Origin of the sequence: Pseudomonas sp. NMI542_15, from assembly GCF_021283425.1 — a bacterium.
GTDB classification, from domain to species: Bacteria; Pseudomonadota; Gammaproteobacteria; order Pseudomonadales; family Pseudomonadaceae; genus Aquipseudomonas; species Aquipseudomonas fortuita.
Genome location: NZ_JAJSRO010000009.1, coordinates 1 through 115,343 on the forward strand (window position 1 = coordinate 1; position 115,343 = coordinate 115,343).

Here is a 115,343-nt window from a genome sequence, read left to right on the forward strand (position 1 = left end):
CAAAAAGTAACCAAAAAACGCTGCGCTCCCATCATCCGGCCCCTACGCTGCGCTCCGGGGTCCCCTCGCTCCGGGCTTGCTCCCGGGAGGACCGCGCTGCAGGCCCCATCCTGGGGCCCAGCGCTTGACGGGCATCCATGCCCGTCACCTCCCTCCGCAAGCCCTGCGCTCGGCCTCCTGAAGTCGCAATCTGCGTTGCCTGAACTGTCGCGCGCTTAGAAGCAAAAGCAAAAAGCAAAAAGCAAAAAGCAAAAAGCAAAAAGCAAAAAGCAGCCTAGTGATTAATGTCAGCCATCGGACGCTCCACAAACCGAATACTGTCGCGCCCACTGCGCTTGGACTGGTACAAGGCCACATCCCCTTGCTCGATCAATGCCGCCAGGCTCGCCGGCGGCTGGTCGAACAGGTTCACGCCAATACTCAAGGTAACCGCGTGCGGCGTGGGCACGGTCTTGCCGGCATACTGCTGGAATTGCTCGCGCAACAGCCCGCCCAGCTCCATTACCTGCTCGCTACTCGCCCCATTCAACAAGATGACGAACTCATCGCCGCCCAACCGCGCGGCCAGTGCCCGCTCCGGCAGCACCGTGCGAATCATCTCGCTCAAGGCAACCAGCAAGCGGTCCCCGGCAATATGCCCGTGCAGGTCGTTGACCAGCTTGAAGTTGTCGATGTCGATCAGCAGCAACGCCCCAGGCTGCGCCGGGCTCACGTCCTTGAAGAAATGCCCGGCCCGCACCTCCAGCGCACGCCGGTTATACAACGCGGTCAACGGGTCGCGGGCTGCCAGCCGGGCAATCCGCTCCTCGCGCCGATAGCGCACGGTGCCGGTCATCGACAAGGCAATCAGCATGATCGCCATCGCCCCCTCGACCAAGGAGATCTGGATGATCAGGCCACCAAAGGTGGCCAGGTCAATCAACGTCCCCGGCGTGATGGCAATGCCCGCCTTGGCCACATAGAACAGCCCATGGATCAGCAACACATAGCGCAGTTGTACTGCCCCCACACTCAGCGACTTGCCATGGGGCCGCAGCAGGGAGCTGGCCTTGAGCGTCAGCGACGCCACCAGCAACGAGTTGACCATCAGCATCACCTTCGACCACTGCGGCCCTACAGGCAGCAACAGCAAGGCGAACCAGACCACCACAATCATTAGCCAGCCCCGCGACAAGCGGTCCTGGGTAAAACGCAATACGCCCGTCAGGAAGAACCCGTGCGCCACCACCAGCAAACCGTTGGCGAACCAGATGCCGATGAACAACAACCCAGACCCGCGCAACAAGGCCAGGACACAACCGACAGTAATCGTGGCAAAGCCGGCGCTCCAGAACAGCAAGGAGGTTTCGCGGACACTGCGCCACTCAATCGCCAGGTACAGGGCAGCCGCCGCTGCCAGGGCGACCGAGATGGTCAGCATCGTGGGTGGATCTAGCGCCATATACGCTTTGGCCTATCTGGTTAACGAAGAAAGGGCCCGATTGTATGCGCTCGTGATGATTTTTCAGAGGGGCCTTGTACGGTTGACTGCAAATGATAGCCCAGCCCCCAACGGAGGGCTCACGCAGGTAACATCATATTGACATCAAGGCACCGCGTGCACCACCGAAATCGCGGTGCCCTCGCCCCCTCGATGCCTGAAAGCAAACTCACCCGTTGCCCCCAAAAAAGCACGGCAGTGCCTGGAGCAGTGCCTCAGAGCACGCGCTTGATCAACGGTTCCAACCGGCTTAAACGCAAGCGCCGCAGAAATTTGCGGACCTCCTTGGGATGCTCGGCCTTCACGCCCAGCGCCTCTGCCGAACCAATCTTCGGCGCATGCCGGCGTAGCGCGTTCAACTCCGCTTCCCTCGGCGTCAGCCATTGCCCGTGCGGGTCATCGATCAGCAGGCCGTTCTCCAGGTCCAGGTTGAACCCGCGCGGGTTCAGGTTGTTGCCGGTCAGCAACGAATAGCGCTGGTCGACCCACACGCCCTTGGCATGAAAGGTATGCCCAGGATCGTTCCAGATGCGTACCTGTAACTGGCCGCTGGCAATGGCGGCATGGCGGCGCCGGGCGAAGGCACGCAGGTTGTCTTCATACAGATAAGGCAAGGCGCCACTGGCGCTGAACGGCTCGCCAGGGGCGATATAGAAGTCATTGGCCGTGCGATCGCCGACAATCAGCTCAACCTGCACACCACGCTCCAGCGCATGGTCAAGCTCGCGCATCACCACCCGCGGGGGGTTGAAATACGGCGTACTGATGATGAGTTGCGTGCGCGCCGCCGCCAACAAGGCGCACAGCGCCCGGTTCAGCGGGTTGCCACGGCCCACGCCCAACAGCGGAATAACCCGCAGCCCTTCCCCTGCCATGCTGGCCGGTGCCTCGTATGCCATGCGCCGCAACCGCGCACGCAAGCGCCGGATGTCGCCGCGCAGGCTACGGGTGGCAGGTGGCGCAGGCAAGTCGAGGCGCGGTGTGGCGGTGTGGTGCAGCAGGCGCCGCACCAGGTCGACCATGGCATCGGCCAGCCCCGGGGACTGGAACAGGTGGTAGCGGTCCAGGCGATAACGGTCGAAGCGGTGCAGGTACACGTTGTTCAGGCTGGCGCCGGTGTAGATCACGCAGTCGTCGATGATGCTGCCCTTCAGGTGCAACACGCCGAACAGCTCGCGGGTCTGCACCGGCACCCCATGAATCACGATATCCAGCCCACGCAACTGGCGTTGGGCCTGATACCAGGCGGCGTTACCCGGCTGGCGCCCGCCCCCCAGCAGACCACGGCGGGCACGAAACCAGTCGACCACAATGGTGATTTCCAGGCCTGGTCGCTCGGCCTTGACCTGGTACAACGCATCCAGCACTTCCTGGCCCGCCTCGTCTTCCTGCAGGTACAGGGCGACGATGACGATGCGCCGGGTCGCGGCGTGGATGCGTTCGAGCAAGCAGGCGCGGTATGCCTTGGCATCCGGCAGCACCTGGATCGACTCGGGCGACATGGCGTAGCCTGGCAATGCCGCCAGCATGGTTTCGGGGTTCACGAACGATCACCTTCTCTGTGCAATCACTGTCGGCCCTGCCAGCCGGCGGGGCCATTCCTGGCCGCTGCGCCCGGGGTGTAAGATCGAGCCGGCAACGACCTATAACAACAAGAACCACGCGAGGCTGTATTTTCTCACTGCCCCTGACGAACTATGCCTCAGCTTGCACAGGAACAGCGCAATGGTCTACCCCGCTTCTGCAAACCTATCGCCCTCTATTGTAAAGAGTTGTTCGGTAAAGACGTTCGGCTTTCTGATTTTGCCCAACTTCACCACCATCGGCCTGGCGTCGGCGGTGGAAACCCTGCGCATGGCCAACCTGGCCGCACGCAAACCACTGTTTCGCAGCGTGCTGATTGCCGCAGACGAGGCGCCAGTGGTCGCCAGCAACGGCATGCGGGTACTGCCTGACTACGGCATCGCCAACGCCCCCCAGCTGGATGCGCTGCTGGTGGTCGGGGCCAACCCGATCGACCGGGGCCGTAGCAGCCGCCCGCTGATCGACTGGTTGCGCAAGCTGGCCCGCCAGCACCTGCCATTGGGTGGTATCTGCACCGGGAGCTACCTGTTGGCCAAGGCCGAACTGCTCAAAGGCTACCGCTGCACCATCCATTGGGAAGACCTGCCGACACTGCAGGCGCACTTCCCCGGCATTGTCATTTCCAGCCAGCTGTTCGAACTGGACCGCGACCGCTATACCTGCTCGGGCGGTGTGGCAGCCATGGACATGATGCTGCAACTGGTGGCGCGCGAGCCCGGGGGTCAGGACATTGCGGCCAAGGCGGCCGAGTTATTGCTGTGCGACCGGGTGCGGGGCGAGCGTGATCGCCAGCGGGTACCGCTGCGCACCCTGCTTGGCAGCGCCCAACCCAAGCTGAGCCAGGTGGTGGCGATCATGGAGGCCAACCTGGAGGAACCATTGGGGCTCGAGGAGCTTGCCAGCCTCAACGAGGTCACCGTGCGCCAACTGGAGCGGCTGTTCCATAAATACCTGCAGCGCACGCCCAGCCAGTACTACCTGGAGCTGCGGCTGTCGCGGGCGCGGGAGTTGCTGCTGCGCAGTGACGTGCAGGTGCGCGAGGTGGCGCTGGCCTGCGGGTTCAGCTCGCCGGCGCACTTTTCCAAGAGCTACAGCCGGTTCTTTGGCTTGTCGCCGCTGGGGGAGCGGCGGCAGGCTTCGCTGCATTAATTCAAGGTTTGTACTGGTTTTACCGGCCTCTTCGCGGGCACGCCCGCTCCCACAGGGACCCCACAGTATTCGAATCTGTGGGGTCCCTGTGGGAGCGGGCGCGCCCGCGAAGAGGCCGGTACAGGGTAGTTAATCCTCCAGGGCGGAATGTGCGGTCTCCCGACACATAAGCATGGCAACCAGCGCCACCAGTGCTGCCGCCAGCAAATACCCCGCCGGCGCCAGCTTGCTGCCAGTCACCTGGATAAGCCAGGTGGCAATGAACGGCGCAGTCCCGCCAAACAGCGCGTTGGCCACATTGAAGCTCAGGGCAAACCCGCTGAAACGCACCCGGGTGGGGAAAATCTCGGCCAGCAGGCACGGCAACGTCCCGTCATTCATCGCCAGAATCGCCCCGAAGCAAATCTGGATCGCCAGGATGACCAGCAGCGGTTGACCGTCAAGCAGGCGGAACAACGGTACGGTCAGCCCCAGGAACAACAGCGAAGCCACCACCAGCATGGTCTTGCGGCCAAACCGGTCAGACAGCCGCCCCATCAGGAAGATCAAGCCGATGTAAGTGGCCAGCGACACGGTCGAAGCAATGAATGAATCCCGCTCGCTCATGCCCATTTCACTGGACAGATAAGTCGGCATGTAGCTGAGCAGCAAATAGAACGCCACCGCGTTCAGGCAGGTGACACCAATGCCGATGGCCAGGCTGCGGCGGTGCTGGCCCAGCAGCTCGCGCAGCGGCATAGGCGTCATGCCGGCCTTGTTTTCCAGGCGCTGTTCCATCTCCAGGAACTTGGGTGTGTCCTGCAGGCTCATGCGGATATAGCGCCCTACAAGGCCGAACGGTGCCGCCAGCAGGAACGGCAGGCGCCAGCCCCATTCGTGCAGGGCCTGGCTGCTGAGCAGTTCGTGCAGCACCGCCACGAACGCCGCACCAAACAGCAACCCCGCCGCCGTACTGGCCGGCACGATGCTGGTGTACAGGCCACGCCGGCCGGGCGGCGCGTATTCAGCCAGAAACGCCGCAGCACCAGCGTACTCACCGGAGGCGGAAAAGCCCTGCACCAGGCGGATAAGTAGCAACAAGCCCGGCGCCCACAAGCCGATCTGCGCATAACCTGGCAACAGGCCAATGCAGAAGGTGGATACCGACATGATCAGGATCGACCACGACAGTGCGTTGCGCCGACCATGGCGGTCGCCAAAGTGCCCCCAGACGATGCCGCCCAGCGGACGTACCAGGAACGACAGGGCAAACACAGCGAAGGTTGCCAGCAGGCCAGTGGTCTTGTCGGTTTGCGGGAAGAAGGTGGCGGCGATGATGGTGGCCAGGTAGCCGTAGGCGGCGTAGTCGAACCACTCGACGAAGTTGCCCATGAAACTGGCCCGGGCGGCCTTGCGCAGGGCCTGGCGTTCGGCGTTGTATGTGGGGCCGGCGACGGCGGATGGGTCAAGTGTGGTGCTGGACATGACGGGTACCCTCTGGTTCTTTTAATTGGAGGCAGGGTCTGGTGGTCATACAGTGATATTTTTGTTGTCCGGGCTGGCCTCATCGCCGGCAAGCCCGCTCCCACAGGGACTGCACAGGTATTGCGTGCTATGCAGTAGCTATGGGAGCTGGCTTGCCGGCGATGAGGCCAGCTTCGGTGTTTATTTGCGAATGATGTTGTGCTCCGGCCCATACGGGAATTTGGTGATGTTCTCGGCGCCTTTGTCGTTGACGATCAGGATGTCATGCTCGCGATACCCACCCGCCCCCGGTCGCCCTTCGGGCAGCATGATCATCGGTTCGATCGACACCACCATGCCAGGCTCCAGCACTGTGTCGATGTCTTCGCGCAGCTCCAGCCCCGCTTCGCGCCCGTAGTAGTGGCTCAGGGTGCCGAACGAATGGCCATAACCGAAGGTGCGGTACTGCAGCAGGTCATGGCGCAGGAAGATTTCGTTCAGTTCACGGGCGATGTCGCTGCAGCGCATGCCCGGGCGTACCAGTTTCAACCCCGCCTCGTGCACTTCCACGTTGGCCTGCCACAGGCGCAGGTATTCATCCGGGCAGTGGTCGAGGAACAGTGTGCGCTCCAGCGCGGTGTAGTAGCCGGCGATCATCGGGAAGCAGTTGAGGCTCAGGATTTCACCTTTGCCGACGCGGCGGCTGGTCACTGGGTTGTGTGCGCCATCGGTGTTGAGCCCGGACTGGAACCAGGTCCAGGTGTCCATCAGCTCCGCATCGGGGAAGCGCTTGGCGATTTCGCGGACCATTGCCTGGGTGGCATGCAGCGCCACCTCGTACTCAGGCACCTGGTCGCGCAGCGCCTCTACAATTGCCGCGCCGCCAATGTCCGCGACCTGTGCACCATGGCGGATCAGCGCCTGTTCCTCGGCCGATTTGATCATGCGCATACGCATGCAAGGCGCGCCAATGTCCAGCAGCTCGGCTTTGGGGTAGCAGGCGGCCAGCTTGGCATGGTTTTGCAGGTTGAGGTGGTCGTATTCGACGCCAATACGCGAGGCCAGCGGCAGCGCCTGCTGGATGGCAACGAAGTAGTTGTCGCGTTGCCAGTCGGTGTAGACGATGTTGTCAGTGCCGACGGTACGCCGCCATGGCTGGCCGCCATCAATGTTGGCGCTGATAGAGACAACCTTGTCCTGGGTGATTACCAGCGCATAGGGACGGCCAAACGAGCAGTAGAGGAAATCACTGTAGTAATTGACGTTATGGTACGAGGTGAAGATCGCCGCCTCAATGTCCTGGTCTGCCATGTAGGCCCGCAGCCGCGCATGGCGAGCCGCATACTCCTGCGCCGAAAAGGTCGGCTGCACCTTGTCACCATTGCGGATTTTGAGGGTCTTGGGCATTTGCATGGTCGGGGTTCCTTGTCGTTGTAAGCACGCTGTTCAGGCTGGCTGCCTGAGAAGCATTGCAACAGAACCGACGAGGACGCTTTTGTACCTATCCGACCTGGAATTGGCGGGATCACCAGGGCCAAGGGGGCGCTTTGCGCCCCCCATAACACCTTTACTTCAGGTCAAAACGGTCCAGCTCCATGACCTTCTGCCAGGCGGCCACAAAGTCCCGAACGAACTTGTCACCCCCGTCACTGCTGCCATACACCTCGCTCAGCGCCCGCAGCTGGGCATGCGAACCAAACACCAGGTCAACCCGGCTAGCGTTCCATTTAACCTGCCCGGTCTTGCGGTCGCGGCCTTCGAAGGTTTCGTCGTCCGGCGACGTCGACTTCCATTCCACGCCCATGTCCAGCAGGTTGCGGAAGAAGTCGTTGCTCAAGGTGCCGGGCTTGTCGGTGAACACGCCCTGCTGGCTGCCGCCATGGTTGGCACCCAGCACCCGCAGGCCGCCGATCAGCACGGTCAGTTCCGGCGCAGTCAGGGTCAGCAACTGGGCCTTGTCCAGCAACAGCTTTTCGGCCTTGACGCTGTAGCGAGCCTTGGCGAAATTGCGGAAGCCATCGGCCAACGGCTCCAGCACGGCGAACGACTCGACGTCGGTCTGCGCCTGGGACGCATCGACGCGGCCCGGGCGGAACCCGACGCTGCCACTGTAGCCAGCATCCCGGGCAGCTTTTTCAACGGCTGCAGTACCGGCCAGTACGATCAGGTCGGCCAGGGAGACCTTTTTGCCGCCGCTATTGAACTCGCCCTGTATCTTCTCCAGCGCCGCCAGCACCTTGTCTACACCCTGGTTGGCAGCCCAGTCTTTCTGCGGCGCCAGGCGCAAACGTGCGCCATTGGCCCCCCCGCGCTTGTCGGAGCCACGGAAGGTCGACGCGGATGCCCACGCGGTGGAGACCAGCTCACCCACAGTCAAGCCCGAAGCCAGAATCCTGGTTTTGAGGTCTGCGATGTCTTGCTCGCTGATCGTGGCTGGATCGGCCTTGGGCAACGGGTCTTGCCACAGCAGCTCTTCATTGGGCATTTCCGGGCCCAGGTAGCGCGCCAGTGGGCCCATGTCGCGGTGGATGAGCTTGTACCAGGCGCGGGCGAAGGCATCCGCCAGCTGGTCAGGGTTGTCCTTGAAGCGGCGAGCGATCGGCTCGTAGATGGGGTCGAAGCGCAGCGCCAGGTCAGAGGTCAACATGGACGGTGCATGTTTTTTACCTGGATCGTGGGCATCTGGCACTGTGCCTGCGCCTTTGCCCTCTTTCGGCTGCCACTGATGCGCGCCGGCCGGGCTTTTGGTCAGCTCCCACTCAAAGTTGAAGAGGTTGTTCAGGTACTCGTTGCTCCACTTGGTCGGGGTGGAGGTCCAGGTCACTTCCAGGCCGCTGGTGATGGTATCCCCACCTTTGCCTGAACCAAACTTGTTGGGCCAACCCAGGCCCTGCAACTCCAGGTCTGCCGCTTCGGGTTCGGGGCCGACGTTGTCGGCGGGGCCGGCACCGTGGGTCTTGCCGAAGGCGTGGCCACCGGCGATCAACGCCACGGTTTCTTCATCGTTCATGGCCATGCGGCCAAAGGTTTCACGGATGTCCCGGCCAGAGGCCACCGGGTCTGGGTTGCCTTCCGGGCCTTCCGGGTTCACGTAGATCAGGCCCATCTGTACGGCGGCCAGCGGGTTTTCCAGGTTACGCTCAGCCGACAGGTCGCGGTTCTGCTCTTCACCATGCTTGGCCGGCTCGGCCACCAGGTCACCCTGCCCGGGTGGCTGCGCCTTGACCTGTTCCTTGCCGTAGCGGGTATCGCCACCCAGCCAGACCTTTTCCGAACCCCAGTACACATCTTCGTCCGGCTCCCATACATCAGCGCGCCCGCCCGAGAAGCCGAAAGTCTTGAAGCCCATGGATTCGAGAGCAACGTTGCCGGTGAGCACGATCAGGTCGGCCCAGGAAATCTTGTTGCCGTACTTCTGCTTGATCGGCCACAGCAGCCGCCGGGCCTTGTCCAGGCTGACGTTGTCCGGCCAGCTGTTGAGCGGGGCGAAACGTTGCTGCCCCGAGCCCGCGCCGCCGCGGCCATCGCCAATGCGGTAGGTGCCGGCGCTGTGCCAGGCCATGCGGATGAACAGCGGGCCATAGTGGCCGAAGTCGGCAGGCCACCAGTCCTGCGAGTCGGTCATCAGGGCAGTCAGGTCGTTCTTCAGGGCCTGGAAGTCGAGGCTTTTGAACGCCTTGGCATAGTCGAAGTCCGGATCGGGGCTGGACTTCGACGAATGCTGGTGAAGAATTCGAAGGTTGAGCTGGTCAGGCCACCAGTCACGGTTGGTGGTGCCGCCACCTGCGGTTTGATGGAACGGGCATTTCGATTCGTTCGACATCTGCGGGTACCTTTGGGTCGGTTATCCAGATTTCCGGTCTATGCCAGGTGTTCTTTCAGCCGAGCGAGGGGGTCGTGCTACCCCTCATCAGGTCTACACGGGGCCACGGGAAAGACTAGACGAGCTTGGGCAGAGTTCTAATAGAGTGGCTGTTAGAGGGTGATAGGCTGGCTCTGTCAGGTTTGCTTGTACCGGCCTCTTCGCAGGTAAACCCGCGCATCAATCCGAACAGGCGGTACAGGTTTTACTTGCGCCGCTGCATCCACGCCGCCCCCAGCCCACTGAGGCAGATCACTGAAATCCCCACCAGGCTCAAGGTATCCGGCACCTGGCTATAGAATACAAGCCCAAGCAAACCGGCAAACACGATCTGGCAGTAGCTGAACGGCGCCAGCAACGCCGGTGCCGCATGGCGGAAGGCCTGGGTCAGCAGCAGGTGCGCAGTCATGCCAAAGCCGCCCAGTGCCAGCATCAGCAGGGCATGGTCCCACCGCGGCACCTCCCAGAAGAACGGCACCAGTGCACTCATTGCCAGGGTATTGCACAGCCCTGCATAGAAGTTGCTGGTAGTCGGGCTGTCATGTGCAGCCAGAATGCGCGTCAGCAGCTGATAGAAGCAGAAGCCCAACGCCGAACCGAACGGGTACAGAATGGCCGGGGTAAACATCGCTCCACCCGGGTGCACCACCACCAGCACGCCGATGAAACCCAGCACTACCGCCACCCACTGCCCCACCGTCACCCGCTCTTTGAGCAGCGGCGCCGACAACGCGGTGACCAGCACCGGGGCAAGGAAGTTGACCGCCGTCGCCTCAGCCAGCGGCAGGTACTGAAGGCCGCTGGTGAACAGCAAGCTGGTGCTCAGCAGGCTCAAGGCCCGCAAGGTCTGCAATACCGGCCGGCGGGTGCGCAATACGTTGAGGCCAGACTTGGGCAGGAAAATGCCGGCCATCAGCAGCGTATGCACCACATAACGTGCCCACACCACCATCACGATCGGGTAAAGGCCGCCGAGGAATTTGGACAGGGCATCGTGGCTGGCGAACAGGAACGTCGCTCCCACCACCAGTGCGATACCCCGCAAGGGTTGGTTGACGCCGGACAGCGGTGTGCTGGAACTCATGGCTCTCTCGATGACGGCGCGGCGGCATGCCACGCCCAGGGAAGGCCGCGCAGGCGTGGCCCGGCGGATGCAACAGCTCGAATTCTAGAAGAGATGCCGCAGGATAAGGAAGTTCAATTGCCGCTTGCGCACGCTGACGGCAAATACTGTTCGCTGATCGACCAGTTTGTGCCTCCAACGCATGGCCCGCGCTTCGCTGATCGCCGACCATCGAGTGCGAACCCTGCACACCCTACAAGGAATTTACATGCAAAGGCTCACCACCCGAAACGGTCTGGACCTGCCTGCAATCGGCCTGGGCACCTGGCCGATGACCGGCACCGAATGCACCCAGGCCGTGCACCAGGCGCTGGACCTGGGTTACCGGCACATCGACACTGCCACAGCCTACGAAAACGAAGCGGCCGTTGGCCAGGCCCTGCGCGACAGCGACGTACCACGCGAACAGATCCACCTCACCACCAAGGTGTGGTGGGACCGCCTGGAGCCCAAGGCCATGCGCCAGTCGCTGGAAGACAGCCTGCGCGCATTGGGCACCGAGCAGGTCGACCTGTTCCATATCCACTGGCCCGGCAAGGATTGGGACCTGGCGCGCAGTATCGACACCCTGGTTGCGCTGCGTGACGAGGGCAAGGCACGGCATATTGGCGTGGCCAACTTCCCGCTGGGCCTGCTGCGCCAGGTGGTGGAAACCCTGGGTGCGCCGTTGTCGGCGATTCAGGTGGAATACCACGTGCTGCTCGGCCAGCAACCGCTGCTCGACTACGCCCGCCGCCATGACCTGTTGCTCACCGCCTACACCCCGCTGGCCCGGGGCCAGGCGGCGGCGCAGCCAGTGATCCAGGCGATTGCCCGCAAGCATGGCGTGCTGCCCAGCCAGGTGGCACTGAAGTGGTTGCTGGACCAGGACGGTGTGGCGGCGATCCCCAAAGCCAGCAGCCGCGAGAACCAGTTGGCCAACCTGGCTGCATTGAACGTGCAACTGGACGACGAAGACCGCACGGCGATTGCCCAATTGCCGAAAGACCAGCGCGTGGTAAGCCCGCCGTTTGCGCCAGACTGGAATAGCTGAAATTCGTAAGCGCGACACGGACCTTGTGGGCGCGGGCGTGCCCGCGAAGAAGCCAACTCGGTGGCTGGCACCGGCTGCGCCGGTGTTCGCGGGCATGGCCGCTCCCACAAGGATTGCACAAGCTCTTGAAATTTGAGCAAGCCAATTACCCCCACAATCGGCTGCGTGAGCCGTCAGCCTGGCGTAATGACCTGCTTCAACCGCTCGCTCGCCGGTGCCGGCCGCCCGTACAGGTAGCCCTGGAAATGCGAGCACCCCTCCGCCGCCAGCCGGCGCATCTGCTCTTGCGACTCCACCCCTTCGGCCGTGGTCTTGATCATCAGGCTGTTGGACAGGTCGGTAATGGCGCGGATGATCGACATTGCTTCACGGCTGTCGCACATGTCATGCACGAACGACTTGTCGATCTTGATCCGGTCGAACGGGAACGAGCGCAAGTAGCCGAGCGATGAATAGCCGGTTCCAAAATCGTCCAGCGAAATCGATACCCCCAAGTCCTTCAGCGCGCGCAAGGTGCGCACGTTTTCGTCGCTGTTACCCAGCAACACCGACTCGGTTATTTCCAGCTCCAGGCGCTGCGCCGGCAGGCCCGAGTCGGCCAGGGCCAAGGCGACAAGCTGCACCAGGTTGGCATTTTTGAACTGCACCGGCGACAGGTTGACCGACACCGTCTGCTCACTGTCCCAGCTGGCCGCTTCCTGGCAGGCCAGGTTCAAGGCCCGGATACCCAGTTCATGAATCAGCCCGGTTTCCTCGGCGATAGGGATGAAGTCCATGGGCATGACCATGCCCCGGGTCGGGTGCTCCCAGCGCAGCAATGCCTCATAACCGGTCACGCTACTGGTTTTCTGGTCCACCACGGGTTGGTAATGCAGCTGCAACTGGCCCAGGTGCAGCGCTGTGCGCAAGTCGGTTTCCACCAGGCGGCGCTGGCGGGCAGCGACGTCAAGCTCCACGTCGAAGCATTCGTAGCGATTGCGGCCGTTGCGCTTGGCCTCGTACAACGCCATGTCGGCGTAGCCCAGCAGCTGCTCGGCCTGATCATTGTCATCCGGGGCGATGGCGATGCCGATACTTACCCCCACGGAGAACTGGTGCCCTTCGATCCGGAACGGCGGGCTGATCGCGTTGATCAGCCGCTGCGCAGTGTTGCACGCAGCGTCGCGGCCATCGAGCCCGGTCAGTACCACGGCAAACTCGTCACCACCCAGCCGGGCCAGGGTGTCGTGCTCGCGCAGCTCGCGGCGCAGGCGTTTGCCCAGCTCGCGCAGCAGCTTGTCGCCGAAGGCATGGCCAAGGGAGTCATTGATGTTCTTGAAGTTGTCCAGGTCCAGGCACAGGGCGGCGGTCAGCTTGGCGTTCTCGCTGCCACGCACCAGCGCCTGGCGCAGGCGTTCGTGGAACAAGGTGCGGTTGGGTAGCCCGGTAAGCGCATCATGGTGCGCCATGTGGTGAATCTGTGCGTGGGCCGCCAGTTCCTCGGTGGCATCTTCGGCGACAAACAGCACGTAATCCGCCTGGCCCTCGGAGTGCTGGCTGAGCAAGGTACGGCTGCGCAGGGTCCGTGGACCACGGGCGGTCTCGACCCGGGTCTCGGCAGCATGGCCTTTGGTGTTACGGGCACCACGGGCCAGCTGCTGCTCAAGGTAGTCGGCGGCCGCCGGGCTCAGGCATTCGCCAGGCAGTTGGCCGATCATGCTGCGCCCTGGGCCGCCGAACAGGCGCTCGGCCTGCTGGTTGGCCAACAGGATGCGCTGGCTTTCCAGGTCCTGGACAATGACGCTGGCGGGAATATTGGCAATGACCGAGTCCAGGAATTGCGACAGCTTGGCCATTTCCTGGCTGTACTGCTCGGCCAGCTCCTTGGCCTGCAGCAGCTCCAGTTCCTGGCGGCGGCGTTCGGAAATGTCGCGGGTGACCTTGGCGAACCCCACCAGTTGCCCGGCATCGTCGTACACGGCTTCAATCACTACATGGGCGTGGAACGCCGTGCCGTCCTTGCGCAGGCGGGAGCCTGTCTCTTCAAAACGCCCCGTGCGCCGCGCCTGTTCAAGGTTTAGCGCTGGCCGCCCGGCTGCACGCTCGGCATCGGGGTAGAACAACGAGTAATGCTGGCCGACGATTTCATCGGCAAGGTAGCCCTTGGCGCGCTGGGCACCGGGGTTCCAGTTGGCGACGATACCCTCGGGGGTGAGCAGGTAGATCGCGTAATCCACCACGCTCTGAATCAACAGCCGGTACATGATGTCGGGGTTTGCAGCTAGCGACATGAACTTTACCTGAACCTTCGAAGCGCAAGAAAAAGGACCCCGGCAAGCGGTTGCCAGGTCTAGGGAGGCATTGATGGCATTATGCCGCCCATGACGATTTTGTGAAGTAGCTCACAAAAATGTCGCTATTCCGCTTCAACGCCGCACAACGGCCGGCCAATCCTCAATGCCGGGCGCCGCTCACCAGGAAACTGAGCAGGTCCGGTTCATCCGTCAGCGTAATGGCCTGTGCCGGGCGCGACAGGTTCGCCAGTACGGCGCTGCAGAACGCCACGGCCGGTGCGTCGTGTGCGTAGCACCGCAGCAACCAGTCGCCCTCGCCGCCCAGCAGCTGCAACGCTACCGCCTGGCCGATGCCCTGGCGGCGGTACTTTTTCAGGATGAACAGGTCAGCCAGTTCAAGCGCGTGAATGCCCGGCAGCTCACTGCGTTCCACCAGCACGAAACCGGCGATGAAACCGTCCGCCAGCACCAGGTACGCGCCCCAGCCCTCGTCCTGCCAGTAGCGTTGCAGGTGCTCGTCGTGGATGTAGAAACGACCATCCACTTCGACGTCTTCCTGCTCCCAGTCGGAGGACTCGTAGGCATAGAACTGGTAGAGGTTGCGGACCAGCGGAGCCTGGTCAGCGGTGGTTGGCAGCAGCGCGATGGGCAGCATGGGCGGGGCTCGGGCAAAAGATCGATTCTAGATCACCGGCCCCGGCAGCAAAAAGCCCGGGCCCTCCCCGCACGGAAAGGCCCAGGCAAAAACACAGCGAAAAATGGTCAGCATTGTGGGGGCGCTACGCGCCCCATTCGCGGCGCAAGGCCGCTCCCACAGGGATTGCACGATGGCACTGTCGCGCGCGATCCCTGTGGGAGCGGCCTTGTGCCGCGAATGGGCTGCGCAGCAGCCCCAAAGGTCTCAGCCTTCCTGCAACGCACGCGGCCGGTGGCTGCGGGCCTCGGCCTCCGGCGCCGTGGTCCCCTGCAGGTGGAAGTCGAACGCCAGCTCGGCAAAACGCTCGCCTTGCACGCCGCGATCACGCGCCGCAGCAGCGTCCTCGACAAACCGCAGCTCGCCGATCAAACCGTCGCGGGTGGCGTAGGCAAAGTCGTCCCACAGGTATTTGTCACCCTCGAAGTTGATCTGCGTGGTCAGGTGGCGGTGCCCCGGTGCCGAGATGAAGAAGTGCACGTGCGCCGGTCGCTGACCATGACGGCCGAGCAGGTCAAGGCACTCCTGGGTCGGGCCCTGCGGGTCGCAGCCATATCCCGACGGCACGATGGAGCGCGCACGGTAGCGCCCCTCGGCGTCGGTAATGATGCGGCGGCGCAGGTTGTACTCGGACTGGGTCGAGTCGAAGTACGAATAGGTACCTTGGGTGTTGGCGTGCCACAGGTCGACGGTGGCGCCGGCCAGCGGCTTGCCGTCGGCATCGAACACCTGCCCCTGCAGGAACATCACCACGCCGGGGTCGGTACCGTCGTCCATGCGCGCTTCGCCTTGTGCCAACGGCGCCCCGGCGACGTACAGCGGGCCTTCGATGGTACGCGGGGTGCCACCGCTCAGGCCGGCCTCAGCATCCTTGGCGTCCTGCAGCAGGTCGAGGAAGTGCTCGATACCCAGGCCTGCGGCCAGCAGGCCAGCCTCGTTACGGCCCCCCAGGCGGTTGAGGTAATCAATGGCGTGCCAGAACTCGTCTTCGGTGATTTCTAGGTCTTCGACCAGGCGCGCGGTGTCCTGCAGCACACGCAGGATGATCTGCTTGAAGCGCGGGCTGCCTTCGGCGTGGTCCAGGCCAGCCACTTTGTTGAAGAAGGCTTGAATGTCGGCAGTGTGGGAAATTTTCACGGTCATCGTGCGTACCTCATATTGTTCTTGTCAGGCAGACAGGTGCGGATCAGCGGTCGTCGCTGTGAATCGACGAGGGATGCCGGCACAGGCCGTCGACCTCGATGTCCATGTACGGGAACAGCGGCAGCTGCATCAGTGTGTCGTGCAGCGCCTCGACGCTGGGCACGTCGAACACGCTGTAGTTGGCGTAGTGCCCGGCAATGCGCCACAAGTGGCGCCAGGTCCCTTCACGTTGCAGGCGCTGGGCCAGTTCCTTTTCATCAGCCTTGAGCTGGGTGGCCTTGGCCGGGTCCATGTCGACCGGCAGTTTCACGGTCATCTTCACGTGGAACAGCATGATTATCTCCTTGTTGGCTGATCAGCGACGGGCGAAGCGCGCCAGGCGCTGTTCGTCCAGGGTCAGGCCCAGGCCTGGGGTGCGGGGGATGTGCAGTTGGAAGTCGCGGTACTGCGGCGGCTCGTTGACGATTTCTTCGGTCAGCAGCAGCGGGCCGAACAGCTCGGTGCCCCAGGTCAGTTGGCGCAGGGTAAGGAAGGCATGGGCCGAGGCCAGGGTGCCGATAGAGCCTTCGAGCATGGTGCCGCCATACAACGCTATACCGGCGGCCTCGGCGATTTGCGCAGTGCGCAACACAGCTCGCGGGCCACCGTTCTTGGCGATTTTCAGGGCGAAGATGCTGGCCGCGCCGTCGGCGGCCAGGCTGAAGGCGTCCTCGACGCTTTCGATCGACTCATCGGCCATGATCGGGGCCGGGCTGCGCTGGTTCAGGCGCACCTGGCCGCCACGGTTGATGCGCGAGATCGGTTGCTCGATCAGGTCAATACCGTTGTCGCCAAGCACCTGGCAAGCACGCACGGCCTGGGACTCGTCCCAGTACTGGTTGACGTCGACCCGCACGCTGGCACTGTCGCCCAGTTCGCGTTTTATCGTCACCACGTGCTTGATGTCCTGCTCCACCGGGTTGGCGCCAATCTTCAGCTTGAACACCCGGTGACGGCGAATTTCCAGCATGTGCTGCGCTTCGGCGATATCACGGGCGGTGTCGCCGCTGGCCAGGGTCCAGGCCACTTCCAGGCTGTCACGCACTCGGCCGCCCAGCAGCTCGCTCACCGGCAGCCCCAGGCGTTTGCCTTGGGCGTCGAGCAAGGCGCTTTCAATACCCGATTTGGCAAAAGTGTTGCCCTTGGCCAGCTTGTCCAGCTTGAGCATGGCCGCATTGATGTTGTCTGCCGCCAGGCCAATCAGCGCCGGAGCCAGGTGCGCGTCGATGTTGGCCTTGATGCCCTCGGGGCTTTCGTAGCCATACGCCAGGCCACCGATGGTGGTGGCCTCGCCGATACCTTCCACGCCATCGCTGCAGCGCACGCGCAATACCACCAAGGTCTGCTGCTGCATGGTGTGCATTGCCAGCTTGTGCGGGCGAATGGTCGGCAGGTCGACGATAATTGCATCAATACGTTCAATCAGCGCGCTTGTCATTGTGGCCAGGTCCCGTCAGGTCGGGCTGCCAGCTGCAGGCCCGAATGGTGCATTTACTTGATTGCTCAAGGATTGCGCGAGACCCTGATGACCGTCCAATATCAAATGAATCTCCCACCATACCCTGGAGGTCTGATGGAGCTGCGCCACCTGCGTTACTTCAAAGTCTTGGCCGAGACCCTGAACTTCACCCGCGCCGCCGAGCTGCTGCACATTGCCCAACCCCCCTTGAGCCGGCAGATCAGCCAGCTGGAGGACCAGCTCGGCACCCTGCTGGTCGTACGCGAACGCCCGCTGCGGCTGACCGAGGCCGGTCGTTTTTTTTACGAACAGACCTGCACCGTGCTGCAGCAACTGCAGAACATCAGCGACAACACCCGCCGCATTGGCCAGGGCCAGCGCCAGTGGCTGGGCATCGGGTTTGCCCCCTCGACCCTGTACAACGTGTTGCCAGAGCTGATCCGCGAGCTGCGCCAGGACAGCGAGCTGGAACTGGGCCTGAGCGAGATGACCACGCTGCAGCAGGTGGAAGCCTTGAAGAGCGGGCGCATCGACATCGCCTTCGGGCGCATTCGCATCGACGACGCGGCCATCCACCAAGAGGTTCTGCGGGAGGACCCGCTGGTGGCCGTGCTGCCCAAGGGCCACCCGCTGGCGGGCAGCCCGGTCAGCCTGGCGCAGCTGGCTGGCGAGGCGTTCATCCTCTACCCGGCCAACCCCCGGCCCAGTTATGCCGACCACGTGCTGGCGCTGTTTGCCCAGCATGGCATGAGCATCCGCGTCAGCCAGTGGGCCAACGAATTGCAGACGGCCATCGGCCTGGTGGCCGTCGGCGTGGGGGTAACGCTGGTGCCGGCGTCGGTACAACAGCAACACCGCACCGATATCGAATATGTCGGCTTGCTCGATAGCAGCGCCGTCAGCCCGATCATTCTGAGCCGGCGCAAGGGTGATGTGAGCCCGATCGTGCAGCGGTGCCTGGGGTTGATCGAGCAACAGGCACTATGAACAAAACTTGCACCCTGTGGGAGCGGGCGCGCCCGCGATCACGGGCAGAGCCCGTGCCATCCACCGCGTCGCCTGCTTCGCGGGCATGCCCGCTCCCACAGGGTATGTGTTGTGCTCAGGAATGCGCTTGAGCGCGGCGGCGGTAGGCCAGCAACAGGAACACGAACCACAACGGCATCACGCACAATGCCAGGCGGGTATCCGGCTGCAGTGCCAGCAACACCAGCACAAAGCCGAGAAAGCCCAGGGTCGTGACCGCCACCGGCACCCCGCCCGGCAACTTGAACACCGAAGCATTGTGCGCAGCCGGGTTGCGTTTGCGATACGCGAGGTACGCGGCAAGGATCATCGACCAGGTAAAGATCACCAGGATTGCCGACACGGTCGAAATCAGCGTGAACACCGTCATCACCTCCGGGATGATGAACAGCAGGCTCAACCCGATCAGCATGCACACGCCGGAAAACACCAGGCTGTACACCGGCACGCTCAGTGCCGAAAGCCTGGCGAACAGGGCCGGCGCGTTACGCCGCTCGGCCAGCCCGAACAGCATCCGGCAGCCCGAGTAGACACCGCTGTTGGCCGAAGAGGCAGCCGAGGTCAATACCACAAAGTTGATCATGCCGGCCGCCGCCGGAAAGCCGGCCAGCAGGAACAGTTCGACGAAGGGGCTGCGGTTGGCCGGCACCTCGGCCCACGACACCACGCTGATGATGCACACCAGCGCCAGGATGTAGAACAGCAGAATGCGCAAGGGGATGGTGTTGATGGCCTTGGGCAGCGAGCGATGAGGGTTCTTCGCTTCCGCTGCGGTGGTGCCGATCAGCTCGGTACCGGCAAAGGAAAACACGGCAATCTGGAACCCGGCAAAGAAACCGCTGATGCCATGGGGCAGCACCGCACCCGGCGCGACCACGTGCGACAGCGAGGCAACCACGCCATTGGGCGAGGTATAGGACGTGGCGATCATGACTGCTGCCGTGATGATCAACAGCACGATGGCGACGATCTTGATGATGCCGAACCAGAACTCTACCTCGCCAAAAATCCTCACCGCCAGCATGTTCAGCCCCAGCAGCACGAACAGGGTGAAGAACGCGGGTAGCCAGGCCGGTGCATCGGGGTACCAGTACTGGAAAAAACCGGCCACCACGACCACGTCCCCCACCACCGCCACGCTCCAGCTCAGCCAGTACGACCAGCTCAGCACAAAGCCGGCGCGCGAGCCCAGGTAATGGGCAACGATATCGGCGAACGACTTGAAGCGCAGGTCGGACAACAGCAACTCGCCCATGGCGCGCATGACGAAGAACACGAAGAACCCGAGGATGGCGTAGACCAACAGGATCGAGGTGCCGGACAGCGCGATCACCTTGCCCGAGCCCATGAACAGGCCGGTGCCAATGGCGCCCCCTATGGAAATCAGCTGGATGTGGCGGTTTTCCAGCGTGCGTTGCAGGTGCCCGTCACGGTCGGGCGTTACCGGTTTGCTTTGCTCAAGGCTTGCGGGCATGTCTTGCATGGCGACCTCTTGTTATTGTTGGCCTGTCACATGTCGCGGTGCCGTGGCGACGCCCATTACTGGCTTCGTCACGGCTTCTCAGGCGGGTTAGCGCGCGCTTTCAAAACCTTGCAAGGTGTTCACTGCGTTGATGCCGATTTCGTCGACCATGTAACCGCCCTCCATCACGAACAGGGTCGGGATACCGGCACTGGCGATCTCGGCGCCCATGCGCAGGAAGTCGTCGCTGGTAAGCTTGAAGTGGCTGATCGGGTCATCCTCGAAGGTGTCGACCCCCAGCGACACAACCAGAAACTGCGGCTTGTGCGCGACAATGCGCTTGAGTGCATCCTGCAAAGCCGGCTGGTACTGGGCCCAGCGGGTGCCCTTGCCCATCGGGTAGTTGGCGTTGAAACCTTCGCCAGCGCCTGCGCCTTGTTCATGGGCGTAGCCGGAAAAATACGGGTAGGACACGTGCGGGTCGCCATGCAGGGAGGCAAAGAACACATCGGGGCGATCGTAGAAGATGTTCTGTGTGCCGTTACCGTGGTGGAAGTCCACATCCAGCACAGCCACGCGCCTGGCGCCCTGGCTCAGGCAGCGCTCGGCGGCGATGGCGGCGTTGTTCAGGTAGCAATAGCCGCCCATGTATTCCCGGGCCGCATGGTGCCCCGGTGGGCGGCACAGGGCGAAGGCACTGTCGGCACCGTCGATGATGCGCTGCATGCCGGTCAAGGCAACGTCGGCGCTGCTGCGCACCGCCTCCCAGGTGCCGGCGGTGATCGGGGCCCCCGCGTCCATGGCATAAAAGCCCAGCTTGCCGTCGATGAAGCCGGGCTCACGGTCGATGGCCAGGTCGCGCACTGGCCACACCAGCGGCAGCGCATCGTGGGTTTTGCCGGTGGCGGCCCATTCCGACCAGGCGTTTTCCAGGAAGCTTACGTAGCGCTCGCTGTGCGCCGCCACGTAGCAGGCCCGGTCGAAGGCCTGTTCGGCAATGACATCGCCAAGGCCCGTGCTGCGCACCCGGGCCAGTACGGTGTCGGCACGCTGGGGGTTTTCGAACGATGGCGTAATGGCGCCGTCCTTGAGTTCCGAGCCATGGTGCAAGCGGTGATTGTTGCTAAAAACTGTCAGCACACGAATGTCCTTTTTCAAGGGGTTACCGGATAACCAATTTTCGCGCCTGAACCGTGAAAATGCTTTGCTTTATGCTCAGCCAAACCGGATGCTTGAGGAAATTAATCACAGAATTGGCCGGCAATGAGCAAAGCCTTTGCTATCGAACATTTGGACGACACCGACCGCGAGCTGCTGCGCCTTTTGCAGGAGGACGGCACCCTGTCGAGCGCTGCGCTGGGCGAGCGTTTGTCGATGACCGTGACGCCCTGCTGGCGCAGGCGCAAACGGCTGGAAGAGCTGGGCATCATCAAGGATTACCAGGCCAACCTCGACCGCAGGAAGCTGGGCTACGACGTGATGGCGTTTGCCCAGGTGCGCTTTGGCAACCATTCGGCCAACGCACCGGATGAGTTCGAGCAGGTGATATTGAAACTGCCGCAGGTGCTGTCCTGCCACAAGGTAACCGGCGAGGCTGACTATGTGCTGACGGTGTTGGCAAATGACCTGGAGAGTTATGGGCGATTCGTGGAAGAGGTGTTGCGCCGTCAGCCAGGCATTGCCTCGATCCAGTCAAGCCTGGCGCTGCGCGAAGTGAAGGCGGTTTCCCGTATCCCCGTGCCCTGAAACCCACCGCGCTGCGCTTTTGATTGTTGTAGGAGCAGCCTTGTGCTGCTCCTGCAGGGTGATGCGCTAGCCTGATTGATGGTGCAAGACAGTTGATCCCATAAAAAATCAAAAGCGGAGCGCACATGATCTGGGTTCGGCCTACTCCGGCAAGCTGTAGCGCTCGGCAAAGTACTGCCGGAAAAAGTCCACCGCCACCCGCACCTTGGCCGAGCTGGCCAGCGGCGAGGTGTATACCGCCCAGATATCCGCCGGCTGGTGATAGGCCTCCAGCACCTGCACCAGGCGCCCGTCCTGCAGGCTGTCATGCACATCCCACCATGAACGCAGCAGTATCCCTCGGCCATCCAGGCACCACTGGTGCGCCACTTCACCATGGTTGGTCGACAGGCCGCCCGTCACACGCACGCTTTCTTCACCCATCGGCCCCATCAGTTGCCACACACCAAACGGGTGGTCACGTTCCTTGATCACCAGGCAGTCGTGGCTGCCCAGGTCGCCCAGCACCTTGGGCGAACCCCGCCGCGCCAGGTAAGCCGGCGCAGCACAGAGCACCCGGCGGTTACGCGCCAGCGGCTTGGCGATCAGGTTGGGGGCAATGGCGTTGCCCACGCGGATGTCCAGGTCGACACCTTCGGCGATCAGGTCCACCAGGCGATCGTGCACATCCAGGCGAATGTCCAGCCGCGGGTAGCGCTCGGCCAGCTCCGACAAAGCCGGCGCCACGAAGCGCCGCCCCAGCCCCAGGCTGCTGGCGATGCGCAACTGCCCGGCCGGCTCGCGGTGCTGGGCGCTGATGTCATCACCCATGCGCTGTACGGCATCGAATATCTGCAAAGCCCACTGATACACCCGCTCCCCTTCCTCACTCACCGTCACCCGCCGCGTGGTGCGGTGCAACAAGCGCACTTCCAGTGTTTGCTCGAGCATGCGGATGCGTTTGCTGATATACGCCGCCGACATGCCCAGCTCATCGGCCACAGCCGCAAAGCTGGCGCGCTTGGCCACTTGCAGGAAGATATTGAGGTCGTCGAGGTTGGGCAGATTATTCACGTATCGTGTTCCAAGAATCCATGATTGGCGAGATTATCTCCGGCTCAAGCCCTTATAGCATGACCAGCACCTGTTCCCTAGACAACGAGTGCACCCCATGAGCAAGACGTTCAGAATCGCGGCAATCCCAGGCGACGGCATCGGCAACGAAGTACTGCCGGAAGGCATTCGGGTCGTCGAGGCCGCCGCGCGCAAGCACGGCCTGGACATCAGTTTCGAGTTCTTCGAGTGGGCCAGCTGCGACTACTACCTGGCCCACGGCAAGATGATGCCGGATGACTGGTTCGAACAGCTCAAAGGTTTCGACGCCCTGTACTTTGGTGCCGTAGGCTGGCCAGACAAAGTGCCGGACCACATCTCGCTGTGGGGTTCGCTGCTCAAGTTCCGCCGCGACTTCGACCAGTACGTGAACATTCGCCCGGTGCGCCTGTTCCCCGGCGTACCCTGCCCGCTGGCGGGTCGTGAACCCGGCGATATCGACTTCGTGGTCATCCGCGAAAACACCGAAGGCGAGTACTCGTCGCTGGGCGGGCGCATGTTCGAAGGCACCGAAAACGAGTTTGTGCTGCAGGAATCGGTGTTCACCCGCCGTGGCGTCGACCGCATTCTCAAGTACGCCTTCGAGGTGGCCCAGACCCGCGAGCGCAAGCACGTCACCTCGGCCACCAAGTCCAACGGCATGGCCGTGAGCATGCCGTACTGGGACGAGCGCACCGCAGCAATGGCAGCCAATTATCCGGAAATCAGCTGGGACAAGCAGCACATTGATATCCTCTGCGCCCGCTTTGTACTGCAACCGGACCGCTTCGACGTGGTCGTGGCCTCGAACCTGTTCGGCGATATCCTGTCCGACCTGGGCCCGGCGTGCGCCGGCACCATCGGCATCGCGCCTTCGGCCAACCTGAACCCCGAACGCAAATTCCCGTCGCTGTTCGAGCCGGTGCACGGCTCGGCGCCAGACATCTACGGCAAGAACATCGCCAACCCGATCGCGATGATCTGGTCCGGTGCACTGATGCTCGACTTCCTCGGCAACGAAGGCGCCGACCCACGCTACCGCGCCGCCCACGACGACATCCTCAAAGCCATCGAGCAGGTCATCGCCGCCGGTGACGTGACCCGCGACATGGGTGGCCAGCAGTCTACCCAGCAGGTGGGCCAGGCCATCACCGCGCTGATCGAAGCCTGATAACACCCGGGCCGATTGTCAGAAGTGTCTGACAATCGGCCCTTTGCCTCTTGCGAGCGACGTGGATTGTATGCAAAATCTGTTAACCATTAGATATTGGTTAACCACTGGTTAACGGCCAAGGAAGGAGTGGTACCGCAACACCCCGGATGCCTGCCGGGTATAACAAGTACGCCAACGTCCAGGAGACGATGATGTCGCACAAGAATAAAAAGATTGATGTGTTCCTGATTACCGTGAGCCTGATCGCCGTATTGCTCACCGTGATCGGCCTTGCAGCCTTCCCCGCCCAGGCTGAAAGCGCCGCCAACCAGTTGTTCGAGCTGTCCACCCGCACCTTCGGTACCAGCGTGCAGGTGCTGGTGTTTGGCAGTACCCTGGCCGTGCTGTACCTGGCCTTCAGCAAGTACGGCAACATCCGCCTGGGCAGTGGCAAGCCTGAATATGCCACCGCCACCTGGGTGTTCATGTTCATCTGTGCCGGCATGGGTTCGTCGACCCTCTACTGGGGCGTGATGGAATGGGCCTACTACTACCAGACCCCAGGCCTGAACATCGCTGCTGCCACCCCCAAGGCACTCGAGTACAGCGTGGGCTACTCGTTCTTCCACTGGGGCATCAGCGCCTGGTCGATCTACGCCCTGGCATCACTGGCCATGGCCTACCACTTCCATGTACGCAAGAAGAGCGGCCTGAACCTGGCTTCGGTTATCGAAGCGGTGACGGGCTTCAAGGCCACCGGGCCGGTAGGCCGGAGCGTCGACCTGATCTTCCTGCTGACCATGATGGGCGCACTGACTGTGTCGCTGGCCCTCACCGCCTCGACCCTGACCCGCGGCCTGCATGACCTGACCGGCACCCCGGATACCTTCACCGTGCAATTGATGGTGATCGGTGGCGTCGCAGTGATGTTCTCGCTCAGCTCTTACATCGGTATCGATGGTGGCCTGCAGCGCCTGAGCAAGATGGTGTGCATCGGCGCGCTGGTGTTTGCCGCTGTCGTCCTGCTGGTGGGCCCGACCCAGTTCACCCTCAACAACACCGCCAACTCGATTGGCCTGATGATCCAGAACTACGTGCACATGAGCCTGTTCACCGACCCGGCGGGCGACGGCGCCTTCACCCGCAACTGGACAGTATTCTACTGGCTGTGGTGGGTGTCGTACGCCCCGGGTGTGGCCATGTTCGTCACCCGCGTTTCGCGCGGTCGGCAGATCAAGGAAGTGGTCCTGGCCCTGCTGCTGGGCGGCAGTTTCGGTTGCTGGTTCTTCTTCGGCGCGCTGGAAAGCTACAGCATGCACCAGTTCATCACCGGCGCCGTGGATGTACCGAAAATGCTCGCCGAACAAGGCGGCGAATCGGCCGTGACGCACCTGCTGCTGGCCTTGCCGTGGGGCCAGGTGTTCCTCGGTGTGTACCTGTTCATCATGGCCATCTTCTGTGCCTCGCACATGGATGCCGCGGCCTATGCGGTGGCTGCCACCAGCACCCGCAACCTGCGTGAAGGTGACGACCCGACACCCACCCACCGCCTGTTCTGGTGCGTGGTGCTGACCCTGGTGCCACTGGCCATGCTGTTCGCCAAGGCCTCGCTGTCGACCATGAAGACCGCCGTGGTGCTCACTGCAATCCCGTTCATGGTGATTCTGCTGGTGAAGATCTATGGCTTTTTCAAGTGGATGATCGCCGACTACGGCCAGGTACCGGCCCACGTCATCGAGGAAGAGGCAGCACGGATGGCCGGTGAAGCCCCTGCCGAACACGCCCCGCGCAGTGCAGCTGCGGTGCACTGATTAACCCTGTAAGAGCGAGCTTGCCCGCGATGGGCTGCCTAGCAGCCCCCTTGCTGTCTGCAATTTTTTTTGCCTGGCCTGTTAACCGGCAGGTACGCGTTAACCAACAACTATAAACCGAGCTTGTGAGAAACCTGTCATGAACGACTTCAAACGCCTGCCCGCCGATTTCTGTGCGAACGCCGACGAGGCCTTCACCATCCCGGCCAATTTCTACACCAAGGCCGCAGTGTTCGAACACGAGAAAGAAGCCATCTTCGCCCGCAGCTGGATCTGCGTGGGCCACCGCAGCGAAGTGGCAGACAACAATGCCTACATCACCCGCGAAGTGATCGGCGAAAGCATCATCGTCGTACGCGGCCGTGACAGCGTGCTGCGTGCGTTCTACAACGTCTGCCCGCACCGTGGCCACCAGCTGCTCAGCGGTAGCGGCAAGGCCAAAAACGTCATCACCTGCCCGTACCACGCCTGGACCTTCAAACTCGACGGCGAACTGGCCCACGCCCGCAATTGCGACAACGTGGTCAACTTCGACAAAGAGAACTCCACCCTGGTGCAGCTGCGCGTCGAGGAATACGCCGGCTTCATCTTCATCAACATGGACATGGAGGCCGGCTCCGTCGAAGATCAGCTGCCAGGCATGCAAGCACGCATGCGTGAAGCCTGCGCGGTCATCGACGACCTGCACCTGGCGGCGCGCTTCGTCAGTGACACCCCGGCCAACTGGAAGTCGATCGTCGACAACTACCTGGAATGCTACCACTGCGCCCCGGCGCATCCAGGCTTCTCCGACTCGGTCGACGTCGGCCAGTACAGCCACACCATGCACGGTAACTGGACCCTGCAATATGGCCTGGCCAAGCCTTCGGAGCAGTCGTTCAAGTTCGACGAAACCGTGAAAGACCCGTCGTTCGCCGGCTTCTGGGCCTGGCCGTGCACCATGTTCAACGTGCCGCCAGGGGCCAACTTCATGACCGTGATCTATGAGTTCCCGGTCGATGCCGAAACCACCCTGCAGCACTACGACATCTACTTCCTGAACAAGGACATCACCGAAGAGCAGCAGAAGTTGATCGACTGGTACCGCGAAGTGTTCCGCCCAGAAGACCTGCGCCTGGTCGAAAGCGTGCAGAAGGGCCTGAAGTCGCGTGGCTACCGTGGCCAGGGCCGCATCATGGCCGACCGCGAGCGCAGTGGCATGAGCGAACACGGCATTGCCCACTTCCACAACCTGATCGCCGTGGCCCACCTCGACGATTGATGGCAACCGCTCCACGTTTATTGGCACGTAAAGGTGCGCGGCAGGGCCTGCCGCGCACCCAGGCAGTCGAGGTGAACCATGGCCAACACTTATGAAATGTTCAGCGTGCGCGTGACCGACGTGGAACACGCCACACCGCTGATCAAGCGCTTTACCCTGGCCCGCGAAGACGGCGCGGCGATGCCCGCCTTCACCGGCGGCAGCCACGTCATCGTGCAGATGCAAGGCGCTGACGGCAACCAGTTCAGTAACGCCTACTCGTTGATGAGCGACCCGCGTGACACCCGCAGCTACCAGATCGGCGTGCGCCTGGAAGAACAGTCCAAGGGGGGCTCGGCGTTCATGCACCAACAGGTGGAAGTCGGCACCCGCCTGACCATCTCCTCGCCCAACAACCTCTTCGCCCTGGACCCTTCGGCCGGCCGGCACGTGCTGATTGCCGGCGGCATCGGCATTACCCCGTTCCTGGCGCAACTGCATGAGCTGGAAGGCGGCAGCGCCGACTACGAGCTGCACTATGCTTTCCGCGCGCCAGAGCACGGCGCGTTCCAGGACCAGTTGGCCAACGGCCCGCACGCTGCACGCACCCAGTTCTACATCGACAGCCTCGACCGCAAGCTTGACCTGGCCGCCCTGTGCGCGGGGCTGGACGAGCAAGCGCACCTGTACGTGTGCGGACCAAAACCGCTGATCGATGCGGTCATCGCCTGCGCCGCCAAGGCCGGCATTGCCGAGCAGCGCGTGCATTGGGAACAGTTTGCCGCCACCCCGGTCACCGGCAGTGCCTTTACCGTGGTGCTGGCGCAATCGGGCGTGGAACTGCAGGTGGAAGAAGGCATGACCATTCTGCAAGCCATCGAGAAGTCCAAGGCTGCCAAGGTCGAGTGCCTGTGCCGCGAAGGTGTGTGCGGTACGTGCGAGACGGCCATCCTCGAGGGTGAAGCCGAGCATTACGACCAGTACCTGAGCGATGAAGAGAAAGCGGCGCAGCAGAGCATCATGCTGTGCGTTTCCCGCGCCCGTACGGCGCGGCTGGTGCTGGACCTTTAACAACCGCCCGGCTGATGTTGCCTGTGCCGGCGATGAGGCCAGTGCAGGCAGCACAAGGTTCTCCCCAAAAGAGGCAGCGTGAGGACCCGTCAACCAAAAGTTGACAGCTTGGGTATACTGGCAGGCTCTTGGCCCAGATCAGGACACGCTGCCGATGTTGGAAAACAGCTTCGCCTTCCGCCTCAAGGAACTGCTCGAGCATCACAAGCTGACCCTGCAAGCCGTGGGCACGGCCTTGGGCATCTCGCGCACCGCCGTGCACAAGTGGACCCGCGGCGGCGAGATCGACTACGACAACCTGCGCAAGCTGGCCGACTTTCTCAAGGTCAACTGGATCTGGTTGCGCTATGGCGACGAAGCACTGCAGAACATCCAGCAACCGCAGGTGGTCGAGCTGCCGATGACGGATGTGCGTCGGCGCCTGACCGCCGAGATCATGGAAAGCGAAACGCGCATGAAGCTCGCCCAGGAAGGCGCACGCATCGTCACCTGGGAATGGAACCTGATCAGCGACGAAGTCACCTACTCGCCCAACGTCGAGCAGGTCTATGGCTGGCCGGTGCGGCACAACGAAGACTTCTGGAAGCACCTGCCCGACGAAGACGTGCAGCGCATGCAGCTGATGTACGCCGACGCGGTGGCAGACGGCGGTGGCTGTGAATGTGACTTCCGCATTGCCCGCCCGGACGGTGAAGTGCGCTGGATTTCTTCCCGCGCCACGGTGGTACGCGACAGCGCCGGGCGGTCGGTGAAGATGGTCGGCATCAGCATGGACAACACCGAACGCCAAGTGGCCCAGCAGGCGCTAAGCCAGAGCGAGGAACGCTTCCGGGCAATCTTCGAGCTGGCCTGGGGCGCCCTGGCCTACATCGACCCGGACGGCACCTGGCAGCGGGTCAACAACAGCCTGTGCGAGTTGCTGGGCTACCGCGCCGAAGAGCTTTACGGCATGACCTTCCAGCAGATCACCCACGCTGACGATCTGGCGCAGAACCTGCAGTTGCTGCAACGCATGCTGGCCGGTGAAACCGAGCGTTACGAAGTGGAAAAACGCGTGCGCCGCAAGAATGGCGAGTACATCTGGGTACGCGCCCGCACCTCACTGCAGCGCCGGGACAGCGGCGAACCGGAACACCTGATCAGCGTGTTCGAAGACATCAGCGCCGAGCGCCAGGAGCATGAGCGGCTACAGGCGCACATCGCCGCGCTGGAGGCCCGCCTGGCCGCTTCGTGAACTACCCGAAATTTCAAAACTGACGCGGTCCCTGTGGGAGCGGGCATGCCCGCTCCCACAGGGACCGCAAAAACTTCTAGATTTTCAGCTGATCGCCGCGCAACCAGTCGATAAACCGTGCAAACAACTCGGACTGCGAGTTGATCTCCAGCTTCAGGTACAGGTTCTTGCGGTGCATGCGCACCGTCTCCGGTGAGATGCCCAGCGCCAGCGCGGTCGACTTCACCGAGTGCCCGCGCAAGATCATGTGTGCCACCTCCCGCTCACGGTCGGTCAGCACCTGGCAACCAAAGCTGTCGAACGCTGCCTGCAGGCTGCCGTGTTCGGCCGATGCTGCGCCGGGCTCCAGGTTATGCCGGGCATAACGCCCCAACAGTTCCCGCACCATCGGCTCCAGCGCCCGCAGCAAGTCGACCTGCCCGGCACTCAGAGGCGTGCCGCTGCAACCCTGGAACAGGCTCAGCGACAGCTTGCGCCCAGCGCTGAGATCGACGATGTAGTAGCTGTCTTCGCTGCAACCGGTGCCCAGGTAATAGGCCTTGTAATAGTCGCTGTCGAAGAAGTTGTCCGGGGCGATTTCCTGCAGGTGGTAAAAGCCTTCGGCCAGGCCGCTTTGCACGGCGAGGCAGAACGGGTCGAGCAAGTAGCCGGCACTGAAATAACGCTCCAGCACCGCAGCGCGGTGCAGCTCGGGAATGCCCTGCTGGTAGAGCAGCTGCGGCGCGCGCCCCTGGCACTCAAGGCTGATCATCATCGATTCCACCTGCACCAGCTGGCCAATGGCAGCGGCCACATACTCCAACGCCTCGGGCGTTTCGCTATTGGCCAAAGCACGCTGCAGCGCCGCATGCCATTGCTGCAGCGCGCCCATTGTCAGGGTAAGCGGGGTGTCGGGAGTGGCCTGGGTCATGCCCGGCAGTCTAGCCTGCCGGGTACGCCCGCGCACAGCCCTTTGCGCCAGGTTCATCGGCCTTGGTACAGGCCAAGCGCCGTGAGTTCGCGCGCGGTTTCGAGGATGCACTGGCGCAAGGTTTCGACAATCTCGTCCACCTGCGCATGGGTGATGATCAGCGGTGGCGACATCACGTTCAGGTGCATGATCGGGCGCACCAGCAAGCCGCGGGCCTGGGCCTTGCTGTGGATGCGCTCGCCGATGTTTACCTCATCCGCGAACAGCGCCTTGCTGGCTTTGTCGGCGACAAACTCGACGCAGGCCATCAGCTTGATGCAACGCACATCACCCACCAGCGGCAACTCGCGCAGGCTTTGCAGGCGCTGCTCCAGGTAGCCACCCACGTCCTTGACGTGATCGAGCAGCTGCTCGCGCTCGATAATCTCGATGTTCTTCAGCGCCGCTGTACAGCACACCGGGTGACCACTGTAGGTAAAGCCATGGGTGAAGCAGCGGCCCTTGCCCGGCTCGGCAATCACTTCCCAGATACGCTCGGAGAAGATACACGCGCCCAGCGGCAGATAGGCCGAGGTCAGGCCCTTGGCGGTGGTGATGATATCGGGGGTGACGCCAAACAGTTCTTCACTGGCGAAGAAGGTGCCCAGGCGCCCGAACGAGGTCACCACCTCGTCGGCGACGAACAGGATGTCGTAGGTCTGGCACAGTTGCCACATGCGCTGGAAGTAGCCCTTGGGCGGGATGATCACCCCGCCCGAGCCCATGATCGGTTCGGCAAAGAACGCGGCCACGTTGTCGGCGCCCAGCGACAGGATCTTGTCCTCGAACTCGGCCACCAGGAAGTCGAGGAACTCGGCCTCGTCCATTTCGTGCGGGGCGCGGTACGGGTTGGGGTTGGAGACGTGGTGGATCAGGTCGTGGTGATAGTCGAACTCCGGCACCCGGTCGGCGGCCTTGTTGCCAATCGACATGGTCAGGGTAGTAGAGCCGTGGTAGGCGTTGTAGCGGGCGATGATGTGCTTCTTGTGTGGCTTGCCGCGGCAGTTCTGGTAGTACTGGATCAGCCGGTAGGCGGTGTCGACAGCAGTCGAGCCGCCGGTGGTGAGGAACACGTGGTTCAGGTCGCCCGGTGCCAGCTGCGCAAGCTTCTGGCACAGCTCGATGGCCACAGCGTTGGCCATGTCGGAGAACGGGTTCGAATACGCCAGCTGACGCACCTGGTCGGCGATGGCCAGGGCCATTTCCTCGCGACCCAGGCCGATGTTGGTGCACCACATGCCGCCGACGGCATCGAGGAAACGGTTGCCGTGGCTGTCACGAATGTAGGCGCCCTCGCCGGCGACGATGTTCAGCGCGCCTTGCTCGCGGTGCTCGTCGAACACATGGTAGCCGTGCATGTAGTGGGCCTTGTCGGCTTCCACCAGCGGGTCGTGGGCGATAGCGAATGCTTTGCTTGGGGTGGCCATGGGCAGCTCCTTGGCGAGAATTTTTGGGCAGTGTTCAGAAACCGGTCTTGACCGTGCTCCAGACCCGGGTGATGGCGCGCATATCCTTGGGGCTCTGGGTTTTCTGCGCGAACAGGCGCTCACGGGTTTGTGCGTCGGGGTAGATGGCCGGGTCCTGGCGGATATCGTCACGCACCAGCGCGGTGGCGGCGGCGTTGCTGTTGGCGTAGTGGATGTAGTCAGTGACCTTGGCCATGGTCTGCGGCTGCAGCAGGAACTCGATGAAGCGGTGGGCGTTGGCCGCGTGCGGCGCATCCTTGGGGATGTACAGGTTGTCGAACCAGATCAGCGAACCTTCCTGGGGGATGAAGAACGACAGTTTGATGTCCTTCTTCGCTTCCACCGCACGGGCCTGGGCGGTGGCGTAGTCACCGGACCAGGTCAGCGCCAGGCAGACATCGCCGTTGGGCAGGCTGGTGAGGTAGTTGACCGAGTCGAACTTGCGAATGTAGGGGCGGATGCCCAGCAGCAGTTGTTCGGCAGCCTTGAGGTCGGCGGCCGACGCGCTGCGCGGGTCCTTGCCCAGGTACTGCAGGGCGAGCGGGATGACCTCGGTGGGCGCGTCCATCAAGGTCACGCCGCAGTCAGCGAAGCGCGAGACGATCTTGGGGTCGAACAGCATGGCCAGCGAACCGATCGGCGCATCGGGCATGCGCGCGGTGATCTTGTCGACGTTGTAAGTGACCCCCGAGCTGCCCCAGGTGTAGGGCGCCGAGTACTTCATGCCAGGGTCGTAACCCTGCAGGTTGTTGACCACCTGCTGATCGAGGTTTTGCCAGCTGGGCAGTTGCTGCTTGTCCAGTGCCTGGAACACGCCGGCGCTGATCAGCGGGGGGACCAGCGAGGCGTTGAGCATGACCAGGTCGTAGCCGGAGCGGCCGGTCAGCAGTTTGGTCTGTACCGTTTCGTAGCCGTCGAAGGTGTCGTAGATGACCTTGATGCCGGTGGCCTTCTCGAAGTCGGCCAGGGTGGTTTCGCCGATGTAGTCGGTCCAGTTGTACAGCCGTAGCGTGTTGGCGCTGTCTACCTCTGTCGCCTGGGCCAGGCTGGCACCAGACGCCAGCAGCAGACCACCAATCACCTTCAGTACCTTGCGCATGGCAACTCCATCGTGTGAGTGCTCCGGATCGAGCCGATGGGTTCACTATCGAGGGATTTGCCGAGGGGCAACATACCCCGAATGTGTGGGTGGTCGTTTTTAGTGCTTCGCTGAGTGCGCGCTTTTTTGTAGGAGCGGCCTTGTGTCGCGATGGGCTGCGACAGCAGCCCCGACAATTTGTACTGGGGCGCAGATCCTGGGGCTGCGGCGCAGCCCATCGCGACACAAGGCCGCTCCTACAGGGGGCTGCGCACGACTCAAGATAGAGGGTAAAGCGCCTCATCGAACTGGGCCAGGCGTGGGAACACCAATGGCTGGTCGTCCGAGAGCTGCTCCAGGCGCTGCCGGTATTGCTGCAAAAAGTCCTGGCGCGCCTCATCGCTGATATACGGCACATGCCAGGCCACGAATGGCGGCAGCACTTCAAGCCCCACATAAGCCAGCGTGCCCCGCAGTATCGGCCGCAGCATGTCTTCCAGCGGCCCATGAATCGCCCCTTCGCCAAACATGTGCTCGCGCCCGCCCAGGGTCACGGTCACCAGCGCCTTCTTGCCCGCCAACCCGCCCTGGTCGTAGAAACGCTTGCCGCCATAGCACACCCCCGACACCAGCACCCGGTCGATCCAGCCCTTGAGCATGGCCGGGGCCGAGAACCAGAAGATCGGGAAGTTCAGCACCAGCAAGTCGGCCCACAACAACTTGTCCAGCTCCTGCTGGATATCCTCGGCAAGGGCGCCGCGCTTGACCCCCTGGCGCTGCTCCAGGGCATACACCAGGTACTCGGGGTTCTCACGCTGGGTGAAGTCATCGGCACTGGCCACCGGGTTCCAGCCCATGGCGTACAGGTCGCTGACCTGCACCTGGTGGCCCTGGGCGCGGAAGGTTTCCACGGCCTGGTCGCGCAGGGCAGCGGTGAACGATTGCGGCTCGGGGTGAGCGTGGATGATCAGTACATTCACAAACATTCTCCTTACACAAAACAGGTTGTCTTGCAGCGGTGGCTCAGCACTGTACGGCTTTCACCTCGACGAACTCCGCCAGGCCCTCTTCGCCCCACTCGCGGCCGTTGCCCGACTGCTTGTAGCCACCAAACGGCGCCCGGTAGTTGAACCCGCCCCCGTTGATGAAGCACTGCCCGGCCCGAATCTGCCGCGCCAGCGCCAGGCCGTGCTCGCGGCTGCCCGCCCACACCGCGCTGGACAGGCCGAACGGCGAGTCATTGGCCAGCGCCAGCGCCTGGGCCTCGTCGGCGTAGGGGATCAGGCACAGCACCGGGCCGAAGATTTCTTCCTGGGCAATGCGCATGCGGTTGTCGACGTCGGCGAACAACGTGGGCGCCACGTAGAACCCGCGCTCGAAGCCGCCGCTATCACCACCGCACAACAAGCGCGCGCCCTCCTCCTGGCCCTGGCGAATGTAGTCGAGCACCGTGCGCCGCTGGCCTGCCGAACACATCGGCCCGAGAAAACTGGCCGGGTCACGCGGGTCGCCCATGACCAGTGCGCGGGTTTCGGCCTCGGCGATTTCCAGCGCCTCGGCGTAGCGGCTGGCCGGCAGCAGCATACGGGTCAGTGCCGTGCAGGTCTGCCCCGAGTTGATCATCACGTCCTGCACGCCATGGCGCACCGCAGCGTGCAGGTCGGCATCGGCGGTAATCAGAAACGGTGATTTGCCACCCAGCTCCAGGCACACCCGCTTCACCGTCGGCGCGGCCGCTTGTGCCACCCGGACACCGGCACCGGTTGAACCGGTGAACGACACCATGTCCACCTGCGGGTGCCGGGCCAGGGCCTCACCCACCTTTGCCCCCGGGCCGCTGACCAGGTTGAACACCCCGGCCGGCAGGCCGATGGCGTCGATCATTTCGGCCAGTAAAAACGCGTGCAACGGCGTTTCCTGGCTGGGCTTGACCACCACCGTGCAGCCGGCGGCCAAGGCCGGCGCCAGCTTGCCGATCATCTGGTGCAGCGGGTAATTCCATGGGTTGATGAAAGCGCACACGCCAACGGCCTCACGGTACACCATCGAATTGCCGACTTCGCGCACCTCATCCATCAACCCGGTCAGTTCGGCGTACTGCGCAAGCCCCACAATCGGGCCTTCGACCTGCACCGCCTGGCACCACTGCACCGGCATGCCCAGTTCGTCGGTAATGGCCCCGGCCATTTCCGCCGCGTGGCATTTCAGCTGCACCACCAACGCCTGGATGTACCCTGCACGCACACTGGACGGCGTGCGCGACCAGCCAGCGAAAGCCCGCCGCGCCGCCATCACTGCCCGCTCGACATCCGCCTCGCCACCCAGTGGTACCCGGCCAATGGCCTGCTCGGTGGCCGGGTCGATCACCTCAGCCATACCCTGCCCACTCGGCACCTGCCAGGCGCCATCGATGTACAGCCGCGCATACTCACGCATGGCCGTACTCCCGTTTCAGCTCGTCGGCACAGCGGGCGATGCGCTGGCAGGCATCGACCAGCGCCGCATCGCCCAGCACCAGGCCCAGGCGGATATGCCCGGCAGCACTGGGGCCGAACGCTTCGCCGGCGAGTACCGACACGCCCTGGCGGTCCAGCAGGCGGTCGGCAAAGGCCTGGGCACTTACGCCGGTCTCACGGATATCAACCATCACGAACATGCCACCATCGGGCTTCAGTGCCTTCAGGCCCGGGCAGCCGGCCAGCTGTTCGCACACCAGGTCACGGCGCTGGCGGTAGGCCTCGCGCATGGCGGCCAGCTCGGGCAACGGCTGCTCCAGCGCCACCACAGCGGCGTCCTGAATGAAATCGGGCGAGCCATACAACATGCACAGGGCGAGGTTTTCCAGGTGGGCGGCCAGCTCGGCCGAACCCACTACCCAGCCCACCCGCCAGCCGGTCATGGCATGGGACTTCGACAGGCTGTTGAGGGTGGCGGTGCGTTCGGCCATGCCCGGCAGGCTGGCAGGGCTGACATGCTCGCCCTCGTACAGCAATTCGCTGTACACCTCGTCAGAGATCAGCCACAGGTCGTGGGCGATGCACAGTTCGGCCAGTGCTTCCCAGGTAGTACGGGGCAGGCTTGCCCCCGACGGGTTGTGCGGGCTGTTCAAGGCCAGCGCGCGGGTGCGCGGGGTGATGCGCTCGGCCACGTCTTGCGGGCATACCCGAAAGCCGTTTTCCGGCTTGACCGGCACCGGCACCACCTTGGCCCCACAGGCACCGAACACCGCCTCATAGGTCACATACATCGGTTCGGCGACAAGCACCTCGTCGCCTGGGTCCAGTACGCACTGGGCCACGCAGTACAGCGCGCACTGGGCCCCTGCCAGCACCGTCACCTGGTCGGCGTCGACGGCCTGACCGCTACGCTGCTGGTGGCGCCTGGCAATGGCCTGGCGCAGGGCCAGCTTGCCGCGTACATCGGCGTAATGGGTGTGACCCGCCTGCAGGCTGTCGATGGCCGCCTCGACAATCGGCGCGGGGGTGTCGAAGTCCGGGTCACCCACCGACAACAGCAGGATGTCCTTGCCTTCGGCCTGCAGCGCCAGGGCGCGGTAGTGGATGTCCCAGGCCGCAGCCCCGTCGCCGGCGATGCGTTGGGTGAGCTTGGCGTAGCGCATGGTAATCTCCCTTCTTTGGCGGTTTCAGTCGACGAGGATCTTCGGGTTGGAACTGCCCCACACGGTGTACAGGTCGGCCAGCAGCGCGCCGTTGATTTCTTCCATCTCGGCCTGGGTGATTTCGCCCCCGGCCTGCTTGCCGAACAGCACCACTTCGTTGCCGCCCTTCACGTCCGGGAAGTCGGTGACATCGACCATCAGCGTGTTCATCGACACCTTGCCCACCACCGGTATGCGGTGGCCGTTGATCAGCACATGGCCCTTGTTGGTGAACACCCGGCGATAGCCATCGGAATAACCGACGGTGATGTTGGCCAGGCGCGAATCACGGGCCAGGGTGAAGGTGCGGTCGTAGCCGACGGTGTTGCCGGCCGGGTAACTGTGCACCGCCGCCACGTGCGACTTGAACTGCATGGCGCGTTGGTACTCGGTGCGCGCCGGCACGGTGTCACCGAACAGCGCGCCGCCGGTGCGTACCATGTCCAGGCGCGCCTCCGGCACCTCCAGGGTAGCGAACGAGTTGGCGGCGTGCAGGGTGAGCTTGCTGCGGTCGAGCTTCGCGTGCTTGATCAACCAATCGGTCTGCTCGTTGAAGGCCGCCAGGCCCTTGCGGACATCGTCCTTGTCTTCGACGGCGAAGTGGGTCATCAGCGCAACCAGCTTGAGGTGCTTCTGATCGGTGATCTGCAGCGCTTCGCCACGGCCGGACCAGGTCGCCATCTCCACACCGTTGCGGCTCATGCCACTGGAGTTGAGCGCCATATGTATGCGCAGGGTCTTGCCGTGGCGTGCGGCGATGGCATCGACCTGGCGGGCAAATTCGGCGCTGCCGACCAGCTCTTCCATGTCGTACTGCAAGGCATCTTCCAGCTCGCTGAGGCTGGCCAGGCGTACCCGCACCAGTTGCCCGGTGAAGCCACTGGCGCGGACCACGCGGGCCTCCTCGTTGCTGGCCACCGCCACGCAGGGCACGCCCTGGGCAATGATAGACGGCATCACCAGGCCGATACCGTGGCCATAGGCGTCAGCCTTGAGCACGGCGCACAGCCTGGACTTGCCAGCCAGCTCGGCCTGCAGGGTGCGGATGTTGTGTTGCAGGGCGCTGGCGCTGACTTCGACCCAGGCGTTGCTGTTCTGCACGGTCAGGGCGTTGGTGCCATTGTCCATCGACAGCGGAGGTGCGGCATACAGGGGGGCTTGACCGGTGATCAGCAGGGCCAGGGATGCGGCCAGCAGGGTGCGGCGAAATGGCATGTCGGTTTCTCTTGTTCTTGTCGTTGTGCGCGTCTTAACAGACGCAGGTGTGTTTGAGTTCGATGAAAGTAACGCCGGGGGTGGCGAAACCACTGGCCAGGTCGGCCTGCAGCGCGTCCAGGTCACGCGGCTGGCGCACCGCGCAACCAAAGGCACGGGCCAGGCCGATGAAGTCCGGGTTACGCGGCAGCACGCCGACCGGCTCGATGTTCAGGCCGAGCATGTCATCGCGGATCTGGCCGAGGGCGTCGTTGTTCCACAGCAGCACCACCAAAGGCCGGTCCAGCTCCTCCACGGCAGTGGCGAGCTCCTGGGCGGTATAAAGAAAACCACCGTCGCCCACCAGCACCAGGCCCGGGCGGTGGCCGGTGGCAAGCATGCCGCCGATGCCGGCCGGCAGGCCGTAGCCAAGGGTGCCGTAGCCAGTGGGGTGCAGCCAGCTGCGCGGCGCCCGGCTGGCGAAAGCGTAGTTGCCGGTGTAGGCCAGTTGGGTCATGTCGCTGCTGATGAACGCCTCATCGGGCAGCACGGCGGCGATGCGGTCCAGAATGGCCTGATGCGTGGCCTGCAACGGTGCATGCCCGGTGCGGATGGCCTGGCGCAACTGGCTGACCGCTTCGCTGGCCTGAGCCGGGTCCCGGTCGAGTGCTGGCAGGTGTTCGAGCAAGCCGGCCAGGGTTTGCCGGGCATCTCCCGGCAAGGCAATGGCACAGGGGTAGAAGTCGTTGAACTTGCGTGGGTCGATGTCCACCCGCAGCAGCTCGCCAGTGATTGGCAGGCGCTCGCGCCAGAAGTCGGTGTCGGCCATTTCGGTGCCCACTGCCAGCACCACATCGGCTTGGCTGATCAACTGCCAACCAGGCTCCACGCACAGGCTGGAACCCGCATTCAATGGCGCCTGCGCCGGCAGCAGGCCCTTGCCGGCCACGCTGGTGAATACTGGTGCGGCCAGCCGGGTGCTCAACTGCGCCAGCTGTTCAGCCGCGTGCAGCGCACCGCCACCGGCGATGATCATTGGCCGCTTGGCCGCTGCCAGCTTCAGGGCAGCCTGGTCGAGGGTTTCGCGGCACGGCTGGCCACGCTCGGGGCGGCGTGCCACCTCATCGCTCCAGTCACGGCTGACGGGTGCGGCCAGCACGTCCAGCGGCACCGAAATGTGCACCGGGCGCGGCCGTTCACTGTCGAAGACGGCCCAGGCACGGGCAATCAGCTCGGGCAGGTCGTCGCCACGCAACGCCACCGCCGAAAATGCGGTGATCGGCGCGGTCATGGCACGTTGGTCCTGGGTTTCGTGCAGGCAGCCCCAGCCCTTGCCCAGGCTGGCGGTATGGTTGACGCTGGAAATCACCAGCATCGGAATGGAATCGGCATAGGCCTGGCCGATGGCGGTGGCGGCGTTGGTCACCCCCGGGCCGGTGATGACAAAGCACACGCCCGGCTTGCCGCTCACCCGCGCATAGCCGTCTGCCATGAAACCGGCGCCCTGCTCATGGCGGGTAAGCACATGGCGGATACCGCTGCCCGGCAGGCCGCGGTACAACTCCAGGGTGTGCACACCCGGGATACCGAACACGGTCTGCACGCCATAGTTGGCCAAAAGGCGCACCAGTGCCTGGCCGGCAGTCAGGGTAAGGTCATTCATGTCGTTCTCCTTGCGCTTGGCCGAGGCGGATCAGCGCGTCGACCGCGAGGGTGCCGTGGGCACCGACCATCAGTGGGTTCACATCCAGTTCCAGCAGTTGCCCGGCGTTTTCGCAGGCATAGTCGGCTACCGCGCGGATGGCTGCGACCAAGGCGTCCAGGTCGGCGGCCGGCCGGCCACGGAAACCTTGCAGCAGGCTGGCGCTGCGCAGGCTCAGCAACGCGGCGCGGATGGCGCTGTCGGTAGTGGGCAGCAACAGGCTGACACTGTCCTTGAGCAGTTCGACCAGCACGCCACCGGCGCCGATTACCAACGCCAGGGCAAAGTCGTGTTCACGTTTGATGCCCACTATCAGCTCGGCCAGTGGCGGCGCGGCCATGGGTTCGAGCAGTATCTGGTCGAACGCTACCTGTGGGGCATAGGCAGCGATACGCTGGCGCATCTGTACCAGTGCAGCCTCCAGGGCAGCGGCATCGCGCAGGTTAAGTGCCACCGCACCGGCTTCGGTCTTGTGCGGCAGTTGTGCGCTGACCGCCTTCAGTACCAGCGGGTAACCTACGCGGGCGGCATCCACCACAGCGCGCTCGGGCGTACTCAGCACACCTGCCGGCACCGGCAAACCGAAGGCGCGCAGGGCTTGCTTGGCTTGCCATTCGTCCAGCAAACGGCCTTCGCCCGTGACGGCTTGTTGGCACAGCGGTACCCGCGCAGCCTCGCCTTGCTCCAGCAACCGTTGACGGTTGCGTTGGTAAGCGACGATGCGGCCCCAGGCCGCCAGGCCGTCTTCCACACCCTGCAGGGCGGCGATGCCTCGGGCATGCAGGCGCTCACGCGCACTGGCAGGCAGCAGCTCCGGAAAGGCGGAGGTGACAAAACCGATCTTGCCGTGACGCTCCAGCGCGTCGCAGTAAAGCGCCAGCAGCAAGTCGCACTCCTTGCGCTCGCCAGTGAAGGCCGCCGGGTAGTCCAGCACCAGCATGGCAGCATCGGCCGCGCCGCTCAGGGTGCTGTCGAGCATACGTTGCAGGGCAGCTTCATCGCCCCAGATGGCAGTGGTGAAATCCAGTGGGTTGACCAGGTTGGCATAGGCCGGCAGCACTTCGGCCAGTGCCGTCACTTGGCCTTGTTCAAGCTTTGGCAGGTGCAGATGGTTGCGTTCGGCATAATCGGCAATCAGGCCCGCATCGCCGCCTGAACAGGCCAGCGCGATCAGTTCGCCCTCTGCCGGCAAGCGCCCGCAAGCGGCGGCCTTGAGCGTTTCGACAAAGCTCACCGGGCCGCTGACGCGGATCACGCCCAGGCGCTGGAACAGGCTGTCGTACAGAGCATCGGAGCCGGACAACGAGCTGGTGTGGCTGAGCGCCAGTTCAGCGCCGATCTGCGACACACCCGTCTTCAGGGCAATGATCGGCGTGCCCTGCTGCAATGCCTTGTAAGCGGCGCGTGCAAAACCCGGTACGTTCTTCACGCCTTCCAGGTGCAGCCCGATGGCCGTTACCCGTGGGTCGTCGAGCAAGACGTCCATCAACTCGGCCACCCCCAGTTGCGCCTGGTTGCCGACCGAGGCCATGTAGGCCACCGGCAGCGAGCGGTCACTCATGGACAGGTTGTAGGCGAAGTTGCCGCTCTGGGTGAGGATCGCCACGCCCTTCTCCACCGGCTTGCCGCCGTGGGCCACCGGCCACAGGGCGGCACCGTGCAGGTAATCGAGCAGGCCATAGCAGTTGGGGCCGAGCAGGGCCATGTTGCCGGCCGCAGCGAGCAGGCGCTGCTGCAACTGGCGGCCCTCTTCGCCGCTTTCGGCAAAGCCGGAGGCATAGCAGATGGCACCACCGGCGCCACGCGCGGCCAGCTCGGCAACGCACTGCAAGGTCAGCTCACGGTTGGTGGCGATGAACACTGCGTCCGGGGCATAGGGCAAGTCGCCCACGTGTGCCACGCAGGGGATGCCTTCGAGGCTTTCATGCTGAGGGTTGATCAGCCACAGCTCGCCGCCAAAGCCACCTTCGGCGCAGCGCTTGAGCGCCCGCGCCATGCTGCGCCCGCCAACGAAGGCCAGGTGCCGGGGCGCCAGCAGGCGCTTGAGGTTGTCACGAATCGATTGCGACATGGGTGTTCTCCTGGCGCTCAGCGCAACAGCGGGCGCAGCAGTTCGCGGGCGATGATGTGCCGCTGGATTTCCGAGGTGCCCTCCCAGATACGCTCGATACGCGCGTTGCGCCAGATGCGCTCGACCGGCCCTTCGTCCATCAGGCCCATGCCGCCGAAGATCTGCACGGCTTCGTCGGCCACCTTGCCCAGTACTTCGCTGGCAAACAGCTTGGCCATGCCGGCTTCACCGTCGGTCATGCTGCCCTGGTCCATCTTCCAGGCAGTGTGCAGGGTGAGCATTTCGGCCGCGCGAATCTGCGTGGCCATGTCGGCCAGCTTGAACGACACGCCCTGGTAGCTACCGATGGCCTGGCCGAACTGCTTGCGGTCGGCGGCCCACTGCAGCGACAGGTCCAGGGCACGCTGGGCCTGGCCCACGCAGTTGGCGGCGACCATGACCCGGCCCGCGGTCAGCCAGGCGTTGGCCACTTCCCAGCCCTTGCCGACTTCGCCCAGTACATTGCTGGCCGGCACCCGGCAGTCGTCGAAGAACAGCTCGTAGGTGTGGTAGCCCCGGTTGCTCACGCACTTAGGCCCGCGGCGGATGGTCATGCCCGGTGTGCCGCGGTCGACCAGCAGCGCCGTGACCGCATTGCGCTTGCGCCCGTTGTGCTCGTAGGTGTCGGTGACCGCGAAGACAATGGCAAAATCGGCGTGGCCGGCGTGGCTGATGAAGTGTTTGCTGCCGTTGATGACAAAGTCATCGCCCTGGCGCACGGCGCGGGTCTTGATGGCATTGGCATCGGAGCCGGCGCCCGGTTCGGTGAGGGCGAAGCAATCGGTTTTTTCACCCTGCACGCAAGGCAGCAGGTAGTCGTTGATCTGCTCGTCCTTGCAGGCCATGAGGATTTTCGACGGGCGTGCGACAAACACGTGCAGCGCCCAGGACACCTTGGACAGCTCACGTTCGATCAGCGCCTGGGACAAGTAGTCCAGGCCACCGCCGCCGACTTCCTCGGGCATGTTGAAGGCATAGAACCCGGCGGCGATGGCCTTGCCACGGATGTGTGCGGCCAGCTCTGGCGACACGGCATCGGCGCGGTCCACCGCTTCCTCATGGGGCGCCAACTCCTTGGCAACAAAGCTGCGTACCGCTTCCACCAACATTTCTTGTTCTTGGGTCAGTTGGAAATTCATCTGCAAAGGTCCTGATCAGGGTCGGTATCGGGTTACTGGCCGATAAAACGGGGGGCGCGGCGTTCTACCGAGGCTTGCAGCGCCTCGGCGCCATCCTGGCTGCGGCCACACAGCAGGCCCGCCTGGCGCTCGGCTTCCAGCTGCTCGGCCAGGGTGCGCCGGGCGCCATCGCGGATCAGCTGCTTGGTCTGCGCGTAGGCGAACGTTGGGCCATTGGCCAGGCGCCCGGCCAGCTCGGCAGCCACGGCGGGCAGTTGTTCGTCGGCGCAGACTTCACTCACCAGCCCGGCCGCCAGGGCGCGCTCGGCCCCCCACAGTTCATCGAGAAACAACAAGCGCTTGGCCTGCTCGCTGCCGATCAACCGTGGCAGGTGCCAGCTGGCGCCGGCATCGGGGCTGTAGCCCATGCTGGTGTAGCCGGCCTTGAAACGCGCAGAGGCGGCGGCGACACGCAGGTCGCAGCACAGGCTCAGGTCCATGCCACCGCCCACAGCGGTGCCGTTGATGGCGGCGAGGGTGGGCTTGTCGAGGCTGTGCAGGCGCAACATCAGGGCGTGGGCGGTTTCGGTCCAGCCGTAGCTTTCCAGGGTGCCCGCGGCTTGGGCAGCAGCCCACTCGGCCAGGTCGGCGCCGGCGCAGAAGCTGCGACCACTGCCGGTGAGCACCACCACGCGTACCGCCGGGTCGCTGTTGTGGCTGTCGAGCAAGGCGTGCAGTTGCTTGAGGGTGGGGATGTCCAGCGCGTTGCGCTGCTCTGGGCGGTTGAGGGTGATCCAGGCAACGCCGGCTTCGACCTTGCTCAACAGTGACGACGACGGAATGGTCATGGGGGGCCTCGGTGTTGTTGTGATGGTTTTGGGAGGGCTTGATGAGGGAGATACTAAACGAGTGTTCAACAAGGCGGCAATTGGCGGAAAAATGGCCTGTAACATCACTCGAAAGCAACCTAACCTATTGTTTCAATAGTGATTTTTTTAAACTTGTGAGGGTTAAATCCGAGGTGGTTGTTACAACTTTGTACAACTGTGGGATTGCCGGGGGCGCTTTGCGCCCCTTTCGCGACACAAGGCCGCTCCCACAGGGTCTTTCACAGCGTTCAAGTCTGCGTAGTACCTGTGGGAGCGGCCTTGTGTCGCGATGGGCCGCAAAGCGGCCCCGGCAATCGTGAATCAAACGCCAGGCGCGCTGGGCTCGAAGGCGCCCTGCCGGCGGCGGTTGACGATGAAGTACGCCGCGTAGCACAGGGCAATGAAGCCAAAGCCCCAGTACAGCGACGGTCGCTGGGTTTCATCCAGCGCCAGGAACACGAACAGCGAGCTGCACAGGGTGATGCACAGCAGCGGCACCAGCGGGTACAGCGGCGCCTTGTACTTGAGGTCCTGCAGTTGCCCACCTTCACGCAGGTAGGCCTTGCGGAAGCGGTACTGCGCGAGGGCGATCACGATCCAGGTCACGGTGCCAGACATGCCGCTCACCGCCATCAGCACCATGAACAGGGTGTCGGCGGCAATGAAACTGGTCATCAGCGACACCAGGGCAAAGCACAGGGTGATGCTCAGCGCCCGCAGCGGTACGCCGCGCTTGCTCAGCGGTGCCAGGCTTTTCGGCGCCATGCCGCTCTTGGACATCGCCCAGAGAATGCGCGTAGAGGCATACAGCCCAGAGTTGCCCACCGACAGGATGGCGGTAAGGATGACGAAGTTCATCACGTCGGCAGCAAAGGGGATGCCGACCATGTCGAATACCTGCACGAACGGGCTTTCCATCAGGCCGGCCTGCTCGAACGGCACAATGGCCGACAGCACGGCAATCGCCAGCACGTAGAAAATCAGCACGCGGAACACCACGTTGCGCACCGCCCGCGGGATGCTTTTTTCCGGGTGCTCGGTCTCGCCGGCCGCCACGCCCATGATTTCGCAGCCCTGGAAGGCATAGACCACGGTCATCATCACCGCGAACACCGCCGACAGGCCGTGGGGGAACAGCGACTCGCCCACCAGGTTGTCCAGCATTGGCGCCGGTGCCCCGCTGCTCAGCGGGATGGCGCCGAATATCACCAGCAGGCCGATGATGATGAAGCCAAGGATGGTCGCCACCTTGATGCCCGAGAACCAGTACTCGGCCTCGCCAAACGCGCGAGTGGCCAAGGCGTTGAGGCCGAACAGCACCACCACGAACAATGCCGACCAGTACCAGATCGGCACTTCGGGGAACCAACGGGTCATCAGCATGCCGGCGGCGGTGAACTCCAGGCCCACAGTGGTGGCCCAGCTCATCCAGTACACCCAGCCAATCATGAAGCCGGTGGCCGGGCCGATGAACTTGGTGGCGTGGGCCTGAAAAGAACCGGACACCGGCATCTGCACCGACAGTTCGCCCAGGCACACCATCACCAGATACATCAGCAAGCCCGCCACCAGATACGCCAGGATCGCGCCCACCGGCCCGCCCTGATTGATGGTCACGCCCGAGCCCATGAACAGGCCGGTGCCGATTACCCCGCCCAGCGACAGCATGAAAATGTGCCGGCTTTTCAGGGCGCGGGTGAGCTGGATTTTTTCGTGGTTGTCAGTCATGGCGCACCTCGCCATTGCGGCAGGTACGGGGGGCGGTACAAAGGAGGGGCTGAGCGCTACGGCATGTCATTATTCTTGTCTCCAATAAGCCTCATGGACCGCGTGCAACACGGTTGCCATGGATTATTGGAAACGGATGTAAGGTGCCGTTGTACGAACGGATCGAAGATGTAAAAAGTCGTAAGTTTTTTGTACGTCAGCTCTGGATCAACCGTTCCAGCGTGTCGCGGGCCTGGCCGAGCTGGTTTGCCAATGGCTCGGCGAGGGCGTTCAGCGCCTGCCCGTCATGCTGGCGGGCTGCATCCTCCAGGCGTCGCAACAGCGCAGCCAGGCCAGAAAAACCCAGGGAGTCGCAACTGCCGGCGAGGCGATGGGCCAGGTGCAGCACTTCGGTAAAGTCCTGGGCCGTCAGCGCCTCGGCCAACGCCGTGGCGTGCTGCTCCAGGGACTGGCGCAACACGTTCAACAGACCCTGCAGCTTCTGTGCGCCCAGCAGGGAGCGGTGAGTGGCCAGCAGCGACCAGTCCATGTTCGCGTCATTACCGGCCTCTTCGGTCGGCGTTGCGTCGGCCAGCGCCTGGCGCAGGTTGGCCAGGCGCAGTGGCTTGGCCAATACACCTTGCATGCCGGCCTCCAGGTAGACTGGCACTTGCCCCGGTTGAACGCCCGCGGTCAGTGCCACGATCCTGCTGTGTTGGTTAGGCCCAGGGGTGGCGCGAAGCTGCCGGCACAGCTCCACCCCGCTCATGCCGGGCAGGTGAACGTCGAGCAGGATCAGGTCGAAGCGCTGCTGTGTGCACACTTGCAGGGCCTGCCCGGCATCTTCGGCAAAGCTCACCCGGTGGCCATCACGCACCAGCAAACCGCCGGCCACGTCCCGGTTCAGCGCGACGTCCTCGACCACCAGGATATCCAGGCTGGCGCTGGCCCCCTGGGCGGGGTCAAAGGGCGAAACCGGCTGCCCAAGGGCGATGTCGAGTTCGAACCAGAAGCAACTGCCCTGCCCTTGCACACTGTCCAGGCCAATACAGCCTCCCAGCTTTTCCACCAGGTGTTTGCAGATTGCCAGGCCCAGACCCGTGCCGCCGTAGCGCCGGGCCACAGCCTCGCTGGCCTGGACAAAGCGGTCGAAGATTTTCGCCTGTACGGCCGGCTCGATGCCGATGCCGTTGTCACTGACCGACAGCCGCAGGCGCTGCGCGGTCGCATCACTGGCCAGCACCTGCACCTTGAGCCGCACCTGGCCGTGCTCGGTGAATTTGATGGCATTGGCCAACAGGTTGCTGAGCACCTGACGCAGGTACTGTTCGGCGCCGTGCTGGTAGACGGCCAATTGCTCATCAACCTCCAGGTGCAGCGTGTCGCCGTTGTCCACGGCCATGGGTTCGAGCAGCGCCAGCACCTCCTGGCACAATTGGCGCAGCGAAAAGCCGACCCGTTCGGCGCGGCTCTCACCTTCTTCTAGCCGGGCGAAATACAGCACTTCGTTGAGAATCGCCAACAGCCCCTCGCCGGCCTTGTACAGGGCCTCCACGCGCTGGCGATCGGCTGCTTCCAGCCGGCCACCGCGTAGCAGCTCGGCCATGCCCAGAATGCCGTTGAGCGGGGTGCGCAGCTCGTGGCTCATGGTCGCCAGGAAGCGCGACTTGGCCAGGTTGGCGGCCTCAGCGTCATCCTTGGCCCGGGCCAGGCTGGCTGTACGTCGTTCGACCATGGCCTGCAGTTCGTCGCGCTTGTCTTGCAACGCCAGGCGGTCGCGCTCGCGGCGCTCGATGTCGCTGAGGATGGCGCGGCGCATGTCGTCCAGGGCATGGGCCACGGTGTCAATTTCATCCGGCCGCGCCGAGCGGCGGCGCCCCAGCCGCAGCGGCTCCTGCCACTGCCCGGCGCCAATACGCCGGGCGAACTCGGCCATCACTTGCAGGTGGCGGGTAACCAGGCGATAGAACAGGCCCGACAGCGCTACCGCCAGGCCACACAGGAACACGCCCATCCACAGCAGGCTGGCAAGGCCCGTGGCGTACAGCCGACGGTGCACCGCACCCAGGTCGATACTGACCTCCAGCTCGCCCAGGTGCCTGGCCGGCCCCGTGGGGGGCTGATAGTCCAGGGGGAAGCGCTCGATGCGCAGCGGCCCTTTGGGTTCAGCCTCCCCACGTAGCAGCTGAAAATCGTCGCTGACCAGGCGCACCCGGGCCACATCGGAAAAATCCACCAGGCCGCGCAGTTGTGTGTCCAGCTGCGCCTCGTCCAGGTCCCACAGGCTGCGTTCCAGGCTGGCCAAGTAGCCGGCGCGGATCAACGCCATGCGGGCCTCGATGTCGCGCATTTCGCGGCGGTATTCGAAGTACAGCTGCACGCCACTGGCCAGCACGGTGAAGCACAGGCTGAACAGCAGGATGAACCGCAACAGACGGCGCAGCAGGCCATCGGTGTGCAGGCGTATCATCGGGCATCTGCCGGCAGGTTGATCATGTCGCGGTAGGTGACTTCGCTCTGCTCCAGCCAGCGCGCGATTTCGCCAGCCTGGTTCATGCGCCGCAGCTGCGCGTCGATTTCGTCCATGTGCTGGCTGAGGGGTGATTGCCTGGACACGGCAACGCGCAGGTAGTCCACGCTCAGTGCTCGGGGCAATACGCGGATGTCCTGCGCCCCGGGCAGGTGCTCGATAAACAGCTGGCCAGTGCGCCGCTCCTGGATGACGTAGTCGATGCGCCCGCGCATCAGCTTGCCAAAGTTCTGCTGGCTGGAAGACACCCGTTCGATGTTCTGGTGCCGGGCGACGAAGCGGTCGAATTCGGCGCCGTAGCTTTCGCCGTACAACAGGCCGCCACGGTAGCCGGCCAGGTCTTCCAGGCGCTGGAAACTGACCGGCCGCAGGCGGTTGTAGAACACCGCGACTTCTTCGCGTACCACCGGCTCCGTGGAAAAGCGCATGCGCTGGTCCCGCTGATCGCTGTCGTAGGCCAGTACCACGTCCACACGCCCGGCGGCGGCGTCCATCAGGCAACGCTTCCAGTTGCCCAGCACCACGGTCTGCACTGGGTAGCCCATGCGGGCGAACAGTTCGCGCACCACGGTTGGCGCCAGGCCACGCACCTGGTGGCCGTCGCTCCAGGACATCGGCGGGTACACCGGGTAATCGCAGTAGCGCACCGTCTGCGCTGCGCCGGCCGGCACGGCGAGCAACGCCAGCACCATCCCCCAGGCACGGCGGGCGCGGTGGATCATGCGGCCACGCTGGCAGTGAACAGGTAGCCGGTACCGTGAATGGTGATGATCAGTTGCGGCTCGGCCGGGTCATCGTGCAGCTTGCGCCGCAGGCGGCCGACCAGCACATCGATGGAGCGGTCGTTGGGCACCCACTCGCGGTTGCGAATCTGGTCCATCAACTGGTCGCGGCTCAGGGTATGGCCGCTGTTACGCAGGAACACGCTGAGCAACTGGAACTCACCGTGGGTGAGCAGGGTTTGCCCCCCGCGTGGATCGATCAGGCGACGGCGGTCGGTGTCCAGCGCCCAGTCGGCAAACTGCTTCAGCGACTGCGCGCAGGCCGGTGCCGGTTGCGCTTCGCGGGCATGGCGCACGCGGCGGATCAGGTTTTTGGCGCGCGATACCAGCTCACGGGGGTTGAGCGGTTTGATCACGTAGTCATCAGCACCACATTCCAGCCCGACAATGCGGTCGATGTCGTCGTTACGGCCGGTAATGAGGATGATGCCCACCTCCGAGCGCACGCGCAGTTCGCGGGTCAGGGTGAGGCCGTCCTTGCCAGGCAGGCGGATATCCAGCAACACCAGGTCGACGTCCTGGCTGCCGAGCCAGGCTTCGGCCTTTTCCGCCGTATCGGCGCAGTGCACGTCATAGCCTTCCTGGGACAGATAGGCCTGCAGCAAGTCACGAATAAGCGGATCGTCATCGACGATCAATACCCGAGGCGTCATTGCGTGTTGTCTCTTTTTTATTGGTGTTGTTCTACACACTCGCGCCAGCAGCGTACTCGTTACTGAACAGACGATCAACAGCCCTCGGGCAGGCTGAAGCGCCGCCGGCCGCCGGCCTGCAGGCCATCGACCCAGGCTTCGCAGATAATCACGCCTTGCTCGGGGGTGAAGGTGCCGGGGTTAAGCCCTGACTCCAGCCACAGGCCATCGAGCAGGGCACTGAGGCTGATGGCCGCGAGATCGGCATCGAAGCCCTGCCAGCCCTCCTGCGTGGCCAGCTCGGCCAGCAACCGGCTCAGTTCCTTGCGGTACTCGCCATAGGAATGGTCATGCACCTGGTTGATCGCGTCGGCTGTCTTCACCGCGCCCCAGAAGGCCAGCCAGGCGTCGAGCAGTTGCGGGTCGAGCAACTCTGCACAGAACGAGGCGCGGAAAAACGCCGACAACCGCTCGCGGGCATTGGGCGCAGCCTGCGCCATGGCGTCACGCAGCAGCCCCATCACCCGGCCGGTGACGGCCAGGTAGGCTTCGGCCACCAGTTCATCCTTGCCGGCGTAGTGGTGGCTGATCAGCCCCACCGAGACACCGGCCTCGGCCGAGATCTTGCGGATCGAAGCCCCCTGGAAACCATGGCGCTTGAGGCACACCAAGGTCGCTTCGACCAGGTTGGCCTTGCGTAATTCCGGCAGCATGCGGTGGTAGCGGGCTTCCTGGCTCATCGGCAGTTCTCGGTTCCAGTGCGGGGCTGAACGACTGTACAACAAGCCGGACTGCGTGATAAACCCTTGGCACTCCCGCCCACAACAACAAAAACGGCTGCCATGAACGACCTGATCACACGCGAGCTGGACCAAGGCCTGCTGACCCTGGCCTTCAACCGCCCCGACAAGCTAAATGCCCTGAACACCGCCATGTACCAACAACTGGGCGACTTGTTGCTGGCGGCGGGTGAAGACCCTGCTGTGGATGTCATCATCCTCACCGGAGGGCCGCACTGTTTCACGGCTGGCAACGACCTGCGCGACTTTCTCGACAACCCGCCCACTGACCTGGACAGCCCGGTGTTCCGCCTGATGCGGGTGGTCATGGGCCTGGACAAGCCGCTGATCGCGGCAGTCAGTGGCGCAGCAATCGGCATCGGCGCCACCTTGCTGTTGCATTGCGACCAAGTGCTGGTCAGCCGCTCGACCAAGTTGCGCATGCCTTTCGCACCGTTGGGAGTGTGCCCAGAGTTTGGCTCCAGCCTGCTACTGCCCCGCTTGCTTGGCCAGGCCCGCGCCGCCGGCCTGCTGCTGGGTAACGCGTTGCTGGATGGCGAACAGGCAGTGGCCTGGGGGCTGGCCAATGAGCTGCATGAAGATGGCGAACAGTGCCTGGCCGCAGCGCGCAAGCTGGCGCAGCAGCTGCAAAGTTACCCGCAGGCGGCATTGCGCATCAGCAAGCGGCTGATCAAGGACAGCCAGCGGGCGGAGCTGGAGGCCACGGTGGCGCGTGAAAGCCAGTTGTTCATCGAGTGCTTGCGCACCGACGAAGCACGCGCCGTGTTACGGCGGCTGATCAAAGACTGAAACGATGACGCGTCCCTTGTGGGAGCGGCCTTGCGTCGCGAAAGGGGTGCGCAGCGCCCCCGGGATTTGCGCCTCGCCGCAGAATTGCCGGGGCCGCTGTGCGGCCCTTTCGCGACACAAGGCCGCTCCCACAGGGTGGGTGCATGATCGCGGGAATGTGTTGCACTAGTAGCCTGTCATCTCCAGATACCCGCGCCCACCCGCACTCCCGCTCAACCGCACCGGTCCTTCCCAGTAAGGGAACCGCGTATCCATCCAGGCCCGTGGTTCCACCGCCTCGACCTGCACATCCACCCCCTGCGCCGGCACCTGCACCCGCCAGTGCGTCGGTACCTGCTTGCCATTCTTCTGCTCGGCCCAGGCCAAGGCCTGCAACTGAACCTGCGCGCCCAGCAGCGCGACCACTTCACCGTGCGGGCCAACCCACGTGCCGGCGCGGTAGGCATCGCCCTCAGCCTGACGCACCTGGAACACCATCAGCCTGGCACCATTGTCCAGGTGCAGGGAAAACCAGTCCCACCCCGTTTGCCCGGCCGCCAGCGGCTGGCTGCTCCACTCCCGGTCGAGCCAGGCCTGGCCGGTGACCGCGATGCACATGCCTTCACGTTCCACTTCCCCGCGCACCCGGTAAAACGGCTGGCTGTAATAGTACGAGGCCTGCCCCTTGCCGGATTTCTCGCTGTAACCCTGATCGCCATGCAGCACCAGGGGCCGATCACTGCGCAAACGCAAGTCGTAGCGAAAGCCTTCGCCACCGGCAACCATGTGCAGGCTTTCGATACCCCCCCTGCCCTGCAATGACCAATCATTGATCCACGCCCGGAACGGCTGGGCCTGCACACCAGCCTGGCCGATACCGCCACGCGCCAGGGTTTCGCCAGACTGGTGACCACCCGGCCCGGTCAGGGCCGCGTGCCCCATCCACAGGTTGGGGCTGTTCCAGTCGGTGGTTTCAGGGCCGGGGCGCAGGGCCGAGCGGAACAGGGTCCACTGGGCGCCCCAGTCACGCCCCTGGGCGTCCTTGAGGTTGGCGGTGACGTACCACCATTCGATGCGAAAGCCATCGTGTGCGCCATGGTCACGCGGGAATTCCAGGCGATGCGCGCGGACCACCTGGCTGAAACCGTCCGCCTGCTGCCCCAGCCCGGCATAGCTTTGTGGCGCCGGCGGGTCACAAGCGCATAGCAGGCCGCATAGCAACAGCAAGGTGTTACGCTTCATCGGCAAACGGCCTCAACAATTCGCGGGGCTGGCGGCGCGCCAGTTGCCACAGCGGCCAGGCGCTGGCCAACAGGCTGGTGAACAAACCCAGCGCGGCCAGTTGCAGCAACTGCACGGGGAAAACATAAAGCGGCAGGCGCCAGCCGAACGCCTGCACGTTGACCACCGCCACCAGGCCCCAGGCCAGCAACACCCCCAACGGGATTGCCAGCATTACCGTGAAACTGCTCAGCATCAGGGTCTGCCCCAAGCTCAGCCACACCAGTTGCCTGCGCTGCACACCCAGTGCCCACAGGGGGGCCAGCTGGCTCAGCCGCGTCTGGCCCAACGTCAGCAAGTTGATGAACAGCGCCACGCCGGCCACGCCAAGCGTGAGGCTGTTGAGCGCGGCGGTGGCGGCGAAGGTGCGGTTGAACACTTCGGTGGACCAGCGTTTCAGGCTTGCCTGCTCCACCACGCGGCTGTCGTCCAAGGCGAAGTGCTGCTGCAACGCTGCCTTGATGACGGGCAATTGTTCAGCGGGCAGATCAACGCTCAACCCGGTCAGCGTTGCCTGCGGCCATTGCCTGCGCAACCAGCTGGCATTGACCAGTACGTGCCCCTTGGGGTTACCATAATCGGCATAGATCCCCACCACCGTCATGGCCTCTGAAGGCAGCGCCAGGCGATCGCCCAGTTGCAGCTTCAGGCGCCTGGCCAGCTGTTCGCTGAGCATCACCGCATGCCCGCCGGCCAACGTTTCCCAGGCGTGAGGCTGCTGCTGCAGCAACGGCCAACGCTTGAGGTAGACCGGGTGATCGACGATGCCCTGAAGCTGCACTGGCCAGCCCTGCAACTGCGTTTCTACACGCCAGCCGGGCAGCACCACACTGGCTGCCGATTGCTGCCCTAGCCATTGCGCAATTTCCAGACCCTGGGCGGTATCCCGAGGGCTGACGTACAGGTCGGCAGACAGGCGCAGGTCCAGCCAGCCGACAAAAGTCTTGCGAAAGCCTTCGGTCATGCTGCCCACGCCGACACTGGCAGCCAACGCGAGCAACAGTGCCATCAACGCCAAACTCAGTGCCGGCAGTTGCTGGCGGCTATCGGCGACGAACCATTGCGCCAAAGGTCGCCGGCAATACGGCGTCAGCAAGGCCAGAGCCCGGTCGAGCAAGGCCGGCAACAACAGCGCCGCCGCCAGCAACAACCCAGCCAGCATGGCAAACGCGCTGGCCAGGCGGTTACCCAGCAGGCCGCAGCCCAAGGCCAGCAGCAACAGAACGCACGCTATGCAAGCCTGGCGCCTCAACCATGGCCCCTGCGCCAGCCGCCAGGCCTGAGGCTGCGCCAACGCCAGTAATGGCAACCGGGCAGCACGCAACACGCTGCCCAGCCCTGCCAGCAATGCCCCCAGCACGCTCACAAGCACCCCCACCAGCCACCACCACGCGGGCAGGCTCAGGGAACCGGCAACCTGGGCGCCGTACAGGCCGCGCAAACTGGCTGCCACATCGGGCAATAACCACGCCGCCAGCACATACCCGCTGGCCACGCCGGCCAGCCCGCCCAGGACGGCGAACAGACCCAGCTCCAGCATCAAGGCGCACAGCAGGGTGTTCAAGCTGACGCCACAGGCGCGCAGATTGCGGATCAATCCACGCCGCTGTTCTAGCGCCAGACCGATTGCGGCATGGGCGATAAACAGGCCTACGACGAACGCCAGCAGGCCGAGAGCAGTCAGGTTGAGGTGAAAGCTCTCAGTCAGCCGCTGCAACCCGCCGTCGTCCTGTTGCGGTTGCAGTTCGAGGTAAACCGCAATATCAGCAGGCAGCGGCCCTGGCTTGCCGGCCACCAGCAATCGCGACAACTGCCCAGGCGCGTGCAGCAACCGCTGGGCATGGCCGATATCGACCACGATCACGCCGGGCGCCAATGCAGGCTGCAGGACCATGGGTGGCAACAGTTGCCCTTCGCTGTCGCGCACCGCTGCCCCACGCTCTGCGCCCAGTTGCCGCAAGGTGTCTGGCGCGGCCCACGCTTGCCCGGGCGTGCCGATGAACGCCTGCACATCGAATGCTTGCGGCTGCACACCGGCAATGCTGCTGGCTGGCGGCAGGCTCAAAGGGTCGATGCCCAGCAGGCGCACGCTGCGCGCGGGCTCCCCAGGCAAACGCAAGCGCCCTTCCAGCACGGGCATTACTGGCCAACCCTGCTTGCGCAATTGCACGTAAAGCCCTTGGTCGAAGCGCTCACCGTTGCGCGGCACTAGCTGCGCCTGCAGCGGCCCGGCCAGCACGGCACTGGCCCGGGCGTAATCGCTGCGTGCCTGGCTGTTCAGCGCCTGCACGCCCGTCCACAGCGCCGTGGCCAGCCACAGCCCGGTGAAGATGCTGAAAAACTGCACACGATGGCGCCGCCAATGGCTGAACAACGCCAACAAGGCCAGCGACAAAAGCCTCATCACCCCAACTCTGGCTGAACGCGGCCGGCCTGCAGCTGGCAACGCCGCTGCAAGCGTGCCGCCAGCCGGGGGCTGTGGGTCACCATCAACACACCGCTGCCGGCCTCGGCGACCAGTTCCAGCAACAGGCTCAGCACCTCATCGCTGCTGGCTTCGTCAAGGCTGCCGGTGGGTTCGTCAGCCAAAAGCCAGGCCGGGCGCCCAGCCAGCGCGCGGCCGATGGCGACCCGTTGCTGCTGGCCACCGGACAACTGCTCTGGGTAGCGCGCCAGCAAACCTGCCAAGCCCAACTGCTCTGCCAGGTAAGCCACCCATTGTGGGTCATGCCTGCCCGCCAGCCTGGCCTGAAAGGCCAGGTTCGCCGCCACGTCCAGGCTGCTGATCAGGTTGTATTGCTGGAACACCAGCCCAATCCCCTGCCGTCTCCACTGCGCCAGGGACGCCTCCGAACGGCCGTCGAGCGGGACGTCATCGATCAGGATACGGCCGCTGTCGGCACGGTCCAGGCCGGCAATCAGGTGCAGCAACGTGCTCTTGCCGCTGCCCGACTCGCCCATCAGCGCCAGGCTGCTGCCGCGTGCCAGGCGCAGGTCCACACCCTGCAGAACAGGGAGCGGGCCTTGGGGGGTGAGGAATGATTTGTGGAGCTGTTCGATGGCGAGCATCGACGGGCCTTTATGGTATGCGTCTGCTAAGTAATAGCAGGTCCGACCCGCAGAGGTGTACAGTCATCCCGTCGCAGTTATGTTTTCTCCCCTCCATGATTCATCCTGGGCCGGCGTAGCGCCTACAGCAGATGCAGCACTACCGCGCCTAGCAAAACGAAACTCACGCCCAACAACTGCCCTGCTGTTAAACGCTCTTTAGAGAACATATAGCCAAGCATAGCCGCCACCCCACCAGAAAGCGTACTAATCACCGTTACAACGGCAATCGAACCCTCAAGCACCCCACATGAAAACGCTGCGAAACCACCCAGATTGAAAAGACTGGCACCGCTCAAGTTGCCACAATCTTTCAAGGTCAAATTGTTACCCCCTTGAAAATCACGATAGATAAGCAACAGAAACAGAGCGCCCACGCAGTAGTTCAACCAGAGCATGTTGATTGGGCCTACAGCGGGCAGCGCATATTTACCTTGAACCCAGAAACTGAAGCCGTAAAAACCAGCTGCCAGCAGCGCAAAAACTATTGCCTGCCCCTCGCGTCGGTTTAAGCGAGACGCGGGATTGCTGTGCCCCAAGCCCACAGCCATCACACCAAAGGCGCAGATGGCGATCCCAATAAACTGATAGGCAGTCAAGCGTTCCCCTCCTGCCCAAGCCAAGATCGTTGTGACGATACCGTAGGACGTCACCAGTGGCGCAACAATTGCGGTGCGGCCCTCAGTTAACGCTTTGGCCAGTGAGAGAGCGCCTAGTAGCGTCAACACCGCCGCGACAAGACAGAGGATCATGGATTCTACACTGACTGCGACAATCGAATTGAGGCTGCTTGATTGCAAAGCAAAAACACTCAGAACTACCAGCCCCAATAGTTGACTGTAGAGCACTGAACGCTTGATACCGAGCGACCTGCCATTTACGCTTACCAAATAATCTGTAGCGCCCCAACATATGGCTGCCACCAAGCCCATTAGCACATCCACTTCAACACCCCCTTTGTTATATTTAGCGAGCCTCACTTCGCTTACACCTATTATGTTTGCGAGCATTTCATTCAATAAGCCGCTTGCTGCCCCTGTCAATGGCGTGTGTGCAACTTTGCGTGACGAAAGTCATCACGTAGGAATCATCTGATCTTAAGTAGATCCTTTCGCCTACAAGATATCGGATAATTCTTAGGTCACTTGTGTCATCTACATAATTCGCAACCAAATGACACGGGGGTCGCCCGTGTTAGCGGGCAAGCCTGCTCCTACAGAGGGTGCGTCAGCCCTTGGCTCATGGCCAAGGCACACGCCCACCTGCCTTCAAGACCTGCCGCTGAAACCGCCCCATCTGCTACCGAGAGTGGCCTAAGGGATTGGCATTAATGGATCCACTGATCGTTCGATAACCGCACATGACCAGCGAAATATACGCATAAGGTGTTGACCTGCTTCTCATACCAGAGCTCTAATGGATCCATTAAATAAAAACAAAACCCTGGAGAGCCTTCCATGTACCCCAAAAACACCTGGTACGTCGCCTGCACCCCCGACGAGATAGCCACCAAGCCCCTGGGTCGACAGATCTGCGGCGAAAAGATCGTGTTCTACCGCGCCAAGGAGAACCAAGTGGCCGCTGTCGAGGACTTCTGCCCCCACCGCGGCGCACCGTTGTCGCTGGGCTATGTCGAGGACGGCAACCTGGTGTGCGGCTACCACGGCCTGGTCATGGGCTGCGACGGCAAGACTGTGTCGATGCCGGGCCAGCGGGTGCGTGGCTTCCCTTGCAACAAGACCTTTGCGGCCGTCGAGCGCTACGGCTTTATCTGGGTCTGGCCCGGCGACCAGGCGCAGGCCGACCCGGCGCTGATCCCGCATCTGGAATGGGCGGTGAATGATGAGTGGGCTTACGGCGGCGGGCTGTTCCACATCGGTTGCGACTACCGGCTGATGATCGACAATCTGATGGACCTCACCCACGAAACCTATGTGCATGCCTCCAGCATCGGCCAGAAGGAAATCGACGAGGCCCCGCCAGTCACCACCGTCACAGGAGACGAGGTGGTCACCGCCCGGCATATGGAAAACATCATGGCCCCGCCCTTCTGGCGCATGGCCCTGCGTGGCAACGGCCTGGCCGACGATGTGCCGGTGGATCGCTGGCAGATCTGCCGCTTCACCCCGCCCAGCCATGTGCTGATCGAAGTGGGCGTAGCCCATGCCGGCAAGGGTGGCTACCACGCCGAAGCGCAGCACAAGGCGTCGAGCATCGTGGTCGATTTCATCACCCCGGAAACCGATACCTCAATCTGGTACTTCTGGGGCATGGCGCGCAACTTCGCCGCGCACGACCAGGCCCTGACCGACAACATTCGTGAGGGCCAGGGCAAGATTTTCAGCGAAGACCTGGAGATGCTCGAGCGCCAGCAACAGAACCTGCTGGCCCACCCCGAGCGCAACCTGCTGAAGCTGAACATCGATGCTGGCGGCGTGCAGTCGCGCAAGGTGCTGGAGCGGATTATCGCCAAAGAACGTGCGCCGCAGCCGCAACTGATCGCCACCAGCGCCACCCCTGCCTGAGGAAGCCGACATGATCGATGCCGTAGTGGTATCCCGTAACGATGAAGCGCAGGGTATCTGCAGTTTCGAGTTGGCGGCGGCGGATGGCAGCCTGCTGCCGGCGTTCAGCGCCGGCGCGCATATCGACGTGCATTTGCCTGATGGGCTCGTGCGCCAGTATTCGCTGTGCAACCACCCCGAAGAACGCCACCGTTATCTGATTGGCGTCCTCAACGACCCGGCTTCGCGGGGCGGCTCACGCAGCTTGCATGAGCAGGTGCAGGCCGGCGCCCGGCTGCGCATCAGCGCGCCGCGCAACCTGTTCCCGCTGGCCGAGGGTGCGCGGCGCAGCCTTTTGTTTGCCGGTGGCATCGGCATTACCCCGATCCTGTGCATGGCCGAGCAGTTGTCCCACAGCGGCCACCCGTTCGAGCTGCACTACTGCGCCCGCTCCAGCGAGCGTGCGGCCTTTGTCGAGCGCATTCGCAACGCGCCATTCGCTGATCGCCTGGTCGTGCACTTTGACGAGCAACCGGAAACCGCACTGGATATCGCTCAGGTGCTGGGCAACCCGCAAGACGATGTGCACCTGTATGTATGCGGGCCCGGCGGGTTCATGCAGCATGTGCTGGCCAGCGCCAAGGGGCTGGGCTGGCAAGAGGCCAACCTGCACCGCGAGTACTTTGCCGCAGCGCCCGTGGATGCCAGCAACGACGGTAGTTTTTCGGTGCAGGTGAGCAGCACGGGGCAAGTGTTCGAGGTGCCAGCCGACCAGACCGTGGTGCAGGTGCTGGAACGCAACGGTATCGAGATCGCCATGTCGTGCGAGCAGGGTATTTGCGGCACCTGCCTGACGCGTGTGCTGCAAGGCACGCCGGACCATCGCGACATGTTCCTCACCGAAGAGGAGCAGGCGCTGAACGATCAGTTCACGCCCTGCTGCTCGCGCTCGAAGTCGCCGCTGCTGGTGCTGGATATCTGAACCAGTTTTACGACAAGGGCAGGATGACTTTCATGCTCGCGTCCGCCGTTGCGCCGCCAAAGGTCTCGGCGTAGCGCAAAGTGGCATTGGCGTGCTCGCGCATGATCGCTTCGGCGCGGGCACCCTGACGGTTGGTCAGGGCGTCGAACACCGCGTGGTGCTGCATATGGGCGAAGTTGAAGCGCCGGTACTCGCGGGCCAGGTCATGGCGGTCCACGGCCAGTGCGGTGACCGAGGCGAACGGCAGGTGGTCGTTGCGTGCCAGGGCATCGGCGATGGCCGGGTTGTGGCTGGCTTCGATGATCACCTGGTGAAAGCGCATGTTCAGGTCGTGATAGGCCTGCAGGTCCTCTTCGGTGACGAAGCCCTTGTCGAACAACTGATCGCCCTCGACCAGGCACTGTTGCAGCGCCGCGCGCGCTTGCGCCGCCAAGCCACGCTCTGCAGCCTGGCGAGCGGCCAACCCCTCCAGCACGCCGCGGACCTCCACCGCACCTGCGATGTCATCGGCGCTGACCGAGCGCACCTGAAAACCCCGGCCGCCAAAACGCACCAGCAGGCCTTCCTGCTCGAGGGTACGAAACGCCATGCGCACCGGCATGCGGGAGACGCCGAACAGTTCGGCAGTGGGGATTTCCATCAAGCGCTCGCCGGCCGCCAGCTCGCCCGAGGCGATCATCTTGCGCAGCGCAACCAGCACCATTTGACCGGGTTTGCTCATCCAGGCTACTTCCAGGGACATGAGCGGGCATCTTAGCGCAAGCCGAGGGGATGCTGCAGGCCTGTTCGGAGCGCACCACACCAGGCTCGAGACAGGTGTGTGCGTGTGGGTTCACCCGCGAAGCAGGCAACGCGGTACCTGGCACCGGCTTTGCCGGTGTTCGCGGGACAAGCCCGCTCCCACAGATACCGCGCTAGATTCCGGATATTGAGCAACACAGTGGCCCCCGCAGTTTTCGCGCCAGCTTTCAGGTGTGGTGCAAGACAGTTGCCCCCACAGGTACTGCATAAGCCTGAACCCTGCGCGATACAAGGAGCGTGCTCACTGGGCATATTGCCGCTTAAAGCGTCAGCGGGTAGCTGACGATCAGTCGCGTCTGGTCGAAATCGCTGTTGAAGCTGCGCCGGTTGGTGGCGTTGTTCAGGCGGATGTTGAGGTTCTTCAACGCTCCGCTCTGGAACGTGTAGTTCACCTCGGTATCACGCTCCCACTCCTTGCCATTGCTGCCTGCCGCCGTGGTGGCATTTTCGCCATGCCCGTAACGCACCATGGCCAACAGTCCCGGCACACCCAGCGCGGCAAAGTTGTAGTCGTAGCGCACTTGCCACGAGCGCTCGTCGGCGTTACTGAAGTTGCCGTTGAACATGTCGTTACCCAAGGTGCGGCCGCTGCTGCCGTACACCGACATCCACTGGCTGTCGCCACTGACTTTCTGCAACCCCAGGTACAGCGTGTGGCCACTGTGCGAAGCTGACAGCAGAGCGTAACCAGTGCGGCTCTTGATATCGCCAATGCGCGCCTGGCCGTCATCCCGGTCGATGAAGTAACCCAGGTTGGCCCCCAGCGTCCACTCGCCCACTCGCTGGCTATGCAGCAGGTTGAAGTAGCTTTGCTGGTAGATATCCTCCAGCTGCGAATGCCAGGCGCCAATCAGCGTACGCTGCTGGTTGAAGCGGTATTCTGTGCCGGCGTAGTTGAAGCCGTCCGAGGTAACCCCGGGGGCGGCCCAGGCAGAAAGGTCCTGCATATCGGACGAGTTGCGCAGGCTGACCTCGCGGTACTGGCCGGCTTGCAGGCTCAGGCCTTCGATTTCCCGCGAGTCGAGCATGGCGCCACGGAAGGTCTGCGGCAGCAGGCGGCCATCGTCGTAGCGCAGCAGCGGAATATCCGGCAGCAACTCACCCACCTTCAGCTCGGTCGATGAAATACGCAGCTTGGCCGCCAGCCCGGCGCGGCCATACTCGTCGGCCGCACGCCCGTCATCGTGCACTGGCAGCAGTTCGGAGCCGCTGGTACCGCGGCCACTGTCCAGCTTCATGCCGAACATTGCGATGCCGTCCAGGCCAACACCGATCAGCCCCGGGGTGTAGCCAGAGCTGAACTTGAAGATGAAGCCCTGGGCCCATTCTTCGACGTTGCTCTTGGCCGCTCCTGGGTCGCGGAAATCGCGGTTGAAGTAGTAGTTGCGCAGTGTCAGCCCGGCTTTGGCATCTTCAAAAAAGCCCCCCTCCTCGGCCCAAGCCGGCATACCCAGACCAAGCGCCAGCGAAACCACCGAAGCCGAACGGGCCAGGGTGCAGGTTGTGTGCATCATTATTATTGTTCTCCGCTTCCAATAGGCGCAGCCGAACGCCCCAGGCCAACTTGGCCCAGGGCAGCACGCTGCATTCAGGTACCCGGCCAGGCCGGGTTGCGCTCAGTGGCTCAGTGCATCTGCCGGCTGCGCAGGCGCCGGCTTGGTCATTGGGCGCAGCAACAGCAGGCAACCCGCGGCAAGCACGAATACGCTGGCAAACACCCCGTACAGGTGCAGCGGCTGCCAGCCGCCATCGAGCAACACGCCGGCCACGGTCGGCGACAAGATGGCGCCCATGCGGCCGATGCCAATACCCCAACCCACGCCGGTAGCGCGCACCGAGGCGTCATAGACCACCGGCGACAGGGCATACAGGCCGGCTACGCAGCCGTTGGAGAACAGCCCGATCAGCAGCCCCAAGGCCAAGGCTGCACTGACCGACGCGCCATTGACCACAAATAGCACCAGCAACGCCGCCGTGATCAGCATGAACAGCGCCAGCACGCGGGTGAGTGGCCAGCGCGACGCCAGGCCACCGATCAGCGCCGCGCCGAGGATGCCGCCGACACTCAACAGCACCCCGCCGGTGATGCCCTGCTGTGCCGACAGGCCGGCGGCGACCAGCAGTTTCGGCGTCCAGCTCATGACGAAGTAGAACCCGAACATGACCAGGAAGAACAGTAACCAGATCACCAGCGTGGTGCGGCGCATGGACGGCGCCAGCAGTTGCCGGAAGCCGCGGGCGGCGCCCGGCTCCCTTGCTACGGGTGTTGGCAGGTGTGCCAGCGCCGGCTGGCCAAGGCGCATGGCCAGGCGGTTGACCCGTGCCAGCGCATTGACCGGTCGACGCGCCAGCAGAAAATCCAGCGACTCCGGCAGCCACAACAGCACCAGCGGGATTACCAGCACGGTGACAATGCCGCCAAACAAAAACACCGAGCGCCAACCCCAATGCCCCAGCAGCCATACCGCCAGCAAACCGCCCAGCGTCGCGCCCAGGGCGTAGCCGGTTGACTGCAGGCTCACCGCCAGGCCGCGCCAGCGTTTGCTGGCGTACTCACTGGCAATCACATTGCTGCTGGCCAGGATGCCGCCAATGCCCAGCCCGGTCAGGCCACGCAGCAGCGCCAGTTGCAACGGGCTCTGGCTCATTGCCGAGAGCAACATGCCAATACCGGAAAGCGCCAGGCACAGCAGGATCAGCGGGCGGCGGCCAAAGCGGTCGGCCCAAGGCGCGATGAACAACGAACCGGCCGCCATGCCGAACAGGCCGGCACTGAGCAGCAGCCCCACCTGCGCCCCGTTAAGGCCCCATTCGGCGGACACCGAGGCAGCGGTGAAGGCCATCACCAGGACGTCGAAGCCATCGATCATGTTGAGGACGATACAAATACCGATGGCCAGGTACTGAAAGCGGCCCATCGGGTCGTTGTCCAGCCGTTGCTTGAGATCGGCATTCATAGGGTCACCTGCCGGCCTGGGTTGGCCACAAGTGAGAGGAAAGATGTGCAGACGCAGGCGAAGCGGTAGGAACCATGACGGTTCCGTGGCCGTGAGAAGCCATTCATGACTTGGACCCTTTTTGTAATTGTTATCGCATACGGCAGGAGGGCTCCTGCCGCTGTCAGGCGCTCAATCAACCAGATAATGGATCCACAAACAATGAGCAAGGCTTAGTCCCCCCAGTTAAACCGTTCATGAAAAAGATAAAATCATCAAACAAAATTGTGTTTATCTATATTAATCAGGTATTTACAGATTTAATGCTGGATAAAAATTTTGTTCGTTTATCGAACGCTACAATTTTGTGGATCCATAAAAGAAGCCCAAATCCATGCCTGAGCGCTCAAGAGGCAGCAGCGATGAACAAATCTTCATGTTCCCCGCCAGCGCCCTGATTCCGGGGTGGGCAGACATTAACCGCCCACCGTCAGTCGCCACTCGCCTTGAGGGCGCGGTGGGTGTTGCGTAGCATCCCCGGCCCGATCGCGCGCCCGTACAGCCACCGCGATACCTGCAGACAAGAGCTACTGATGCCACAACCCATCCCCCTCAAGGACCACGAAAAGGAAAAGCACCTGGTCAATCGCCGGCTCCTGGCCTGCGCCATCCTGGTCTTCAGCCTGGTCGCCGTGCTGGTGGGGCGGCTGTATGTCTTGCAGGTGCTGCAGCACGACCAGCAGACCGCCGTGTCGGAAAACAACCGTGTGCACGTGCTGCCCATCGCCCCCGAACGCGGGCTGATCTACGACCGCAACGGCGTGGTGCTGGCCGACAACAAACCCAGCTTCGACCTGACCATGACCCGCGAGCGGGCCGGCGGCGACTCGGCCAAGGTGCTCGACACCCTCACCCAGGTGCTAGGCCTGACCGAAGACGACCGCAAGCAGTTCGACAAAGACCTGCGCCGTGGCCGCAAGCCGTTCGAACCGGTAACCCTGATGGTAGGCCTGAGCGAAGAGCAGATCGCCCTGGTGGCGGTGAACCAGTTCCGCCTGCCGGGCCTGGAAGTAGAGCCACAGTTCATCCGCGAATACCCCTTGGCCGAACATTTCGCCCACTCGGTGGGTTATGTGGGGCGCATCAACGAGAAAGAGGCCAAGGTTCTCGACAGCACCGAGTACCGTGGCACCCAGTCAATCGGCAAGACCGGTATCGAACACTTCTACGAAAGCCAGCTGCACGGGCATGTGGGCTACGAGGAGGTCGAGACCAACGCCCAGGGCCGGGTGATGCGCGTGCTCAACCACAAGGCCCCGACCCCGGGACAAGACATCGTCCTGACCCTGGACGCCCACTTGCAGGTGGCCGCAGAAAAGGCCTTGGGCGACCGCCGTGGCTCGGTGGTGGTACTGGACCCGGCCAATGGCGACGTGCTGGCAATGGTCAGCAACCCCAGCTTCGACCCCAACCTGTTCGTCAAGGGCATCAGCTTCAAGCAGTACGCCGAACTGCGCGATTCCATCGACCGACCGCTGTTCAACCGTGTGCTGCGCGGCCTGTATGCCCCAGGCTCGACGGTGAAACCGGAAGTGGCCATCGCCGGCCTCGACAGCGGCGTGATCACCCCAGGCAGCCGGGTGTTCGACCCGGGCTATTACGAGCTGCCCAACTATGACCACAAGTACCGCAACTGGAACCGTAGCGGCGACGGCTGGGTGGACATGTACACCGCCATCATGCGGTCCAACGACACCTATTTCTACGACCTGGCGCACAAGCTGGGCATCGACCGCCTGCATGACTACATGGCCGAATTCGGCCTGGGCCAGAAGGTGTCGCTGGACATGTTCGAAGAGGCCTCCGGGCTGATGCCGTCGGCCCAGTGGAAGCGTGCCACCCGGCGCCAGGCCTGGTTCCCGGGCGAAACGCTGATTCTTGGCATTGGTCAAGGCTACATGCAGGTCACCCCGCTGCAGCTGGCCCAGGCCACCAGCCTGCTGGCGAGCAAGGGCGTGTGGCATCGCCCGCACCTGGCCATGACCGTGGGTGGCGATGCGCCGGTGGACCCCAACCCGATGCCCAACATCGTGCTGCACGACAAGCATGCCTGGGACCAGGTCAGCCAGGGCATGCAGATGGTCATGCACGACCCGCGCGGTATTGCCCGCGCCGCTGCGGCAGGCGCGCAATACCGGATCGCCGGCAAGAGTGGTACCGCGCAGGTGGTGGCGATCAAGCAGGGTGAGCGTTACAACCGCAACAAGACCCTGGAGCGCCACCGCGACAACGCCCTGTTTGTCGGCTTTGCACCGGCCGACCACCCGAGTGTGGTGGTGGCGGTGATGATCGAGAACGGTGAGGCTGGGGGCCGGGTGGCGGGGCCGGTGGTGCGCGAGGTGATGGATGCTTACCTGCTGGATGAGCAAGGGCACCTGAAGCCTGAGTATGCGGGCGGTGCAAGTGGCCGTAACGTGCCACACATCTGAGAATTCGGGGCTGCTTCGCGCCTAATGGCTGCGGTGCGGTGCTGGGCTCGGGGAACCTGCCTGGGAGGAAATCGGCCATGGGCCTACTAGCCTCTTCGCGGGCACGCCCGCGCCCGCAAGTACTGCACAGATCCTGAGGCCTGTGAGATTCCTGTGGGAGCGGGCGTGCCCGCGAAGAGGCCAGCAAGACAAACACTCAACCCCAGGGCAAATCCTCTTGTCATTGTGATTGGATCATTCGCCCAGGTAGGCCTTCTTCACCTGGTCGTCATGCAACAAGGTCTTGGCACAGCCTTCCAGGCTGATACGGCCGCCATCGATCACGTAGGCGCGCTGACAGGTCTGCAGCGCCAGGCGGGCGTTCTGCTCCACCAGCAGTAGCGTTACCCCGCCCTTGACCACTTCGACGATAGTTTCGAAAATCTTCTGCACGATGATCGGCGCCAACCCCATGGAGGGCTCGTCCAGCAACAATAGCTTGGGCCGCCCCATCAGTGCCCGTGAAATGGCCAGCATCTGCTGCTCGCCACCCGACATGGTGCCGGCCAGCTGAAAGGCACGTTCTTTCAAACGCGGAAAGATACCGTACATGCGTTCGATGTCAGCACCGATGGCGTCCTTGCCGTCGCGCCGACTGAAGGCCCCCATCTCGAGGTTTTCGTGCACCGTCAGCTTGGGGAAAATGCCCCGCCCTTCCGGCACCAGCGCCAGCCCCTCGCGGATCAGGTCATGGCCCTTGATCGCCGCGTGCGCCTTGCCATCGAAGGTGATGCTGCCGGCGCTGGGCTTCAGCAAGCCGGCCAAGGTTTTCAGGGTGGTGGTCTTGCCGGCGCCATTGGCGCCGATCAGCGCCACCATCTCACCCTCGCCCACCGTCAGGTCGATGCCCTTGATGGCCTGGATAGCCCCGTAGCTGACCTTCAGGTCACTCACTTGCAGGATGTTTTTCATGCCACTGCCTCTGCACCCAGGTAGGCCTCGATCACGCGTGGATCCTTGCGCACGTCGGCCGGCAGGCCGTCGGCGATCTTGCGGCCGAATTCCAGTACGGTGATGTGGTCGCAAAGGCCCATCACCAGCTTCACGTCGTGCTCGATCAACAACACTGTCTTGCCATCCGCCTTCATCTTGCACATCAGCTGGCGCAAGCCTTCGGTTTCCGAAGCGTTCATCCCCGCCGCCGGTTCGTCGAGCGCAATCAGCTTTGGCTCGGTGGCCAGCGCCCGAGCGATTTCCAGGCGGCGCTGGTCGCCGTAGGACAGGCTCTTGGCCAGTTCACCGGCCAAGTGGCCGATGCCGACGTAGTTCAGCCAGTAACGCGCGGCCTGGCGGATTTCCCGCTCTTCACGCACACAGGCCGGGGTACGCAGAATTGCGCCGAACACACCACTGCGGGTGCGTACGTGGCGGCCGATCATCACGTTTTCCAGGGCGGTCATGTTGTGGAACAGGCGGATGTTCTGGAAGGTGCGGGAGATGCCTGCCTCCACCACCTTGTGCGGTTTGCTGATGCGCAGTGGCTTGCCGTCGAACATCACCCTGCCCTGCTCGGCCCGATACAGCCCAGTGAGCACGTTGAACAGCGTGGTCTTGCCGGCGCCATTGGGGCCCAGCAGGCCGCGGATCTCGCCGCGACGGATGCTCAGGTCAATGCCATGCAGGGCCTGCAGGCCACCGAAGAACTTGCTCACCTGATGCAGCTCGAGAAGGAAATCGCTCATGCCTTGTCCGCCTGTTTGATCGGGAGTTCGAAGGAGGCTTCGCTGGCCGGTCCATTGATTGCAGTGCTGAGCACCGCAGGCGCCGGCTCGGCTTCAGGGTCGTCATCGTGCAGTTCGGCACGGCGGCGACTGGACGGCCAGAGTCCTTCGGGGCGAAAACGCATCACCAGGATCAGCGCCAGGCCGAATACCAGCATGCGCAGGGTTGAGGCATCCAGCACGTTGCGCAGGATATCGCGACTGATGAAGGTGACGTTGTCCATCACCCACGGCTGGACCCAGTTGACCAGGTCGCGGAACAGTTCGGGCATCACCGACAGGATCAGCGCCCCCAGCACCACGCCCCGGATCGAGCCCATGCCGCCGAGCACCACCATGGCCAGGACCATGATCGACTCCATCAGGGTGAACGATTCGGGGCTGACGAAACCCTGGTAGCTGGAGAACAGCACACCGGACACCCCGCCAAAGGTCGCCCCCATGGCAAAGGCCAGCAGCTTGAGGTTGCGCTTGTTCAGGCCCATGGCCTCGGCCGCCACTTCGTCTTCGCGCAGGGCCATCCAGGCGCGGCCGATACGCGACACTTCCAGGCGCTTGGACAGCACGATGCAGAGGATGACGACGAACAGGAAGAACAGGTAGTAGCTGATCACCGGCGACACGGGCAGGCCGAACAGGCTCCAGCTTTGCTGCAGCGACAGCACCGGCGTTGCCCCGGCACCTGGCGCGTGCGCCCATGCCCCGAAGTCGACGTGCAGCGGGGCAATGTTGCTGATGCCCTGGGGACCGTTGGTGAGGTTCACCGGCTGGTCCAGGTTGTTCATGAAGATGCGTATGATCTCGCCGAAGCCCAGGGTGACGATGGCCAGGTAATCGCCGCGCAACTTGAGTACCGGCGCACCGATCAGCACCCCGCAAATGGCCGCAGCCACGGCAGCCAACGGGATGATCACCCACACCGGCCAGTCCAGCACAGCCTCAAGCAGGCCGGCCATTTGCAGGTGGGGCGAAGCCAGCAGTGCATACAGGTAGGCACCAATGGCGTAGAAGCCGATGTAGCCCATGTCGAGCAGGCCGGCATAACCGATGACAATGTTCAGTCCCAACGCCAGCAGCACGTAGAGCATGGCAAAGCCAAGAATGCGCACCCAGGTAGCGCCCAGCATGGGAATGGCCTCGACCAGGAACGGCAAGGCGATGAAGCCGAGAATCAACAACAGGTACTGGGTCTTGAGGTTTTTCATGACAGCCTCCTCACGCCCGGTCAGCCTGGCGTTCGCCAAGCAGCCCATTGGGCCGGAACAGCAACACCAGGATCAGCACCGCAAAGGCGAAGATGTCCTGGTAGTTGGCCCCCAGGAAGCCTCCCGTCAACTGCCCGGTGTAGCCTGCCGCCAGCGATTCGATCAGCCCCAGCAACAGGCCACCGGCCATGGCCCCGAACAGGTTGCCGATACCACCAAGCACCGCTGCCGAGAATGCTTTCAGGCCCAGCAGCAGGCCCATGTAGGCATCGGCCTGGCCGTAGTTGATGGCGCGCATTACCCCGGCGATGGCACCCAGGCTGGCGCCAATCAGGAAGGTGGCGCTGATCACCCGATTGATGTTGATGCCCATCAGCCCGGCCACTTCCTGATTCTGCGCGGTGGCGCGCATGGCTTTGCCCAGGCGAGTCTTGTCCACCAATAGCCACAAGCCAAGCATGATCACCACGGCAACCAGCATGATCGAGAGCTGCACGTTGGTGACAGTGGCGCCGAACACGTCCACGGGCCGCGTCTCTACCACTTCAGGGAAGGTCTTGTAGCCGCGCCCCCAGATCATCATCGCCAGGTTCTGCAAGGCGATGGAGATGCCGATGGCAAGGATCAGCGGGGTCAGCCGCGGGGCTTTGCGCAAGGGCCGATAGGCGTACTTTTCCATGCCCTGGGCCAGCAGCATGCACACCACCGCAGCAGCCATGATTGCCAGCAGCAACGTGATGACGCCAGGGGCAAAGCCGGCGCCAGCGAGCATTGTCAGTACCGAAATGGTGACCATGGCGCCGATCATCACCACCTCGCCGTGGGCGAAGTTGATCAGGCCGATGATGCCGTAGACCATGGTGTAGCCCAAGGCTACCAGGGCATAGATGCTGCCCAGCACCAGGCCGTTAAGGACCTGTTGCAACAAGATATCGAAATTACCGTCCACGCGCTGAATCCTCGAAACTGCGTTGTCGTCGGCGCGCGGCGGCTCAGCGCCACACGCCGACTGGCCTGGCAGGTGGGAAAAGTCTTCTTGTTATGTCGCAGGCGTGCGCCCGCTTGTTATGGGGTGAAACTCAGTCGCGCTCGACCGACAAGGTTTTCCAGCCACCTTCGGCGAACTGGAACACGGTGGCAGCCGGGTTCTTCAGGTTGCCCTTATCATCGAAGGCGATGGTGCCGGTGACGCCGTCATAGCTCTGGCTCTTGAGCACTGGCAGATACACTTTGGGGTCGTCGGAGCCGGCCTTGACCATGGCGTTGATCGCGGCCCAGGTGGCGTCATACGCAGCGGGCGACGACTGCACCACACCCACGCCGAACTTGTCCTTGAGCTTCTGTTCGAAGGCTGCCCCTTTGGGCATGTCCAGCAGCGGCGTGCCATAGTTCCAGGCATAGGTACCTTCGGCGGCGCTGCCAGCCATCTGCTTGAACGAGTCATTGGGCAGGTTGCCGATGTTCATGAAGCGCGCCTTCAGGCCCAGGTTTTTCATCTGCTTGGCCATGGGTGCGGCCTGGTAGTCGAGTGCCGCGAAGAACACCGCGTCGGCCTTTTGCGCCTTGGCAGTGGTGAGGATGGCGTTGAAATCGGTGGACTTGTCGTTGGTGTACTCACGCACCACCACATTGCCGCCAGCCGCCTTGACCGCCCTGGTCACCTCGTCGGCCAGGCCTTGGCCATAGGCGGTGCGGTCATCGAAGATGGCGATGCGCTGGGCCTTGAGCTGGCTGACCAGGTAGTTGCCGGCGTAGCGGCCCAGGGTGGCGTCGTCGTTGACCGTGCGAAACACCGAAGGGATGCCCTGCTGGGTCAAGGTGGGGTTGGTGGCCGAGGGCGAGATCTGCGGGATGCCGGCGGCGGCGTAGATCTTCGAAGCCGGGATGCTGGTGCCGGAGTTGTAGTGGCCGATCACCACCGCCACTTTCGAGTCCACCAGGCGTTGCGCCACCGCCGTGCCCGTGCGTGGGTCGGCGACATCGTCCTCGGAGACCAGTTTGAACTGGGCCACCTTGTCACCGATTTTCAGTTGCTGCTGGTTGGCCTCTTCTACGGCAATCTGAATGCCATGCTCGACGTCCTGTCCCTGGTGCGCCGAAGGGCCGGTCAGGGGGCCGGCGAAGCCGATCCTGACAACTTCACTGTCTGCTGCGTTTGCCGTCCCCATGGCCATCAGCAATGTTACCGCGGTCGCGAGGGCTGTACGCCCTCCCTTGTTGTTATTCATGCTCAGCTCCCAGTAGTGATTGGACGAACCTCGACATCGCTTACCGCATGCGAAATGGCCGGAACGCCATCGCACTTGTAAGATAACAGTCAGCAGGCAACTGTCAATGGGTGTATGCTCCGCGAGCAGGTAAAATAATTTTCACGGCGACGAGATCTGCGTGGTCAAGAAGTGGGGCATCAGACGAGCTAGTAAGATGTTTGATAACATATGCCGACAACATCACCGCTGGTTGGCTACGGATCCCGCCGCAAGGGGCATGAGGGCTGCGCGCAACCTGCCGGAGAATCAACCGTGATGAGCCAATCAGTTTCAGGAGCAACCCTTCTATGAATGCGTCGTTAGGCACGCGTCGCGCCAATCTGGCGGAAATCGTGATCCAGGAGCTTTCCAGCCGGATCGACACTGGCACCTACGGCCCGGGCGACAAGCTGCCGTCCGAACAAGCGCTGTGCAAAGAGTTCAACGTCAGCCGCCCGGTCATCCGCGAAGCGGTGGCCTCGCTGCGCCTGGGCGGGCGCCTGGTTGCCCGTCAAGGTGTGGGCGTATTCGTGGTCGAGCAGGATGTGAAACGCATCGGCTTTGCCATCGACAGCGTGGTCGATGACGTACGCGCTGCGGCGCAGATCCTTGAATTGCGCCTGGGGATCGAGGCGGAATCGGTGGCCCGCGCCGCCGAGCGCCGCAGCCCGGCCAGCATGGCGGCGATCACCGAGGCGTTCGACCGCTTCAACTCGCTGGACGGTGCCACGCAGGAAGAGGAAGCCAAGGCCGACTTCGAATTCCACCTGGCGATTGCACGGGCCACCAACAACCCGCATTTCACGCAATTGCTGGAAGCGCTGGGGCCGGACATCATCCTTGACCTGAACCTCAAACATGGCCAAGTAACCGGCAAGAACCGCCAGGCACACATCAAGAAAATTGCCCGCGAGCACGGGGCAATCCTGTCAGCGATCAGCATGGGCGATGTGGCCAGCGCACGTACGGCGCTGCGCAAGCACCTGGAAGAAAGCCTGTCGCGCTACCAGCGGCTGCTCGACAGCAAGGCCTGATCGTAACCCTGTGTCGGCCTCTTCGCGGGTAAACCCGCTCCCACAGTGACCGCACGGCCTTCAAATCATGCGCCGTACCTGTGGGAAATTTCCACAGGTGCCATGCAGATCTTGAGAGCTGTGCAGTACCTGTGGGAGCGGGTTTGCCCGCAAAGAGGCCGGTACAGGCAACCTCAGAGCCTCAGGAATGCCTTAAAGCCCAAGGCACACATACTTGAGTTCCAGGTAATCCTCGATCCCGTAGCGTGACCCCTCCCTGCCCAACCCCGAGGCCTTCACCCCGCCAAACGGCGCCACTTCAGTCGCCACCACGCCGACGTTGACCCCGACCATGCCGTACTCCAGCGCTTCCGTCACCCGCCAGATGCGCCCGACATCCCGGGCATACAGGTAGCAGGCCAGGCCGAACTCGGTGTCGTTGGCCTGGGCAATCACTTCCTCCTCACTGCCGAAGCGGAAGATCGGCGCCACCGGCCCGAAAATTTCCTCGCGCGCCACGCGCATGTCCGGCGTCACATCCGCCAGCAAGGTCGGCTCGAAGAAGGCCTCGCCCATGGCGTGCCGACGCCCTCCCGCCACCACCCGCGCACCGGCCTCCACAGCTTCGCCGACCAGCCGTTCGACACCATTGGCCGCACGCCCGTCGATCATCGGGCCGACCTGTGTACCTGGTGCATCGCCCTGCCCGACGACCAGCTCACCCACGCGCTCGGCAAAGCGCGCCACGAAGCGCTCGTAGATGCCGTCCTGGATATAGAAGCGGTTGGCGCACACGCAGGTCTGCCCGCTGTTGCGGAACTTGGCGATCAGCGCGCCTTCCACCGCTTTTTCCAGGTCGGCATCGTCGAACACGATGAACGGAGCGTTGCCGCCCAGCTCCATGGTCACCTTCTTCACCGTTGCCGCCGACTGCCGCAGCAACTGGATGCCGATGGGGGTCGAGCCGGTGAACGACAACTTGCGCACCACCGGGCTGGCCGTCAGCTCGCCGCCAATGGCCGCCGAATCGCCGGTCACCACGCTAAGCACACCCACCGGGATACCGGCACGCTCGGCCAGCACGCACAGTGCCAGCGCGCTGAACGGGGTTTGCGAAGCGGGCTTGAGCACCAACGTGCAGCCCGCCGCCAAAGCCGGCGCCGCCTTGCGGGTGATCATCGCCGCCGGGAAGTTCCAAGGTGTAATCGCCGCACACACACCAATCGGTTCCTTGGTCACGATCAAGCGCCGATCAGCGTTCGGCGAAGGAATCACATCGCCATAGATGCGTTTGCCTTCCTCGGCATAGAACTCCACATAAGCGGCGGCAAAGGCAATCTCGCCACGGGATTCGGCCAGGGGCTTGCCCTGCTCGGCGGTCATGATGCGCGCCAGGTCTTCCTGATGAGCGAGGATTTCGCGGAACCAGGCCTGCAGCCGGGCGGCACGCTCCTTGGCAGTCAGCGCCCGCCACGCTGGCAAGGCGCACTCGGCAGCCGCGATGGCACGTCGGGTTTCTTCTGCCCCCATCCGCGGCACGTGGCCCAGCACTTGGCCGGTGGCCGGGTTGGTCACGGCAATGCGCTGGCCGCTGTCAGCCGCCAGCCATTTTCCATCGATATAGCAAACTTCACGCAGCAGATCACGATCGGCAAGTTTCATGTCGATTGGCTCGTTCGGATAATGAAAAAAGGTGGGGCCGGACCGCGCCCCACCCGAGGTGAATCAGCGCTTGGCTTGCAGGGCCTTGTCGCGAATCTGGCTGAGGGTCATGCGCGGGGTCAGGGCTTCGGGGTCGACCTGCACTTCGATCAGCGCCGGCTTGCCGGACACTTGGCAACGCTCGAAAGCGGCAGCGAAGTCCTCGGTACGGGTAACGGTTTCACCGTGCAGCCCATAGGCGCGCGCCAGGGCGGCAAAGTCCGGGTTGTGCAGTTCGGTGCCGGACACCCGCCCAGGATAGGTGCGCTCCTGGTGCATGCGGATGGTGCCGTACATGCCGTTGTTGACCACCACGGTGATCACCCGTGCGTCGTAGTGCGCCGCAGTGGCCAGTTCCTGGCCATTCATCAGGAAACAACCGTCACCGGCAAACGCCACCACCGTGCGCTGCGGGTAGGTCAGCTTGGCCGCCACTGCCGCCGGCACGCCGTAGCCCATCGAGCCGTTGGTAGGCCCGAGCAGCGTGCGGAATACACGGTGCTGGTAGCCACGGTGCACCCAGCCGGTGTAGTTGCCGGCACCACAGGTGAGGATGCTGTCGGCCGGCAGGGTCTTGTTCAGCCAGGCGATCACTTCGCTCATCTGCACATCACCCGGCGAGCGCGGTGTTTCGAAGTTGCCGCGGTAGCCGCTGTTCAGGCTGGCGACCCAGTCGGCGAATTCCGCCGGACGCACCGCCTGCAAGGCAGCGGCCTGGGCCAGGAAGCTGCCGGGGCCGGCATTGATGCCCAGGGTCGGCTGGTAAACGCGGCCGATCTCCTCGGCGCTGGCATGTACATGCACCAGCGCCTGCTTTGGCGTTGGAATGTCGACCAGCGCATATCCGCCCGTGGTCATCTCACCCAGGCGGGCACCCACCACAATCAACAGGTCAGACTGCTTTACCGCATCGACCAACACCGGGCCGGCAGCCAGGCCCAGGTCACCGGCATAGTGCGGGTCGGTGTTGTCGAACAGGTCCTGGCAGCGGAACGACGCCGCCAGTGGCACGTTCTGCGCCTGCACGAAGCGCTTCAGGTCGGCCACCGCCTGGTCATTCCAGCCACCGCCACCGGCAATCACCAGTGGCCGCTGGGCCTTGGCCAGCAGCGCCTGCAACTCGCCCAGTGCCTGGGGCGCCGGAGCAGCCTCGACACGCTGGGCCGGGCGCGCATCGGCGACCTGCACCAGGTCAGTGAGCATGTCTTCTGGCAGCGCGATTACCACCGGACCAGGGCGGCCACTGATGGCGCGCTGGAAAGCCTGGTTGACCAGTTCGGGAATGCGCGCGGCATCGTCGATCTGCACCACCCACTTGGCCATCTGGCCGAACATGCGCCGGTAGTCCACTTCCTGGAAGGCTTCGCGTTCGATCTGGTCACGTGCCACCTGGCCGATGAACAGCAGCATCGGCGTGGAGTCCTGGAACGCGGTGTGCACGCCCACCGAGGCGTTGGTGGCACCTGGGCCGCGGGTGACGAAGCAGATGCCTGGCTGGCCTGTCAGCTTGCCGTAGGCCTCGGCCATGTAGGCAGCACCGCCCTCCTGGCGGCAGACGATCAGGTCGATCTCATCCTGCACATCGTGTAGCGCATCGAGCACTGCCAGGTAGCTTTCACCTGGCACGCAGAACGCACGCTCGACACCATTCACCCGCAGGGCATCGACCAGTACCTGGCCGCCACTGCGCTTCACTTCGGAGTTGCTCATTGTTGTTCTCCCTCATGCGCTGCGGTCAGATGACCGAATCTTCCAGGAACGGCTTGTTGTCGATCACCCGCTGGTAACTCAGCGCGCTCAGGTCGAGCGAGCGGTAGCCGCCATAGGTGATCAATTCGGACAGCCCCCGACCAATGGCCGGTGCCTGCTGCAGCCCATGCCCGCTGAAGCCATTGCAGAACAGGAAGTTGTTCACCTCGTTATGCGGGCCAACGATGGCGTTGTGGTCCAGCACGCAGAAGTCGTAGTGCCCGGCCCAGAAGTTGACCACCTTGATGCCTTCGAACGCCGGCACCCGCTCAGCGAGGATCGGCCACACCTCTTCGTCGAACTCTTCGTGCAGCACATCGAAATCTTCGAAGTCCACTTCCGGGTCGTTTTTCGGGTAGGTACCGCCCAGGTAGAACTTGCCTTCGGGGCGGAAGAACACCCCGGTCGGGTCGATGGTCAGGGGCACGGTGCCTTCCAGCGGGGTACGGCAATCGAACACGAACAGCGAGCGGCGGCGCGGCTCGACCGGGATATCCAGGCCGGCCATGTGCGCCACCTTGGTACCGCGGGTACCGGCACAGTTGACCAGCAGGCCGCAGCCGATGCGCTCTCCGCTGGCCAGTTGCACGCCGGTAATCCGGTCGCCTTCACGCTGGACACTCACCACTTCGTTCTCGATGTACTCGATGCCCATCGAGCGCGCCTTGCGGCGGAAGCCGTTGAGCATGCCCAGGCTGTCGAACCAGCCTTCACCGCTACGCCCGTAGCTGGCACCGGCGAGGCTGTCGATGTTCACCCAAGGGAATGTGCGCTGCAGCTGCTCGGGGTCGAGCAAGTGCACGTCAGCGCCGTGGGATACCTGGGTATCGTGCAGGCGGCGCAGCACTTCGTAGCCTTTGTCATCACCCAGAAACAGGTAGCCGTTCTCGTGGAAGGCCAGGTCCGGGCGATCGCCATCTACCTCCATCACTTCGGGGAAGCTGCGCACGAACTCGGCACCGAATCTGGAAATTTCGATGTTGATCGGGTTGGAGAACTGCTGGCGGATCGAGCTGCTCGACAGCGCGGTGGCCGACTTGTTGTAGGTCCAGTCGCGCTCGATGACCAGTACCGAACCGTTGAAGTCCGGGTTGTTGGCCAGGAAGTAGGCGGTGGCGCTGCCGTTGACCGCGCCACCGACGATCACCACATCGTAATTCTGTTGTTTAGCGGTGGAAGCCATGGAATTAGCTCTCTTCTGATGTTGCGATATACAAGATTCACACTCGCCACGCGGGCTTCTTTTACCCGCACCGGCCTCTTCGCGGGTAAACCCGCTCCCACAATGGGCCGCGCTGTCCCTGTGGCAGACGAGGCGATTATTTCGGGTCTTCGAAGTGCCCGGCGCCGGCGAAGTTGCCGCCGTGGTAGCGCGCGGCCGGTTCGTTCGGATCCAGTGGCGGGTGCTCGGCCAGCACCTTGTCACGGTAGTCGTCGGCGCTGTCCTTGGGCACGTAACCGATGGACGAAGCCAGGCGGTTGTCCCACAGGCTTTCGCGGTTGGCCGACATGCCGTAGACGATCATGTGCCCGACCCGCGGCGCCAGCAGCGAGCGCTCGGTGAGCTGGGCGAAGTCGTCGAACGACAGCCAGGTAGCGAGCATCCGCCGGTCCAGTGGCTCAGGGAACGACGAGCCGATGCGCAGGTTGACCGACTCGATGGCGAACTTGTCCCAGTAATAGCGGCCCAGGTCCTCGGCGAAGCACTTGCTGACGCCATACAGGCTGTCGGGGCGGTGCGCGGCGGTTGCGTCGATGGTTTCGGTGCGGTCGTAGAAACCGATGGCGTGGTTGGAGCTGGTGTACACCACACGCTTGACGCCATTGCGCCGTGCCGCTTCGTAGATGTTGTAGGTGCCAACGATGTTACCGTTGAGGATCTTGTCGAAGGTGTCCTCCACGGGTACGCCACCCGCATGCACGATGGCGTCGACGCCTTCAGTCAGCGGCAGCACATCGTTGAAATTGGCCAGGTCGCAACGCACCAGCTGTTCATGCGGCGCAGCGTGGCCCATCTCGGCGATGTCGGTCAGGCGCAGCTCGTCGGCGAAGGCGGCCAGGTGCTTGCGCAGCACGCTGCCAAGGCGTCCGGCGGCGCCGGTGATCAGCAGTCGTTTGAAAGGCTTGCTCATGTCTTACCTCGAATGCTTGGTGGGGTCAGGACAGCGCCGCGAACGCATCGCGCAACTGCCCCAGGGCTTGTTCCAGTTCCTGCCGCGACGTGGCGAACGACAGACGAATGTAGGGCTCAAGGCCAAACGCCGAACCCGGGACGGTCGCGACCTTGCCAACGCGCAGCAGGTAGGCCGAAAGGTCGGCATCGTTACAAATGACCTGGCCATCGGGGGTGCGCTTGCCAATGAAGGCACTGACGTCAGGGAAGGCATAAAACGCGCCCTGTGGCATCTGCAATTGCAGGCCCGGGATCTGCGCCAACCCCTGTACCAGCAGCGCGCCACGCGCCTGGTACTCGCGGTTGGCTTCGCGCACGAAGTTCTGCGGCCCGTTCAGCGCCGCCACGGCCGCCAGCTGCGAAATGCTCGACGGGCAGGTGGTGGTCTGCGATTGGGTCTTGTTCATCGCCACCACCAGGTCTTTTGGCCCGGCGGCGTAGCCAAGCCGGTAGCCGGTCATGGCATAGGCCTTGGACACACCGTTGATCAGCAAGGTGCGCTCACGCAACTGCGGGCAAGCCGTGACGAAGGACACGAACGGCTGATCGCCCAGCACGATGTGCTCGTAGATCTCGTCAGAGATGATCAGCACGTTCGGGTGCCGCTCCAGCACCTTGCCCAACGCAGCAAACTCTTCTTGGGTGAAAATCGCACCGCTCGGGTTGTTCGGCGAGTTGAGCATCACCCAACGGGTGCGTGGGGTGATGGCAGCTTCCAGCTGTTCGGGCTTGAGCTTGAAGCCCTGCTGCGCGCTGCACGGGATGACCTTTGGCACGCCACCATTGAGCAGGGCCATGTCGGTATAAGACACCCAGTACGGCGCCGGGGTGATTACCTCGTCACCCGACTCGAGCGTAGCGAGGAAGGCATTGAACAACAGTTGCTTGGCACCATTGCCCACGCAGATTTCGTCCAGGCCATAGACCAGATCGTTTTCCCGGGCAAACTTGTCGACGATGGCCTGGCGCAACACTTCAAGGCCATTGGGCCCGGTGTAGTGGTTGTTGCCCGCGCGCATTGCCTGGTACGCGGCCTCGATAACGTGAGCCGGCACGTTGTAGTCTGGCTCGCCAAGGGCCAGGTTGATGACCGGTTCGCCCTGGGCCAGCATCTGCTTGGCCAGTACCGACACCGCCATGCTTGGCGAGCTTTTTACCGCACGCACGCGGCTGCTTTGCACGTCCATTTTCTAGCGCTCCTGGGCGGCGTCGAAGCCGTAGTCGTTGCGTGCCTGTTCGGCGCTGATGTAGCCCGCACGCACATCGCGTTCAACCTGTCTGGGGTCGCGCTGGCGCGGGTCACCGTAGCCACCACCACCGGGCAGGCGCAGCACCAGGCGACGCTCGGCAGGCACGAACTGCTGGCCCTTGCCGCGCAGCAGGCTGCCATCGTCCAGGCCGACAAAACCTTCGGCGCCCGCTTTGCCACCCTCCAGGCCGCGTGCCGCGTACTGGATACGGTCGAACATGGCACTGAAGCGGAAGCTGTAACCCTCGGCCGCCGACACTTCGATCTCCTGGCCCAGGCCGCCGCGCAACTGGCCGGCGCCACCAGAGCCTTCACGCAGCTCCTTGCGCCACACCACCACCGGGCCAGCATGCTCGGTGGCTTCCACCGGCATGGTGTGCACGCCGCTGGGGAACGCCGTGGCACTGAGGCCATCCATGGCCGAACGGGCACCCATGCCGCCACTGTTGAACATCAGCATCTCGGCATTCCGGCCAGTCGGGTTGCTTTCCAGCGGGCGCACGCTCAGGTGCAGGTTCCACAAGGCACTGGCGCCCTCGGCCGGCACTTTGCCGGGCAGGCACTTGTGCAGTGCGCCAAGCACCAGGTCGGGCACGAAATGGCCCAGCACATGGCGCACCGACACCGGCGCCGGGTGCTTGGCGTTGAGGATGCAGCCTTCCGGCGCAGTGACCTCGAACGGCGCCAATGATGCAGTGTTGTTCGGGATTTCCGGCGCGACGATGCATTTGAGGCCATAGCAAGCATAGGCCTTGGCGTAGCCCAGCGGCACGTTGATGCCGAACTGGCTCATGCCCGAAGTGCCGGTGAAATCGCTCTTGATGCCGTCGGAGCCAACAGTGAGGGTCACCACCAGGGTCACCGGCACGTCGTAGCCATCCAGGGTCATGCTGTTGGTGTAGGTACCGTGGGGCAACGACTTGAAGCATTCAAGGGTGGCGCGGCGGCTGTGCTCCAGGATGAAGCCACCGATGTGTTCCAGGTCGTCCAGCTTGAACTCTTCGAGCATGTCCAGCAGGCGTTTGTGACCGGTCTCGTTGCACGCCGACAGCGCATAGAAGTCGCCCACTACGCGGTCGTTCTCGCGCACGTTGTTGCGCAGGATGTTGATCAGGTCGCGGTTGACCTTGCCGCGCTCGAACAGCTTCATGATCGGGATGAAAAGCCCTTCCTCGTACACCTCGCGGGCATCGGGGCCAAAACCGCGGCCACCGATGTCCACCACGTGGGCGGTACTGGCGAAGTAGCCGATCAGCCTGCCTTTGTAGAACGACGGCGAAACGATGGTGATGTCGTGCAGGTGGCCGGTACCCTTCCACGGGTCGTTGGTCACGTACACATCGCCTTCGAAGATGTTGTCTTCGCCGATGTCGTTGATGAAGTGCACCACCGCCTCGGCCATGGTATTGACGTGGCCCGGGGTACCGGTGACTGCCTGGGCCAGCATGTTGCCGGCACGGTCGAACACCCCCGCAGACAGGTCGCCGGCTTCACGTACGCTGGTGGAAAACGCGGTGCGGATCAGGGTCAGCGCCTGCTCTTCGACCACCGAGACCAGGCGGTTCCACATCACCTGCATTTGAATGTCGATCAAAGTATCGCTCATGGTTCTGGCTTCCGAATCAGGCGTTAGCGGCGCACGACCAGCAGGCAGCCGTCTGGCTGGACCGTGGCGGTGAAGTTGGAGGTGACGAAGGTCGAAGTTTCGCGCTCGACGATGATCGCCGGGCCGTCCACACGGGCACCGACCTGCAGCTCTTCGCGTGGGTAGATGCCGGCTTCGACGAAACCGCCAGCGGCCACGTCGAACACCTGGCGCCGCGTGACTTCGTGGGCGCGGTAGGCAGCGCCCACTTCTTCGATGCGTGCCACCGGCGGCAGCGGCGAACTGGCCCGGACCGACCAGCTGACGATCTCGATGTCCGGTCCTTCGATGGGGCGGCCGAAGAAGCGGGTGTAGGCTTCTTCGAAGCGCGCCTTGAACTCTACCGTGTCGGCAGCGCTGAAGGCTTTGAAAGGCAGCGCGACGGGGATTTCCCAGCCCTGGCCGACATAGCGCATGAATGCGGTGCAGTCCATTTCCGGCTCGCCTTGCGGCATGCCCTGGCGCAGGAAGCCCAGCGACTCGGCTTTCATCTCGTCGATCAGGCCGTTGACTTGCGCGGCCTCGAACTCGGACAGGCGCACGAAGGCGCTGCGTACGGCCTCATAGCCGAACGGCGCACGCAGGAAGCCAATGGCCGAGCCCACCCCGGCACCGGCCGGGACGATGAAACGCGCCACGCCCATTTTTTCGCACAGCCGCGCAGCGTGTAGCGGGCCTCCACCACCAAAGGTGATCATGGTGTAGTCGGCGATGTCTTTGCCGCTTTCCACCGCGTGCACACGGCCGGCGTTGGCCATATTCTCGTCGACCACTTCGCACACGCCGAACGCTGCTGTGTCGGCCTGCATGCCCAGCGGCTGGCCGATCTCCCGGGCCATGGCGTTGGCGGCGTTGTCTCGGGACAGGCGTAGCGCGCCACCGGCGAAGTTGTCGGCATTCAGGCGACCAAGCAGCAGGTTGGCGTCGGTGATGGTCGGCTCCAGGCCGCCACGGCCATAGCAGGCCGGGCCAGGCTCGGACGCCGCGCTGTGCGGGCCCACGCGAATTTGGCGCATGCTGTCGATGCTGGCGATGGAACCACCACCCGCGCCGATCTCGACCATTTCCACCACCGGGATGGAAATCGGCATGCCGCTGCCCTTCTTGAAGCGGTAGGTACGTGCAACTTCGAAGGTTTTCGCGGTTTTCGGCACCTGGTCTTCGATCAGGCAGATTTTTGCCGTGGTGCCGCCCATGTCGAACGACAGCACGTTCTCCAGCTGGTAGCGGCGGGCGATGTCGGCAGCAAAGATGGCACCACCGGCCGGGCCGGACTCCACCAGGCGCACCGGAAACTCTGCTGCGCTCTGCACCGAGATGATGCCGCCGCCGGAGTGAATCATGAACACCGGGCAATCGGCGCCCTCTTGCTTGAGGGTAACCACCAGGCGGTCCAGGTAGGATTTGATCAGCGGCTTGACGTAGGCATTGGCGCACACGGTATTGAAGCGCTCGAACTCGCGCATCTGCGGCGAGACTTCACTGGAGATGGAAATCGACAGCTGCGGCAGGCGCGCCTGCAGGGCATCGCGCAGCTGGCGCTCGTGGGCGCCGTTGACGTAGCTGTGAATGAAGCCGATGGCGACGCTCTGGTAGTTGCCTTCGGCGATGCGCTCGACCAGGGCATCGATTTCGGCCTGCGCAGGGGCAATCAGCACTTGGCCTTTGACATTCAGGCGTTCACGCAGGGTGTAGCGGTGTTCGCGGTCGATCAGCGGCGGCGGCAGGACGATGTTGATGTCGTACTGCTCGAAGCGGTTCTCGGTGCGCATTTCCAAGGTGTCGCGGAAGCCTTCGGTGGTGATGAAGGCTGTGCGTGCGCCACGGCGCTCGATCAGGGCGTTGGTGGCCAGGGTGGTACCGTGGATCAACTGATCAATGTCCGACAGCGCCAGGCCTGCCTGCTCCACCACCTGGCGCACGCCAGTGAGGATGGCCCGTTCGGGCAGCTCATAGTCGGTCAGGATCTTGGTCGAATGCAGCACGCCGTTCACGTCCAGCGCGATATCGGTGAAGGTCCCGCCTATGTCCACGCCGACCCGGCATGATGTCGCAGTCATCGTCATATCCCCTGCAGTGCTTTGTAGTTGTCTCGACCGGCTGAAACGGTCTTCATGTAAGTTATATGTTGTCTTACAGGTGGTCAAGCACCTATTTTCCCAAATCTCGCCTTCCTATGCCGGCTTCTGCCGGAGCGGTTCAGCGAGGCGCCAAACCGCCGCGAAGAGGCTGGCACAGGCAACACAACTGCTAGATCAACCCGCAGTCTTGACCATCCGCCCGCCACCCACCGCCTGCGCCGTGGGGAACACTTCCAGCCGCGACACATCCACCTGCCGGGGCATCTTCAGCGCCGCCAGCAGCAGCTGTGCGATGTCTTCCGGCTGGATCGACTCGTAGCCGTCATACAGCTCGCTACCCGCTGCCTGCATGCCCATCGCTGCCTTGTACAGCTGGGTCTGCACCCTGCCCGGGGCAATTTCGGTCACCCGCACCCCGCTGCCCAGCAGATCACAGCGCAAGGCATCGCAGAACAGGCTGACGCCGGCCTTGGACGCCCCGTACACCGCCGCACCAGGGTGCGGCGCGCGGCCGGCACTGGAGCCGATGAAAAACAGATGCCCCCTGCCCCGCCCGACCATGCCCGGCAACACCTGGCGCGCCAGGTGCAGCGGCGCCTTGAGGTTGATGTCGAGCATATTGTCGATTTCGGCTTCGTCGATGTCCTGGAACGCCGCACGGGTAGACAGAATGCCCGCGTTGTTGACCAGCACATCCACCGCCTGCCCTTCCAGCGCGGCAGCCAGCGACCGGTAGTCGCGCACATCCGCCTGCAAGGTGGTCACACCTGGCTCGCCAGCAAGCTCCGCCAGCGCCTGCGGGCTGCGCCCCACGGCAATCACCTGCAGGCCGGCGTCACGCAGCGCCAGCACGATGGCCTTGCCGATACCGCTGGTAGCCCCGGTCACCAGCGCGCGCTGGTAGCCCTCGGGGAATGCGACTTCAGGCATAGATGTAACCCCCGCTGACAATCACGCTTTCACCCGTGGCATAGCTGTTGCGGCTACTGCCCATCATCACGATCCACTCGGCGATTTCTGCCGGCTCCGCCGCGCGGCCCAGCGGGTTGGCGGCGGCCAGTTCGCCAAGGAAGCCCAACTGCTTGGCGCGCTCGGTGGCAAAACCGGCCGGCGCCACCGAGTTGACCAGGATCTGGTCCTTGGCACAGGCCTGGGCGAACGACTTGGTCAGGCTTACCACCGCAGCCTTGGTCGCCGCATAGTGGGCGTTTTGCGGGTGGGCCTTGAAGGCATCCACCGAGGTGACGTTGACGATGCGCCCGGTCACCGCCGGGGCTGCCACGTACTGCTGCATGTGGCGCACCGCCGCGACCATCATGTGGTAGGTGCCCTTGATGTTCACGGCGTTTTCCAGGTCCCACTCTTCGTCGGTGATCTCGAAGATGTCCTGGCGCGGGTAGATGGCCGCGCTGTTGACCAGGCAATGCACCCGTCCCAGGCCTTCAACGATCTGTGCGAAGGCTGCGTGGGCGGTGTCCTTGCGGGCAATGTCACCGACTGCGATTGCCACCTCCACACCCTGCCCGCGCAGCTCTTCTGCAGCTTGTACCAACAATTGCTCGTTGCGGTCGATCAGGCCGATTTTGCCAGCGCCACGCTTGACCATCAGCCGGGCTGTTTCCAGGCCCAGACCCGAGGCACCACCTACGATCACCACCGTTTGATTATCCACAAAACACCTCCGCGATTGAGTCTTTACGTAAGATGCCTGTTGTCTTACATTTGGTCAAACATCAATTCGCCGACAGGTGCTGCCATGCCCGCTTCCAGCCTCTCGCCCGTACCTACCCCACACGCCCGGGACCGCTTGCTGGATGCGGCCACCGCGCTGTTTGCCAGCCATGGCTACCAGGCCATCGGCCTGCGTGACCTGGCCAGTCACCTGGGCCTGCGCGCCGGCTCGCTGTATCACCATATCGATACCAAACAGGGCCTGCTGTTCGAGCTGATCGAGTCGAGCCTGACCGACCTGCTGTATGAAACCCGACAATGCCTCAAAGGCGCCCGAGCCACCAGTGAACGCTTGCCCTGTTTTGTACAGGCCTTTGTGACCTACAGCCAAGCCAACCCGGACAAGCTGGTGTTGCTGACGCGGGAGGCCATGAATCTGAACGAGGAGCAACTGTTGCAAGTTGAACAGTTGAAAGCTGAATACAGCGGGCTACTCAGCGACATCGTCGCCGCCGAGTGCGGCCTGACGACTCCGCGCGCGCGGTCGATTGCCCATGCAGTGCTGGGCTTGCTGTGCGGGCAGGCGCAATGGGGGACTGTAATGACCGCCAAGGAGCAACTGGTGACCTTCGTGCAGGGCATCGTCGGTACCGGCAAAACAGCCGTACATCGATAAAATAGAATAACAATATAAATTCTTATTCTTTTTTTAATGAAAAATAATCCTCTATAACTCTCGCCACTGCACAGCCGCCAACACTTGGCCAACTGTTGGCAGCGCAACACCCGATCAACACGAAACGCCCGTCCGGCAACAGCAGCTCGCCTTTGAAAAGTTGCTGACTTGTTGATTTATAGGGATTTTTTAATTCGGCACGACGATTGCTCAAGCAAAGTCCCGCTCAACCAGAACCGGAGACCTGCCCATGAGCACCCCACTGAACGTCGTAGCCCTGTCCGGCGGTACTTCCCGCCCTTCGCGCACCCTGGCCCTGACCGAGGCAATCCTGGCCGAGCTGGCCGAACACCTGCACATCAAGCCGCACCTGATCGAACTGGGCGACATCGCCCGTCCGCTGGGCAGTGCCCTGTGGCGCAGCGAACTGCCCGAAACCGTCGAACAGCAGCTGCGCCTGGTGGAAAAGGCCGACCTGCTGGTGGTGACCACACCCGTGTACCGTGGCAGTTTCACCGGCCACTTCAAGCACCTGTTCGACCTGATCGGCCAGGACGCCCTGGTCGACACCCCGGTACTGCTCGCTGCCACCGGTGGCAGCGAACGCCATGCACTGGTGCTCGACCACCAGCTGCGCCCGCTGTTCAGCTTCCTGCAGGCCCTGACCCTGCCCATCGGCGTGTTCGCCAGCCAGGCGGAACTGGCCGACTATCGGGTGTCCAGCGATGCCCTCGCCGCCCGCATCCGCCTGGCCGCCGAGCGTGCCGTGCCGCTGTTCGGCGCCCACCACGCATTGCGTAAAAGCGCCTGAGGAGCGGCCATGAATGCACCTGTAAATGCCCCCCTGCGCCCGGCGTTGGCAATCGCCCGAGAACTGGCCGGGCAGTTTGCCCAGACCGCCGTCGAGCGCGACGAGCGCGGCGGCACGCCAAAAGCCGAGCGCGATGCGCTGCGTGGCAGCGGCCTGCTGTCGCTGGCGATCCCGCAGGCCTTCGGCGGCCAGGGCGCCAACTGGCACGACACCTTCGCGGTGGTGCGCGAATTCGCCCGGGTCGACAGCTCCATCGCCCATGTATTCGGCTTTCACCACCTGATGCTGGCCACCGTTCGCCTGTTCTCACGCCCGGACCAGTGGCAGCCGTGGTTTGAACAGACCGCCCGCAAACAGTGGTTCTGGGGTAATGCCCTGAACCCGCTGGACACGCGCACGGTGGTCAAGCACTTCGACGGCTGGTGCGAGTTCTCTGGCAAGAAAAGCTTCTGCTCCGGCGCCAGCGACTCAGAAATGCTCATCGCCTCGGCGGTGGACGAACGTGCCGGCGGCAAACTGCTGATCGCCGCCATTCCCAGCGGCCGCACCGGCATCAGCCTGCACCGCGACTGGAACAACATCGGCCAGCGCCAGACCGACAGTGGCAGCGCCACATTCGAACGTGTGCGGGTCGAGCACAATGAACTGCTGCTCGACCCAGGCCCCCTGAGCACGCCGTTTGCCGCCCTGCGGCCGCTGATTGCCCAGTTGCACTTCGCCAACCTGTTCCTCGGCATTGCCGAGGGCGCCTTCGACGAAGCCCGTCAGTACACGCTCAAGGAAAGCCGGCCGTGGTTCCGCTCCAGCGCCGCCAGCAGTGCCGAAGACCCTTACGTGCTGCGTCATTACGGCGAGTTCTGGGTCGGCCTGGAAAGCGTGCGCCTGCTGATCGAACGGGCCGCGCGCCAACTGGACGCCGCCTGGGCCAAGGAACATGCCCTCACCGCCGAGGAGCGCGGCGACCTGGCGCTGGCCATCGGCACCGCCAAGGTCGCCGCCAGCCGCCACGGCCTGGACATCTGCAACCGCCTGTTCGAAGTCACCGGTGCCCGTGCCACCCATGCCTCGCTGCGCTTCGACCGGCACTGGCGCAACCTGCGCACACAAACCCTGCACGACCCGGTGGACTATCGCATCCACGAACTCGGCGAGTGGGCCCTCAACGACAAACGTCCTGCCCCATCCTTCTACTCCTGAGGACTGCCCATGCAACTGCTGACCCTCCCCCCGTCACCGACACTGGCCACCTCGATCAGGGCGACCGCACAGGTCTTCGAAGACCCCAGATCGCAGGCGCTGCTCGCTCACTTGCAACAGGTCGCCCCCAGCGAGGCCAGCGTCCTGATCATTGGCGAAACCGGCACGGGCAAGGAGCTGGTCGCGCGCCACATCCACAACCTCAGCGGCCGGCGCAACGGGCCGTTCGTTGCGGTCAACTGCGGCGCATTCTCCGAATCGCTGGTGGAAGCCGAACTGTTCGGCCATGAAAAAGGCGCCTTCACCGGCGCCCTGTCGGCCAAGGCCGGCTGGTTCGAGGAGGCCAACGGCGGCACCCTGTTCCTCGACGAGATCGGCGACTTGCCGCTGCCGATCCAGGTCAAGCTGCTGCGCGTGCTGCAGGAGCGCGAGGTGGTACGGCTTGGGTCGCGCAAGAGCATCCCGATCAACGTGCGGGTACTGGCTGCGACCAACGTGCAGCTGGAAAAGGCCATCAACGCCGGGCATTTCCGTGAGGACCTGTACTACCGGCTGAACGTGGTGACCTTGCAGTTGCACCCGTTGCGCGACCGCCCGGGTGACATCCTGCCGCTGGCCCGGCACTTCATCCGCACTTACAGCGACCGGCTTGGCTACGGACCGGTGGAACTGAGCCCCAAGGCCCAGGCCAAGCTGGTGGAATACAGTTGGCCGGGCAATATCCGCGAGCTGGAAAACGTGATTCACCACAGCTTGCTGACCTGTGGCGACGGTACGATACAGGCACAGGACCTGCGTTTGTCCAACCTGCGCATCGAGCGGCAAGAAGAGGAGCCGGCAGGCAATGGTGTGGAGGACCTGCTACAGCGGGCGTTCAGCCGGCTGTACGAGGAGCAGTCGGGCGACCTGTACGAGAAAGTGGAAAACGCCCTGCTGCGCTCGGCCTATCGGTTCTGCCATTACAATCAGGTGCATACCGCGCAATTGCTGGGGTTATCGCGCAACATCACCCGCACGCGACTGATTGCGATTGGCGAGCTGGTGGTGAACAAGCGGCGCGGGCAGGAACAGCAGGCGCTGGATAACCGGGTGGTGCGGTTGTCGATCTGAGTTTTGTAATGCCTGAGCCGGCCCTTTCGCGGCTAAAGCCGCTCCCACAGGGACAGCGCAAGCTTGAAGCTTATGCAGTACCTGTGGGAGCGGGCGTGCCCGCGAATGGGTCAGGATGCCGTGCGCGGCATCAGTTCATACGGGTGCTTCCAGCCTGGCAGCGCCTGGATCCGCGCCTTCCACGCCTCGATATGGGTGAACTCCGCCAATGGAATACCGGTGTCTTCCGGCATGAATACATACCCCGCCAACGACAGGTCGGCGATGGTCAGCCGGCCGCCAACCATGAACGGCGTCTTCGCCAGGTGCGCGTCGACAATGCGGTAAGCCGCCGTGGCACGCTCACGCAGGAACCGGGTCACGTCCGTTTCGCCGGTATTCTTCAGGCAGAACAGAAAGCGCAGCGCGGCGTAATAGCTGGTGAACTTGTGGTTGTCGAACAGCATCCAGCGCCAGATCTCGCGCTTTTCGTCATCGTCACGGGGCCCGAACTGGCCGGTCTGTTCGGCGAGGTAGTCCAGAATCAGCGCAGACTGGGTGAAACGCTTGCCAGCGTGCTCCATCACCGGCACCTCGCCCTGCTCGTTCACCTCATCGCGCCAGGTTTGCTCACGGGTCTGGCCATGGAAGAAGTCGACGAACACCGGCTGCCAGTCCTGGCCCGTGAGTTCGAGCATCAGCGCAGCCTTGTAGGCGTTGCCGGATTCGGCGAAGCAATGCAGCTTGTAGTCGGGCATGGTGGGACCTTCAGTTTCCTTTGAATGATCGTATCGAGTCATTCACGGGTTCACCCGCGAAGAAGCCGTAGCGCCGAGCAAATCACGCTCGGCCCGGCGCGGTCAATCCGTCCGCAGGCAATCCTGCAGCCATAACATCCCGTTCCCCGTCCCTCCCGTCATAGTCCCCGCCCAACCGCCAATGCCATAGTGGACAAAAAAACACGGATAAAAACCATGTACAGAAACACCTCTACCCCCGCGCACGACAACGGTTGCGGCGGTTTCGGCGCCAACCCACGCCACATCGCCCGTGCCGGACGCCAGCATCGCGATTCGTTCGAGCGGCGCTTCCCGATGCTGTCTGGCATGGCGTTTGAATAGACGTGGGGTGCCTCGATGGGCCTGTCGCGCAACCACCTGTCGCACTTCGGTACCCTCGCTCCCAACGTGCATGCGGCGCTGTGCTGCAACGGCCTTGCCATCACCCGTGGCACAGCTACCGTTACCCTGCTGGCCGACTGGGTGAGCGGCGAACGCGACGCGCTGATCGACGTCCTTCTGGGCTCCGCAGGCCCCAACCGCAACCCGCCGGAGCCGCTGCTGAGCGCCGGCGTCAACCTCAACCTGCACCGGGGCCAGCGCCGCGCCGGCCTGCAAAGCTGATCAGGAGGCACCATGCATAGCCTTGGCATTCTCGGGGTGGGCGAGCTCACCGAAAAAACAGTCATCGGCCTGCGTCGCAGCGGTTTCGAAGGCCCCATCCTGTTGTCACCGCGCAATGCGCAACGGGCAGCCGTGCTGGCCCAGGAGCATGGTTGCCAGGTGCTGGCAAGCAACCAGGCAGTGGTCGACCAGGCAGAACTTGTGATCCTTGGCGTGCGCCCGCAATCGCTCGCCGAACTGGCAAATGACGTACAGCTGCGCTCAGGCCAGCGCCTGGTCTCGCTCGCCGCCGGGGTCAACCTTGCGCAACTGTCCACCGCGTTCCCTGGTGCCCTCTGTGTGCGTGCGATGCTGTCGTATGCGGCGCAGTACAACCAGTCCACGGTAGTGGTGTGCCCACCCGATGCGCTCACTACGCAGTACCTGGAGCCACTGGGCAAACTGGTGGTGCTGCAGGGCGAGCCGGAATTCGAGCTGGCCACCGTGGCGGCGTGCATGAATGGCTGGTTCTACTTCTTGCTACACGACCTGCAGCAGTGGCTGATGGACAAAGGCCTGCCCGCAACCGAAGCGCGTGCGCTGGTGCTGGGCAACCTGCAAGACTGCGTGGCCAGTGCCGGGCAGCAGCCAGCGTGTACGCTCAAGGCCTTGGGCGAGGCCATTGCCACGCCGGGCACCTTTACTGCCGATGGCCTCGCGGTGCTGATGCATCAGCCGGTAAGCGCCACCTGGGGCGCGGCATGCGAGGTGGTGCTAGACGGGCTGTTGACGCGGTCAGGGCGGGCCGGGCACTAAGGGATGATCGAACGTATCAGCCCCGGTAAACGGACCAGCCGTTTTCGTGTGCTTTGCCCGGGGGAAGACCACCAACCAGTTGGCCTGCCCCTGCCTCGGGGGCCGCGCGGCGGCCCCGACAATCTCCAGCCTGCAAAGGGAACTACCCGCCCCCCTGGCCCTCTTAAACACTGAGTGGTTTATTTCCCTGTGCTTCACGTATTGGAGAACTCGACATGCGCCACCTACTCCTCGCCCCTGCGCTGCTGCTCCTGCTGCCTGCCGGTGCTGCCCTGGCCCGCGTCGATGCGGGCGACGTCGCCACCTCAGCCGGTGTTTCCGCTTCGCTGTATTCGACCTTCAAGGACGACAAACGGATCATCCCGGCCCGTGACGAGCTTTCTGCCTTCGTCGCCAGCGGCGGTGCAATCCGTGGCGCCTATGTAGAGTCGGCGCTGGAACAGGCGCGCAAGGACCACCCAGGGCTACAGGCCAATGATGAAGAACTGGCCAGGGCTATTCTTTCTCAGGATGACCGCATAGCCGATCATTGAGGCAATCCTGTGCCGGCCCTTTCGCGGGCTTGCCCGCTCCCACAGGTACCACTCCTGGCCTAGAGCCAGTGCAGTATCTGTGGGAGCGGGCAAGCCCGCGAAAGGGCCGGCACAGGCAGCATCACCCCCAACCATCCATGCGCATGGTCGCCCTGACCAGGCGCTGCTCTTCCTGCTCAATCTCCCGCAAACTGTCGCGTATGCCGTTGATATGCTCACGCGCAGCCCGCTGCGCCTGCTCCGGCAATTGCTCCATCACCGCCTGATACAACCGCGCATGCTGCCGATCAATCTGGCGTTTCTGCGCCGGCCGGCAGTACAGGTTGTTGACCGAAGCAAACACGGTGCTCAAGGTCAGATCACTGAGCGATTGCAGGGTATGCACCAGCACCGGGTTATGTGACGCTTCGCTGATCGCCCGATGGAAGGCATGGTCACGGCGGGCATGCTCACGGGCGTCCAGCGCCTGGGCCGACTCGTGGGCAGCCAGCATTTCTTCATAACGCCGGCGAATCAGCAAGCGGTCGACCTCGGTGGCACGCAACGCTGCCAGCCGCGCCGACTCGGCCTCCAGCAAAGCCCGTACCTCCAGCAAGTCGAACAGCGTGCGTGGCTGCGAACTAAACAGGTGCATCAATGGGGTGGCACCCACCTGCCCCGTCAGGTCCGCAACGAACGAGCCTCGCCCCTGCTCGGTGTCGATGATGCCGCGCCCGCGCAAAATGCGTAGCCCTTCACGCAGGGCCGAGCGTGAACAACCCAGCTTCTCTACCAGCCGCCGCTCCGATGGCAGGGCCTGGCCCACCTTCAACACGCCGTCGACGATCAGCCGCTCGACCCGCTCGGCCACCTGGTCGGCGACCTTGGCTTTGCCGTCAGTAACCATTGTGCACCCTCCTGCTGGTAGGACCAGTTAGCCCATCTATCCAAATCTAGCCGGGTAAACCCACCAATAACCAGTACCACGGCGAAAAACTGGTAGGACCAGTGCCCGCCATGCTCGACCCCAGGCGCTGGCACGCGCAGGCTGCAACCGTGACCGCTTTGCCAACAACAACAAAAACCGTTGCCGAGTGAGCCGATGAATATCCTGTACGACGAACGCGTCGATGGCGCGCTACCCGCCGTGGACCAGGCAGCCCTGCTGCAGGCACTGCACAGCGCCCTGCCGGACCTCGATATCCTGCACCGCGAAGAAGACCTGAAACCCTACGAATGCGATGGGCTGTCGGCCTATCGCACGGTGCCGCTGCTGGTGGTGCTGCCCGAGCGCCTGGAGCAGGTGCAGACGCTGCTCAAGCTCTGCCACCAACGCGGCGTACCGGTGGTAGCGCGTGGCGCCGGTACCGGCCTGTCGGGGGGTGCCCTGCCGCTGGCCAAGGGGATCCTGCTGGTGATGGCACGTTTCAACCGCATCCTTGAGGTCAACCCACAGGGCCGCTACGCCCGTGTGCAACCCGGCGTACGCAACCTGGCCATCTCCCAGGCCGCCGCACCTCATGGTATGTACTACGCGCCAGACCCGTCCTCGCAAATCGCCTGCTCCATTGGTGGCAACGTCGCCGAGAACGCAGGTGGCGTGCACTGCCTCAAATACGGCCTGACCGTGCATAACCTGCTGAAGGTGGACATTCTCACGGTCGAAGGTGAACACCTGACCTTGGGTAGCGATGCCCTGGACAGCCCCGGCTTCGACCTGCTGGCACTGTTCACCGGCTCTGAAGGCATGCTCGGCATTGTCACCGAAGTGACCGTGAAACTGCTGCCCAAGCCTCAGGTGGCACGGGTGCTGCTGGCCAGTTTCGACAGCGTCGAGGACGCTGGCCGGGCAGTGGCTGACATCATCGCCGCCGGCATCATTCCAGGCGGCCTGGAGATGATGGACAACCTGGCAATCCGCGCCGCCGAAGACTTCATCCACGCCGGCTACCCGGTGGACGCGGCGGCCATCCTGTTATGCGAACTGGACGGCGTGGAGGCCGATGTGCACGACGACTGCGAACGGGTGGCCGCGGTGCTGACGCAAGCCGGCGCCCGCGAGGTGCGGCTGGCCTGCGATGAGGCCGAACGCGTGCGCTTCTGGGCCGGGCGCAAGAACGCCTTCCCGGCGGTGGGGCGCATTTCCCCGGACTACTACTGCATGGACGGCACCATCCCGCGCCGCGAACTGCCGCGGGCACTCAAGGGCATCAGTGACCTGTCCCGCGAATACGGCCTGCGCGTGGCCAACGTGTTCCACGCCGGCGACGGCAACATGCACCCGCTGATCCTGTTCGATGCCAACCTGCCCGGGGAGCTGGAACGGGCCGAAGCCATCGGCGGCAAGATCCTCGAACTGTGCGTGGCGGTGGGCGGCAGCATTACCGGCGAGCACGGCGTAGGCCGCGAAAAAATCAACCAGATGTGCGCCCAGTTCAACAGCGACGAAATCACCCTGTTCCACGCGGTCAAGGCCGCCTTCGACCCGCAGGGCCTGCTGAACCCCGGCAAGAACATCCCCACCCTGCACCGCTGCGCAGAGTTCGGCGCCATGCATGTGCACCACGGGCAACTGCCCTTCCCTGACCTGGAGCGTTTCTGATGAGCATGGACCGCGACATCAGCCAGGCCCTGCTACAGCAGGTCACCCAGGCCTTGAACCACGGCACGCCACTACGTATCCAGGGCAGCAACAGCAAGGCCATGCTCGGCAGCCCGGTGGCCGGCGAAGTTGTCGACACCCGCAGCCACCGTGGCATCGTCAGCTACGACCCCACCGAACTGGTGCTCACCGCCCGTGCGGGCACACCGCTGCGCGAGATCGAAGCGGCCCTGCACGAGGCCGGCCAGATGCTGCCCTGCGAACCGCCGCACCTGGGCCCCGAGGCCACCCTGGGCGGCATGGTCGCGGCGGGCCTGTCCGGCCCCAGGCGGCCGTGGGCCGGGTCGGTACGTGACTACGTGCTCGGCACGCGGGTAATCACCGGCCACGGCAAGCTGCTGCGCTTTGGTGGCGAGGTGATGAAGAATGTGGCCGGTTACGATGTATCACGGCTGATGGCGGGTAGCTTCGGTTGCCTGGGGCTGTTGACTGAAATTTCCTTGAAAGTGCTGCCTCGGCCGCGCGAATGCCTGAGCCTGCGCCTGCCGATGGGCTGCCACCAGGCACTGGCCGAGCTGGCCGAATGGGGCCAGCAGCCGCTGCCGATCAGCGCGGCCTGCCATGACGGTGACGCCCTGTTCCTGCGCCTGGAAGGCGGTGAAGGCTCGGTGCAGTCGGCCCGCCAGCGGCTGGGCGGCGAAATGCTCGACAGCGGTTTCTGGAGCGACCTGCGCGAACAGCGCCTGGCGTTCTTCAGTGACCCTGCGCCGCTATGGCGTTTGTCGCTGCCCAACGCCACCGGCGAGCTGCAACTGCCCGGCCAGCAGTTGATCGACTGGGGGGGTGCCCAGCGCTGGCTGAAGTCCAGTGCACCGGCGCAGGCGATTCGCGACCAGGTCGCCAAGGTGGGCGGCCACGCCACCTGCTACGCCCCCGGGGCAGCCAGCAGCCCGCCCCTGCCCGCCGCACTGATGCGTTACCACCGTGCCCTCAAGCAGCAACTCGACCCCCAGGGGGTGTTCAACCCTGGCCGCCTGTACCCGGACCTGTGAGGCCAGACCATGCAAACCAACCTGAGCGAAACAAGCCGCCGGCTGGCCCGCGCTGACGAGGCCGAAAGCATCCTGCGTTCCTGCGTGCATTGTGGGTTTTGCACCGCCACCTGCCCTACCTACCAGTTGCTGGGCGATGAACTGGACGGCCCGCGCGGGCGCATCTACCTGATCAAGCAGGTACTCGAAGGCGAGCCGGTCACCGCCAGCACCCAACAGCACCTGGACCGCTGCCTGAGTTGCCGCAACTGCGAAACCACCTGCCCATCCGGGGTCAGATACCACGACCTGCTGGACATCGGTCGCGCCGTCGTCGACCAACAAGTACCGCGCGCGCTCGGTCAGCGCCTGCTGCGCCAGGGCCTGCGTGCGGTAGTGCCACGCCCGGCGCTGTTCAAGGCCCTGACCCGCAGCGGCCAGGCCCTGCGCCCACTGTTGCCGGCCACGCTCAAGCGCAAACTGCCGGCGCACATCACGGCACCCGGCGAGCGCCCCGCGCCGCGCCACGCACGCCAGGTGCTGATGCTGGAAGGCTGCGTGCAGCCGGCCTTGTCACCCAATACCAATGCCGCTGCGACGCGCCTGCTCGATCGCCTGGGGATTAGCGTGCAACCCATCCACCAGGCCGGCTGCTGTGGCGCGGTGGACTACCACCTCAATGCCCAGGAGCAAGGCCTGCAACGTGCGCGGCGCAATATCGACGCCTGGTGGCCGGCCATCGAAGCAGGTGCCGAGGCCATCGTGCAAACCGCCAGCGGCTGCGGGGCGTTCGTGCGCGACTATGGCCACCTGCTGGAACACGACACCCGCTACGCAGCCAAAGCGGCCAGGGTCAGCGCCCTGTCCCGCGACCTGGTAGAAGTACTGCGCGATGAGCCGGTCGAGCAACTGGGCCTGTGCGCCGAGCAACGCCTGGCCTTCCACTGCCCCTGCACGCTGCAACACGCCCTGAAACTGGGGGGTGCGGTAGAGGCGCTGCTGACGCGCCTGGGCTTTACCCTGACCTCGGTACCGGACGGCCACCTGTGTTGCGGCTCGGCTGGCACCTATTCGCTGACCCAGCCAGCGCTGTCACTGCAACTGCGTGACAACCGCCTTAACGCACTGGAAAGCGGCAAACCGCAAGTCATCGCTACCGCCAACATCGGCTGCCAGGCCCACCTCGACGGGGCCGGGCGCACGCCGGTACGGCACTGGATCGAAATCGTCGAAGCCGCCTTGAACCCGGAGACCCCCCATGCATAGCAAGTTCGTGATCGGCCAGGCCGACGTCGCCCGTGTGCTGGCCGCCGCCCGCCAGGAAGCCCTGGCCCAGCATTGGAACGTGACCATCGCCGTGGTCGACGACGGTGGCCACCCCTTGGCCCTGGAGCGCCTGGATGGCTGTGCGCCGGCCAGTGCCTACATAGCCGTGGAGAAAGCCCGCACCTCCGCGCTGGGGCGCAAGGAAACCCGGGATTACGAGGAAATGGTCAATGGGGGCCGCACTGCATTCGTCACCGCACCGCTGCTGACCAGCCTGGAGGGTGGCGTGCCACTGCGGGTGGATGGCCAGGTGGTGGGTGCCATTGGTGTGTCCGGGGTCAAGTCCGAACAGGATGCCCAGGTGGCCAAGGCTGGAGCGGCAGCCCTGTAGATCCTGTGCTGGCTTCTTCGTGGGCTTGCCCGCGAAGAAGCCAGAACAGGTGACTGAATTCCCGAAGACAGAACATCGAGCGAACAGACAATGCCAAACGAACTCCAGATCGCCCCCACCCTCCAGCGCTTCATCGAAGACGAAGTCCTCCCCGGCACCGGTATCGAAGCCAACACTTTCTGGCAAGGCTTCAGCACCTTGGTCCACGACCTCGCCCCGCAAAACCGCGCCCTGCTCGCCGAACGCCAGCGCCTGCAAACCGAGCTGGACAACTGGCACCGCCAACACCCTGGCCCGATCCGCGACATGGCCGCCTACCAGCACTTTCTGCAAGGCATCGGCTACCTGGTCGACGCTCCCGAAAACGTGCAGATCAGCACCGCCAACGTTGACCGTGAAATCGCCTTGCAAGCCGGCCCGCAGCTGGTCGTGCCGCTGAGCAATGCCCGCTACGCCCTCAACGCCACCAACGCCCGCTGGGGTTCGCTGTACGATGCGCTGTACGGCACCGATGCCATCGCCGAAACCGCGGGCGCCGAACGCGGCCAAGGCTACAACCCGGCGCGCGGCGCCAAGGTAATTGCCTATGGCCGGCAGTTCCTCGACGCTAGCACCCCACTCGACGGCGCTTCACACAGCGACGCCACTGCCTACGTGATCGACCAGGGCACGCTACGGGTCACCCTGGCCGACGGCCGCCAGGCCGTGTTGCACAATCGCGCACAACTGCGGGGTTACCAGGGAGAGCCGAACACACCCACGGCGATCCTGTTGCAGCACCACCAGCTGCATTTCGAAATCCAGATCGACCCGGCCAGTGCGATCGGCCAGCAGGACCTGGCCGGGGTCAAGGACATCGCCCTGGAAGCCGCACTGACCACCATCATCGACTGCGAAGACTCGGTAGCGGCCGTGGATGCCAACGACAAAGTCCACGTCTACCGCAACTGGCTCGGCCTGATGAAGGGTGACCTGAGCGAACAGGTGAGCAAAGGCAGCAAAACCTTCAACCGCACCCTGGCTGCAGACCGCCATTACCACGGTATAGACGGCCTCCCCCTGACACTACCGGGCCGCTCGCTGCTGTTCATCCGCAACGTCGGCCACCTGATGACCAACCCGGCCATCCACGACCGTGATGGCCGTGAAATTCCCGAAGGTATCCTCGATGCCGTGATTACCAGCCTGATCGGTCTGCACGACCTCAAGCGCCGCGGCAATTCCCGCGAAGGCAGCCTGTACATCGTCAAACCGAAGATGCACGGGCCGGCCGAAGTGGCCTTCGCCGACCAGTTGTTCGGCCGCGTCGAAGCCCTGCTGGGCCTGCCGGCACAGACCCTGAAGATGGGCATCATGGACGAGGAGCGGCGCACCAGCGTCAACCTCAAGGCCTGTATCGCCAGCGCGGCATCCCGGGTGGTGTTCATCAATACCGGCTTCCTCGACCGCACCGGCGACGAAATGCACAGCGCCATGGAAGCCGGCGCCATGCTGCGCAAGGGCGACATGAAAGGCAGCGCCTGGATCCAGGCCTACGAACGCAGCAACGTGCTGGTCGGGCTGGCTTGTGGCCTGCGCGGCAAGGCACAGATCGGCAAGGGCATGTGGGCCATGCCCGGCCTGATGGCGGCCATGCTGGAACAGAAAGTTGCCCAGCCAAAGGCCGGTGCCAACACCGCCTGGGTGCCGTCGCCCACTGCCGCCACCCTGCATGCGCTGCACTACCACCAGGTAGACGTAGCTGCCGTGCAGCAGACGCTGGAACAGGTAGACCTGGGGGCCCTGCGTGGCGCATTGCTGCATGACCTGCTGAGCATTCCGGTCAGCCCCGAACGGCCGTGGAGCGCCGCTGATATCCAGGCTGAGCTGGACAACAACTGCCAAGGCATCCTCGGTTACGTGGCGCGCTGGGTCGAGCAAGGGGTCGGCTGCTCCAAGGTGCCGGACATTCACGATGTGGGCCTGATGGAGGACCGCGCCACCTTGCGCATTTCAGCGCAGCACATTGCCAACTGGCTGCACCATGGGGTAGTCGGGGCCGAGCAGGTCGAGGCGACGTTGCAACGCATGGCCCAGGTGGTCGACCAGCAGAATGCCGGGGACCCGGCATACCGGCCGATGGCCACCGGTTTCGAAACATCGTATGCCTTCCGAGCTGCGCGGGACCTGGTGTTCAAAGGGCGCGAGCAGCCCAGCGGCTATACCGAGCCGTTGCTACATGGCTGGCGGTTGCGCTTCAAGCAGGAAGTTCAACGCTAGCCCAGGCTGCGCGGTCACTCCAGGAGCAGCCTTGTGGCGCGATCGGGTGGGGACGAATTGTGCCGCAGGCACCCGCCTGCTGCCAGTCAAGGGTGGTATTCCGGCAGCTTCAGACATTTCCCACAGGGTTCTCGGAAGTGTCTTACTTGCTACCGCCGCCCGCAGAAAACAAGATCGGGGCTGGATCAAGCAACGCTGCGCTCCAGAGGAGGCTCCGCATGCACCTGTACGCCCGCCCCATCGCCGAACTGCGCAGCAGCCTGCGCGAAATGCTGGCCCATGACATGAGTAACCCCGATGAAGACCCACACCTGTCGGGGGTCATGTTCTTCTGCGCCACCGATGAGCATTCCCGGCAATTGATCGAACGCATCGAGTTGCTGGCCAGCGAGGTGTTCTTCGACGCGAACGGGCGGGCCATTTCAGAGTATATGAAGGCTTCGACGGTAGAAGGCGTGCGCATCAGGCGCAACCGCAACGCGGCAGAGGATGAGACAGTAATACGCATCGCGCTGGCGGAAAAAGGCTACATCACTGTCAGCGCCGCCCGGTTCTGAGTTTTTTGGGGCTGCTTTGCAGCCCATCGCCGGCAAGCCAGCTCTCACAGGGGTCGCGTCAAGCCTGGGGTGCACGCGATACCTGTGGGAGCCTTCCTGCCCAATCCGCTATCCTGAGCACTCCCCCGCTCCGGACCCGCCCATGGAACTGCACATCCGCCTGGAGGGCCGCAAAGGCCTGGCCGAGCAGCTTTACCAGCAATTGCGCGCCGGTATCGACAGCGGCCACCTGGCCGCCGGCACCCAACTGCCACCCACCCGCCTGCTGGCAGCACAACTGGGCGTATCGCGCAAGACCGTGGCCGAGGCTTACTCACGGCTGACCTACGACAACCTGCTCAGCGGCGTGGTCGGCCGCGGCACGTTCATCACCCCGCGCCAACCACTGCGCAGCAATGAATCAGCCAGCATTCCCCTGGCCGGCGCTGCATCCCTTGAACGCTGGCAGCAGCGCGCCACCGTGCTCGCTCAACGCCAGCTGCAAACGCCCTCGCGCTATGACTTTGTCGGCGGTGCATCGAGCAAGTCGCAGTTCCCGTTCGACCAATGGCGCAGCTGCCTGAATGACGCGCTGCGCCGCAGCCAGCGCCACCCCGAGCGGCAGTTCCAGGCCCAGGGCCTGCCAGAGCTGCGCGAGGCCATTGCCCACCACATCGCCTACGCCCGCGGCGTGCACTGCAGCGCAGCCGATCTGCTGGTGTGCAACGGTGCCCAGCAAGCGCTGGACCTGATCGCCCGGGTACTGGTCGAGCCAGGCTGTCAGGTGGCCATGGAAGACCCCGGCTACCCGCCGGCACGGCAACTGTTCCTGGCCCTTGGCGCACGCCTGCAGTCCGTGCCGGTGGATGATGAAGGCCTGTGCGTGGAGCAGATCGCCGATGGCACCCGGCTGATCTACGTAACGCCCTCGCACCAGTTCCCGCTGGGTATGCCGATGAGCGAGCCACGCCGACACGCCCTGCTGGCAAGGGCCGCGGAACTGGGTGCACTGATCATCGAAGACGACTACGACTGCGAGTTCCGCTACCACGGGCCAGCCTCGGACGCACTCCAGCGCCTGGACCGGCATGGGCTGGTGGCCTATGTCGGGACCTTTTCCAAGACCTTGCTGCAAGAACTGCGGCTGGGCTATGCCGTACTGCCGCCTGCCGTACTGCAGGCCGCTTGCGTGGCCAAGCACCTCAGCGACTGGCACAGCCCGACTTTGCTGCAGTGGGCGCTGGCGCGTTTTTTGGGCGAAGGCCACCTGAACAAGCATATCCGCCGCTGCCACGAGGTCTACAGCGCCCGTCGCGAGCGCATCCTGGCGCGCCTGGGGGGCGACCTGTCGCCGTGGCTCAGCGCCATCCCTGCCAGCGCCGGCTTCCACCTCAGTGCACTGGCCAATCCCGGGGTCGATGTCGAACTGCTGGCCAACCTCGCGCGCAAGGTAGAGGTCGGCCTGTACTCGCTGGCGCCATTCTTCAGCGAAGCGCCGGTACGTCCGGGGTTATTGCTGGGCTTCGGCGCCATCGAGCTGCTGGACATTGACCCGGCGCTGGACCGGGTGCGCGATACCCTGCAACGCCTCAGCTGACCGGCGCAGCCTTGCCTGGCGCGGCGGGGCGCGCGATGGCTGCGGCATAGCCACGCGGACTGAACCAGCGGGTTACCAGCAACATGGCCACCACGGTCACAGTGAGCAGCGTCCACGACGCCTGGAAGTCACCACTCACGTCACGCAGCCAGCCGGTGATATACGGCACTGTACCGGTGATGATGAAACCGATGCCCTGCACGAAAGCGGCCAGGCTGCCGGCCTCGGCGGGCGTCTTCAAGTGCTCCAGGGTCAGGGTCAGGCATTGGCTGAAGCAGGCGCCCAGGCCAAAACCGATCATCGCGACCCACAGCCCCGGCGCCTGCGTGGGTGCCAGCAGCAGGCCGAGAAAACCGGCCAGCTGGATCGCCAGAGCCAACCACAAGCCTGGACGGCGGTCAGTCCAACGCCGCAGCAACAGCGGCAACCCCAGTGCACCGGCCACCTGGAAGACCGTCATCAGGCCCACCAGGTCTGCACCGCCCTGAGCACTGCCGCCGTGCTCGAGATGGTACGCCGGCAGCCACGCCACCATGCTGGTGTAGCCGCCGTTGATCAGGCCGAAATACAGTGCCAGCAACCAGGCCCGGCGCGTGCCGAACCAGTGCCCGCCAGCAGCGCCGGCCAGCGTTGGCGCCCCCTGCCGTGGCCGCCATACCGCCCATGCCACCAGCGCCAACAGCGCCGGGATCGCCCAAAGGCCTAGGCCGACCTGCCAGTGGCCGAAATGGTCGCTGATATGGGGGCCAAGCACGGCAGCCATGCCGCCACCGCTCATCAACGCTGCCGAGTACAGCCCCATCGCCCCCGCCAGGCGGCTGGGGAACCAGCGGTTGACCAGGCCAGGCATCATGCCCTGCACCACCGCCACCCCCAGGCCGGCGACCACGGCACTGGCAATCAGCGCCCAGGCGCTGTCCAGTTGCAGGCGCCACAGGCAGGCCAGGGCGATTGCAGCCAGGCCACCGAGCATGCCGCCATGCTCGCTGATCCAGCGTCGCAACCATGGCTGCAGCAACGGCACCAGGCCCATGCACAGTACCGGCAACGCCGTCAGCAAGGCAGCCTGCTGGTAGCCCAGCCCGGTGCTGGCGCGCATGGGTTCGAGTAACGGGCCGATACTGGTCAGGATCGGCCGCAGGTTCAGCGCCAGCAGGATCACCAGCAACAGGTTCAAAGCAGCTCTCATTGCGCATCGGTTCTCGGGTAACAGGACCCAGGCATTATCCCGGCTTGGCAGGGCTGGCAGAAATGAAGAGATTGGATGCTTGTCAGTGGCCACCTGAATGGGCGATTGGCCTCCCGCTTATGTGCGCAATTGGCTATCGGGGAGGCCAATCGGCAGCGCTACAGTAGTGCCATTCCCATCCAGCATCCTTTGGAGACAGCCATGCACAACCGTATCGAATGGGCCAAGCACGCCCCGGAAGCCTACAAAGCCATGGTCGGCCTGGAGCAGGCCCTGGCCAAGAGCGGCCTGGAGAGTTCCCTGTTGGAGCTGGTACGCCTGCGGGCTTCGCAGGTCAACGGCTGCGCCTACTGCGTCAACCTGCACGCCAACGATGCACGCAAGGCAGGTGAGACCGAAGCACGCTTGCAGACCTTGAGCGTGTGGCGCGAAACCGCCTACTTCACCCCGCGCGAACGTGCGGCGCTGGCCTGGGTCGAAAGCCTTACCCGCCTGCCTGAGCAGGGCGCGCCACAGGGGCAATATGAAGCCCTGCAGGAACACTTCGAGCCGGCCGAGGTGGTCAACCTGACCCTGGCGATTGCCACCATCAACGCCTGGAACCGCTTCGGGGTCGGGTTTGCCATGGTGCCGGCCTGATCATTCAATGATCGCCATACCGGCCCTATCGCCGGCACAGGGAACAACTAACGCCCGGCCAACCGCGCCCTATAGCTGCCGGGGCTCTGCCCGGTCCACTTCTTGAACGCCCGGTGAAACGCACTCGGCTCCTGGAACCCGGCCTGCTCGGCTATCTCGGCAATGCTCAACACCCCCTCGCGCAACCGCTCGAAGGCCATCGCCCGGCGCACCTCATCCTTGATCTGCTGGTACGACCGCCCTTCCCGCTCCAGCTGCCGGCGGAACGTACTGGCACTGATCCCCTGCAGCTGCGCCAGCGCCGCCAAGGTCGGCCACTGCCCATAGTGCCGGGCGCGCAAATGGCGGTACACCTCCGCCACCAGCCCGTTCTGGTTGCGAAAGCGGATCACCAACCCCTGCGGTGCACTGCGCAGAAAGGTTTTCAGGGTCGCCAGGTCCTGCACCACTGGCAGACGCAGGTAGGCGCTGTCGAACTCCACTTCGGTACGGCCGCTGCCCAGGCGCAGGTCCGGCCCCCACAACAGCAGGTCGTCTTCCTGGGCCGGGCGCGAGACGGCCAGCTCGGTGCGGTCGATGGCGATCCGCCGCCCGGCCAGCCAGCACAACATGCCGATCATCAGCACCAGGTAGGTTTCCTCGGCGTACACCTGGGTCAACGGGTCGGCAATGCTCGACTGCACGCTGATCAGCGCGCGCCCACCGCGTACGGTCAGGCTGCCGCGCAGGTCGCGCAGGAACAGGCCGAAGCCAGCCATGCACTGGCGCAAGGCCTTTTCCAGGTTCGGCTCAAGGATCAGGCCCCGGCAAATCAGGGCGAAGCTGCCCAGCGGCATGCCATGGCTGTCGAGGCGGAAGAACTCGTCGTCCAGGCGCTGTATCTGTGTCAGCCACAGCTCGGCGAAGGCCTTGGCCGGTACGCGGGCCTGTGACTGCTCAAGCAGCTGGGGGTCGATGCCCACCGCGCGCAGCTGTGCATCGCGCTCGGCCGGGCTATTGCGCAGGGCGTGGAGCATGGCATTGAGAAAGTACACGGCGACCGAATCGCTATCGCGCATGGTGGTTTTCGCTGTCTATGCTGAGTGGCAAAAAGTGCCAGGTTGTTTGAACAGATCCGGCATAGGCTGCAACAGAGCCTTTGCCTAGACTCGATCCCACTCCGGGACCGCCGGCCATTCTCGCAGAGCCTGGCCCGCTCCCGCCATGCCTAAGCTTACGGAGCCTCTATGAGCAGCCCAGAAATCTATGTCGTCAGTGCCGTGCGTTCCGCCATCGGTGGTTTTGGAGGCTCGCTCAAGGACCTGCCCCTGGCCGACCTGGCCACTACCATTACCCGCGCCGCCATCGAGCGCTCGGGCGTGGCCGCCGAGCAGGTTGGCCATGTGGTCATGGGCACCGTGATCCCCACCGAACCGCGCGATGCCTACCTGTCGCGGGTTGCCGCAATGAACGCCGGCATTCCCAAGGAAACCCCTGCCTTCAACGTCAACCGCCTGTGCGGCTCGGGCCTGCAGGCCATCGTCTCTGCCACCCAGTGCCTGCTGCTCGGCGATGCCGATGTGGCCGTGGCCGCCGGTGCCGAATCCATGAGCCGTGGCCCGTACCTGCTGCCGCAGGCACGCTGGGGCGCGCGCATGGGCGACCTGCAAGGCATCGACTACACCGTAGGCGTGCTGCAGGACCCCTTCGAACACTTCCACATGGGCATCACCGCAGAAAACGTCGCCGCCAAACACGGCATTACCCGCGAGATGCAGGATGAGCTGGCCCTGACCAGCCAGCGCCGCGCCGCCCGCGCCATCGCCGAAGGCCGTTTCGACAGCCAGATCATCCCGGTGGAGCTGAAAACCCGCAAAGGCACCGTACAGTTCGCCGTGGACGAGCACGTACGGGGCGACGTCACCGCCGAGCAACTGGCCGGCATGAAGACCGTGTTCAAGAAGGACGGCACCGTGACTGCCGGCAACGCCAGCGGCATCAACGATGGCGCAGCCGGCCTGGTGCTGGCCAGCGGTGACGCGGTGCGTCGCCTGGGCCTGAAGCCGCTGGCGCGTCTGGTGGGCTATGCCCACGCCGGTGTCGAGCCCGAACTGATGGGCCTGGGCCCGATCCCGGCCACCCGCAAGGTGCTGGAAAAGACCGGCCTGAAGCTACAGGACCTGGACGTGATCGAGTCCAACGAAGCCTTCGCCGCCCAAGCCTGCGCCGTGGCCCGCGAACTGGGCTTCGACCCGGAGAAGGTCAACCCCAATGGTTCGGGCATTTCCCTGGGCCACCCGGTGGGTGCCACTGGCGCGATCATCGCCACCAAGGCCATCCATGAGCTGCAGCGCATCCAGGGCCGCTACGCCCTGGCGACCATGTGCATCGGTGGCGGCCAAGGCATCGCCGTAGTCTTCGAGCGCGTCTGAGAGAGCCTGACACATGAGCATTGAACAGATCGCCGTGATCGGCGCCGGCACCATGGGCAACGGCATTGCCCAGGTGTGCGCCGTCGCCGGCTACCAGGTGCTGCTGGTGGATGTTTCCGACGCGGCGCTGGAGCGCGGCGTGGCCACCTTGAGCAAAAACCTCGAACGCCAGGTCAGCAAAGGCACCCTGGATGCGGACAAGGCCGCGGCGGCGAAAACGCGCATCCGCACCAGCACCGACTACGCCCAGCTCAGCGGCGCGCAGCTGGTGATCGAGGCCGCCACCGAAAGCCTGCAGCTCAAGCAGCGCATCCTGCAGCAAGTGGCCGCCAACGTCGCTGCCGACTGCCTCATCGCCACCAATACTTCGTCGCTGTCGGTGACTCAGCTGGCCGCCAGCATCGAGCACCCCGAGCGCTTCATTGGTGTGCACTTCTTCAACCCGGTACCAATGATGGCGCTGGTGGAGATCATTCGCGGCCTGCAGACCAGCGACAGCACCTACGCCCAGGCGCTGGTGGTGACCGAAAAGGTCGGCAAGACCCCGATCACCGCGGGCAACCGCCCAGGCTTTGTGGTCAACCGCATTCTGGTGCCAATGATCAACGAGGCCATCTTCGTGCGCCAGGAAGGCCTGGCCAGTGCCGAGGACATCGACACCGGCATGCGCCTGGGCTGCAACCAGCCAATCGGCCCGCTGGCACTGGCCGACCTGATCGGCCTGGATACCCTGCTGGCGATCATGGAAGCCTTCCATGAGGGCTTCAACGACAGCAAATACCGCCCTGCCCCGCTGCTGAAGGAAATGGTCGCGGCCGGCTGGCTAGGGCGCAAGAGCGGTCGCGGTTTCTTCACCTACTGAGGACGAGTCGCCATGCCTCCGGTCAATGCCGCAATGCGCTGTGCCAATTTTGAAGAGCGACGTGACCGGGCCATGGCGCTGTTTGCCGAAAAGGGCTTTGGCCAGGTCAGCATGCGCGAACTGGCGGCCCATGTGGGGCTGACTGCGGGCTCGCTGTACCATCACTTTCCCAGCAAGCAGGACCTGTTGTACGACTTGATCGAGGAGTTGTACGAAGAACTGCAGGCCACTCTGGATCAGGGGCGTCGAGCCATGGCGCGCGGGGCCTCGGCACTGGGCTGCCTGATTGCAGCGCACTGGCAATTGCATGCCGAGCGGCCGATGCAGTTTCGGCTGGCGGAGCGCGACTTGTGCTGTTTGAGCGATGACCAGCAGGCGCGCCTGGCCTTGTTGCGCAAACGTTACGAGGCGGGGTTGCTGAGGTTGATCGCGCCACAGGCAACGTTGCAGGGGCAAGCCTTGGTGGTGACGGCGCATGTGGTGGCGACGCTGCTGAACCAGTTGCCGGGGATGTTGAAGGCATTGCCCGAGGAACAGGGGCTGGGGCTGATGGAGAGCATGTTGGCAGGCGGTATAGAGCGGACCCTGCGATAGCCTGTACTGGCCCTATCGCCGGCAAGCCAGCGCCCACAAGGACTGCACAGGCCTTGAGATCTGTAGCGTACCTGTGGGCGCTGGCTTGCCGGCGATTTGGGCCACCCGCTTTAACGCAAAAGTCTCTGGATCTGCTCGTGCAGGGTATCCAGGTCAAACGGCTTGGCCAGGATCGGTGCCTTGCGGGTGATCGGGCTGCCAGACTCGAGGATCTCGGCCGGGTAGCCACTGATGAAGATCACCTTCAGGTCTGGTCGCAATTTCACCGCGGGCTCGGCAATCTCCACGCCGGAGATACCACCCGGCAAACGGAAGTCCGTCACCATCAGGTCCAGGTGCGGTTTGCTGGCCAGGATCGCAAACGCCTGCTCGCCATCTTCGGCAACCAGCACGTGGTACCCCTCACCCGCCAGGTAATCGCGCAAAATCATGCGAATCGCCGGTTCGTCCTCGACGACCAACACCACATCTTGTGCATCTTCACTCATGTTAACGCCTTGAAATTCTTACAGTTGGCCATCAGACCCCAAGCTTACGCAGAGGTTGCCCGCGCCTGGTCGTTTTGTTCTTTGAATGTTGCCAGCGGCAATTGCAGGGTGAATGTGGCGCCCTTGCCTTCCTCGCTTTCAACGTGTATCCGTCCACCATGCGCTTGCACGATCTGCTCGGATATGTACAACCCCAGCCCCAAGCCCCCGCTGGCTTGCAGGGCAGCGACCCGTTCGAACTGCTGGAAAATGCGCTGCTGGTTGGCCGCGCTTATCCCAATGCCGTGATCCTGAACCTGCACCCAGGCCATCCCCGCTTGCTCGAACACCCGTACCTCCACCGGCTTGCGCTCGCCGTAACGCATTGCATTGGACAACAGGTTGGCCACTACTTGTTCAATCCGGAATTCGTCCCACTCACCCTTCAATCCTTCACAGCGCTGCAGTTCGATGTGGGTGTCCAGCGCCATGGCTTGCGCGGTGAAGTTTTCCACCAACCCACGCACCAGTTGACCGAGATCGAACAGCCTGGGGCGTAGCGACAATTTACCGGTGCGGATGCGTGACACATCAAGCATGTCCTCGACCAACCGGATCAGGCTGTTGATCTGCCGCTCGTCGCGTTCGACCATCGCTTGCAGCTTGTCGGCGCTGAAGGCTTCCAGGTTGCCCCGTGCCAGGTGCATCTTGCGCAACTGGGTTTCCAGGATCAGGCCATTGAGCGGTGTGCGCACCTCATGTGAGACGATCGACATGAAGTCGTCACGCATGCGCACTGCATGTTCAAGCTCACCTCGCGCCACCTGTAACTGGCTGAGCAGCAGTTCCTGCTCCTGGCGGCTGTGCTCCAGAGCTTCCAATTGCCGGCCAAGCACCTTGCGCTGGCGGAACAGGTCAACAAACACCGAGACTTTGCTTTTCACTGCCAGGGTGTCGAGCGGTTTGTGCAGAAAGTCCACGGCCCCGCTCTCGTAGCCTTTGAAGGCATAATTCATCTCGCGGCCCGCCGCGCTGACGAAAACGATCGGGATATTCTTGGTCTTGTCGGTGCCGCGCATCAGCTCGGCAAGTTCGAAACCGTTCATGCCCGGCATCTGCACATCGAGGATGGCCAGCGCGAACTCGTGCTCAAGCAGCAACGACAACGCAGCTTCGGCAGACTGGGCCTGGTGCACTTCGCGGTCTTCGCCCTGGATAAGGGCATCGAGCGCCAGAAGGTTTTCCGGCAGGTCGTCGACGATCAGCAGTTTGGCGATGGTGCGGCTTAGCATGCGCTGTATTCCAAGGTCGCGAGCAGCTGCCCGATACCACTCAGAGTAAGGATATGGTCGGGCTGATGCAGGGCCAGGGCGGCCTCCGGCATCAGGGAGACCTGTGCGTCGCGAGGGTCCTGGACGATCGTGCGGCCCCCGTTGTTCTTGATATAGGAAAGCCCTCTGGCGCCGTCTTCGTTGGCACCGGTGAGCAGCACGCCAAGCAGGCCCTCGCCATAGGCATCGGCCGCCGAGATGAACAGGAAATCGATCGCTGGACGGGAGAAATGCACGGGGTCTTCCTGGCTCAGCGACAGCGTGAGGTCGTGCTCCACCGACAGGTGGTAACCCGGCCCCGCCACGTAGATCCGCCCGCTGCTGATCTGCGCCTTGTCAGCGGCCTCGCATACCGGGCGATGCAAGCGACGCTGCAGCACTTCGGCCAGTTGGCTGTGGCGGTCGTCCGGCAGGTGCAGCACGCAAAGCACAGGTATGGCGAACGCTGGCGGCAGCGCGCCAAGCACCTCGAACAATGCCGCCACACCGCCCGCCGAGGCGCCGATCACCACTGCGCGTACGCCGTTCATGATTTACGGAAGATCCGTTCGGGCTTGACCAGCGGCTCGAAACGATCGCTGTAGGCCGAAAAATCCACCGACTCCTTGCTGCCCAGCACCAGGAAACCCCGATGGCAGAGCGACTCATGGAACAGCCCGAGGGCGCGGTCCTGCAGCTCTTTGTTGAAGTAGATCAGCACATTGCGGCACGACACCAGTTGGGTCTCGGAGAACACGCTGTCGGTGGCCAGGCTGTGGTCGGCGAAGGTCACGTTATCGCGCAGGCTGCTGTCCATGATGGCGTTGCCATAGGCCGCTGTGTAGTACTCGCTAAAGTCACGACGGCCGCCGGCCAGCCGGTAGTTTTCTTCGTACTCGCGCATGCTTTGCATCGAGTAGATCCCCTGCTTGGCCCTGTCCAGCGAATGCGGGTTGATGTCGGTGGCGTAGATGATGGTGCGCTCAAGCAGCCCTTCCTCACGCAACAGGATGGCCATGGAATACACCTCCTCCCCCGTGCTGCAGCCCGCGATCCATACCTTGATCGAAGGCCAGGTACGCAGCAGCGGCACCACTTCGTTGCGCACGGCAAGGAAGTGGTCAGGGTCGCGGAACATCTCGCTGACGGGGATCGTCAGGTACTGCAGCAACTGCATGAACATGCCGGGGTCGTGCAGCACGCGCTCCTGCAGCGCCGACACCGTGAGGCAATCAAACTGGCGCAGCGCATGCAGGATCCGGCGCTTGATCGAGGCGCCGGAATAGTTGCGGAAATCGTAGCTGTACTTGAGATAGATGGCCTCGATCAGCAAGCGGATTTCGATGTCGGTGTTACGTTCGCTAGTCAAATTCGCTCCAGTTGCGGCAGCCATACACGAATCAACGAGAACAAACGGTCCAGGTCAATCGGTTTGGCCAGGTAATCATTGGCGCCGGCCTGCAGGCAACGCTGCTGGTCATCCTTCATGGCCTTGGCGGTCACGGCGATGATCGGCAGTTTGCGCCAGCGCGCTTGCTGGCGGATCAACCGGGTGGCCTCGAAGCCGTCCATTTCAGGCATCATCACGTCCATCAGCACCAGGTCGATGTCATCATGCTGCTCCAGGCGCTCGATGGCCTCGCGGCCGTTACGGCCAATCTCGACGATGGCGCCCTTGTGCTCCAGGGCACTGGTCAGGGCAAAGATATTACGCACATCGTCGTCCACCAGCAGCACCTTGCGCCCCTCGAACACCTTGTCGCGGCTGCGGGCGGTCTTGAGCATGCGCTGGCGTTCGTTGGACAGCTGCGATTCTACCTTGTGCAGGAACAACGTCACTTCATCGAGCAGGCGCTCCGGCGAACGCGCGCCCTTGATGATGATCGACCGCGAGTACTTGAGCAGATCGGCTTCTTCTTCGCGGGTCAGGTTGCGCCCGGTGTACACGATCACCGGCGGGAAGGAACGGATATCCTCGGCGGTCATGCGCTTGAGCAGCTCGTTGCCGAGCATGTCCGGCAGCTTGAGGTCGATGATCATGCAGTCGTAGATGTTCTCGCGCAACAGCGCCAAGGCATCCTGAGCCATGGCCACGGCAGTGATCTCGACGTCGTCGTCGCCAATCAGCCGGGCGATGCTCTCGCGCTGCAGGTCGTCGTCCTCCACCAGCAGGATATGCTTGAGCTTTTGCGTCAGCTTGGCTTCCAGGCGCGCGAAGACTTCCTTGAGCTCCTCACGACTGGTGGGTTTTACCGCATACCCCACCGCCCCCATGTGCATGGCTGCCTCGACGCGGTCTTCCACCGAAATGATGTGCACCGGGATATGGCGGGTGCCGGCCTGCTCCTTGAGCCGCTGCAGCACGGTCAGCCCCGAGTGGTCGGGCAGGCGCATGTCCAGCAAGATCGCATCCGGTATGTATTGGGCCGCCAGCTCGAAGCCTTCGTCGGCGCCATGGGCCACCAGGCAGCTGTAGCCCAGTTCGTGCGCAAGGTCGAACAGAATGCGGGCAAAGTTTGGCTCGTCTTCGATCACCAGAATGCAACGGGAATCGAAGGGGGCATGCTCGCGGTCGTCGGCAAAGGTCGGTACCAGGCGCATGGCGGCAGCGGCCACCGGCACTTGCGGTGCTGGCGGCAACGCGTCGACGGCGGGGCGCAGGCTTTGCGGCTCGATGTCTTCGGCATCGGCGGCATAGCGTTCCGGCAAAATCAGGCTGAACACACTGCCTTGGCCTGGGCTGCTCTCGACATTGATCTGGCCACCGAGCAGATGCGCCAGGTCCCGGGAGATCGACAGACCCAGGCCAGTGCCACCATAGCGGCGGTTGCTGGTGCCATCGACCTGGTGGAAGGCGCCAAAGATCGCCTGGTGCTGATCGGCAGCAATACCGATACCGCTGTCACGCACGGCGAACACAATACCGCTGCCAGGCTGGTAGCTGACGTTCATGCTGACCTGGCCACGCTCAGTGAACTTGATGGCGTTGGACAGCAGATTCTTGAGGATCTGCTCCAGGCGCTGACGATCCGTGAACAGCGTGGCCGGCACCTGCGGCTCGAGCTTGACGTCGAAGGCCAGGCCTTTGTGGCCGGCAAGCGGCTGGAACATGCCGCGCAAGCCTTCGGCCAGGCGCTCGACCTGGGTGGTCTCGGGGCGCACTTCAAGCTTGCCGGCCTCAACCTTGGCAATGTCGAGAATGTCGTTGATCAGGTTGAGCAGGTCGTTGCCTGCCGAGTAGATGGATTCGGCGAACTTGACTTGCTCGTCGCTGAGGTTGCCCTCACCGTTTTCTGCCAGCAGTTTGGCCAGGATCAACGAGCTGTTGAGCGGCGTGCGCAGCTCATGGGACATGTTGGCGAGGAATTCGGACTTGTACTTGCTCGATCGCTGCAAGTCGTCGGCGCGGGCCTGCAGCTCCAGCTGTGCCCGGCCCAGCTCTTCGTTCTTGCGGTCCAGCGCATCGGTGCGTTCCGACAACTGCTCGTTGGTCTGCTCAAGCTCAGCCTGTTGGGTCTCCAGGTGGGCCTGGGACTCCTTGAGCACCCGTGACTGCTCTTCGAGCTCTTCGTTGGCAGTCTTGAGCTCTTCCTGCTGCACCTGCAGCTCTTCGTTCAGCTGCTGGGTTTCGGCCAGCACTTCCTGCAGCCGCTGACGATAACGGGCACTCTCGATCGACATGCCCAGATTGCCGCCGACCCGTTCCAGCAGCTCTTCATCGCGCTCCTGCAGGGGGCGCAGAAAGCCCAGCTCGATCACCCCGTTGATCTGACCGTCCTCGGTGGCCGGCATCAGCAGCGCACTGCGAGGCAAGCCGCTGCCCAGGCCGGAACTGAGGCGATAGAAGTCTTCCGGCAGGTTGTCCAGGCGCAACAGGCGGCCTTCACGCACGGCCTGAGCCAACAGGCCGTCGTGGTCCAGCCTGATCTGCTCGCGCGCCTGCTCTTCGGCGCCCAGGCCATAACAGGCCACCCGGACCAGGCGGCCATGCTCATCGCGCACATACACGGCGCCCACTACACTGCCCAGATAAGAAGCAAAGAAGCGCAGGATGTTGTCACCAAGCATGGGCAAGGTCAGTTGCCCGAGCACCTGCTGAGCCAGCTGGGTCTGGCCGTTGCGCAACCAAGCCTGCTGCTCCAGGCGCTGAGCCGAGCGTTGCTGGGCCTGAAGGTTCTCATCATAGCTGGTCGACAGCGCCACCAGGTCTCGACGACCCAGGTAAGCCAGCAAGGCGCTGAGGCCGACGATGAACAGCACGAAGGCCGAGATCGCCGTCACAGTGACAGAGCTGACCTTTTCGTTACGGGCCATGCGCAGTTGCTGTTCGGTGCTGATCAGGCCATCGAATTCCTTGCGGATTTCATCGGTGATGCGCTTGCCCCGGCCGTTGCCGATCGAGGCCTGGTAATCGCCCTGGCTACGGCGCAGGTTAATCATCTCGTTGCCGAAGTCGTTCCAGGCCTGCTGCAAAGCAATCAACCGGTCGATACGGTCGACCTGCTGCGGGTTGTCCTCCACCATGCCCCGCAGGCTTTGCAGGCTGCCGAGAATACGTGGCTTGGCCACCTCGTAGGGGTCAAGGAAACGCTCGTCACCGGTGATCAGGAAACCGCGCATGCCGGTTTCCATGTCGATCGACAGTTTGACCGCTTCGTTGGCATTGCCGATGACCCGATCGGTGTGTTCGACCCACTGCATGGCCGAAAGCAGGTAGTTGATCACCGCAACGAAGGCTACGGCCCCCAGCAGGCCCACCCCCAGGGGGAGGCCGATGTTGCGGCTCAACAGCTTGCGAAAGCTTCGCTGGTCTATCGAGGCTGCTTGAATCATGAGAAAACGCCCGAGCAAAAAAAGTCCATTGGAAAGAGTGGCGGATCAACCGTTGTTGTTATCTGCCACTGCGCCGTCCTGATAAGCGAGTCTAACCAGCTTTGACGGGTCTGGCAGGGCATTTAGCCAGTATTTGAAGGCGGTGTGCGCCAATCGTTCCATCTGATTGCAGGGATCGGTATCCTCGGGAACTTCTGTTGTCACTTGGCGCACAGATAAAAGACATTCATTTGTACAGGATCCGAACCATGCATCTTCTTGTAGTCGAAGACGACGACATCGTACGCATGCTGATGGTCGAAGTGCTCGACGAGTTGGGCTACACGGTCATTGAGGCTGAAGACGGCGAAGCCGCCCTGCAGGTGCTCGCAAACCCAAGCCAGCCGCTGGAACTGATGATGACCGATGTGGGTTTGCCGGACATGCGTGGCGATGTGCTGGCAGGCAAAGCGCGCGAGTTGCGGCCACTGCTGCCCGTGCTGTTCGCCAGTGGTTATGCCGACAGCATCAATGTGCCCGAGGGCATGCACCTGATCGGCAAGCCGTTCAGCATCGACCAGTTGCGGGACAAGGTGGTGGCCATTCTGGGTCACCCGTGAAATCGTTGTAGCCTGCTTCGCGGGCTTGCCCACTCGCACAAAGACCGCAGGGTTTCGAACGCTGTGACGGTCCTGTGGGAGCGGGTTGACCCGCGAAGAGGCCGGCACAGGGCACACAACTCACAGCTCCCTGCGCAACAAATAAGTATCCATGATCCACCCCTTACGCCGCCTCTCCTGTTCACGCACTTCCAGTATCCGCGCCTTCACCTCCTGCAACGGCCCGGCAATCAGCACTTCATCCTCGGCACCCAGGCAAGCGCCCCAGTAGATCACCAACCCCGGATCATCGAGCTGAGCAAACGCGCACTGCCCGTCGAGCATCACCACCACGTTGTCGATAGGCCCATGCCCAGCCAGGCGCCGCCCTGGCAGCACGGTCAGCGGCTCGCCGATGCGGTTGAGGGGCACCTGATGACGCGCCGCCAGCGCCTGTACACTGCTGATGCCTGGAATGATCTGCAAGCGCAGCGCCACGCCGCGCTCGCGGACCAGATCGAGAATCCGCAGGGTACTGTCGTAAAGGGTCGGCTCGCCCCACAGCAGAAAGGCGCCGGTTTCGCCGTCGCCAATCTCCTGCTCGATCAGTTGGGCATACAGCGCAGCACGCTGCCGGTGCCAGTCCTGCACCGCACCCAGGTAGTCATCTGCCTGGCCATCGCGCAGGGGGTCGGCGACCTGCACCAGGCGATAGCCACCCTCGGGGCGGTAGCGCTGCACAATGGCCTTGCGCAGGCGTACCAGCTCATCCTTGTCGCTGCCCTTGTCGAGCACGAAAAACACGCAGGCGCGGCGCAGTGCATCGACTGCTTCATAAGTGACCTGGCGCGGGTCACCCGCACCGATCCCGATCAACAACAGGTCTTTCATTGCTTTGCCCTTTGCGGGAACCAGCCGCCATTGTCAGGCGGCTACCGGTATTTGGCAAAACGCCCGCTTAGAAGACCGAGAAGTTGTAGCTGACAATCACCCGTGTTTCATCCATGTCACGCGCCCACTTTTCATAATTGCTACGGTAAGTGGAATTACGCAGGCGCACGCTGACATCCTTGAAAGTGCCACTTTGCACCTGGTACTTGAACTCGGTGTCGCGTTCCCATTCCTTGCCTTCGGCCCTGCTGCCCGGCACCTTGATATTGTCGCCATTGATGTAGCGGGTGAAGAAGGTCAGGCCGGGCACACCCAGCGCCTTGAAGTCATAGTCATAACGCACCTGCCAGGAACGCTCCTGAGCGGCGGCGAAATCGTTGACCTGAGCATAGTTGACCAGATACGGGTTGCTGCCATCCAGGTACGGCATGGCGCTGTCGCCATACATCCGCTGCCAGCCGGCACTGATCTTGTGGCCACCCAGGCTGTAGCCGAGCATGCCGCTGAAGGCGCGATGGTCGATTGCACCGGCGCGGGCATTGCCAATGTCATCACTCTTGATCAGGCGCAGGTCGGCCGACAGGCTGCCCAACGCCAACGGCTGGCTGGCCACCAGGCCGAGGAAGTGCTGGCGGTAAATATTTTCCAGCTTGGCCACCTGGTACTGGGCGCTGATTCGCTCGTTGAAGCGGTAGTCGACACCGGCCAGGTCAAAGTGGTCAGCTTCGATATCGCAGGCATAGCGCTTGTTCTTGCAGTGCACGCGGATGTCCTGGCGGTCAGTGGAATCCCGCGCGGTGTATTTGTCCAGGCGGGCCAGGGTGAACTTCAAGTCGCGCACTTCTTCAGAAGTGAGCATGGCGCCATGGAACAGGGTGGGCAGCAAGCGGCCGTCGTTGTATTTGAGCAATGGCACATCAGGCATCATCGAGCCGTATTTGAGCACGCTCTTGGACACCTTGACCTTGGCCGCCAGGCCCATCTTTGCATATTGGTCAACCGAGTGCCGCGGGTCATGACCGGAAGAAGGCAGCAGGCCACTGTTACTGTCTGCCGGACTCGAGTCCAGTTTGAAGCCGAACATGCCCAGCGCATCTACGCCAAAACCGACCGGCCCTTGGGTATAACCCGACTGCACATTAAGGATGAAACCTTGCGCCCATTCTTCCCGCTTGGAAGCGCCTTGGCGGGAACCGCTTTGGCCATCACGAAAATCCCGGTTGAAATAAACATTGCGTGCTTCGACCTTGGCACTGCTGTCTTCAAGAAATCCGGTGGCCTGGGCGTTGACGCCGGCACACAAGAGGAACAGGCCGGCAACACGGCGCCCAGGGGCGAGGGGGAAAGGGGCAAACATGCGAAGACACATCCAGAATCAAAGGCGGGATACACACTGCGGCACGAACTGGCCACGGCACTGCGACAAGGCCGAACAATCAACGGCCATCATCTGAAATGATCGCGCAACGGCGCTGGCGCGCGCCATTGGACCATGGTCTAGACGAACCGCTGGGGAACGGCAAAAAAACCGTGAAATAGCGCGCGCAAAACTAGGAAAGTTCCCGCCTTACTTACAAAAGTTTGCTGTTTACCCAGTCCCGATGAATGTCTACACTCACTATCAGCGAACAGCAGACCCCACCTGCGTGGCTGGCGTTTTATGTAGTTTTAATGTTCGTCACGCCCTGCCACGACCGACGTACAGGAGTGATTACAGTGTCCAGACTTGCAGAGTTTCGTGCTGCCGAAAAAGCGCTCCAGGAGCAGATGGCGCAACTGGAGGCATTGAAAAAGGATGCCGGCCTCAAACGCGAAATCGAATTCGAGCAGAAACTAGTCGGCCTGATGAAAAGCTATGACAAGAGCCTGCGCGATATCATCGCCATCCTCGATCCCAAGGCGGTAGCCAAGACTAGCGGCCCAGCGCCCAAGCAACAGCGCCGCCCACGCGTGGTAAAGGTTTATCAAAACCCGCACACCGGCGAGCGGATCGAGACCAAGGGCGGCAACCACCGCGGCCTCAAGGCCTGGAAAGAACAGTATGGGGGCGCCACGGTGGAAAGTTGGGTACGCTGATGAAACGTCAACGCACACTTCACACTTTTTTCACAAGGGCTGGCTCAATATCGAGACAGCTAAAGGACTAGCGACCCCACGCGCCCGCACATGCGGGCCTCTAATTCCAGCGCCCTGCCCCGTGCAGGGCGCTTTCATTTGCGCAATCGGCGCACTTCCGTATCATGGCCAGCCTGTCTGTTTTGCCGGTGCCCTGCGCCCGGCCCCGTCTCAGGAGTTCCCATGAGCCTGCACGATCTGCACACCCTGCCTGGCGTCACCGCCCAACCGGA

General features: G+C 63.5%; 97 protein-coding genes and 1 pseudogene (1 of these 98 running past the window's edge). 35 read left to right on the forward strand and 63 right to left on the reverse strand.

Features of this window, described 5'->3' with window-relative positions; genetic code table 11:
• Nucleotides 1-274 precede the first annotated feature (274 nt).
• Both LU684_RS14565 and pssA read right to left on the reverse strand, forming a co-directional pair.
• Complete coding sequence (locus LU684_RS14565) at nt 275-1,420, reverse strand: GGDEF domain-containing protein (RefSeq protein WP_031312520.1); 1,146 nt, start codon at nt 1,418-1,420, stop codon at nt 275-277.
• A 275-nt stretch (nt 1,421-1,695) separates the two neighbouring features.
• Entirely contained in the window at nt 1,696-3,024 is a 1,329-nt protein-coding gene (gene pssA, locus LU684_RS14570) for a CDP-diacylglycerol--serine O-phosphatidyltransferase (RefSeq protein ID WP_232894758.1), read from the reverse strand.
• 181 nt (nt 3,025-3,205) lie between these two features.
• Between pssA and LU684_RS14575 the strand changes: the two genes are divergently transcribed.
• On the forward strand, nt 3,206-4,213 hold the full coding sequence (locus LU684_RS14575; RefSeq protein ID WP_016487540.1) for a GlxA family transcriptional regulator: 1,008 nt from the start codon (nt 3,206-3,208) through the stop codon (nt 4,211-4,213).
• 129 nt (nt 4,214-4,342) lie between these two features.
• Here LU684_RS14575 and LU684_RS14580 read toward each other — a convergent pair whose 3' ends face one another.
• The 4 genes from LU684_RS14580 to LU684_RS14595 all read right to left on the reverse strand — a co-directional run bounded on the left by LU684_RS14580 (nt 4,343) and on the right by LU684_RS14595 (nt 10,602).
• Complete coding sequence (locus LU684_RS14580) at nt 4,343-5,677, reverse strand: MFS transporter (protein ID WP_023047750.1); 1,335 nt, start codon at nt 5,675-5,677, stop codon at nt 4,343-4,345.
• Nucleotides 5,678-5,857: 180 nt separating this feature from the next.
• Nucleotides 5,858-7,069, reverse strand: a complete 1,212-nt coding sequence (locus LU684_RS14585; protein WP_016487542.1) for a M24 family metallopeptidase — start codon at nt 7,067-7,069, stop codon at nt 5,858-5,860.
• A 154-nt stretch (nt 7,070-7,223) separates the two neighbouring features.
• The gene (katG, locus tag LU684_RS14590) at nt 7,224-9,479 is read right to left on the reverse strand and encodes a catalase/peroxidase HPI (RefSeq protein ID WP_232894759.1); all 2,256 of its coding nucleotides are present in this window, start codon (nt 9,477-9,479) and stop codon (nt 7,224-7,226) included.
• A 244-nt stretch (nt 9,480-9,723) separates the two neighbouring features.
• Nucleotides 9,724-10,602: a DMT family transporter gene (locus LU684_RS14595; protein WP_016487544.1), complete on the reverse strand. Its 879-nt coding sequence runs from the start codon at nt 10,600-10,602 to the stop codon at nt 9,724-9,726.
• 247 nt (nt 10,603-10,849) lie between these two features.
• On the opposite strand from LU684_RS14595, the gene LU684_RS14600 reads away from it, so the two are divergent.
• Nucleotides 10,850-11,674 carry an aldo/keto reductase gene (locus LU684_RS14600; protein ID WP_016487545.1) on the forward strand — a complete coding sequence of 275 codons (825 nt, stop codon included), beginning with the start codon at nt 10,850-10,852 and terminating at the stop codon, nt 11,672-11,674.
• Between the two features lie 173 nt (nt 11,675-11,847).
• On the opposite strand, the gene LU684_RS14605 is transcribed toward LU684_RS14600, so the two are convergent.
• The 5 genes from LU684_RS14605 to LU684_RS14625 all read right to left on the reverse strand — a co-directional run bounded on the left by LU684_RS14605 (nt 11,848) and on the right by LU684_RS14625 (nt 17,261).
• Nucleotides 11,848-13,944, reverse strand: a complete 2,097-nt coding sequence (locus tag LU684_RS14605) for a putative bifunctional diguanylate cyclase/phosphodiesterase (RefSeq protein ID WP_016487546.1) — start codon at nt 13,942-13,944, stop codon at nt 11,848-11,850.
• Nucleotides 13,945-14,107: 163 nt separating this feature from the next.
• Nucleotides 14,108-14,602, reverse strand: coding sequence for a GNAT family N-acetyltransferase (locus LU684_RS14610; RefSeq protein WP_016487547.1), 495 nt, complete (start codon nt 14,600-14,602; stop codon nt 14,108-14,110).
• Nucleotides 14,603-14,848: 246 nt separating this feature from the next.
• Nucleotides 14,849-15,784 carry a catechol 1,2-dioxygenase gene (catA, locus tag LU684_RS14615; protein ID WP_232894760.1) on the reverse strand — a complete coding sequence of 312 codons (936 nt, stop codon included), beginning with the start codon at nt 15,782-15,784 and terminating at the stop codon, nt 14,849-14,851.
• A gap of 43 nt (nt 15,785-15,827) precedes the next feature.
• On the reverse strand, nt 15,828-16,118 hold the full coding sequence (catC, locus tag LU684_RS14620; protein ID WP_016487549.1) for a muconolactone Delta-isomerase: 291 nt from the start codon (nt 16,116-16,118) through the stop codon (nt 15,828-15,830).
• Nucleotides 16,119-16,139: 21 nt separating this feature from the next.
• Nucleotides 16,140-17,261, reverse strand: a complete 1,122-nt coding sequence (locus LU684_RS14625) for a muconate cycloisomerase family protein (protein ID WP_232894762.1) — start codon at nt 17,259-17,261, stop codon at nt 16,140-16,142.
• Between the two features lie 135 nt (nt 17,262-17,396).
• On the opposite strand from LU684_RS14625, the gene catR reads away from it, so the two are divergent.
• Nucleotides 17,397-18,269, forward strand: coding sequence for an HTH-type transcriptional regulator CatR (catR, locus tag LU684_RS14630; protein ID WP_016487551.1), 873 nt, complete (start codon nt 17,397-17,399; stop codon nt 18,267-18,269).
• A gap of 115 nt (nt 18,270-18,384) precedes the next feature.
• Here catR and LU684_RS14635 read toward each other — a convergent pair whose 3' ends face one another.
• On the reverse strand, nt 18,385-19,791 hold the full coding sequence (locus LU684_RS14635; RefSeq protein ID WP_023047753.1) for an amino acid permease: 1,407 nt from the start codon (nt 19,789-19,791) through the stop codon (nt 18,385-18,387).
• A gap of 87 nt (nt 19,792-19,878) precedes the next feature.
• Nucleotides 19,879-20,910 carry a histone deacetylase family protein gene (locus LU684_RS14640; protein WP_023047754.1) on the reverse strand — a complete coding sequence of 344 codons (1,032 nt, stop codon included), beginning with the start codon at nt 20,908-20,910 and terminating at the stop codon, nt 19,879-19,881.
• A gap of 123 nt (nt 20,911-21,033) precedes the next feature.
• Here LU684_RS14640 and LU684_RS14645 point away from each other — a divergent pair, with 123 nt between their 5' ends.
• Nucleotides 21,034-21,516, forward strand: coding sequence for an Lrp/AsnC family transcriptional regulator (locus LU684_RS14645; protein ID WP_016487553.1), 483 nt, complete (start codon nt 21,034-21,036; stop codon nt 21,514-21,516).
• Nucleotides 21,517-21,657: 141 nt separating this feature from the next.
• On the opposite strand, the gene LU684_RS14650 is transcribed toward LU684_RS14645, so the two are convergent.
• Nucleotides 21,658-22,569 (reverse strand): LysR substrate-binding domain-containing protein, encoded by a 912-nt coding sequence (locus tag LU684_RS14650; RefSeq protein ID WP_016487554.1) that lies wholly within the window; start codon nt 22,567-22,569, stop codon nt 21,658-21,660.
• Between the two features lie 97 nt (nt 22,570-22,666).
• Here LU684_RS14650 and LU684_RS14655 point away from each other — a divergent pair, with 97 nt between their 5' ends.
• The 5 genes from LU684_RS14655 (at nt 22,667) to LU684_RS14675 (ending at nt 29,096) form a co-directional block, all read left to right on the forward strand.
• Nucleotides 22,667-23,758, forward strand: coding sequence for a tartrate dehydrogenase (locus LU684_RS14655; RefSeq protein ID WP_016487555.1), 1,092 nt, complete (start codon nt 22,667-22,669; stop codon nt 23,756-23,758).
• Nucleotides 23,759-23,952: 194 nt separating this feature from the next.
• Nucleotides 23,953-25,551 carry a BCCT family transporter gene (locus tag LU684_RS14660; protein ID WP_102690028.1) on the forward strand — a complete coding sequence of 533 codons (1,599 nt, stop codon included), beginning with the start codon at nt 23,953-23,955 and terminating at the stop codon, nt 25,549-25,551.
• Nucleotides 25,552-25,690: 139 nt separating this feature from the next.
• Nucleotides 25,691-26,812 carry an aromatic ring-hydroxylating oxygenase subunit alpha gene (locus LU684_RS14665; protein WP_060517370.1) on the forward strand — a complete coding sequence of 374 codons (1,122 nt, stop codon included), beginning with the start codon at nt 25,691-25,693 and terminating at the stop codon, nt 26,810-26,812.
• Between the two features lie 78 nt (nt 26,813-26,890).
• The gene (locus LU684_RS14670) at nt 26,891-27,862 is read left to right on the forward strand and encodes a PDR/VanB family oxidoreductase (protein WP_016487558.1); all 972 of its coding nucleotides are present in this window, start codon (nt 26,891-26,893) and stop codon (nt 27,860-27,862) included.
• Between the two features lie 154 nt (nt 27,863-28,016).
• Complete coding sequence (locus tag LU684_RS14675; RefSeq protein WP_016487559.1) at nt 28,017-29,096, forward strand: helix-turn-helix domain-containing protein; 1,080 nt, start codon at nt 28,017-28,019, stop codon at nt 29,094-29,096.
• Nucleotides 29,097-29,172: 76 nt separating this feature from the next.
• Here LU684_RS14675 and LU684_RS14680 read toward each other — a convergent pair whose 3' ends face one another.
• The 16 genes from LU684_RS14680 to LU684_RS14755 form a co-directional block, all read right to left on the reverse strand.
• Complete coding sequence (locus LU684_RS14680; RefSeq protein ID WP_016487560.1) at nt 29,173-30,006, reverse strand: helix-turn-helix transcriptional regulator; 834 nt, start codon at nt 30,004-30,006, stop codon at nt 29,173-29,175.
• 53 nt (nt 30,007-30,059) lie between these two features.
• Nucleotides 30,060-31,472: an aminotransferase gene (locus tag LU684_RS14685; RefSeq protein WP_232894763.1), complete on the reverse strand. Its 1,413-nt coding sequence runs from the start codon at nt 31,470-31,472 to the stop codon at nt 30,060-30,062.
• A gap of 34 nt (nt 31,473-31,506) precedes the next feature.
• Nucleotides 31,507-32,610, reverse strand: coding sequence for a polyamine ABC transporter substrate-binding protein (locus LU684_RS14690; RefSeq protein ID WP_232894764.1), 1,104 nt, complete (start codon nt 32,608-32,610; stop codon nt 31,507-31,509).
• A gap of 257 nt (nt 32,611-32,867) precedes the next feature.
• On the reverse strand, nt 32,868-33,569 hold the full coding sequence (locus LU684_RS14695; protein ID WP_033731667.1) for an NAD(P)H-dependent oxidoreductase: 702 nt from the start codon (nt 33,567-33,569) through the stop codon (nt 32,868-32,870).
• Nucleotides 33,570-33,612: 43 nt separating this feature from the next.
• Nucleotides 33,613-35,025, reverse strand: a complete 1,413-nt coding sequence (locus LU684_RS14700; RefSeq protein ID WP_210668716.1) for an aldehyde dehydrogenase family protein — start codon at nt 35,023-35,025, stop codon at nt 33,613-33,615.
• Nucleotides 35,018-36,208 carry a pyridoxal phosphate-dependent aminotransferase gene (locus LU684_RS14705; protein ID WP_095115448.1) on the reverse strand — a complete coding sequence of 397 codons (1,191 nt, stop codon included), beginning with the start codon at nt 36,206-36,208 and terminating at the stop codon, nt 35,018-35,020. The genes LU684_RS14700 and LU684_RS14705 overlap by 8 nt, the downstream gene beginning before the upstream one ends.
• Before the next feature lie 24 nt (nt 36,209-36,232).
• Nucleotides 36,233-37,462: an alanine racemase gene (alr, locus tag LU684_RS14710; protein WP_016487566.1), complete on the reverse strand. Its 1,230-nt coding sequence runs from the start codon at nt 37,460-37,462 to the stop codon at nt 36,233-36,235.
• Nucleotides 37,463-37,496: 34 nt separating this feature from the next.
• Entirely contained in the window at nt 37,497-39,104 is a 1,608-nt protein-coding gene (locus tag LU684_RS14715; RefSeq protein WP_232894765.1) for a 5-guanidino-2-oxopentanoate decarboxylase, read from the reverse strand.
• Entirely contained in the window at nt 39,097-41,214 is a 2,118-nt protein-coding gene (locus LU684_RS14720; RefSeq protein WP_232894766.1) for an acetate--CoA ligase family protein, read from the reverse strand. The genes LU684_RS14715 and LU684_RS14720 overlap by 8 nt, the downstream gene beginning before the upstream one ends.
• A gap of 17 nt (nt 41,215-41,231) precedes the next feature.
• A complete protein-coding gene (locus LU684_RS14725) occupies nt 41,232-42,392 on the reverse strand; it encodes an acyl-CoA dehydrogenase family protein (protein ID WP_232894767.1) in 1,161 nt (386 codons plus the stop codon).
• Nucleotides 42,393-42,424: 32 nt separating this feature from the next.
• Nucleotides 42,425-43,219 (reverse strand): enoyl-CoA hydratase/isomerase family protein, encoded by a 795-nt coding sequence (locus LU684_RS14730; protein ID WP_232894768.1) that lies wholly within the window; start codon nt 43,217-43,219, stop codon nt 42,425-42,427.
• Between the two features lie 342 nt (nt 43,220-43,561).
• Nucleotides 43,562-44,968 carry an amino acid permease gene (locus LU684_RS14735; RefSeq protein ID WP_060517352.1) on the reverse strand — a complete coding sequence of 469 codons (1,407 nt, stop codon included), beginning with the start codon at nt 44,966-44,968 and terminating at the stop codon, nt 43,562-43,564.
• Between the two features lie 196 nt (nt 44,969-45,164).
• Complete coding sequence (locus LU684_RS14740; RefSeq protein WP_102689022.1) at nt 45,165-47,417, reverse strand: ATP-binding protein; 2,253 nt, start codon at nt 47,415-47,417, stop codon at nt 45,165-45,167.
• Nucleotides 47,414-48,199, reverse strand: coding sequence for a substrate-binding periplasmic protein (locus LU684_RS14745; protein ID WP_232894769.1), 786 nt, complete (start codon nt 48,197-48,199; stop codon nt 47,414-47,416). Before LU684_RS14745 ends, LU684_RS14740 begins: the two co-directional genes overlap by 4 nt.
• The gene (locus LU684_RS14750) at nt 48,196-48,912 is read right to left on the reverse strand and encodes a response regulator (RefSeq protein WP_016487574.1); all 717 of its coding nucleotides are present in this window, start codon (nt 48,910-48,912) and stop codon (nt 48,196-48,198) included. The genes LU684_RS14745 and LU684_RS14750 overlap by 4 nt, the downstream gene beginning before the upstream one ends.
• A 74-nt stretch (nt 48,913-48,986) precedes the next feature.
• Nucleotides 48,987-49,631: a TetR family transcriptional regulator C-terminal domain-containing protein gene (locus LU684_RS14755; protein WP_016487575.1), complete on the reverse strand. Its 645-nt coding sequence runs from the start codon at nt 49,629-49,631 to the stop codon at nt 48,987-48,989.
• 102 nt (nt 49,632-49,733) lie between these two features.
• On the opposite strand from LU684_RS14755, the gene LU684_RS14760 reads away from it, so the two are divergent.
• On the forward strand, nt 49,734-50,480 hold the full coding sequence (locus tag LU684_RS14760) for an enoyl-CoA hydratase-related protein (RefSeq protein ID WP_024717575.1): 747 nt from the start codon (nt 49,734-49,736) through the stop codon (nt 50,478-50,480).
• 165 nt (nt 50,481-50,645) lie between these two features.
• Here the strand turns inward: LU684_RS14760 and LU684_RS14765 are convergent, their stop codons facing one another.
• From LU684_RS14765 to LU684_RS14780, 4 genes are all read right to left on the reverse strand, one after another.
• Nucleotides 50,646-51,701, reverse strand: a complete 1,056-nt coding sequence (locus LU684_RS14765) for a lipocalin-like domain-containing protein (protein ID WP_102689024.1) — start codon at nt 51,699-51,701, stop codon at nt 50,646-50,648.
• Entirely contained in the window at nt 51,691-54,144 is a 2,454-nt protein-coding gene (locus LU684_RS14770; protein ID WP_232894770.1) for an ABC transporter permease, read from the reverse strand. The genes LU684_RS14765 and LU684_RS14770 overlap by 11 nt, the downstream gene beginning before the upstream one ends.
• A complete protein-coding gene (locus tag LU684_RS14775; protein ID WP_060517345.1) occupies nt 54,144-54,809 on the reverse strand; it encodes an ABC transporter ATP-binding protein in 666 nt (221 codons plus the stop codon). Before LU684_RS14775 ends, LU684_RS14770 begins: the two co-directional genes overlap by 1 nt.
• 122 nt (nt 54,810-54,931) lie before the next feature.
• A complete protein-coding gene (locus tag LU684_RS14780) occupies nt 54,932-55,792 on the reverse strand; it encodes a DMT family transporter (protein ID WP_232894812.1) in 861 nt (286 codons plus the stop codon).
• Between the two features lie 513 nt (nt 55,793-56,305).
• On the opposite strand from LU684_RS14780, the gene LU684_RS14785 reads away from it, so the two are divergent.
• Both LU684_RS14785 and LU684_RS14790 read left to right on the forward strand, forming a co-directional pair.
• Nucleotides 56,306-57,373: an aromatic ring-hydroxylating oxygenase subunit alpha gene (locus LU684_RS14785; protein ID WP_016487581.1), complete on the forward strand. Its 1,068-nt coding sequence runs from the start codon at nt 56,306-56,308 to the stop codon at nt 57,371-57,373.
• A gap of 10 nt (nt 57,374-57,383) precedes the next feature.
• A complete protein-coding gene (locus LU684_RS14790; protein ID WP_102689026.1) occupies nt 57,384-58,334 on the forward strand; it encodes a PDR/VanB family oxidoreductase in 951 nt (316 codons plus the stop codon).
• Between the two features lie 7 nt (nt 58,335-58,341).
• Here the strand turns inward: LU684_RS14790 and LU684_RS14795 are convergent, their stop codons facing one another.
• The 3 genes from LU684_RS14795 to LU684_RS14805 form a co-directional block, all read right to left on the reverse strand.
• Nucleotides 58,342-59,055: a GntR family transcriptional regulator gene (locus LU684_RS14795; RefSeq protein WP_232894814.1), complete on the reverse strand. Its 714-nt coding sequence runs from the start codon at nt 59,053-59,055 to the stop codon at nt 58,342-58,344.
• A 340-nt stretch (nt 59,056-59,395) separates the two neighbouring features.
• Nucleotides 59,396-60,649, reverse strand: a complete 1,254-nt coding sequence (locus LU684_RS14800) for an OprD family porin (RefSeq protein WP_023047819.1) — start codon at nt 60,647-60,649, stop codon at nt 59,396-59,398.
• Between the two features lie 102 nt (nt 60,650-60,751).
• A complete protein-coding gene (locus LU684_RS14805; RefSeq protein WP_232894771.1) occupies nt 60,752-62,092 on the reverse strand; it encodes an MFS transporter in 1,341 nt (446 codons plus the stop codon).
• 572 nt (nt 62,093-62,664) lie between these two features.
• Between LU684_RS14805 and mrdA the strand changes: the two genes are divergently transcribed.
• On the forward strand, nt 62,665-64,560 hold the full coding sequence (gene mrdA / locus LU684_RS14810; RefSeq protein WP_016487586.1) for a penicillin-binding protein 2: 1,896 nt from the start codon (nt 62,665-62,667) through the stop codon (nt 64,558-64,560).
• 234 nt (nt 64,561-64,794) lie between these two features.
• Here mrdA and LU684_RS14815 read toward each other — a convergent pair whose 3' ends face one another.
• The 5 genes from LU684_RS14815 to LU684_RS14835 form a co-directional block, all read right to left on the reverse strand.
• Nucleotides 64,795-65,511, reverse strand: a complete 717-nt coding sequence (locus tag LU684_RS14815; RefSeq protein ID WP_016487587.1) for an ABC transporter ATP-binding protein — start codon at nt 65,509-65,511, stop codon at nt 64,795-64,797.
• A complete protein-coding gene (locus LU684_RS14820) occupies nt 65,508-66,281 on the reverse strand; it encodes an ABC transporter ATP-binding protein (protein ID WP_016487588.1) in 774 nt (257 codons plus the stop codon). The genes LU684_RS14815 and LU684_RS14820 overlap by 4 nt, the downstream gene beginning before the upstream one ends.
• Nucleotides 66,278-67,525 (reverse strand): ABC transporter permease subunit, encoded by a 1,248-nt coding sequence (locus LU684_RS14825; RefSeq protein ID WP_023047821.1) that lies wholly within the window; start codon nt 67,523-67,525, stop codon nt 66,278-66,280. The genes LU684_RS14820 and LU684_RS14825 overlap by 4 nt, the downstream gene beginning before the upstream one ends.
• A gap of 10 nt (nt 67,526-67,535) precedes the next feature.
• Nucleotides 67,536-68,474 carry a branched-chain amino acid ABC transporter permease gene (locus tag LU684_RS14830; protein WP_016487590.1) on the reverse strand — a complete coding sequence of 313 codons (939 nt, stop codon included), beginning with the start codon at nt 68,472-68,474 and terminating at the stop codon, nt 67,536-67,538.
• 130 nt (nt 68,475-68,604) lie between these two features.
• Nucleotides 68,605-69,753, reverse strand: coding sequence for a branched-chain amino acid ABC transporter substrate-binding protein (locus LU684_RS14835; protein WP_024717576.1), 1,149 nt, complete (start codon nt 69,751-69,753; stop codon nt 68,605-68,607).
• Between the two features lie 329 nt (nt 69,754-70,082).
• On the opposite strand from LU684_RS14835, the gene LU684_RS14840 reads away from it, so the two are divergent.
• Entirely contained in the window at nt 70,083-70,808 is a 726-nt protein-coding gene (locus tag LU684_RS14840; RefSeq protein ID WP_016487592.1) for a FadR/GntR family transcriptional regulator, read from the forward strand.
• 192 nt (nt 70,809-71,000) lie between these two features.
• Here the strand turns inward: LU684_RS14840 and LU684_RS14845 are convergent, their stop codons facing one another.
• The 9 genes from LU684_RS14845 to LU684_RS14885 all read right to left on the reverse strand — a co-directional run bounded on the left by LU684_RS14845 (nt 71,001) and on the right by LU684_RS14885 (nt 83,057).
• Nucleotides 71,001-72,449: an NAD-dependent succinate-semialdehyde dehydrogenase gene (locus tag LU684_RS14845; RefSeq protein ID WP_016487593.1), complete on the reverse strand. Its 1,449-nt coding sequence runs from the start codon at nt 72,447-72,449 to the stop codon at nt 71,001-71,003.
• A 63-nt stretch (nt 72,450-72,512) separates the two neighbouring features.
• Nucleotides 72,513-74,198: a thiamine pyrophosphate-binding protein gene (locus LU684_RS14850; protein WP_016487594.1), complete on the reverse strand. Its 1,686-nt coding sequence runs from the start codon at nt 74,196-74,198 to the stop codon at nt 72,513-72,515.
• Nucleotides 74,199-74,223: 25 nt separating this feature from the next.
• Nucleotides 74,224-75,420, reverse strand: a complete 1,197-nt coding sequence (locus LU684_RS14855) for an NAD(P)/FAD-dependent oxidoreductase (RefSeq protein ID WP_095115469.1) — start codon at nt 75,418-75,420, stop codon at nt 74,224-74,226.
• 136 nt (nt 75,421-75,556) lie between these two features.
• Complete coding sequence (locus LU684_RS14860; protein ID WP_016487596.1) at nt 75,557-76,369, reverse strand: NAD-dependent epimerase/dehydratase family protein; 813 nt, start codon at nt 76,367-76,369, stop codon at nt 75,557-75,559.
• A gap of 25 nt (nt 76,370-76,394) precedes the next feature.
• Nucleotides 76,395-77,597 (reverse strand): pyridoxal phosphate-dependent aminotransferase, encoded by a 1,203-nt coding sequence (locus LU684_RS14865; protein ID WP_232894772.1) that lies wholly within the window; start codon nt 77,595-77,597, stop codon nt 76,395-76,397.
• Between the two features lie 3 nt (nt 77,598-77,600).
• Complete coding sequence (locus tag LU684_RS14870) at nt 77,601-79,265, reverse strand: hydantoinase B/oxoprolinase family protein (protein WP_016487598.1); 1,665 nt, start codon at nt 79,263-79,265, stop codon at nt 77,601-77,603.
• Between the two features lie 23 nt (nt 79,266-79,288).
• Nucleotides 79,289-81,364, reverse strand: coding sequence for a hydantoinase/oxoprolinase family protein (locus tag LU684_RS14875; protein ID WP_232894773.1), 2,076 nt, complete (start codon nt 81,362-81,364; stop codon nt 79,289-79,291).
• A gap of 195 nt (nt 81,365-81,559) precedes the next feature.
• Nucleotides 81,560-82,315 carry an SDR family oxidoreductase gene (locus LU684_RS14880; RefSeq protein ID WP_016487599.1) on the reverse strand — a complete coding sequence of 252 codons (756 nt, stop codon included), beginning with the start codon at nt 82,313-82,315 and terminating at the stop codon, nt 81,560-81,562.
• Nucleotides 82,308-83,057, reverse strand: coding sequence for an SDR family NAD(P)-dependent oxidoreductase (locus LU684_RS14885; RefSeq protein ID WP_232894775.1), 750 nt, complete (start codon nt 83,055-83,057; stop codon nt 82,308-82,310). Before LU684_RS14885 ends, LU684_RS14880 begins: the two co-directional genes overlap by 8 nt.
• Before the next feature lie 84 nt (nt 83,058-83,141).
• On the opposite strand from LU684_RS14885, the gene LU684_RS14890 reads away from it, so the two are divergent.
• On the forward strand, nt 83,142-83,732 hold the full coding sequence (locus tag LU684_RS14890) for a TetR/AcrR family transcriptional regulator (RefSeq protein WP_016487601.1): 591 nt from the start codon (nt 83,142-83,144) through the stop codon (nt 83,730-83,732).
• A gap of 22 nt (nt 83,733-83,754) precedes the next feature.
• On the opposite strand, the gene LU684_RS14895 is transcribed toward LU684_RS14890, so the two are convergent.
• The gene (locus LU684_RS14895) at nt 83,755-83,946 is read right to left on the reverse strand and encodes a hypothetical protein (RefSeq protein WP_139138779.1); all 192 of its coding nucleotides are present in this window, start codon (nt 83,944-83,946) and stop codon (nt 83,755-83,757) included.
• Nucleotides 83,947-83,982: 36 nt separating this feature from the next.
• On the opposite strand from LU684_RS14895, the gene msuE reads away from it, so the two are divergent.
• The 3 genes from msuE to sfnR are packed head-to-tail and all read left to right on the forward strand — an operon-like array spanning nt 83,983 to nt 86,850.
• Nucleotides 83,983-84,543, forward strand: a complete 561-nt coding sequence (msuE, locus tag LU684_RS14900) for an FMN reductase (protein WP_016487602.1) — start codon at nt 83,983-83,985, stop codon at nt 84,541-84,543.
• A gap of 9 nt (nt 84,544-84,552) precedes the next feature.
• Nucleotides 84,553-85,740: an acyl-CoA dehydrogenase family protein gene (locus LU684_RS14905; protein WP_016487603.1), complete on the forward strand. Its 1,188-nt coding sequence runs from the start codon at nt 84,553-84,555 to the stop codon at nt 85,738-85,740.
• 9 nt (nt 85,741-85,749) lie between these two features.
• A complete protein-coding gene (gene sfnR / locus LU684_RS14910; protein ID WP_232894776.1) occupies nt 85,750-86,850 on the forward strand; it encodes a sigma54-dependent transcriptional activator SfnR in 1,101 nt (366 codons plus the stop codon).
• A 110-nt stretch (nt 86,851-86,960) separates the two neighbouring features.
• On the opposite strand, the gene LU684_RS14915 is transcribed toward sfnR, so the two are convergent.
• Nucleotides 86,961-87,587 (reverse strand): glutathione S-transferase family protein, encoded by a 627-nt coding sequence (locus LU684_RS14915; RefSeq protein ID WP_023048997.1) that lies wholly within the window; start codon nt 87,585-87,587, stop codon nt 86,961-86,963.
• A 306-nt stretch (nt 87,588-87,893) separates the two neighbouring features.
• Between LU684_RS14915 and LU684_RS14920 the strand changes: the two are divergent.
• The 3 genes and pseudogenes from LU684_RS14920 to LU684_RS14930 all read left to right on the forward strand — a co-directional run.
• A pseudogene (locus LU684_RS14920) lies at nt 87,894-88,232 on the forward strand (FAD-dependent oxidoreductase); the annotation flags it as partial.
• Between the two features lie 12 nt (nt 88,233-88,244).
• Complete coding sequence (locus LU684_RS14925; protein ID WP_016487608.1) at nt 88,245-89,027, forward strand: NAD(P)-binding domain-containing protein; 783 nt, start codon at nt 88,245-88,247, stop codon at nt 89,025-89,027.
• A 215-nt stretch (nt 89,028-89,242) separates the two neighbouring features.
• Nucleotides 89,243-89,560, forward strand: coding sequence for a DUF2388 domain-containing protein (locus tag LU684_RS14930; RefSeq protein WP_016487609.1), 318 nt, complete (start codon nt 89,243-89,245; stop codon nt 89,558-89,560).
• Nucleotides 89,561-89,681: 121 nt separating this feature from the next.
• On the opposite strand, the gene glcC is transcribed toward LU684_RS14930, so the two are convergent.
• Nucleotides 89,682-90,446, reverse strand: coding sequence for a transcriptional regulator GlcC (gene glcC / locus LU684_RS14935; protein WP_016487610.1), 765 nt, complete (start codon nt 90,444-90,446; stop codon nt 89,682-89,684).
• 195 nt (nt 90,447-90,641) lie between these two features.
• On the opposite strand from glcC, the gene glcD reads away from it, so the two are divergent.
• From glcD to pdxR, 7 genes are all read left to right on the forward strand, one after another.
• On the forward strand, nt 90,642-92,141 hold the full coding sequence (gene glcD / locus LU684_RS14940) for a glycolate oxidase subunit GlcD (protein WP_232894778.1): 1,500 nt from the start codon (nt 90,642-90,644) through the stop codon (nt 92,139-92,141).
• Complete coding sequence (gene glcE, locus LU684_RS14945) at nt 92,141-93,193, forward strand: glycolate oxidase subunit GlcE (RefSeq protein WP_232894779.1); 1,053 nt, start codon at nt 92,141-92,143, stop codon at nt 93,191-93,193. The genes glcD and glcE overlap by 1 nt, the downstream gene beginning before the upstream one ends.
• 9 nt (nt 93,194-93,202) lie before the next feature.
• Nucleotides 93,203-94,438, forward strand: a complete 1,236-nt coding sequence (gene glcF, locus LU684_RS14950; protein ID WP_232894780.1) for a glycolate oxidase subunit GlcF — start codon at nt 93,203-93,205, stop codon at nt 94,436-94,438.
• A complete protein-coding gene (locus LU684_RS14955) occupies nt 94,431-94,829 on the forward strand; it encodes a heme-binding protein (protein WP_016487614.1) in 399 nt (132 codons plus the stop codon). The genes glcF and LU684_RS14955 overlap by 8 nt, the downstream gene beginning before the upstream one ends.
• Nucleotides 94,830-94,919: 90 nt before the next feature.
• Nucleotides 94,920-97,088 (forward strand): malate synthase G, encoded by a 2,169-nt coding sequence (locus tag LU684_RS14960; protein WP_232894781.1) that lies wholly within the window; start codon nt 94,920-94,922, stop codon nt 97,086-97,088.
• Between the two features lie 218 nt (nt 97,089-97,306).
• Nucleotides 97,307-97,645, forward strand: a complete 339-nt coding sequence (locus tag LU684_RS14965; protein WP_016487616.1) for a hypothetical protein — start codon at nt 97,307-97,309, stop codon at nt 97,643-97,645.
• Nucleotides 97,646-97,787: 142 nt separating this feature from the next.
• Complete coding sequence (pdxR, locus tag LU684_RS14970; RefSeq protein WP_232894782.1) at nt 97,788-99,221, forward strand: MocR-like pyridoxine biosynthesis transcription factor PdxR; 1,434 nt, start codon at nt 97,788-97,790, stop codon at nt 99,219-99,221.
• Here the strand turns inward: pdxR and LU684_RS14975 are convergent.
• On the reverse strand, nt 99,214-100,410 hold the full coding sequence (locus LU684_RS14975) for a cyanate transporter (RefSeq protein ID WP_016487618.1): 1,197 nt from the start codon (nt 100,408-100,410) through the stop codon (nt 99,214-99,216). The two genes, pdxR and LU684_RS14975, sit on opposite strands and share 8 nt — an antisense overlap.
• Nucleotides 100,411-100,611: 201 nt before the next feature.
• Here LU684_RS14975 and LU684_RS14980 point away from each other — a divergent pair, with 201 nt between their 5' ends.
• Complete coding sequence (locus LU684_RS14980) at nt 100,612-101,049, forward strand: carboxymuconolactone decarboxylase family protein (RefSeq protein WP_016487619.1); 438 nt, start codon at nt 100,612-100,614, stop codon at nt 101,047-101,049.
• 47 nt (nt 101,050-101,096) lie between these two features.
• Here the strand turns inward: LU684_RS14980 and LU684_RS14985 are convergent, their stop codons facing one another.
• Complete coding sequence (locus tag LU684_RS14985; protein WP_060517320.1) at nt 101,097-102,107, reverse strand: AraC family transcriptional regulator; 1,011 nt, start codon at nt 102,105-102,107, stop codon at nt 101,097-101,099.
• 168 nt (nt 102,108-102,275) lie between these two features.
• Between LU684_RS14985 and LU684_RS14990 the strand changes: the two genes are divergently transcribed.
• The 3 genes from LU684_RS14990 to LU684_RS15000 are packed head-to-tail and all read left to right on the forward strand — an operon-like array spanning nt 102,276 to nt 104,916.
• The gene (locus LU684_RS14990; protein WP_210668703.1) at nt 102,276-103,460 is read left to right on the forward strand and encodes an acetyl-CoA C-acyltransferase family protein; all 1,185 of its coding nucleotides are present in this window, start codon (nt 102,276-102,278) and stop codon (nt 103,458-103,460) included.
• Nucleotides 103,461-103,473: 13 nt separating this feature from the next.
• Nucleotides 103,474-104,322 carry a 3-hydroxybutyryl-CoA dehydrogenase gene (locus tag LU684_RS14995; protein ID WP_060517319.1) on the forward strand — a complete coding sequence of 283 codons (849 nt, stop codon included), beginning with the start codon at nt 103,474-103,476 and terminating at the stop codon, nt 104,320-104,322.
• A gap of 12 nt (nt 104,323-104,334) precedes the next feature.
• Nucleotides 104,335-104,916: a TetR/AcrR family transcriptional regulator gene (locus LU684_RS15000; RefSeq protein ID WP_232894783.1), complete on the forward strand. Its 582-nt coding sequence runs from the start codon at nt 104,335-104,337 to the stop codon at nt 104,914-104,916.
• Between the two features lie 110 nt (nt 104,917-105,026).
• Here the strand turns inward: LU684_RS15000 and LU684_RS15005 are convergent, their stop codons facing one another.
• The 5 genes from LU684_RS15005 to LU684_RS15025 are packed head-to-tail and all read right to left on the reverse strand — an operon-like array spanning nt 105,027 to nt 111,526.
• On the reverse strand, nt 105,027-105,404 hold the full coding sequence (locus tag LU684_RS15005; RefSeq protein ID WP_016487624.1) for a response regulator: 378 nt from the start codon (nt 105,402-105,404) through the stop codon (nt 105,027-105,029).
• A gap of 44 nt (nt 105,405-105,448) precedes the next feature.
• Complete coding sequence (locus LU684_RS15010) at nt 105,449-106,675, reverse strand: hybrid sensor histidine kinase/response regulator (RefSeq protein WP_232894784.1); 1,227 nt, start codon at nt 106,673-106,675, stop codon at nt 105,449-105,451.
• Nucleotides 106,669-107,244, reverse strand: coding sequence for a chemotaxis protein CheB (locus tag LU684_RS15015; protein ID WP_016487626.1), 576 nt, complete (start codon nt 107,242-107,244; stop codon nt 106,669-106,671). The genes LU684_RS15010 and LU684_RS15015 overlap by 7 nt, the downstream gene beginning before the upstream one ends.
• Entirely contained in the window at nt 107,241-108,062 is an 822-nt protein-coding gene (locus tag LU684_RS15020) for a CheR family methyltransferase (RefSeq protein WP_016487627.1), read from the reverse strand. Before LU684_RS15020 ends, LU684_RS15015 begins: the two co-directional genes overlap by 4 nt.
• Nucleotides 108,059-111,526 (reverse strand): response regulator, encoded by a 3,468-nt coding sequence (locus tag LU684_RS15025; protein WP_016487628.1) that lies wholly within the window; start codon nt 111,524-111,526, stop codon nt 108,059-108,061. Before LU684_RS15025 ends, LU684_RS15020 begins: the two co-directional genes overlap by 4 nt.
• Before the next feature lie 248 nt (nt 111,527-111,774).
• Between LU684_RS15025 and LU684_RS15030 the strand changes: the two genes are divergently transcribed.
• Nucleotides 111,775-112,125: a response regulator gene (locus tag LU684_RS15030; protein WP_016487629.1), complete on the forward strand. Its 351-nt coding sequence runs from the start codon at nt 111,775-111,777 to the stop codon at nt 112,123-112,125.
• A gap of 120 nt (nt 112,126-112,245) precedes the next feature.
• Here the strand turns inward: LU684_RS15030 and cobF are convergent, their stop codons facing one another.
• Both cobF and LU684_RS15040 read right to left on the reverse strand, forming a co-directional pair.
• Nucleotides 112,246-112,995 (reverse strand): precorrin-6A synthase (deacetylating), encoded by a 750-nt coding sequence (cobF, locus tag LU684_RS15035; RefSeq protein ID WP_232894785.1) that lies wholly within the window; start codon nt 112,993-112,995, stop codon nt 112,246-112,248.
• A 67-nt stretch (nt 112,996-113,062) separates the two neighbouring features.
• Complete coding sequence (locus tag LU684_RS15040) at nt 113,063-114,352, reverse strand: OprD family porin (protein ID WP_197888453.1); 1,290 nt, start codon at nt 114,350-114,352, stop codon at nt 113,063-113,065.
• Nucleotides 114,353-114,711: 359 nt separating this feature from the next.
• On the opposite strand from LU684_RS15040, the gene LU684_RS15045 reads away from it, so the two are divergent.
• Both LU684_RS15045 and gloA read left to right on the forward strand, forming a co-directional pair.
• A complete protein-coding gene (locus LU684_RS15045; protein ID WP_016487632.1) occupies nt 114,712-115,071 on the forward strand; it encodes a histone-like nucleoid-structuring protein, MvaT/MvaU family in 360 nt (119 codons plus the stop codon).
• Nucleotides 115,072-115,293: 222 nt separating this feature from the next.
• On the forward strand, nt 115,294-115,343 hold the 5' end (the start) of the coding sequence (gloA, locus tag LU684_RS15050) for a lactoylglutathione lyase (RefSeq protein ID WP_023048589.1). Its footprint extends 478 nt past the window's final position; the window shows 50 of its 528 coding nt (coding positions 1-50); it begins with the start codon at nt 115,294-115,296; its stop codon lies beyond the right edge, outside the window.

Excerpts from the sequence above, each read along its gene's own strand:
- LU684_RS14930 (WP_016487609.1), top strand. The coding sequence starts at position 89,243 with ATGCGCCACCTACTCCTCGCCCCTGCGCTGCTGCTCCTGCTGCCTGCC.
- LU684_RS14760 (WP_024717575.1), top strand. The coding sequence starts at position 49,734 with ATGAACGACCTGATCACACGCGAGCTGGACCAAGGCCTGCTGACCCTG.
- LU684_RS14890 (WP_016487601.1), top strand. The coding sequence starts at position 83,142 with ATGCCCGCTTCCAGCCTCTCGCCCGTACCTACCCCACACGCCCGGGAC.
- LU684_RS14575 (WP_016487540.1), top strand. The coding sequence starts at position 3,206 with ATGGTCTACCCCGCTTCTGCAAACCTATCGCCCTCTATTGTAAAGAGT.
- LU684_RS14845 (WP_016487593.1), bottom strand. The coding sequence starts at position 72,449 with ATGAAACTTGCCGATCGTGATCTGCTGCGTGAAGTTTGCTATATCGAT.
- glcD (WP_232894778.1), top strand. The coding sequence starts at position 90,642 with ATGAATATCCTGTACGACGAACGCGTCGATGGCGCGCTACCCGCCGTG.
- LU684_RS14960 (WP_232894781.1), top strand. The coding sequence starts at position 94,920 with ATGCCAAACGAACTCCAGATCGCCCCCACCCTCCAGCGCTTCATCGAA.
- LU684_RS14565 (WP_031312520.1), bottom strand. The coding sequence starts at position 1,420 with ATGCTGACCATCTCGGTCGCCCTGGCAGCGGCGGCTGCCCTGTACCTG.
- LU684_RS15000 (WP_232894783.1), top strand. The coding sequence starts at position 104,335 with ATGCCTCCGGTCAATGCCGCAATGCGCTGTGCCAATTTTGAAGAGCGA.
- LU684_RS14625 (WP_232894762.1), bottom strand. The coding sequence starts at position 17,261 with ATGACAAGCGCGCTGATTGAACGTATTGATGCAATTATCGTCGACCTG.
- LU684_RS14790 (WP_102689026.1), top strand. The coding sequence starts at position 57,384 with ATGATCGATGCCGTAGTGGTATCCCGTAACGATGAAGCGCAGGGTATC.
- catA (WP_232894760.1), bottom strand. The coding sequence starts at position 15,784 with ATGACCGTGAAAATTTCCCACACTGCCGACATTCAAGCCTTCTTCAAC.
- glcC (WP_016487610.1), bottom strand. The coding sequence starts at position 90,446 with ATGGTTACTGACGGCAAAGCCAAGGTCGCCGACCAGGTGGCCGAGCGG.
- LU684_RS15040 (WP_197888453.1), bottom strand. The coding sequence starts at position 114,352 with ATGTTTGCCCCTTTCCCCCTCGCCCCTGGGCGCCGTGTTGCCGGCCTG.
- LU684_RS14840 (WP_016487592.1), top strand. The coding sequence starts at position 70,083 with ATGAATGCGTCGTTAGGCACGCGTCGCGCCAATCTGGCGGAAATCGTG.
- LU684_RS14880 (WP_016487599.1), bottom strand. The coding sequence starts at position 82,315 with ATGCCTGAAGTCGCATTCCCCGAGGGCTACCAGCGCGCGCTGGTGACC.
- glcF (WP_232894780.1), top strand. The coding sequence starts at position 93,203 with ATGCAAACCAACCTGAGCGAAACAAGCCGCCGGCTGGCCCGCGCTGAC.
- LU684_RS14855 (WP_095115469.1), bottom strand. The coding sequence starts at position 75,420 with ATGGCTTCCACCGCTAAACAACAGAATTACGATGTGGTGATCGTCGGT.
- sfnR (WP_232894776.1), top strand. The coding sequence starts at position 85,750 with ATGCAACTGCTGACCCTCCCCCCGTCACCGACACTGGCCACCTCGATC.
- LU684_RS14990 (WP_210668703.1), top strand. The coding sequence starts at position 102,276 with ATGAGCAGCCCAGAAATCTATGTCGTCAGTGCCGTGCGTTCCGCCATC.
- LU684_RS15030 (WP_016487629.1), top strand. The coding sequence starts at position 111,775 with ATGCATCTTCTTGTAGTCGAAGACGACGACATCGTACGCATGCTGATG.
- LU684_RS14610 (WP_016487547.1), bottom strand. The coding sequence starts at position 14,602 with ATGCTGCCCATCGCGCTGCTGCCAACCACCGCTGACCAGGCTCCGCTG.
- LU684_RS14750 (WP_016487574.1), bottom strand. The coding sequence starts at position 48,912 with ATGACGCCTCGGGTATTGATCGTCGATGACGATCCGCTTATTCGTGAC.
- LU684_RS14670 (WP_016487558.1), top strand. The coding sequence starts at position 26,891 with ATGGCCAACACTTATGAAATGTTCAGCGTGCGCGTGACCGACGTGGAA.
- LU684_RS14835 (WP_024717576.1), bottom strand. The coding sequence starts at position 69,753 with ATGAATAACAACAAGGGAGGGCGTACAGCCCTCGCGACCGCGGTAACA.
- catR (WP_016487551.1), top strand. The coding sequence starts at position 17,397 with ATGGAGCTGCGCCACCTGCGTTACTTCAAAGTCTTGGCCGAGACCCTG.
- LU684_RS14765 (WP_102689024.1), bottom strand. The coding sequence starts at position 51,701 with ATGAAGCGTAACACCTTGCTGTTGCTATGCGGCCTGCTATGCGCTTGT.
- LU684_RS14875 (WP_232894773.1), bottom strand. The coding sequence starts at position 81,364 with ATGACTGCGACATCATGCCGGGTCGGCGTGGACATAGGCGGGACCTTC.
- LU684_RS14800 (WP_023047819.1), bottom strand. The coding sequence starts at position 60,649 with ATGATGCACACAACCTGCACCCTGGCCCGTTCGGCTTCGGTGGTTTCG.
- LU684_RS14820 (WP_016487588.1), bottom strand. The coding sequence starts at position 66,281 with ATGAGCGATTTCCTTCTCGAGCTGCATCAGGTGAGCAAGTTCTTCGGT.
- LU684_RS14655 (WP_016487555.1), top strand. The coding sequence starts at position 22,667 with ATGAGCAAGACGTTCAGAATCGCGGCAATCCCAGGCGACGGCATCGGC.
- LU684_RS14955 (WP_016487614.1), top strand. The coding sequence starts at position 94,431 with ATGCATAGCAAGTTCGTGATCGGCCAGGCCGACGTCGCCCGTGTGCTG.
- LU684_RS14720 (WP_232894766.1), bottom strand. The coding sequence starts at position 41,214 with ATGTCGCAATCGATTCGTGACAACCTCAAGCGCCTGCTGGCGCCCCGG.
- LU684_RS14585 (WP_016487542.1), bottom strand. The coding sequence starts at position 7,069 with ATGCAAATGCCCAAGACCCTCAAAATCCGCAATGGTGACAAGGTGCAG.
- LU684_RS14980 (WP_016487619.1), top strand. The coding sequence starts at position 100,612 with ATGCACAACCGTATCGAATGGGCCAAGCACGCCCCGGAAGCCTACAAA.
- LU684_RS14600 (WP_016487545.1), top strand. The coding sequence starts at position 10,850 with ATGCAAAGGCTCACCACCCGAAACGGTCTGGACCTGCCTGCAATCGGC.
- LU684_RS14815 (WP_016487587.1), bottom strand. The coding sequence starts at position 65,511 with ATGAAAAACATCCTGCAAGTGAGTGACCTGAAGGTCAGCTACGGGGCT.
- LU684_RS14785 (WP_016487581.1), top strand. The coding sequence starts at position 56,306 with ATGTACCCCAAAAACACCTGGTACGTCGCCTGCACCCCCGACGAGATA.
- LU684_RS14965 (WP_016487616.1), top strand. The coding sequence starts at position 97,307 with ATGCACCTGTACGCCCGCCCCATCGCCGAACTGCGCAGCAGCCTGCGC.
- alr (WP_016487566.1), bottom strand. The coding sequence starts at position 37,462 with ATGCCATTTCGCCGCACCCTGCTGGCCGCATCCCTGGCCCTGCTGATC.
- LU684_RS14730 (WP_232894768.1), bottom strand. The coding sequence starts at position 43,219 with ATGACCATTCCGTCGTCGTCACTGTTGAGCAAGGTCGAAGCCGGCGTT.
- LU684_RS14850 (WP_016487594.1), bottom strand. The coding sequence starts at position 74,198 with ATGAGCAACTCCGAAGTGAAGCGCAGTGGCGGCCAGGTACTGGTCGAT.
- LU684_RS14745 (WP_232894769.1), bottom strand. The coding sequence starts at position 48,199 with ATGATCCACCGCGCCCGCCGTGCCTGGGGGATGGTGCTGGCGTTGCTC.
- LU684_RS14975 (WP_016487618.1), bottom strand. The coding sequence starts at position 100,410 with ATGAGAGCTGCTTTGAACCTGTTGCTGGTGATCCTGCTGGCGCTGAAC.
- pdxR (WP_232894782.1), top strand. The coding sequence starts at position 97,788 with ATGGAACTGCACATCCGCCTGGAGGGCCGCAAAGGCCTGGCCGAGCAG.
- LU684_RS14925 (WP_016487608.1), top strand. The coding sequence starts at position 88,245 with ATGCATAGCCTTGGCATTCTCGGGGTGGGCGAGCTCACCGAAAAAACA.
- LU684_RS14755 (WP_016487575.1), bottom strand. The coding sequence starts at position 49,631 with ATGAGCCAGGAAGCCCGCTACCACCGCATGCTGCCGGAATTACGCAAG.
- LU684_RS14725 (WP_232894767.1), bottom strand. The coding sequence starts at position 42,392 with ATGAATTTCCAACTGACCCAAGAACAAGAAATGTTGGTGGAAGCGGTA.
- LU684_RS14860 (WP_016487596.1), bottom strand. The coding sequence starts at position 76,369 with ATGAGCAAGCCTTTCAAACGACTGCTGATCACCGGCGCCGCCGGACGC.
- cobF (WP_232894785.1), bottom strand. The coding sequence starts at position 112,995 with ATGAAAGACCTGTTGTTGATCGGGATCGGTGCGGGTGACCCGCGCCAG.
- LU684_RS14825 (WP_023047821.1), bottom strand. The coding sequence starts at position 67,525 with ATGAAAAACCTCAAGACCCAGTACCTGTTGTTGATTCTCGGCTTCATC.
- LU684_RS14775 (WP_060517345.1), bottom strand. The coding sequence starts at position 54,809 with ATGCTCGCCATCGAACAGCTCCACAAATCATTCCTCACCCCCCAAGGC.
- LU684_RS14715 (WP_232894765.1), bottom strand. The coding sequence starts at position 39,104 with ATGAATGACCTTACCCTGACTGCCGGCCAGGCACTGGTGCGCCTTTTG.
- LU684_RS14870 (WP_016487598.1), bottom strand. The coding sequence starts at position 79,265 with ATGAGCGATACTTTGATCGACATTCAAATGCAGGTGATGTGGAACCGC.
- glcE (WP_232894779.1), top strand. The coding sequence starts at position 92,141 with ATGAGCATGGACCGCGACATCAGCCAGGCCCTGCTACAGCAGGTCACC.
- LU684_RS14795 (WP_232894814.1), bottom strand. The coding sequence starts at position 59,055 with ATGAGCAAACCCGGTCAAATGGTGCTGGTTGCGCTGCGCAAGATGATC.
- LU684_RS14665 (WP_060517370.1), top strand. The coding sequence starts at position 25,691 with ATGAACGACTTCAAACGCCTGCCCGCCGATTTCTGTGCGAACGCCGAC.
- LU684_RS14635 (WP_023047753.1), bottom strand. The coding sequence starts at position 19,791 with ATGCAAGACATGCCCGCAAGCCTTGAGCAAAGCAAACCGGTAACGCCC.
- LU684_RS14675 (WP_016487559.1), top strand. The coding sequence starts at position 28,017 with ATGTTGGAAAACAGCTTCGCCTTCCGCCTCAAGGAACTGCTCGAGCAT.
- LU684_RS15005 (WP_016487624.1), bottom strand. The coding sequence starts at position 105,404 with ATGAGTGAAGATGCACAAGATGTGGTGTTGGTCGTCGAGGACGAACCG.
- LU684_RS14805 (WP_232894771.1), bottom strand. The coding sequence starts at position 62,092 with ATGAATGCCGATCTCAAGCAACGGCTGGACAACGACCCGATGGGCCGC.
- LU684_RS14915 (WP_023048997.1), bottom strand. The coding sequence starts at position 87,587 with ATGCCCGACTACAAGCTGCATTGCTTCGCCGAATCCGGCAACGCCTAC.
- LU684_RS14660 (WP_102690028.1), top strand. The coding sequence starts at position 23,953 with ATGTCGCACAAGAATAAAAAGATTGATGTGTTCCTGATTACCGTGAGC.
- LU684_RS14740 (WP_102689022.1), bottom strand. The coding sequence starts at position 47,417 with ATGATACGCCTGCACACCGATGGCCTGCTGCGCCGTCTGTTGCGGTTC.
- catC (WP_016487549.1), bottom strand. The coding sequence starts at position 16,118 with ATGCTGTTCCACGTGAAGATGACCGTGAAACTGCCGGTCGACATGGAC.
- LU684_RS14705 (WP_095115448.1), bottom strand. The coding sequence starts at position 36,208 with ATGCGCTACGCCAAGCTCACCCAACGCATCGCCGGCGACGGGGCTGCG.
- LU684_RS15025 (WP_016487628.1), bottom strand. The coding sequence starts at position 111,526 with ATGATTCAAGCAGCCTCGATAGACCAGCGAAGCTTTCGCAAGCTGTTG.
- LU684_RS14985 (WP_060517320.1), bottom strand. The coding sequence starts at position 102,107 with ATGCGCGATAGCGATTCGGTCGCCGTGTACTTTCTCAATGCCATGCTC.
- LU684_RS14645 (WP_016487553.1), top strand. The coding sequence starts at position 21,034 with ATGAGCAAAGCCTTTGCTATCGAACATTTGGACGACACCGACCGCGAG.
- LU684_RS14700 (WP_210668716.1), bottom strand. The coding sequence starts at position 35,025 with ATGCGTGAGTATGCGCGGCTGTACATCGATGGCGCCTGGCAGGTGCCG.
- LU684_RS14685 (WP_232894763.1), bottom strand. The coding sequence starts at position 31,472 with ATGGCCACCCCAAGCAAAGCATTCGCTATCGCCCACGACCCGCTGGTG.
- LU684_RS14770 (WP_232894770.1), bottom strand. The coding sequence starts at position 54,144 with ATGAGGCTTTTGTCGCTGGCCTTGTTGGCGTTGTTCAGCCATTGGCGG.
- LU684_RS14905 (WP_016487603.1), top strand. The coding sequence starts at position 84,553 with ATGAATGCACCTGTAAATGCCCCCCTGCGCCCGGCGTTGGCAATCGCC.
- msuE (WP_016487602.1), top strand. The coding sequence starts at position 83,983 with ATGAGCACCCCACTGAACGTCGTAGCCCTGTCCGGCGGTACTTCCCGC.
- LU684_RS15010 (WP_232894784.1), bottom strand. The coding sequence starts at position 106,675 with ATGCTAAGCCGCACCATCGCCAAACTGCTGATCGTCGACGACCTGCCG.
- katG (WP_232894759.1), bottom strand. The coding sequence starts at position 9,479 with ATGTCGAACGAATCGAAATGCCCGTTCCATCAAACCGCAGGTGGCGGC.
- LU684_RS15015 (WP_016487626.1), bottom strand. The coding sequence starts at position 107,244 with ATGAACGGCGTACGCGCAGTGGTGATCGGCGCCTCGGCGGGCGGTGTG.
- LU684_RS14865 (WP_232894772.1), bottom strand. The coding sequence starts at position 77,597 with ATGGACGTGCAAAGCAGCCGCGTGCGTGCGGTAAAAAGCTCGCCAAGC.
- LU684_RS14605 (WP_016487546.1), bottom strand. The coding sequence starts at position 13,944 with ATGTCGCTAGCTGCAAACCCCGACATCATGTACCGGCTGTTGATTCAG.
- LU684_RS14580 (WP_023047750.1), bottom strand. The coding sequence starts at position 5,677 with ATGTCCAGCACCACACTTGACCCATCCGCCGTCGCCGGCCCCACATAC.
- LU684_RS14735 (WP_060517352.1), bottom strand. The coding sequence starts at position 44,968 with ATGACTGACAACCACGAAAAAATCCAGCTCACCCGCGCCCTGAAAAGC.
- LU684_RS14680 (WP_016487560.1), bottom strand. The coding sequence starts at position 30,006 with ATGACCCAGGCCACTCCCGACACCCCGCTTACCCTGACAATGGGCGCG.
- mrdA (WP_016487586.1), top strand. The coding sequence starts at position 62,665 with ATGCCACAACCCATCCCCCTCAAGGACCACGAAAAGGAAAAGCACCTG.
- LU684_RS14595 (WP_016487544.1), bottom strand. The coding sequence starts at position 10,602 with ATGAGTTCCAGCACACCGCTGTCCGGCGTCAACCAACCCTTGCGGGGT.
- LU684_RS14995 (WP_060517319.1), top strand. The coding sequence starts at position 103,474 with ATGAGCATTGAACAGATCGCCGTGATCGGCGCCGGCACCATGGGCAAC.
- LU684_RS14690 (WP_232894764.1), bottom strand. The coding sequence starts at position 32,610 with ATGCGCAAGGTACTGAAGGTGATTGGTGGTCTGCTGCTGGCGTCTGGT.